Below are 113,663 nucleotides of genomic sequence, written 5' to 3'. Positions count from 1 at the left end.
CTGTATGAAGGCCGTCGAAACCCGAATCCTGGAACTGCGCGCAGAACTGGACCAGCACAACTACCGCTACCACGTGCTGGACGAACCCAGCATCCCGGATGCCGAGTACGACCGCCTGTTTCACGAGCTCAAGGCCCTCGAAGCGGACAACCCGCATCTGGTCACCCCGGATTCCCCGACCCAGCGCGTGGGCAGCGCCGCGCTGTCCGCCTTTACTCAGGTGCGCCATGAAGTGCCGATGCTCAGCCTGGGCAACGCCTTCGAAGAAACCGACATGCGCGAGTTCGACCGCCGTGTGAACGAAGGTCTCGACCTGCCAGCAGGCGACCTGTTCGGCGCTGGTGCCAAGGTGCAATACAGCTGCGAGCCCAAGCTGGACGGCCTGGCGGTCAGCCTGCTGTATCGCGACGGCGCGCTGGTGCGCGGTGCCACCCGTGGTGATGGCACCACCGGCGAAGACATCAGCGTCAACGTGCGTACCGTGCGCAACATTCCCCTCAAACTGCAAGGCAGCGGCTGGCCTGACGTGCTGGAAGTGCGTGGCGAAGTCTTCATGTCCAAGGCCGGTTTCGAGCGCCTCAATGCCAGCCAGATGGAAATCGGTGGCAAGACCTTCGCCAATCCGCGCAACGCCGCAGCGGGCAGCCTGCGCCAGCTGGACTCGAAAATCACCGCCAACCGTCCGCTGGAATTCTGCTGCTATGGCGTGGGCCAGGTATCTGCCGAGATTTCCGACACCCACGTGGGCCTGCTCAACAAGCTCAAGGACTGGGGCATGCCCATCAGTCGCGAGCTGAAACTGGCCGACGGGATTGAAGAGTGCCTGGCGTATTACCGTGACATTGGCGAGCGACGTCTGTCGCTGAGCTATGAAATCGATGGCGTGGTGTTCAAGGTCAACGACCTGGTTTCCCAGCGCGAACTGGGCTTCCGCGCCCGCGAACCGCGCTGGGCCATCGCCCACAAATTCCCGGCCATGGAAGAGCTGACCGAGCTGCTGGACGTTGAATTCCAGGTCGGCCGCACCGGTGCGGTCACGCCGGTGGCACGCCTCAAACCCGTAAAAGTCGCAGGCGTGACCGTGGCCAACGCCACATTGCATAACATGGACGAAGTGGCGCGTCTGGGGGTGATGATCGGCGACACGGTCATCATCCGCCGCGCCGGTGACGTGATCCCGCAAGTGGTGCAGGTGGTGGTCGAGCGTCGCCCGGAAGATGCTCGCCCCGTGGACGTCCCGAAAGAGTGCCCGGTGTGCGGCTCCCATGTGGAGCGCACGCAACTGATCAAACGCAGCAAGGGCAAGGAAACCGTCAGCGAAGGTGCGGTGTACCGCTGCGTCGGTCGTCTGGCCTGCGGCGCGCAGCTCAAGCAGGCGATCATCCACTACGTCTCGCGGCGGGCCATGGACATCGAAGGCCTGGGCGACAAGACCATCGAGCAACTGGTCGACGAAAAGCTCATCGGCTCGCCCGCCGACCTGTACAAGCTGCAATACGAACAGATCATCGACCTGGAAGGCTTTGCCGAAGTCTCCAGCAACAAACTGCTCAAGGCGATTGCCGACAGCCGCAAGCCGACCCTGGCGCGCTTCATCTACGCGCTGGGCATTCCCGACGTGGGCGAAGAAACCGCCAAGGTGCTGGCCCGTTCGCTGGCGTCCCTGGCGCGGGTTCGCAAGGCCTTGCCGGAAGTGCTCACCTACCTGCCGGATATCGGCCTGGAAGTCGCCCACGAGATCCACAGCTTCTTCGAGGACAACCACAACCGTGAAGTCATCGATGCCTTGCTGAGCGAGAGCGGCCTGCAGTTGCAGGACGAAGGCGAGCTGGGCGCGGAGTTCGCAGCCAGCACCACCTTGGGCAGCCTGATCGACAAGCTGCATATTTTCTCGGTAGGGCCGGGCGGGGCGCAGAAACTGGCCGACAAGTTTGGCACCCTGGAAAACGTGATCAGCGCCGACTGGCTGGATATGCGTCAGGCACTGCCCGAGAAGCAGGCCAAAGCCGTGCGCGAGTTCTTCGACGACAGCGCCAACGCCGAGCGGGCGCGGGCCATCGAAGCGCAGCTCAAGGAGTTCGGCATGCACTGGCGCAGCGAGAAGAAAACCGTCGAAGGCCTGCCGCTGGCCGGCCAGACCTGGGTGCTGACCGGCTCGCTGGAACGCATGAGCCGCGACATCGCCAAGGAAAAACTCGAAAGCCTCGGTGCCAAGGTGTCCGGCTCGGTATCGGCCAAGACCCACACCGTCGTCGCCGGCCCGGGTGCTGGCTCCAAGCTCACCAAGGCCAATGAACTGGGCCTGGAAGTGCTGGACGAAGACGCCTTTGTGGCGTTCCTGACCGAGCATGGCATTGAAGTGGAATAAAAATTCCTGTGGGAGGGGGCTTGCCCGCGACAGCCAGTTCATTGAATGTCCCAGGCCCCCAAAATCTCACGGAACCCCTGCAACGCCCCATGATCTAGTCTGTTCACGGACCACGGGGAAACCACCATGTACCGCTTTTTTGAACAATTGAGTTCACGGATCGCTGCACCTTTCGTCAGCGAAACAAAGCGCAACAGCAAGGTCTGGCAATGCCGCTGCGGCCAGTCGGTGTTCTTTCCCAACTCCCAGTGCCTGGCCTGCTCGGCGGCGTTGGGCTACCTGCCCGAACAGGAGCGCATCGCCGCGCTGGAACCCGCTGGCGAACCCGACACCTGGCGCCTCAGCGAACAGCCCGGCGCAGGCCTCTACCGGCGCTGCGCCAACCTGCTCACGCCCGCCGCCTGCAACTGGCTGTTTCCCGCCCATAACAGCGGCGAGTTCTGCATCGCCTGTAGCCTGAACCGCACCATTCCCGACCTGTCCGTCCCGGAAAACCCCGAGCGCTGGCGCAAGGTCGAAACCGCCAAGCGGCGGCTGGTGGCCCAACTGATCTCGCTGGGCCTGGAAGTCATCCCCAAGAGCATCGACGAAGAAACGGGTCTGGCCTTCGATTTCGTCGGCGTCGACCTGGAAGGCAAACTGCCGACCACCGGCCACGCCAATGGCCTGATTACCCTGAACATCGAAGAAGCCGACGACGCCCATCGCGAAGCGGTGCGCGTGCAGATGCACGAACCGTATCGGACCTTGCTGGGGCATTTTCGCCATGAGGTCGGCCACTATTACTGGGACCGGTTGATCGCCGACACTGACTGGCTCGACGGCTTTCGCACGCTGTTCGGCGACGAGCGCGCCAGTTACGCCGATGCGCTGGAGCAGCATTACCAGAACGGCGCGCCGGAAGGCTGGCAGCAGCACTTCGTCAGCGCCTACGCGACCATGCACCCGTGGGAAGACTGGGCGGAAACCTGGGCGCATTACCTGCACATGATGGATGCGGTGGACACCGCGCTGGGCCTGGGCATGAGCGCCCGGGAAATGGAAATGGACTACCAGCCATTCCCGCTGGAAACCCTGTACGAGCCACAACACCCGGACGGCCCGGCGTTCCTGTCGTTCGTCAACGCCTGGATAGAACTGGCCAGCATGCTCAACGAACTGTCACGCAGCATGGGCCAGCCCGACTTCTATCCCTTCGTCCTGCCAGCCGCCGCCATCGCCAAGCTGCACTTCATCCACCTCGTTATCCAGGGTAATGGTGGCAAGGCAGACGAAGTGCTCCAGGCCGCCAACCCGTAGAAACCGCCTTGACCCTTCCCGCAAGGATTGCACTCATCCCGTGGGAGGGAGCTTGCTCGCGACAGCGTCATCAGGCAGCAAAACACACAGCCTTACGGCTAATGCCTGACCGCAGCCCCATCCGCCACAAAGCGAAACACCTGCTTCTCCACGGCATCCAGCGCATCGCAGCCGTCGCTCAACAGCATCAGCGCGGCATTGGCCATATAACGCACATCGCTGTCATCGGCACCGTCCAGGCATTCCAGCAGACGCCGGGCCATGCGGATGCGCCGGTCGGCACTGGCAAACAGAAAATCCAGCGGTGCCTGACTGTCGATATGCAGCACGGGGGTATCGGTGTTGTTGCTTCTGAGCGGGACAAAGCGCGTCATGCTGCACCTCCGCGTTGGGCGGGGGCGGGGGGATTGGGGGTGATTTTGAACATGGTCTAACTCCTGATTTAAATGGAGCTGCCAAAAACTCACTTCCACATGAGTGGGTGGCAGCTGTGCGCGGGTGTGGAAGACCGGTAGGAGTAACCCGGCGCACCCGAAGGTGCCCCAGCGCACAGCCGCCATAACATAGCCATCGGACACCTTATGGCGTCCGATTACTGATACGTGCGTCTGCGCACTCCTGACACAGCGGGGCTTCCACACCCCATCGCTGATGAGCAGCGACGGCGCGACTATAAGCCCCGAACCTGCTCCCTGCAACCCGTCGGGGCCTTGTCAGGCAAGTGCTTGAGCAATCTCGAATTTTTATCCGGGATTACGGGTTGTAACTTCGCGCCAGACCGGTACAATGGCGCGGCTCGCCGACTGGCGAGTGTCGTTATGGTGACCCCATCGGTCCCCCCGCAACGATTACCCGTCAACCTGGTCAGGCCCGGAAGGGAGCAGCCATAGCGGGAACATTGTGTGCCGGGGTGTGGCTGGTGGGGTTGCCACCTTTATTTTGAATCCTTGTGGTTTGCAGGGGTTTTATCAGCAAAACAATCAAAGTGTGACAGCTTAGGTACAGCTAAGCGGTTTACAGTAAGCTGCAATTCACCTTTTGCTCATCTCACCTCCAATGCCCCATGTTCTGTCCGTCTGATAGATATCTCAACTTGACGGTGAGCACGCTGGCTTGATCCTGCGTCTGTTCTATTCGCTTGGTGTTGAGATGATGGCAAAATGACTCGCGTCCCGGTATTGTAAGGTCTAGACCTGACTGTCATCGAGGGAATGATGAGATTTTCTGAACATTTCAAGCTTGGGCTGACGCAGCCTTATTTGGATTTTGTCGATATTCGTTTAGATACTGACGTTCCTGTATTCTTGGAGCCGGCTGCAATCAAATCTTTAAGTAGTCCATGGGGTAATGAATTATCTTCACTCCTCCAGACTTTCTTTGAAGAAGTTTTGTCCCTAATCCGCTCTGGAAATAATGATAAAGCACAAAGGCTACTTTCATCACTGAATGAACGAAATGAGTTTCATTTGGGTTATTCGGCAAATGAGTCTCGAGGGCATGGGTTTGGTAGTGGATCAGCCAAAAGCGTCTGGGGGGCTCTCAGTCAAAGTGACGCTGTAAAAACCGGCCTTTTAAGAGATCTTGAGGACACAGCATTGCTCATTCCGGGCATAGGAACGGATATGATATCTGATGCAGTGTGCAATATTTTGCGTGGACCGCTTATAAGATATACGCAGGATATGAGTTCCTTTTATGGTGTTCCTTTAACTCCTGATGTTGATTCTGGACCTATATGGAATGCGGAGGCAGGCATGTGGGAAACGACTCTGGTCCCTTTGCCAATGACACCTTATGGAAAAGTGATTTTGGTCCCTAAGCTTCTAGTGCGGCAGCGTCTTAGCTACCGGTTTGATGAATACTATCGACATTATTTATTACCTCAAATGCAGCAAGAGCACTTAAGCGCAAGGTCAAGTCTTGTAGAGGTTTTGAGTGACGGTAGGGAGCGAGTTACGAAGAAAGCTCTAATGGAAAAATATGGGCGTGATAAATTGGCTGCTGTAAGAGAGACTCAGTTACGCCCTAGGGTTTTGGATGAGTATAGGGAGTTCAAAGAAAGTCAAGTTTCTCCACCGTTGTCTCATGAGCAGCTTTCCGAGGTGGAGGGAGTTGAGCCTCCTAATCTGGATTCGTTAGTGCTTGAAATGAAAGCCTTGGCTCCAGGTAGAAAAGATGCGGACGCCTATGAAAAAGTAATCGAGAAAATCTTCTCTGTTGTTTTTTATCCTTCTCTTTGTAATCCTAAAAAGCAGGCTGTTTTACATCAAGGTCGGAAGCGAGTTGATATCACGTATAGTAATGAGGCAAAAAGTGGCTTTTTTGCATGGCTGTCTCTTCATTACTGTGCTCCTTTAATATTTGTTGAGTGTAAAAACTACGGGAAGGAAGTCGGGAATCCTGAAGTTGATCAGCTATCCTCTAGGTTTGGCCCAAGCAGAGGACAAGTAGGTATTTTGGTATGTCGGTCTCTCGATGATAGGTCACTATTGTTGGAAAGATGTAAGGACACTGCTAAGGATAAACGGGGTTATATGCTTGTGTTAGAAGATAAGGATGTCGAAAATTTAGTTCGGGTTTATAAAAGCGAGCGTGATAATGTTTTTGAGATTTTTAGGCGGCAGTGGAGTGATTTGATAAGTTGATGTCCGCATCTGTCTTCGGTGCTTGACGGTGAAGTGGGTGGTGGGGCTTTGAATTTCTATGGCTTTATGGTTGCTTCTTTTTTGAGTGTTTAATAATGAAGTACAAGGTGGGGCATGGCAAAGATATCAGATAATAAGTACCTGTATCGTATCATGAGGTTTGACCATGCTGTGCAGGTGCTAAAGGGGGAACTTTTTTTTTCGCACCCGTCTCAATGGGAGGACCCGTATGAAACGCACGTAAAGCATAGCTATGATCATGCGATTTTTGCTCAGTGTTGGACTACAGCAAGCATGTCAGATGCAATGTGGAGAATATATTCTCCTAACTTTCTCGGGGTTCGTCTTCGTACCAAAGTAGGTAAGTTAACTAAGGTTATGAGGGCCTATACTCAAAGTAATAAAGGCTTCAGAAGGCGTTTGGAAAAAGTCAACTATCTAGGGATGGCAGCTTATAAAAAAGAAACCGAAGAGTTGGGATGTCTCATGAATGATGGTGATTTTAGTAGCCCTTCTCTTGGTGCTGATTTGCTATGTGTAAAAAGGTCTGCTTTTGAGCATGAAAACGAAGTGAGAGCTATCCTGTTTGATTCAAATGCCGAAAGAAAGGAGGGGGGTGTGTTGAAAGGAATTGTAGTTAGTTTTGGTGGTATTGATTTAATTGACTCTATATTGTTTGATCCTAGGGCTCCAGATGAGCTTTGTCATGCCATGCGTCATTATCTAAAGGATGTCTTGGGCTTTACGGGAGAAATTAGAAAGTCGAAACTTTATACCGTTAAGTCTCGTTAAGGTAAATCTATTATTAGGTGGTAATCTTGCGAGTGGTATCTTTTGTATGTGGGGATTAACAATGTTTTTAAAGATGATAATCTATATGGCTTCATGAAGTGGGTGTCGTATGGTTGCTCAAGGAATGGTAAAGCTTGGGCGCGACTTTACTAAATTTATCGATCCAAATTATTGCGCTGATATTATTTATTGATAATAATGAGGTTAGTGTCATTCTCCGACTTTAACTTGTTTCAGAAAAATTTATAGATGTGTATCTTCAGAAAGAGTGCCTGATGAGAGTCGGTGGTTTTTTTCAAAAGGTAGGGGGCACTCCTGAAATATTCTAATGAAAAAGCTTATGGTTGCGATTGTATACGGATTGCCTACTGAATTAGACGAGTCTTTGAAGTGAGTAAGAAATTATTTCGGACATGATTTTTTAAAAGACTCAGTTGATTGTAGCTTGATAGCTATATCGCCTGGTCGATAAATTTAAGCATAAAGCTGCCGTACCTTACCTGGCTGAATTGCCCATGATTCTGTCTGATGGAAAGCGTCTGACCATTGCTGACAGGTTGTCAGTTGGCTTTGTAATAGCTACATTTTGTTTAATGTCCAGAGCTGGGCTATGGCTAGTAAGCGACCTCCAGTCGCGAGGAAAATTGAAACTCAGCTAATACGGTGACTCAGCTTTTCCTTAAATTATAAACACAACTAATGGGTCACATCATGAGGTGCTGGTACCGGGAGGTATTCGGGAGCACAGCATCACGTCTCAGATTTACTGTTGGAATGTGGAATGGTGGATCGCTTACGGTTTAACTGCCGCATCATTAACCACCGTCGCGCTGCTTTCCCGTTCGCAAGCACAATCCCTTATGCTTGTTGTTCAACGGCTATCTTCAATCCTCCACAAACACTTTGACGCTTTCAGCTACCTGCGATCTCACCCTATGTGTGAAGCCCTGGGCGTCGCTGACGCCTTGTTCGATGTTGCCGTCGGCGCGCTGGATGGCGTAACGGTGGTTGGGCATGGGGTCCCCGGTGGTTTCGTTGATGAGTTTGAACTTGCCGCTGAAGGGGGCCGAGAAGAAGGTGTCGTCGATGATGACGATAGGCGCAGGCAGAGGGATTCCAATTGCCGGAAATATTAAAGCAGGAGGCCAGCGATCTGCAATAAATGGGGGCGCGGTATGTTGCGGGATTTCAGTGGTTGAGTTATTTTCTCTCACTTTTTCCAGTATTAGCGCCGATGGGATAAAGAACGTATTGGTATAGTAAATTTTGTGTCCCCATGAAGGAGAGATACGGACTTTGCACGGTATGGATACTTGATCTTCAATCAATGTTCTTATTTCGTCGTACTCACTTAGGCTGCTTTCGCTTCCGTCTGGATTGGAGTAAGAGAAAGATACCTCTGAAATGAAGTCGCGGTTTAGCCTGCTTTGATCTTTGGCTTCTACTGAGCCTCTAGCATTTATTTTAATAACATGATCTGTTGAGAAGTTTGTGTCGTGATCCAGAGAACATGTCAGGACCGGGTTTTGTTGGTTACTGTTTTCATAATTGTTGAAGGCACGCATTAAGTCAATGCTTGAGGTAAAGCTAACTGTATAACGGCTATAGGGGCCTCGCTCAAAAGACGATAGCCTGAGCTCTGCACGTGGAATGTTTGGCGTTTTTGCGCAAGCGGTGCACAAAATTATTAATAGATAATTGATGTTGGGAAATGCTTTCTTTTGCCAGAATGTCATTTATAAGTCCATATTAAATTGCACTGGCTTTTATGGGTTGATTGCAGTAAATGATTTGATGATGTTATTCCAGTTTTTTCAGCATCAGTGCCGCTGGGATGAGTAGAGTGTCACTGTAATAGGCCTTGAAGCCGTAATAAGTGATGCGAACTTTGCAAGGAATCGAGTCTTGAGCTGAAAGCAAAGGTTTTATCGCATCATAGTCATTGTCGTTACGCTGTGTTCCATCCGGGTTTGTGTAGTAAAAGATCAGCGATGCAATATAGTTATGATCGGATTTGCTTTCTTTTTTTGCCTTTACTACGCCTTCGGCTCTTATGTCGATAACATGATCTGCTGAAAATCTGGTATCGCGATTGAGGGAGCAGATCAGCATGGGGGGTAGCTGATTGCTGTTTTCATAGTCCTGAAAAGCTGTCAGTAAATTGATGTCGGATGTGAAATCGACAGTGTAAAAATTATTGGGGCCCCGTTCAAAAGACAATAGTGTCAGCTCGGCCTGTGGCACGCGAGGTGTTTTTGCACAGGCTGTACACAGTAGCACTGCCAAGAAAATGAGGCTGCGATATATATTCATTGGCCAAAAAATCCGGTAATCGACTCGAAAATAAGATCACGTGCGGATTTTGCTCCTTGCACGGGTTCTATGAACATCTGGTCTGCCGAAGCATGGTGGATATTGGCGGTTTTATTTATTGTCGGCCCTGAGCTTATGATCCATTGCTCTCCAAAATCTGCGACGCTATCCGAGGCGTCCGGATTAGTGGATTCGGCAAGAATGTTGATCCAGGTTTCAGCAACGGGAGAGGGCTCTGAAAAATAAATATCCGAGCCCAGCCATACCAGAAAACCCTCACCTACAGGGTCCAGTGTGACTAGAAACTTAACGGTATAACCTTTTTCTGACAGTGTTCTCGACAGGTGTGCTCCATTCCATCCACCTAAGCTATGCCCGACGATATAAACCGCACAGGACTTATTAGGTATATTGTTAATGAAGTGGGTCTCTATATCACTGTCCCCCTTTGCGTCGTTATAGCTTTTTGACAACATCCTGGTTTTTTCAAACGCAATTTTATTTGTGCCGAGCGTTTCTGTGAGTTCGTTTTTTGCATAGTCAACGTTATAATTCGGCCCCTGAAAATAATACGACTCCTGATCCGCCGCCCCCCCAATAAAAAACACCACCGCCTTCTTCTCGGCCACCGGCACCGTCTTGACCACGGCATCATTAACCGCCGTCAACGTATGCGTAGTCGCCAATCGCGCTGTCTTCCCGTTCGGAAGCACAATCTCTTCTGCTTGTTGTTCTGCGCCCATTCTCAATCTTCCAGAAACAGTTTGATGCTTTCAGCCAGATGCGAACTCACCACATGAGTGAAGCCCTGGGCGTCGCTGACGCCTTCTTCGATGCTGCCGTCGGCGCGCTGGATGGCGTAGCCGTGGTTGGGCATGGGTTCGCCGGTGGTTTCGTTGATGAGTTTGAGTCGGTCGCTGAAGTGCACGGGCATCGGCAGCAGGCCGCTGAAGGGGGCCGGGACGAAGGTGTCGCCGATGATGACGGTGCCGGAGCCGCCGATGATCACATTGCCGTGGGCGCCGGTGCTGCCCAGAGTCGCGGCGGGCAGGCCGTTGATGAAGACGGTGGAGCTGACGGCGCCGGTGATCGGGCTGCCGCAGGCGGAAGTGTCGCTCATGCGGGCGGCGGGCAGGCCGTCGAAGTTTACGTTGGGGGAGCCGCTGGCTATCGGGTTGGTGCCATGCCCTGGTAACGGGCAACTGGTGGGGTCGCTGACGCGGGCAGCAGGTTTGCCACTCATTTGAAGTTCCATTTCAAAGTGTCGGAGGGGCGTTTGACGGGCGGGCCGAGAAACTGCAGTTCTGATGGCTCGGCATATTAAGGGGGTGGTAATTGATCTGCAATCGGTTGGCGGGGTGGTGTGGCGGGGTAAACGAGAGCAGGTGATTGCCGAGCAGGAGTAATACCTGTCAGTTAAGAGGCAAATTTCACAGAGCAGGTGGGGCCTTGGTCGCGACAGTCTTTTCAGGCGCTGAAAATGTGTTGTTTTTCAGCTGGTCGTCGCGGCCAAGGCCCCTCCCACAAGCGACAGGTATGCCTGCATTGCTGCACTGTCGAGCTGGCGCTGCCTTCAATGGTGAGGTGAGGCTTTTTACCGAAGCTGATTCGATCAGTCGACCTGACGCGCCTGCGCCCGGCTTGCCACCCACGCCGCTACATCGAACGAAGGACACGCCTTGATGAACTCGTCTGGCGTGATCTTGCCGTCACCATTGCGGTCCGGTGACAGGTCCCTGTGGCCGAGGATGCGAGCAGTCGGGTAACGAGCCTTGAGTTGCTTCAACAGGGTTTCGAGGGTCGCAAACTGCGCAGCGGTGAAGTTGTTTTCCGGTTTGTTATTGGCATCTACGCCACCGGCCAGGCAGATGCCGATGGAGTTGCCGTTATGGCCTCGCACATGGGCACCGATGGTGCTTTCCGGGCGTCCGGTTTCCAGCTCGCCATTGCGGCGGATGACGTAGTGATAGCCCACGGTGTCGAAGCCGCGCTGGATATGCCATTGGGTGATTTCACGCACGCCGATATCTGCCGTGGCGCGGGTGGCGGAGCAGTGGACGACGATAAGCTCGGTGCTGGTCCGATCCTTGAGTGTGGAAGGGGTTGAGGTCTGGTTCATGTACTGCATTCCTTGCAAGGTGATTGGAACCTTGCAAGGAATACGAGAGCGGCATGTGCCTCAAGTCAGCCGCTGTGCATAGCGGCTGACAGGCTTTTCAGTCATTCAGGTGGGAAATTGCAGCGCGTTGGTCAGGTCGCCCATGGGTGTCTGGCCACGGGCGCGCATGGCGTCGTCGCGACGCTTGAGGCCGTCGAGTGTTTCCAGACCATGAACCCGTGTGATCAGGCGCAGGATCGAAGCGGTGTCGTAGACGGTATGGTCTACCGTGCCTTTACGGGCGAAGGGCGAAACGACCAGCGCCGGTATGCGCGTGCCGGGGCCGAAGCGGTCGCCCTTGGGCGGGGCGACGTGGTCCCACCAGCCGCCGTTCTCATCCACGGTGATGACGATCACCATGTTTTCCCATTGCGGGCTGTTGCGCAGCACTTTGATGACCCGATCAATATGCCGGTCGCCCGATGCGACGTCGGCGTAACCGGCGTGCATGTTCAAGTTGCCCTGAGGCTTGTAGAAGGTGACGGCAGGCAGCTTGCCGGCTTCGGCGTCAGCGAGGAATCTGTTGCTACTCGACTCGTCACCCAGGCCGCCATCGCGCAGGCGTTTCTTGCGCTCGACCGGGTTTTCCGGGCCTTGCTGCTTGAAGTAGTTGAACGGCTGGTGGTGGTACTGGAAGTTGGGGATTTTCGGGATGCCGGTGGAGTCCTTGAACTCGTCCAGGGTGACTTGCCAGGCACCGGCATACCAGGCCCATTCGACGCCTTTCTTCGACAGTTTGTCGCCGATGTGTTCGTGACTCTGGGGCACCAGCACGTTGGCCAGGTCGGGCTTGGAGTAGTCCGGGTTCTGCGGGGCACGCAGCCAGGTCGGCCAGTAGGGCGGGGCCAGAGTGTTGACGGCGTAGCCATCCGGGGTGATGGCGCTGGGGCCGAACTGCGGCGGACCTTCCATGGCGCTGGCCGGGGATTTGTCCAGCGGTTTGAGGCGCGGGTCTTGCGGGTCGTCGCTTTGCAGCGTGGCGATCTGCGACTTGGCGGCTGAGTTGGCGGCATCCGGGTAGAAGGGCGCTGTCGCGGAAATCAGGTATTGGTGGTTGAGGAACGAGCCGCCGAAAGCACCCTGGAAGAAGTTGTCGCACAGCACGAACTCTCTGGCGACGTCCCACAGGCGCAGCGAGTATTGGGTCTGCGGGTAAGTGCCCATGGTCAGCCCGCCAGCATCCGCCCAGGCCACGAAGCGGTCGTTCTTGCCTTCGTTGATCTGCATCTGGTTCTGGTAGAACACATGCCACAGGTCGCGGGTGACCAGACTCAGCGGCAGGTCTTCGCCATTCGGGCCTTTGAGCGGGAAGGGCGCGTTGGGCAGGTTTTCCTGATATTGCACGCCAGCCGGGTAGCTGACGCCATCGACTGTCTGCGGCCCGAGCTGCAGTACACCGCCCCAGGCGGGCGGCAGGGTCTTGAGCAAGGTGCCGTCGCGGTCGCGTTGCTGGTAGTCGGCAGGCTTGAGGGCCGAGAGCGGCTTTTCGACGCCGGGGAAGTCGCCGAACAGGTTATTGAAGCTGCGGTTCTCGGCGTAGATGACGACGACGGTCTTGATGTGTTGCCTGAGTGCCTTGTCCAGCTCGACACCGGTCAGGTGTTTTTCAGCGCGGGCAGGCGGTTTTTCCTGGGCGTTGGCGTATCCGCCGAGGGTAACGCCTGCGCCCAGTGCCGCCATGCCTCCCAGAAAACGGCGACGGCTGGGGTTGGTTTGTGAGTCGTCGTCTGGTCTGTCGCTCATGCGGATTACCTGCTCGCTTTAATTGTTACTAAAGATTTCCGTGGAGCGTATCGAGGCTTTATGACGATATTGCTACAGGAATGCGCGTCGCGAGCAGGTGCGGCGATTCTTCATGGCGCGAGTGTCGTGGTGTAGCGATCGATGATCCGCTGGATCTCTCCCGAGGCCTTCATGCGCGCCAGGGTGTCGAGGATTTCCTGCGCGGGGATGTTCGGGTCATTGCGCACGATGCAGCCGGTTTCCTGTTCGCTGATCATCGAAATGGTCTTGAGACGTTTGTGATCGGGCAGGTCGCGGTTGATCCAGTCCATGACCAGTTGGCTGGCAATCGCGTAGTGATAGCGACCGGCGATGAGTTTGCGCAGTGCATGCTCCTGGCTGCGTGCGTCTTCGCGCACCAGTTTGTGGTTGGCGAACATGTGGTCCATGGTCGGGTAGCTGTAGCCCAGCACGGTGCCGATGGTTTCGTGATCGAACTGATCGGGGTAGGGGCCTGCCGCGGTTTCGGCGGATGCGATCAGCAGGTCACGTTGATACATGACCGGCAGGCTCCACAGATAATCCCCCGAGAGGTTCGGCACCCAGGCCTTGGCGGTGTAGCAGCGCACATCCACTTCGCCACGTTCCAGCGCCGGCTGAACGCGCAGACGCGGCAGCACATGGTATTCGGCGGTACGGCCCAACTGATGGGTCAGGCTCTGCATGATGTCGAACAGAATGCCAGCAGTGGGCTGGTGGTTCTCGACACGGATCAAGGGCATCGACCAGCTTTCGGCCACGGAAAAGCGTAGCGGGGGCTCGGCGGCGCTGAGCAGGGGGCTTGATAACAGCAGAGCGCTCAATAAAAGCGAACATCGATGCATGGAGGCCTCTTTACCACGTAGGGCTCTAATAGAGGCCCGGATTGACGCATTCGTTCATCCCGGCCAGATTAACCCATGACACCAGATGCAATTTTGCCCTTGCTCCGCTAGCATTAGCGGTCTTCCGCTTCCCAGTTGCGACGGTTTTCAATGAGTTATCAGGTTCTTGCACGTAAATGGCGTCCGCGCTCGTTCCGCGAAATGGTCGGCCAGACTCATGTGCTGAAGGCCCTGATCAATGCGCTGGACAGCCAGCGGCTGCATCATGCCTATCTGTTCACCGGCACCCGTGGCGTCGGCAAGACGACCATTGCGCGGATCATCGCCAAGTGCCTGAACTGCGAAACCGGCATTACTTCAACGCCTTGCGGCACCTGTTCGGTCTGTCAGGAAATCGACGAGGGCCGTTTCGTCGACCTGATCGAGATCGACGCCGCGAGCCGTACCAAGGTCGAGGATACCCGCGAGCTTCTGGATAATGTGCAGTACGCCCCGAGCCGCGGGCGCTTCAAGGTCTACCTGATCGACGAAGTGCACATGCTGTCGAGCCACTCGTTCAATGCGTTGCTCAAGACCCTCGAAGAGCCGCCGCCCTACGTCAAGTTCATCCTGGCGACCACCGACCCGCAGAAGCTGCCGGCCACGATTCTGTCGCGTTGCCTGCAGTTCTCGCTGAAAAACATGACCCCCGAGCGGGTGGTCGAGCACTTGAGCCATGTGCTGGGTGTCGAGAATGTGCCGTTCGAGGACGACGCGCTGTGGCTGCTGGGCCGCGCCGCCGACGGTTCGATGCGTGATGCCATGAGCCTGACCGATCAGGCGATTGCCTTCGGTGAAGGCAAGGTCATGGCGGCCGATGTGCGCGCCATGCTGGGCACGCTGGATCATGGTCAGGTGTTCGATGTGCTGACCGCCTTGCTTGAAGGCGATGCACGCGGGCTGCTGGAGGCCGTGCGTCATCTGGCCGAGCAGGGGCCTGACTGGAATGGCGTGCTGTCGGAGATGCTTAACGTCCTGCATCGCGTGGCGATTGCCCAGGCGCTGCCGGAGGGTGTCGATAACGGCCACGGCGACCGTGAGCGCGTACTGGCCCTGGCCCAGGCGCTGCCTGCCGAAGACGTACAGTTTTATTACCAGATGGGCCTGATCGGTCGTCGCGATCTGCCGCTGGCACCGGACCCGCGCGGCGGCTTTGAAATGGTGTTGCTGCGCATGCTGGCCTTCCGTCCTGCCGAGAGCGCCGATGCGCCGAGACAGCCGCTAAAGCCAGTGGGGATCAGCCAGGCCGCAGTTGATTCCCGACCTCCGGTGGCGAGTGCCACTGCCGTTGCACCGGTTGCTCCCGTTACGCCTGCTGCTGCGCCTGCACCGGTTGTCGCGCCTGCACCTGTCGCTGAAAAGCCAGCGCCCGAGGCTGCGCCGCCTGTTCAAGAGGCTGCGCCGGTCGAGGAAATCGATCTGCCATGGATCGAGTCCAAGTCACCTGCTGCCGAGCCTGTGCCTGAGCCTGTCGCTCAACCAGAACCCGAGCCTGTGCTTGAGACCGTTTCCGAACAGCCCGAACTGACGCCGATGCCTACGCCCGAGCCTGCCAGCCCGGTGCCGGATGCGCCGCAGGTCCGGCAGCCCGAGCCACTGGCCGAGCAGCCGGTAACACCGGGCATGCTTGAGGCAATTCCGGATTCGGCCTATATGTCTGCGCCCATGGATCGCGACGACGAGCCGCCTCTGGACGACGACTATGTAGAGCCGGATATCGACATCGATCCTGCTTCCTACAGCTATCTCGATGAGCTGGCCCACGAAAGCGTCACCGAAGCCGAAGCGCCGGAACCCGAGCCTGCACCGGCTGCGATGCCGGCCACAGGCCTTGCGCTGCAATGGCTGGAAATGTTCCCGCAGTTGCCCATTTCGGGGATGACAGGCAGCATCGCCGCCAACTGCACCCTGATCAAGGCCGAAGGCGATAACTGGCTGCTGCACCTGGACCCGGCCCACAGTGCCTTGTTCAACTCGACTCAGCAGCGTCGTCTCAATGAAGCGTTGAACCAGTTCCATGGCCGCACGATCAATTTGAGTATCGAACTGATCAAGCCCGAGCAGGAAACCCCTGCCCAGGCGGCCTCCCGCTTGCGTGCCGAGCGTCAGCGTCAGGCCGAAGCTTCGATTCATGCCGATCCGTTCATCCAGCAGATGTTGCAACAGTTTGGCGCGGTGATTCGAGAGGATACGATCAAGCCTGTGGACGCTCCCGTAGCGCAGACTCATTAACCGACGGCTCGACGCCTGTGGCGTTGCGCAAACGAACCATCCATTTTCGAGGAGATATCCCATGATGAAAGGTGGCATGGCTGGCCTGATGAAGCAGGCGCAGCAAATGCAGGAAAAAATGGCCAAGATGCAGGAAGAGCTGGCCAACGCGGAAGTGACCGGCCAGTCGGGCGCAGGCCTGGTGAGCGTGGTGATGACCGGTCGTCATGACGTCAAACGCATCACTCTGGATGACAGCCTGATGCAGGAAGACAAGGAAGTGCTGGAAGACCTGGTGGCTGCCGCCGTCAACGACGCCGTGCGCAAGGTCGAGCAGGCCAGCCAGGAAAAGACCGCCAGCATGACCGCCGGCATGCAATTGCCACCGGGCATGAAGCTGCCTTTCTAAAAGCGCTTCTCTGCACCGATCGATGCCAGGCCCAGTGCCTGGCATTTTTGTTCGCGAATGGTCTGCATTTGGCAGAGCGCGAATTGACGCTCACTGCAAGGCACGGGTATAAACCGCGTCTTGTGTTTTTGTCGGACCTTTCTCCATGAGCTTCAGCCCCCTGATTCGCCAACTGATCGATGCCTTCCGCGTGCTGCCGGGTGTCGGTCAGAAAACCGCTCAACGCATGGCGTTGCAGTTGCTGGAGCGGGACCGCAGCGGTGGTTCGCGCCTCGCACTGGCATTGAGCCAGGCCATGGAAGGTGTCGGGCACTGCCGTGCATGCCGCACCCTGACCGAAGAAGACCTGTGCCCGCAATGCGCCGACCCGCGCCGCGACGACACGCTGCTGTGCGTGGTCGAAGGGCCGACGGATGTCTATGCGGTGGAGCAGACCGGCTACCGCGGTCGTTACTTCGTGCTCAAGGGTCACCTGTCGCCGCTCGACGGGCTCGGGCCTGAAGCCATCGGCATCCCGCAATTGCTGGAGCGCATCAATGAGCAGGGCACGTTTACGGAAGTGATTCTGGCCACAAACCCGACGGTGGAAGGTGAGGCCACGGCGCATTACATCGCCCAGTTGCTCAACGAAAAAGGCCTGATCGCTTCACGCATCGCCCATGGCGTGCCTTTGGGTGGCGAGCTGGATCTGGTGGATGGCGGGACACTGGCCCATTCGTTTGCGGGGCGCAAGCCGATAGCCTTGTGAGGTTTTTCGCGACTGAATTCGCTCCTGAACCTGTAGGAGTAATGCTGATCAGTTAAGACATGCACAAACTTGTAGGAGGCAGCTTGCTGGCGAAAAAGACCTGAAAACCGACAGATATTCTGCGTCTGTACGATCAAGTCGCCAGCAAGCTGCCTCCCACAAAGTGATTCATGATCTTAACTGATCGGCATTAACCTGTAGGAGCGAATTCAGTCGCGAACAGACCATTACTGCTCGTTCAACGCAAAGTTGGTCAGGCAGAAGGTCGGGATGTTCATGTCTACCAGACGCTGGGAACCGCCCAGTTCCGGCAGGTCGATGATGGCAGCCGCTTCGTGAATGTGTGCGCCCATGCGGCGGATCAGGTTGGCGGCTGCGATCAGGGTGCCGCCGGTGGCGATCAGGTCATCGAACATCACCACCGAGTCGCCATCGCACAGGCTGTCGGCATGCACTTCCAGATAGGCTTCTCCGTATTCGGTCTGGTAGGCCTCGGACAGCACGTCTGCCGGTAGCTTGCCCTGTTTGCGGAACAGGATCAGCGGCTTGTTCAGTTCATAGGCCACGACCGAACCGATCAGGAAGCCACGTGCGTCCATGACGCCGACATGGCTGAAGTCGGCGTCGATGTAACGCTGCACGAAGCTGTCGATCACCAGACGTGTAGCCTTGGGCGATTGGAAGAGCGGGGTGATGTCGCGAAAGACCACGCCTGGCTTGGGGAAGTCCACGACCGGGCGAATCAGGGATTTGAAGCTCAATTCATCGAAAATCATTACATGGGATCCGGGGGCAAGGTTGGCCGGTAGTTTAAGCCGACCCGCCCCGGATCGCACGTTTCAACTTTCCATTGCCCCCCCAGCCAGGGCACAGAGCTGGATCGGGTCCAGAATATGGATTTCCTTGCCTTCGGCTGCAATCAACTGATTCTGCTGGAAGCGGGTGAATACGCGGGACACGGTTTCCACGGCCAGACCCAGATGGTTGCCGATTTCGTTGCGGGACATGCTCAGGCGGAACTGGTTGGCCGAGAAACCACGTGCCCGGAAGCGGGCCGACAGGTTGATCAGGAAGGTCGCAATGCGCTCGTCGGCGGTCTTTTTCGACAGTAGCAGCATCATTTGCTGGTCATCGCGGATCTCGCGGCTCATGACGCGCATCAGTTGCCGACGCAGTTGCGGAAGCTGGACGGACAGCTCGTCGAGACGCTCGAAGGGGATTTCGCAGACCGACGTGGTTTCCAGTGCCTGGGCCGAAACCGGGTACGCCTCGGAGTCCATCCCGGACATGCCGACCAGTTCGCTGGGCAGGTGGAAGCCGGTGAGCTGTTCTTCACCGCCGTCACTGATGCTGAAGGTTTTCAGGGCACCGGAGCGCACGGCATAGACGGAGGCGAAGGTATCGCCCTGGCGGAACAGGAATTCGCCTTTTTTCAGCGGGCGGCCACGCTTGACAATTTCGTCGAGGGCATCCATGTCTTCCAGGTTCAACGACAGCGGCAGACAGAGCGGCGCGAGGCTACAGTCCTTGCAATGGGCCTGGGTATGAGCACGCACTTTGACTGGCTCGGACATCACTTAATTCCTTGTGGGAAATCACACATAGGTCGTAAGGGTAACTCACGCACAGTGGCTTAGACCAGTGCGCGAAGTGTTCTCTGGTATCAAGGTTATGTCGAATGTGTCGATAAACTTACACAGATTTAACCTTCGAGCAGGTCTTCTCATGTCGTTGTCAGGTCCGATCATCGGCTCCATCAATATCCGTACTGCTTCGGTTCAAACACCTGTCGCCCTTGCTCCGTCCGAAACAGCGGCACCTGTAAAGGAAACGAAGGGCATTCAGGTAGATTTATCGAGTGCAGGCAAGGCCGCGGCGTCTTCGTCGTCGAAAAACTCGGATATCGAGCAGAGCGGTCTTCCCGAATCGGTGCAGAAAATCCTCAAGGCCATTCGCGAACTGCAAAAGAAAATCGCGGAAACCCTGGACAAGATTCAGGAAGTGCTCAACGACAAGACCCTCAGCTACGACGAGCGCCAGACCCGCGCCACCGCCCTGCAAACGGTGCTGGGCATGTTGCAGCGGCAGGTGAGCAATTCCACCGCTGACATGGCCAACCTCATGAACCAGATGCAGGCCAGCGATGCCGACAAGGTCAAGGCCGGGATTCTGGTCATGGCCAAAATGTAAGCGGTTCAGATCACCCGGGAAAACCGCTGGCGGTTCTGCTGGTTCAAGTAACCATCGAACACCATGCATACCGAACGCACCAGCAGACGACCGGCAGGCAGGACATTGATGCCGGTTGCGGTCAGTTCGATCAGCCCGTCCTGCGCCATTTCGGTCAGTTGTGGCCACAGCCCGTCGAAATAACCTCTGAAATCGATGTTGAAGGTTTGTTCGATCTCGTTGAAGTCGAGGTCGAAATGGCAGATCAGTTGCTGGATCACGGCGCGTCTGATCCGGTCGTCCTCGGTACAGACCAGCCCTCGCTTGGTTGCCAGTTGGTCGCTGGCCAGCAGCCCTTGATAGTCGCTCAGGTCGCTGCTGTTCTGGCAGTACAGGTCGCCGATCTGGCTGATGGCCGATACGCCCAGCCCAATCAGATCGCAATGGCCGTGGGTGGTGTAGCCTTGGAAGTTGCGCTGCAGGGTCAGTTCTTCCTGGGCAACGGCCAGTTCGTCGTCGGGCAGGGCGAAGTGATCCATGCCGATGTAGCGATAACCGGCTCCGGTCAGTTGCTCGATGGTGCGCTCGAGCATCAGCAGCTTGGTTTCCGGGCTGGGCAGGTCGGCGTTGTCGATGCGCCGCTGGGGCATGAAGCGTTCCGGCAGGTGGGCGTAGTTGAAAACCGACAGGCGATCGGGTTGCAGACCGATGATTTCGTTGACGGTATGGGTAAAGGCTTCAAGGGTCTGCTTGGGCAGCCCGTAGATCAGGTCGATGTTCACCGAGCGGAATTGCAGGGTGCGTGCGGCTTCGACGATGGCGCGGGTTTCTTCTAGGCTTTGCAGACGATTGACGGCGCGCTGGACGGCCGGGTCCAGGTCCTGGACGCCCAGGCTCACGCGGTTGAAACCCAGTTCGCGCAACAGGCCCATGGTCGACCAGTCGGCTTCGCGTGGATCGATTTCGATGCCGTAGTCGCCTGAGTCGTCATCGAGCAGATTGAAGTGGGTACGCAGTTTCGCCATCAACTGGCGCAGTTCGTCGTGGCTGAGAAAGGTCGGTGTGCCGCCGCCGAAATGCAGTTGCTCGACCACCTGGCCGGGTGCCAGATGGCTGGCCAGCATCTGGATTTCCTGTTCGAGCCGTTGCAGATAGGCATGGGCCCGACCGCGATCCTTGGTGACGACCTTGTTACAGGCGCAGTAGTAGCAAATGTTCGCGCAGAACGGGATATGAACGTAGAGCGACAAGGGTCGCAGGGCCTTGCGACTGTCACGCAGAGCGTGCAGCAGGTCGAAGGCGCCGACTTGCGTGTGAAATTGCACTGCGGTTGGGTAGGACGTGTAGCGAGGTCCTGCCAGGTCGTAGCGGCGGATCAGATCTGAGTCCCAACGAATGGCGTCGAGCATGCGGGCATTCCCCCGGATAGGCTGGCAATGCGGGTGAGTCTACGGAGCTGGCTGTGGGCGGGTGTTGATGTGCGTCAAATACGCGCGGAGGCTGGTCATGAAACTAGTGATGTGTTGTTCAATGCCCCATGAGCCAGTGCTGATGCGGGCCGGGCAGGGTCCACAGACCGAACAGGATCACCAGCAGCCCGCCGACCATGCGCATGCCGCGCTTGCGCAGCAGCGCCGTGGTACGTTCGGCGGCCAGCCCGGTGGCGAGCAGCACGGGCCAGGTCCCCAGGCCGAAGGCGAGCATGAGCAGCGCGCTGTCCATGGCATTGCCCTGACTGGCCGCCCACAGCAGGGTGCTGTAGACCAGCCCGCACGGCAACCAGCCCCAGAGTGCGCCCAGCAGCATGGCGCGTGGCAGGCTCGATATGGGCAAAAGGCGGGTCGCAACAGGTTGGAGGTGTCGCCAGAGGCCACGTCCCAGGCGTTCGATGCGGGTCAGGCCGCTCCACCAGCCTGCGAGGTACAGGCCCATGGCAATCAGCAGCAGGGCGGCGATGACTCGCATCGCCATGGCCAGCGGGCTGCTGGCCACGGCCCAGCCTGCCAGCCCGAGCAGCAGACCGGCACAGGCATAGCTGAAGATGCGTCCCAGGTTGTAGGCCATCAGCAAACGAAAACGGCGGCTGCGTTGTTCCTTGGGAATGGCCAGGGTCAAGGCCCCCATCAGGCCGCCACACATGCCCAGGCAATGACCACCGCCCAGCAGACCGAGAATCAGGGCGGACAGCAGCAGAGGAACGAGTTCAGGCATCGGGCTTTGTCTCGTCCTGCTTCAACGGTGTGTTGTTGCGTGCTGCTTCATCGAGGGCAGCTTGATGGTTGGGGTCCTGGTCGTCGAACAGAATGCTGTGGGCCGGACCTTCCATGTCGTCGTATTGCCCGCTGTCCACCGCCCAGAAAAACACATAGATCGCGATGGCGACCAGCAGCAGCGCTGCCGGGATCATGATGTAGAGCGCGGGCATAAAACCTCCGGAACCGGCGGTCGAGTGACGGGCGCGGGTGCCTTGGTAGCGGGCTGGCGGGTCAGGCGCAAGGCATTGAGTACAACCGTCAGCGAACTGATGGACATGCCGACCGCTGCCCAGACAGGTGTGATCCAGCCCAGCGCCGCGAACGGCAGCATGAGGCCATTGTACAGCCCGGCCCACAGCAGGTTTTCGATAATCACCCGGCGTGTGCGCCGCGCCAGGCTGAAGGCCTGTACCAGCGCCTGCAAGCGATTGGACAGCAGCACCGCATCCGCGCTGGTTTTCGCCAGATCCGTAGCCGAACCCATGGCGATGCTGATATCGGCGGCGGCCAGCACCGGCACGTCATTGACGCCATCGCCCAGCATCAGCACCTTGTGACCTTGGGCATGCAGCTGTTGTAGCATGGCCAGTTTTTCGTCCGGGCGCAGGCCGCCGTGCGCCTCGTCGATGTCCAGTTCGGCGGCAACGCTGGCGACCATCGGCGAGCTGTCGCCGGACAGCAGCAGGGTTTTCCAGCCCCGTGCCTTGCAGGCCTGTACAAGTTCGCTGGCATCCTCGCGCAGGCGGTCATCCAGAACCAGCCATGCCAGGGGCGCACGGGTATCGCCCAGCAGCAACCACTGGCCCGCTTCATCGGGCATGGCCGGAATCTCGCTGGCGCTCAGGGCGCAGACGAACCCCGGCTGGCCGATGCGCAGGCGGTGGTTGTCGACCGTGCCTTCCAGGCCAAGGCCCGGTGTGCTGTGCACCTCTTCTGCGGCCAGCGGTGCGCGCCCGAAGGCTCGGGCGATGGGGTGTTCCGAACGGTTTTCCAGGGCCGCGGCCAGACTCAGGCAGGTATCGGCATCCAGCGCGCCAAGGGGTGTGACGCTACGCAGGGTGAGTCGGCCTTCGGTGAGGGTGCCGGTCTTGTCGAAGATCACTGTGTCGATCTGGTTCAGGCCTTCGAGTACATGCCCGCGGGTCAGCAGCAGACCGAGCTTGTGCAAGGTTCCGGTGGCGGCGGTCAGGGCAGTCGGGGTTGCCAGTGACAGGGCGCAGGGGCAGGTGGCGACCAGCATTGCCAGGACAATCCAGAAGGCGCGGGGCGCATCGATCTGCCACCAGCACAGGCCGATGACTGCGGCGCTGATCAGCGAAGCCAGCAGGAACCATTGTGCGGCGCGGTCGGCAATTTCCGCCAGCCGGGTTTTTTCCGTTTGCGCCCGCTCCAGCAGGCGCACGATGGCCGAGAGACGGGTCTCATGGCCGAGAGCCTGAACATGAATCGTCAGCGGGCCTTCGATATTCAGAGTTCCGGCGGTCACGGCGTCGCCAGCGCTGCGCGGTTGCGGCAGGTATTCGCCGCTCAGCAGCGATTCGTCGACGCTGGACTGGCCTTCGACCACCTTGCCGTCGGCGGCGATGACCGAACCGGGATGCACCAGAATCCGGTCGTTCAGGCGCAGCTCGCTGAGCAGGATGCGTTGTGGCTGGTCGTCATCGTCCAGGCGCAGGCAGGACGCAGGCAGCAGGTTGACCAGTTGAGCGGTGGCCGCTGCAGTACGTTCCCGGGCGCGGCGCTCCAGATAGCGACCCGCCAGCAGAAACAGCGCGAACATGCCCGCCGCATCGAAATACAGTTCGCCAGTGCCGGTGATGGCGGTCCAGATACCGGCCAGATAGGCACCGCCGATGGCCAGCGATACCGAAACATCCATGGTCAGGTGGCGGGTGCGCAGGTCGCGCAGGGCTCCGCGAAAGAAGGGGGCGCAACTGTAGAAGATGATGGGCGTGGTCAGAAACAGCGCAACCCAGCGCAGGATGGCATGCATCTCGGGGCTGAGGTCGATATTGAATTCCGGCCAGGTGGCCATGGTCGCCATCATCGCCTGGAACCACAGCAGGCCCGCAACGCCCAGTTGGCGCAAGGCCAGTCGGTTTTCCCTGGCCAGTTGCTCCGAGGCTCGATCGGGCTGATAGGGGTGGGCGGCATAGCCGATGCTGCGCAGTTCGCTCAGCAACTGGCTCAGGGGCAACTGGCTGTCGGTCCAGCGCACATGCAGGCGATGGCTGGACAAGTTGAGCTGCGCCTCGGCAACGGCTGGCAGGCTGCGCAGGTGACGCTCGATCAGCCAGCCACAGGCTGCGCAACTGATGCCTTCGATCAGCAAGGTGGTTTCGGACAGTTCACCTTCATGACGCACGAACGGTGCCTGCACATCGGGACGGTCGTAGAGTTCCAGCTCATCCACCAGTTGCGCGGGCAGGCTTTCGGGGTTGATCGAGGTTTCGCTGCGGTGGCTGTAGTAACTTTCCAGCCCGCCGGCGACTATGGCCTGCGCCACGGCCTGGCATCCCGGGCAGCACAGCTCGCGGGTTTCCCCGAGCACCACGGCAGTGAAGCGGCTGCCCGCCGGCACCGGCAGCGCACAGTGGTAGCAGAGGATTGGTATGGTCATGGTCTTTTAAATGCTGCCAAGTCAGTCTGGTGCCTGTGGGAGGCCATGCGCCCGATCTGCTTGCGCCTCAATTCTTCCCTTGTAACGGTTCATCACCCAGGTTCAGCGATGCATCATGGCTGACCTGTTCTTCCTCGAACAGACGCCAGGTCTGGCCGTTTTCGGTGCCCAGCAGTTCGACGAAGCGACGGCCTTCGATCCTGTCCTGCAACTGGCCGATGTAGCGACCGGCTTCTGTGGGGCTGCGGGTCAGGAAGATACGGCGGTCCTTGTCCGGCTGGGTCGGAGAGATCAGGTTCAGTTCCAGGCGCTCGGGCTGGCTATTGCCGCTCAGGCGCAGTTCGGCTTCGCCGGTCAGGTCGTCCAGATGGATACTGGCGCGCACTTTGAGAGTCTGGGCCAGCAGTTCGCGGTTGAGCGAGCGATTGATGCCCTTGCCGGCCTCGTAATAGTTGTCGTTGACCAGATTGTCCGGATTCTTCACGGCAATGGTCACCATGGACAGGCTGAGGGTCACCGAGCAGGCCAGGATGCCGATGATGATCCATGGCCAGCGGTGCCTGTACCAGGGGCTTGAAGCGAGTGCGACTGACATGATGACGGTGTCCCTTAGCGTATTTGTGGGCCGATGAACCGGCTCTTGGCTTCGACATGGGTGTCGCTGTTGTCGATGTCCTTGAGGATGAACGTGACCTCGTTGGTGCTCGACGGCATTTTCTCGGGAGCGCTGGACAGCTCTACCGCAATGCTGAGGATGTCGCCAGCAGCCACCTTGAGTTCACGCTGGCCCTGCAGTTTCAGATCCGGCAGGCCGGTGGCGTCGAGCACGTAGGTGTGATCGGCCTGATCCTTGTTCATCACCTTGAGGCTGTAGACGTTTTCGATGCGGCCTTCGGCGTTTTCGCGGTACAGCACGCGGTCCTTGCTGACATCGAAACCCACCAGTGAGCGCATGAAGAAGGCGCTGATCAGAAAACCGATCATCAGCAGCAGGACCAGGGCATAGCCAATCAGGCGCGGGCGCAGTTTATGGGTGACCTGGCCGGACAGGTTGTGTTCGGTGGTATAGCTGATCAGGCCGCGTGGGTAGTTCATCTTGTCCATGATGGTATCGCAGGCGTCGATGCAGGCCGCGCAGCCGATGCATTCGATCTGCAACCCTTCGCGGATGTCGATGCCGGTAGGGCAGACCTGAACGCACATGGTGCAATCGATGCAGTCGCCCAGGCCCTGAGCCTTGTAGTCCACGTCTTTCTTGCGCGGGCCGCGGCTTTCGCCACGCCGCGGGTCGTAGGACACGATCAGGGTGTCTTTGTCGAACATGACGCTCTGGAACCGCGCATACGGACACATGTGCACGCACACCTGCTCGCGCAGCCAGCCGGCATTGCCATAAGTGGCCAGGGTAAAGAAGCCGATCCAGAAATAGGCCCAGCCATCGGCTTGTCCGGTGAACAGTTCGATGCTCAGGTCGCGGATGGGAGAGAAGTAGCCGACGAAGGTCAGGCCGGTCACGAAGCCGATCAGCAGCCAGAGGCTGTGCTTGGCGAACTTGCGGCCGAACTTGCTGGCGCTCATGGGCGCCTTGTCGAGTTTGATGCGCTGGTTGCGGTCACCTTCGGTGACCTTTTCGCACCACATGAAAATCCAGGTCCAGACGCTTTGCGGGCAGGTATAGCCGCACCAGATGCGCCCGGCATAGACGGTGATGAAAAACAGGCCGAAGGCGCTGACGATCAGAATGCCCGACAGAAGGATGAAGTCCTGCGGCCAGAAGGTTGCGCCAAAGATGTAGAACTTGCGCTCCGGCAGGTTCCACCAGACTGCCTGATGGCCGCCCCAGTTCAGCCAGACCGTACCGAAGTACACCAGAAACAGGACAAGCCCGCCCAGCATGCGCAGGTTGCGAAACCGGCCTTTGAAGGCGCGGGTGTAGATGTTTTCTCGCGCAGCGTAGAGGTCGACGGTATTGCCGTCATTTTTGGGTGGCGGGGTGATGTTCTGTACGGGAATCCGGTTGTTCATTGGGGCGTCCCACGGCAGTGGAAAAATGCCACAGCCAGTACGTGCCGACTGAGGTCAAGAGCGGTTTCTTATGGCGTCCATGATACGCCTGCCCTTATACCCCAAGGCTGCGACCTTTGGTCGCGTTGGGTTCCTTTAGCGGTTCGTGTAAGTGATCTGGATCAATTGACAGGGTAATTAAAGTTGCCGGTCAGCGGGGTGCCGTTCGGTAGGGTGCCAGATCTTCGTGCAACGGGCTGATCCAGGGGTTGAGCACCGGGACACCGCAATGCTGGAAATCGGCGGTGTTGCGGGTCACCACTTTCATGCCATGAACCAGGGCGGTGGCTGCGATCAGTGCATCGCATTCGCTGCGCGGGTCGGGAATGTGCAAGCGGGCACAGCGTTTTGCGACTGCGGTATCTACGGCCAGGATACGTCCGGCGAATGCCTTCAGTACGTGATGTTCGAGCCACGACCTGAGCGCTGCGCCCTGAACCGGATCGCGGCGCTCGATACGCAATACGCCTGTTTCCAGTTCCATGACCGTGATGGCCGAGATGAACAGGCTGGCGGGAGCATTGGCGCTGGCCCATTTGACGACATTCGTATCGGCGTTGCGCTTTCTGAGTTCGGATACCACATTGGTATCGAGCAGGAACATCAGGACAGGTCCACAGCGCGAGGTGTGATATTGACCCGTTGTGGCTCGAAATCGATATCGATGTCTTCAGGCATGATCAGCATGTCGACGATGCTGGCAGAGCCGCCGGTCAGTTTTCGATAGTCTTCGATGGTAAGCAGGACATGGGCAGGACGGCCTCTGTCGGTGATGAAGACCGGCCCGTTGTTCGCGGCCTTCTTGGCCCCGCTGGTGTCCTGATTGAATTCGCGGCTTGAGAGCGTTGTCGTCATGGCGATGACCTCCTGGAACATGTAGATATGTTTCTATATTGCTGGCTCCGGCAGTCTAGTCGTGTAGAAACATGGCTACAACAAAAAAGTATTGTCCAGATGCAACAGACCCGCCTTTTGAGGGCGGGGCCGTTGTGTCTCGCCGGTCACTGAGATTCGGCGGGTTTTTCCTGGTGTGACAGGCTGTAGATGTAAGCGGCCAGCAGATGAACCTTGTCATTGCCTTGTGTCGCTTGCTGGGCTGGCATCTGGCCCTGACGACCGTAGCGGATGGTCTGCTGCAGTTGCGCAAAGCTCGATCCATAGATGAATGCACTCGGGCGGGTCAGGTCTGGAGCACCCAGCGCTTGCATGCCTTTACCTTCCGGACCGTGGCAGGCCACGCAGTTGGTCGCGAAGATCTTCTGACCCGCCACCGGATCGGCCTTGGCGTCTTCGGGCAGTGTGCGACCGTCGAGCCGGGTCAGGATGTAGGCCGAGACATCGCGTACGCCTTGTTCGCCGACCACTTCGCCCCACGCCGGCATCACCGCATGACGGCCTTTGAGGATCGAGGTCTTGATGGTCTGCGGGTCGCCACCCCAGCGCCAGTCGGCGTCGGTCAGGTTGGGGAAACCGTAGGCGCCCTTGGCGTCCGAGCCGTGGCAGACCGAGCAGTTGGAGGCGAAAAGCCGACCGCCCATTTTCAGGGCCTGCGGGTCCCTGGCGACCTCCTCGATGGGCATCGCCGCGTATTTGGCGAACAGGGGGCCGAAGCGGTTTTCGGCGCGGGCGATTTCCTTTTCCCATTCGTGTACGCCGGTCCAGCCTTGCTGGCCATCCGAAAACTGCAGCTGCTTCTGGTTATCCGCATAGTCGTAACCGGGCAGCAGGCCTTTCCAGTTGCCCAGGCCCGGATACAGCGTCAGGTAACCCAGAGCGAACACGATGGTGCCCACGAACAGCATGAACCACCAGCGCGGCAGCGGGTTGTCGTATTCCTCGATGCCGTCGAAGGAGTGGCCGACGGTTTCCTCGGTCGATTCCTTGCGCTGGCCCTTGCTGGTAGCCAGCAGCAGCCAGGTCAGGGCGAAAATGGTGCCCAGGGTCAGGACCGTGACATACAGGCTCCAGAACGTGGTCATGCTTTCTTGCTCCCGGAGTCGTCGGTTTCTTGCCTGAGCTGTTCGATGGCTTGCGGGTCGTCCGCGAAGGGCAGCAGGGTCGCGTCGTCGAATTCAGCCTTGCGCCTGGGGCTGAAGACCCACAGCGTCAAGCCGATGAAGGCCACCATCACCAGCAGTGTGCCCAGGCCTCGAATCATTCCGATATCCATTGTGCTCACCGTTTGCTCTTGATGATGGTGCCCAGGCCTTGCAGGTAGGCCACCAGTGCGTCCATTTCGGTCTTGCCCTTGACTGCGGCTTCGGCACCCGCGATGTCTTCATCGGTGTAGGGTGTGCCGAGGGTGCGCAGAACTTCCATCTTTTTGGCGGTTTCCTTGCCGTCGAGCTTTTTCTCGACCAGGAACGGGTAGGCCGGCATTTTCGATTCGGGCACCACATTGCGCGGGTTGTACAAATGAGCGCGATGCCAGTCATCCGAGTAGCGCCCACCGACACGGGCCAGGTCCGGACCGGTGCGTTTGGAGCCCCACAGGAACGGGTGATCCCAGACGCTTTCGCCCGCCACCGAGTAATGACCGTAGCGTTCGGTCTCGGCGCGGAACGGACGGATCATCTGCGAGTGGCAACCCACGCAGCCGTTGGCGATGTACACGTCGCGGCCTTCGAGCTCCAGGGCGGTGCGTGGTTTCATGCCTTCGATCGGCTTGTTGGTCACGTCCTGAAAGAACAGCGGCACGATCTGGGTCAGACCACCGATGCTCACGGCAATGACCATGAAGAAAGCCAGCAGGCCAATGTTCTTCTCGACAACTTCATGCTTCATCAGTGAGCCCCCGCGACAGCGATACGGGCAGCGGCTTCGGCTTCTTTGGGGTCCGACTCACGCACCGTGCGCCATACGTTCCAGGCCATCAACAGCATGCCGCTGGCAAAGATCGCGCCGCCGATCATGCGCACGACATAGCCCGGATGACTGGCCTGTAACGCTTCGACGAAGGAGTAGGTGAGGGTGCCGTCTTCGTTCACGGCCCGCCACATCAGACCCTGAGTAATGCCGTTGACCCACATGGAGGCGATGTACAGCACTGTGCCTATGGTGGCGAGCCAGAAGTGCGCGTTGATCAGGCCGATGCTGTGCATCTGCTGGCGACCGAAGACTTTCGGGATCATGTGATAGACCGCGCCGATGGAGATCATCGCTACCCAACCCAAAGCTCCGGCGTGAACGTGGCCGATGGTCCAGTCGGTGTAATGCGACAGTGCGTTCACGGTCTTGATAGCCATCATCGGACCTTCGAAGGTCGACATGCCATAGAACGCCAGGGATACCACCAGGAAACGCAGGATCGGGTCGGTACGCAATTTGTGCCAGGCACCGGAGAGGGTCATCATGCCGTTGATCATGCCGCCCCAGCTCGGGGCCAGCAGGATGATCGACATCACCATGCCCAGCGACTGTGCCCAGTCCGGCAGGGCGGTGTAATGCAGGTGGTGCGGACCGGCCCAGATGTACAGGGTAATCAGCGCCCAGAAGTGCACGATGGACAGGCGATAGGAATAGATCGGCCGCTCCGCCTGCTTGGGCACGAAGTAATACATCATCCCCAGAAAGCCCGTGGTCAGAAAGAATCCCACGGCGTTGTGCCCGTACCACCACTGAATCATGGCGTCGGTCGCGCCTGCGTACGCCGAGTAGGACTTGAACAGGTTCACCGGCAACGAGATATGGTTGACGATGTGCAGCATGGCGGTCACCAGGATAAAGGCGCCGTAGAACCAGTTGCCGACATAGATGTGCTTTGTATTGCGCCGGGCGATGGTGCCGAAGAACACCACCGCGTAGGTGACCCAGACAATGGCCAGCAGAATCGCAATCGGCCATTCGAGTTCCGCGTACTCCTTGGTCGTGGTGTAACCCATGGGCAGGGTGACGATCGCGCCGACGATCACCGCTTGCCAGCCCCAGAAGGTGAAAGCGGCCAGGCTATCTGAAATCAGCCGTGTCTGGCAGGTTCGCTGCACCACGTAATAAGAGGTGGAAAACAGCGCGCAGCCACCGAAAGCGAAAATGACAAGGTTGGTGTGCAGCGGTCGCAGGCGGCCGAACGTCGTCCATTCCAGATCAAGGTTCAGACCTGGCCAGACCAGCTGCGCGGCAATGAAAACGCCGAGCCCCATGCCCACGATCCCCCAGACAACCGTCATGATGGCGAACTGGCGAACCACCTTGTAGTTATAAGCGGTCGGGCTGATTGCTGTGCTCATTTGCAGGGTTCCACGGTGCAGTATTTATGGATATTCAGAGGGCCACGAACCTGCCCGCGCAGGTGGCCGGTCAAGTATTTGCACTGAAACGATGGCCCTTCGAGGCAGGTTCCAGGAACACCGGAACACCGCCGACACGGACCGAAAAAGGCGGGATGGACAGGTCGATGACACATGCCGGCAAATGCGCGAAGCATTCACTTCCCATGACCTGTGGCCAGCTAATGCCAGTCCACTGCGGGCAAGCTTAGTCGTGAAAGGCGGGCATGGGAAGTCGGGAGGCGGGGTGGGAAAAGCGTGCGAGAGAATTCCGCACCCCGTTGCAGGGTGCGGAATTCAATGGTGCTCCGGGCAGAATCTTTACTGTGACTGCTTTTCCCTGCGCTCGAGTTGATCAGGACTCTGAGAAAGGCTGTACACATACGCGGCCAGCAATTGCACTTTGTCATTACCCAGCAAATCGGCCTGAGCAGGCATATGACCCTGTCGACCCAGTCTGATGGTCTGTTGCAGCTGTGCAAGGCTGGTCCCGTAGATGAAACCGCCCGGTTGTGTAAGGTTTGGGGCGCCCATAGCCTCGACGCCTTTACCTGTAGCACCATGACAAGCTACGCAAGTCGAGCTGAATACTTGCTGTCCGGCAGACAGATTGGCCGTGTCGTCGGCTGGCAGTGGCAGACCGGCCAGAGAGTGGCGGACATAGGCCGCGACATTCTTGACGCCTTCTTCTCCGATGACCTGTCCCCAGGCCGGCATGGCGGCGACCCGACCCAGCATGATGCTGTTCTTGATGGTGTCGGCATTGCCGCCCCAGCGCCAGTTGGTGTCGGTGAGGTTCGGGAAGCCATAGGCACCCTTGGCATCCGAGCCGTGACATACCGAGCAGTTGGAGGCGAACAGGCGACTGCCCATTTTCAACGCCTGCGGGTCCTTGGCGACTTCCTCTACCGGCATGGCGGCGAATTTGGCAAAGATGGGACCGAATCGGGCGTCGGCCCGGTCCATTTCCTTTTCCCATTCATGAGCGCCGGTCCAGCCGTTTTCATAGCCGGGCAGGATGCCTTTCCAGTTACCCAGGCCCGGGTAGAGGATCAGGTAGCCGACCGCGAACACCAGAGTGCCGGCGAACAGCATGAACCACCATTGCGGCAACGGGTTGTCGTATTCCTCGATGCCGTCGAAGCTGTGGCCCATGGTCTGGTCGGTACTGCCCTTGGTTTCGCCCTTGCGGGTGCCGATCAACAGCCAGGCCAGTCCGATCAGGCTGCCGAGGGTCAGCACGCAGATATAGGTGCTCCAGAAGGTGGTCATGGCTGGTTACTCCGCACGACAGGTTGTTCCGTTTCAGGTTTCGCGTCGGTGGCCTGCGATTGAGGCTCGTCGGCAAAGGGCGCCATGCGGGCTTCGGCGAAATCCGGGTTGCGTTTGCTGCTGGACACCCACAGCGACATTCCGATAAAGGCGATTGCCACTACCAGCGTGCCCAGGCCGCGCAAGTCTTGAATATCCATGGCTCACCTCTTGCTCTTGATGGAAGTGCCGAGCACTTGCAGGTAGGCCACCAGCGCATCCATCTCGGTCTTGCCCTTGAGGCTGGCGACAGCGCCGGAGATGTCGGCATCGGTGTAAGGCACGCCCAGAGTGCGCATGGCGCGGATCTTGGCTTCGGTATGGCTGCTGTCCACTTGCTGGGTGACCAGCCACGGGTAAGCAGGCATTTTCGATTCCGGCACGACGTTGCGCGGGTTGTACAAGTGGGCGCGGTGCCAGTCATCCGAGTAGCGGCCACCGACACGGGCCAGGTCCGGCCCGGTGCGCTTGGAGCCCCACAGGAACGGATGATCCCAGACGCTTTCGCCTGCCACGGAGTAGTGGCCATAACGCTCGGTCTCGGCGCGGAACGGACGGATCATCTGCGAGTGGCAGCCTACGCAGCCTTCGCGGATATAGATGTCGCGGCCCTCGAGTTGCAGCGCGGTATAGGGCTTCATGCCTTCGACCGGCTTGTTGGTCACGTCCTGGAAGAACAGCGGTACGATCTGGGTCAGGCCGCCGATACTGACGGCCAGTACCATCAGGATCATCAACAGGGTGACGTTCTTTTCGATCACTTCATGTTTCATGGTCAGTTCCTCAGGCCATCTGCGCGGCAGCGGTGGCTTCGGCCGGGCTGTAGGCCCGCACGGTGCGCCAGGTGTTGTAGGCCATCAGCAGCATGCCCACGAAGAAGATGGCGCCTCCGGCCAGACGGACGATGAAGCCCGGATGACTGGCCTGCAGTGCTTCGACGAAGGAGTAGGTGAGGGTGCCGTCCTCGTTCACGGCCCGCCACATCAGGCCCTGAGTGATGCCGTTGACCCACATCGAGGCGATGTACAGCACGGTGCCGATGGTGGCGAGCCAGAAGTGCGCGTTGATCAGGCCAAGGCTGTGCATCTGTGGGCGCCCGAAGACCTTGGGAACCATGTGGTACAGCGCGCCGATGGAAATCATCGCCACCCAGCCCAGCGCACCGGCGTGAACATGGCCGATGGTCCAGTCGGTGTAGTGCGACAGTGCGTTGACGGTCTTGATGGCCATCATCGGACCTTCGAAGGTCGACATGCCGTAGAACGCCAGGGATACCACCAGAAAGCGCAGGATCGGGTCGCTGCGCAACTTATGCCAGGCGCCCGACAGGGTCATCATGCCGTTGATCATGCCGCCCCAGCTCGGCGCCAGGAGAATCAGCGACATCACCATGCCCAGCGACTGTGCCCAGTCCGGCAGGGCGGTGTAATGCAGGTGGTGTGGACCGGCCCAGATGTACAGGGTGATCAAGGCCCAGAAATGCACGATGGACAGGCGATACGAGTACACGGGCCGTTCGGCCTGCTTGGGCACGAAGTAATACATCATCCCCAGAAAGCCCGCAGTCAGGAAAAACCCTACTGCGTTGTGGCCGTACCACCATTGCACCATTGCATCGGTGGCACCGGCGTACAGCGAGTAGGACTTGGTCAGGCTGACCGGGATTTCCAGGTTATTGACGATGTGCAGAATCGCCACAGTCAGAATGAAGCCGCCGAAGAACCAGTTGCCGACGTAGATGTGTTTGGTGGTGCGAGTGGCCACGGTGCCGAAGAACACGATTGCATAGGCGACCCAGACGACAGCGATCAGAATGTCGATCGGCCATTCCAGTTCTGCGTACTCTTTTGAGGTGGTAAAGCCCAGGGGCAGGCTGACAGCTGCCAGGACGATCACCAGTTGCCAGCCCCAGAAGGTGAAGGCCGCCAGTTTCGGCATGAACAGCCGGGTCTGGCAGGTGCGCTGCACGGAGTAATAGGAGCTGGCGAACAGCGCGCAGCCACCGAAGGCAAAGATGACGGCGTTGGTATGAAGTGGACGCAAGCGACCAAAGCTTGTCCACGGCAGGTTGAAGTTGAGCTCAGGCCAAACCAGTTGGGCGGCCAGAAAAACGCCGAGGCCCATCCCGACAATTCCCCAGATCACCGTCATAATGGCGAACTGGCGAACCACCTGATAGTTATAGGCGGTACTGTTAGTTGTGTTCATTTAGGTGTGTATCCCATCCAGCTTGGTCGGGGCCATTACGCACGGTTATAGCTCCGGGTTATTGGCAGACTCATCAGAAGCGAGGCAAGCATGGGCAATGGGCAAGAGGCCGGTATTGACAGGGATCAATGCGTACAACTGGCACAGGACAACGGCTGGATCTGGACGGCGGCACAGCCGGGGGCGGGGGATGGCAAGGCAACGCTGATTCTGGCCCATGGTGCCGGTGCGCCCATGGACAGCGATTTCATGAATGACATGGCTGCACACCTTGCTGCGCAGGGCGTCGGCGTCATGCGTTTCGAGTTTCCCTATATGGCTCAGCGGCGGCTAACGGGGGGTAAGCGTCCGCCCAATCCACAGGCTCAGTTACTCGATTGCTGGCGTCAGGTGCATGAGCGTGTGCGACCTCATGTCGCTGGGCGTCTGGCCATAGGCGGCAAGTCCATGGGCGGCAGAATGGCCAGCCTGATCGCCGACGAACTGCAGGTCGATGCGCTGGTGTGCCTGGGTTATCCGTTCTATGCGGTGGGCAAGCCCGAAAAACCTCGCGTAGCGCACCTGGCCGGTCTGCAGACCTCGGCCCTGATCATTCAGGGCGAGCGCGATGCGCTGGGTGATCGTGAAGCGGTGCAGGGGTATGAGTTGTCGACGTCGATCAATGTGCACTGGTTGCCGACTGCCAACCATGATCTCAAGCCGCTTAAAGCGTCGGGTCTGACTCATGAGCAGTGTCTGGTCGAGGCGGCCCGGCGGATTGCAGAGTTCCTGCTGGCATGATCATGTGCAATACACATCGAAAAAGCCGTCCGTGACCTCGAAATCAACCGCCGAGATACTGAAGCTGAAAATGCCCTGCAGACGCTGGCTTTGCCGGTCGACCTCGATCAGGGTGAAAGCACCGTCCTGGAAATGCGCAGAGTGATAAATGACGCTCTGCCAGTGCGGGCTTTCGTTGTAGACCACCTTGATGCGCTCATTACCCGGCAGGTTGTAAGTGCCGGGCTCCAGGTCCTTGTCGAAGAACAGACCGATGCTGGTCCGCTTGTGGCCGACCTTGCCGTCGGCAATGATTTTCCAGATCCAGTGGCTGGGCACCTGTGAAAGCTCCGGGCGCAATGTCAATCGGCCCAGCAGTGAGGAAACCATTAGTGGTTGCTTGTTGACACAGACCTTGAAGCTGCCTTCGCAAGAGGGCGGGCGCACGAAGCGTTTGGCGGGGATGACGGGGTGGCGCATGGTCTGGCTCTTGGAACGTGACGCGCATAGATGGAAAGAGGGCGTTACCTGTTCAGGTAACGCCCCAAAACGTTTCGGCTAAGCCATTAGCGGATAGCGACGCCAAGACTGGCATTGTGATGCAGCAATTTGAAGTCTGCGCCTGTGACCAGATTTTTCACGTAATACCATTTCCAGCCCACCAGATTGGTCATGGCCACCGTGCTGGACCAGTAATTGCCATTGCCCATCGGCCAGCTTCTGCCGTAGGCGTTATGAATCGCATTGAGTTCATGGATGGAGGGGATACGTGCGCCTTGTGCCTCGGCTGCAGCCGCCATCTTCGTAAAGGAACCTGCGCCAATACCCAGGCAATGAATCACGCCGGTAACGGTGACCTGATAGCTTTTCGTGGCCCCCAGACTGTCTGTGACCGAAATGATAGCCGTGCCTCTGCCCCGTGCCGAAGTCAGCCCGTTGCCATCGACTTTGGCCACCAGCGGATCGCTCGAACGATAGTAATAGGGAGCCTGACCACCGCTTGCCGTGCGCTGGACGGTGGTGTCCGATGGCATGGCTGGCAGCAGATCGGGGTAGCCCGGCAACAGATAGACCTTGCCCTTCAGGATCACCGGTGAGGTATCGAATTCCAGTTCCTTGCTGATCCTCAGCCACAGTGTCGAAGACAGTGCTGCCGTGCCTGCACGGGTGACCGTGTAGGTGACGGTGGCTGCACTGCTGGCCACGATCAAGGCCTTGGCGATGGTGAATTGCAGCTCGGTATTGGCACCCACTATCTGTGACGGTGTGTCGTAAGCCGTTGCGCCTCTCCAGTTGACCACCACGCTGTCACCGGTGCTCATGCCTTTGTAGGCCACCCGGACGGTTGCGCCCGACTCCGGGATTCTGGAAGGAATCACGACACCATCGGCTCCGACAGAGTCCATGGTGGGGGCAGGCAATTCTATGTGCGCATCCAGAACTTTCAGGGCCAGGGTTGCAGACTGTTGCACTGTCCCGTTGAGACGGTTGACGGTATACGACACCGCGACTGTCTGACCGGCATTGGCATTGACCAGTGCCGCCGCGAACACCAGTTCCTGGATCTTGCCCACATCGGCGGAGGTGATGATCTTCTCTCTGGTATCGCTGCCTTTTGGCCCTTGCCATTGCACCGTGATTCGCTCGCCTGCCGCAAGGTTGGCACTTGTGCCGATCTGTACGGTGGCGCCATTGATTGCATTGACCGGATCGAGGATATCGCCATTGGCTTCCTTTACGGTCGGGACGGGCAGTTCCGGCAGTATCGAGAGCTGCAATTTGACGAGTCTGGCTTCCGAATTCATGGACAGGTTGCCCGCCTGATCGGTCACTGTGTAATAAACGGGGGCTTCGATATCGCCAATGGTTTCCAGATACGACCTGACGAAGTCCACATTCACTCGCTGCAAGCCCATATCGTCCTTGTTGACCATGGTGATGGGGCCGGGAACCTCGTTCCAGTAAGTGCGAATGACATCGCCTTCCTTCATGCCGTTGTAACTGGCAATGCTGCCTCTGAGCACGTTGTGCACGTTTTCCAGCTCGTCGGAAGTCAGTCCGTCGTCAACAAAGGCCGGGAAGATGACAGGGCCAAGATGCGGGTTGCCGGGGGCGGTGCGGTCGATTTCGAGGCGCACGGCCTTGGAGGTGTTCATGACCTGGCTTTCCGGGTTCGCAGTCTCGTAGGCAACCTGATGTACACCCTCGGTCAACAGGGCAACGGGGATCTCGAGTGTCAGTTCATCACCTGGCAACTGGCTGTCCAGAATCGGCTTCTTCAAACCGGCGGTCATGCCATTCCATAGCAGTTGGTAGGTGTAGCCGGGCATGGCACCGTCCCAGACCTTGAGCTTTACAATGACGGGCCTGTCGAGAAACTCGATGGGCAACACTCCGTTTTCGAGTGCGGCAGGAATTTCCGGTGCATCAAGTTCTCCTTCTCTACGAGGAGATATAAACGTATTCATATTTCTTTCCCTTGTTTTTATAGAGTGCGGCTCAGATCACGATGCCTGTCTGTATTGAGGAATCGGGCAGGTCGGCTGAACCGAATCGAGCATGTTCACCGGGGCGCGAGTAACTTTTGATGTAACAGCACTCTGGTTACTGCCGGCAGGCGGTTCAACGCGGAAACTGGCTTCGGCAAAACCGGTGCAGAGAATACGAAGGTTGCGGTCAGGAACCGTAAAGGTATAACCGTTCGCTACATCGTTCTTGTCCAGTGTCCGGTCGGCGGTGTAGTTGGAGGCATCAATCGGGTTGTTGTTTTTATCGAAGCCCTTGAAGGTCAATACAAGTGTCTGGCCTTCGGCAATATTGAGATAAGGCGCAATATGGAGATCCGCACCATTCGGATTGAGAATCGGGGCGATAAAGCCCACGTCATTCAATTTGAAAGGCGGGCCATCAAGACCATCAGGACCACCAGGAAGTTCTTCTTTTGACCTGACGGTTACAAGTTGTACGGGGCATTTGACCGCGTTAGGGTTTCCGGCACGGGTCACCGTGTAATAGACCGGAATTTCCGCACCTGTTCCCTGGGTTTTCATGATTGCATTGTCGATTGGCACAAGCAGATCGCGTGCAGCAGTAATATCGGTGGCTTTGATCTGATACCACTGTGGCTTTTGTTGATCGCCCCAGAACAGATTGAGATTGTCGCTGATGACAAACTCCGGACTCCATTTCACGATTCCCAGTGCATTGAGTTCATAGTCGTCTTCATCAATGAAGTTATCGATTGTATTGGGGTTTTCCACACTGGTGCCTTGAACGATAAAGGTATCCAGCGGGTTGGTAATGGGCAGGGTCAGAAATACATCGACCGTGCTGCTGAGCGAACTGCCAGCCAGGTCCAGTTGGCGCGTGACTTCATAGAAGACCTGGACAGTGCCGACAGGATTCCTGTTCAGTGTTTCATAGGGGATGCGAAGCGAAAGAACAACGTCTTCGTTTTCGTTACCAGGCGGAAGTGCAACCGGAACCAGAGGATTGCCCTGACCCCAGAACAGGCGAATCATGTCAAACGGGCTGGCACCCGGGTATTTGGGGATATCAACCTGAACCCCTGCCTGCGCTTCTGCATGATCGATAAGCGGTCCTACAGCGGGGTCGATAATCGGTGCCGGGAAGTCTGCCGGAATATCCTGCAACTTCAGAATGATGGGAACAGGGTTGGAGTCTATGGATTTATTGCCGGCCCGGTCGAAAACATTATATTTGACCAGTTGCTCCGTCTCTCCCAGACTTTCCAGAAACACGCGTGTGAAGGTGATCGCCACTCTGTCCAGGCCCATGTCATCTTCAGTGACGATGGCTTGTGGACCAAGGGTTGTACCCCAGTAAGTCTGGACTACATCATGTTTTGCCATGCCGGTGTAGCCGGCAATCTGAACGTCCAGTTTCCCGCCCAGTTGTGCAAGTTCCGCAGCGGTCAATCCATTCTGTACTTCCGGTGGGAACAGGATGGCACTGAGTTCCGGATCACCGGGAGGAGTCAGATCAATCACCAGGTTGAAGATGTTGGAATCGTTTTGGACTTGGCTCTGGGGGTTATAAGTTTGATATTGCAGGGTATGCTTTCCTTCGGTCAGAAGGTCGACGGGAATTTCCAGTGTCAATGGATCTCCAGGCCGGTGAGTATCCAGGATCGGTTTTGCGGGACCTACGGTTTTGCCATTCCACAGTAGCGTGTAGGTATAACCTGGCTGAGCGCCCGCCCATACTTCAAGATCGACAGTGACCGGTTTGGTCAATTCGGATATCGGCAAAAGTCCAGGCGTGTCTTCATCATGAAAGGCGGCGGCTACATCCGGGGCTTTCAGGTTTTCATCCTGTTCGCGCGGATGTTTTTCAGAAATGATAATGGGTAACTGCGGTTGATAGTGCATACTTGTTTCCTTGAGATTAATGAAAGATAAGCCCTGCAGGTTTTCCAGGTCAGGGGCACTCTTGCCAGCTGAAAAAATGATATTGGCCAATGGCGTCTCTAGCTGTGGAAATGACGTAATCGCTTTTGTTTGGGATCGTCAATAGGGGTGGTAAATATTTTTATGATTTAAGATTGTTTTCTGGTTGCGGCTTTAGGGTGTAGGAATCTCTGTAGGATAAAAGTTTTGTGTATTTAGGAAAGTTCCTACTTTTGTGTTTGAGTGTTTTTTAGAGGCAGGTAATAGTTATAGAGCATTCTCTTGCTTCCATATTCGGGAGTATGAAAGGTGCTTTATAGAAAAAGTGTGGCAGGAAGAAAATGTGTCTTGTCTACGGCTATGTTTCTGGGCGCTATGGTTACGCTGGAAGCTATAGCAGACAACGACGTTGTCTGGGTGGATGTTCCGGGGCACGGGGCCATGGCCACTATTCCGGTAGAAGGTCGAGAGGAAACGGTAGATTCTTCCACGCCCGTTCACTCTTACTATGTGACAAGTAACGGGTTACTGAATGTTATGAATGGTGGTGTGGCAGAGCATGTCATGGTTGATAACTCAAGGCTGATGGTCGGGTACGGAACAGTGACCAGTGGCGTCGATGCAACCGACAGCCGGGTTGTTCTGGACCATGCAATCATCAGAAATGATAAAGGTGTCGGCATGTCATTCCGAACCCGGCAGTGGGGCGTCAACCCGGGAACATGGGCCACGATTGGCGACAGTGATATATCCGGCATCGGCTATGGCATAGGATTGAGCCAGCTAAGCCGGCTTGAAATGAGTAATACCAGGGTTTATGGCGCACTTTCGCCCGATGGGATTCAACAGGGGGAAGGGTTGCTCGTGTCTGGAGGCGATGCGGTCATTACAGGCGCAAGCCATATTCGCGGTGATAGAAATGGCATCAGGATCATTGAGGGGGTGTTTATCCCCGGTAACGGCAATGCCGGTGTCACCAGCAGTGCCGTGATCGATCATTCGATTATCGAAGGGATCAATGGCGCAGCGATCAGGATCGACAAGTCGGATCAGTTTGGTGCGATCGTCGATATAGCTGTCCAGAATGGCTCAACCCTGCTCTCCGGCAACGGTAACCTTCTGGAAGTAGCAGACCGCAGTACGGCGAATTTCAAGGTCGACAACAGCAACCTTACCGGCAATCTGATTGCAGATGACACCAGTACCTTGAACGTCACCTTGCAGAATCAGGCTCAGCTCACAGGCGACATCATCAATGGCAATAGCCTGGCTGTTAATTCTGGCGCTCATTGGCAAATGGTTGGCGACAACTCTATCCAGTCGCTGGGCATGGACGGTGGTCATGTGAGTTTTGGTGAGGACGGCTTCCATACCTTGTCGTTGGGCGAGTTGTCCGGAAATGGCACTTTTGGCATGCGAGTCGATCTGGACAATGGTGTCGGGGATCTGCTTGAGGTGAACGGACAGGCCAATGGCGAGTTCGGTTTGCGGGTCCACAATACCGGCGTTGAAGTGGTATCGCCCGATATGGAGCCCTTGAAGGTTGTGCATACCGAAGGCGGCAATGCACAGTTCAGCCTCATCGGCGGTCGGGTCGACCTCGGGACGTACTCCTATCTGCTGGAGCAACAGGGCAATGACTGGTTCATCGTCGGCAATGACAGAACCATCAGCCCGTCAACCAGTGCCGCTCTGGCGCTGTTCAATGCCGCACCGGTTGTCTGGATGAGCGAGCTGTCGACCTTGCGCAGCCGCATGGGTGAAGTGCGTGCCAGCGGCCAGGGAGGCGGATGGATACGTGCCTATGGCAATCGCTTCAATGCCACCACCAGTGACGGGGTCGATTATCAGCACAGGCATCAGGGCCTGTCGCTGGGAGCGGATGCGCCGCTCGAGGTCGGTCATGGCCAGTTATTGCTGGGTGTCATGGGCGGTTACAGCAGCTCCGACCTGGATCTTGATCGTGGCACCACGGGCAAGGTCAGTAGTTACTATGCAGGTGTCTATGGCACCTGGCTGCTGGATGACGGGTACTACCTGGACGGCGTACTCAAGTTCAACAGCTTCCGTAACAAGTCCGATGTCGCCATGAGTGATGCCAGCAAGGCCAAGGGGGATTACAGCAATACGGGAGTCGGTGCATCGGTGGAGTTCGGGCGGCATATCACGTTGGCAGACGATTACTTTCTCGAACCTTTCGCACAACTGGCCAGTGTCGTCATTCAGGGCGACAAATACCGTATGGACAATGGCCTGCAGGCGAAAAACAGCGATACCCACTCGGTCCTGGGCAAGGTCGGCAGCTCTGTGGGACGTAACATCGCGCTCAAGGATGGCGGCGTCCTGCAGCCTTACTTGCGCGTAGCGGTGGCTCAGGAGTTTTCCCGCAGCAATGACGTCAAGGTCAACGACTCGCGCTTCGATAACAACCTGTTCGGTTCACGGGCCGAGTTGGGGGCGGGTGTTTCTGTCTCGTTGTCGGAGCGGCTGCAATTGCACGCCGATTTCGATTACATGAAGGGCAGGCATGTCGAGCAACCCTGGGGTGCCAATGTAGGCCTGCGCCTGGCGTTTTGAGGATCTTGCGTCAGTCGAGCCCCCGGTGAGCGATCACCGGGGGCTTTTTCATTTGCCCGGATGACGACGTTTCATGTTGCGTTTGCGGCGGCGCTGTCTGGACGTGAGCGGCGCATGCTTATTGACCGTTACGCGCAGAATGGGCGAGGTGCCGATCAAGTGGTTGGCGCGATGTATTTCATAGTAAATATCCACGGGACCGTATTGGGCATGGGGAATGAAGTTGTAGGTAATGCACAGTATCCGCACGACAGGGCTGTTGCCCAAAGGATGAAGCAGGGGTGTTGATGACTGGTACAGGCCCCAGTGAAAGACGATGAGGTCCTCTCGTTGCATCAGAGGCGAGGAGGGGATATGGACGGATATACCGGCATGAATCTGTTCCCAGGCAATTGCATCGGGATTTATGCCTGGCAAGATCGGAGCCTTCAGGCTGGACGATATATCGGGTTGCCCGGGCAATGATGTGTGTTCATTGGCAGGTGGCAGTGAGCCGTCTTGGGTCGGTTTATCCATTGGAAACGCCTGTATTGATATTCGAATGGTCTGAAAACGTTATCGCGTGGTGTGAAACCATTAAAAGTACAGGGCGTGATCCGGTCAAATGGCTGGCCTGAAGTTTGTGTGGCTGGCGTATTTGATTACATGGTGTAACAAATGAAGTTGCCAGACAGGCTGGAGTTTGCTGCGGGCTTGTCGTTGAACAGTGTCGTTGTTTTAGGAAGTATGAAATTTTTTGCAGCGTTTTCAGGTTGAAAACAGAAGGCAAGTATTAAAAGTGCAGTGTTTTTCACGTGCGTGGAAGAGGCGTACATCACTATCGGAAAGATCACTCCAAAAAACTTTTTTGCGATAAATTCAAATGAATTCACGCTCCCTGTTTCAATACTTGAATGAATGCAGGTTTTCTGAGCGGCACAAGGCTCTGGTTGCTTCAGATGCTCAGGATCAGGGGCTGACGGGTGCCGTCTTGTTCAGGGGGGAGAAAAAATAGCGGTGCTGTCCGCGAACTCTCTGCAAATAACAGCGTCATATCAATGTGCCATTTCGGCATCTCGCATGGAATCAGGATCATGGCTTCCTTGTTCAAAATCCCTCGCACGACTTCCCGTGTTCGTGTTCTTGCCTTATTAATGACCAGCCTGGCATTTTCAAGCGCCAACGCAGCGGTTGAGATCAAGTCTTCCAATGCCGACAGTTACGACAAGATCGTTACCAGCTTTAACGATTACGGCAGAGGAACTGCATTGCGTAACGCCAATATTACCGTTGGCGATATTCAGGAGATGAGAAAAGGTACGGAGAGTAATACCAGGGAGCTGGAAAATCTGAAAAAGATTATCGAAGGGCAGTCCCGAGTTATTGAAGAACTCAGGCGCGATAACAAGTCTTCGGCTTCAAGCAACAGTTCCAGCGATAGCGAAATTGCCAGTCTCAAGCGCAAGCTCGATGAGCAGGAGCGCGGCATGGAAAAACTTGAAGGCCAGGTGAATGACTTGAAGCGCAGTTCGGGGTCCAGCAGCAGCTCCAGTGCAAGTGAACTGTCCAGCCTCAAGCGTGATGTCAGCGATCAGGAGCGTGAGTTGAATAATGTGAAGCGTTCACTCGATGATCTTTCCCGCAAGGTCAAATAAGGCCGCGTGACTTCGAGCCTCATGAAAAAGCCCCGGTAAATCGTCATTTGCCGGGGCTTTTCTGTTGCAGTGCAGGCCTTACCGGTTGAAGCGCTCAACCAGTGAGTATTGCGAATTGGCCGTATCGGTCAGTTCGGCGCTGAGCACGGCCGAGCGATGGGCTTCATCGGAAGTCTGATCGGCCAGATCGGCAATGGTGGAGATGTTGCGGCTGATCTCTTCGGCGACCGAGCTTTGCTGTTCGGTGGCGGTGGCGATCTGGGTAGCCATTTCGGTGATGTTGGCGACCGCTTCGCTGATGCCCACCAGCGCCTCGTCTGCTTCCAGCACCCGCGCAACGCCTTCTTCGGCCTGACGGTGGCCGGAGTTCATGGTTTGCACGGCATTGTTGGCGGTCTGTTGCAGTTTGGCGATCAGACCATGGATCTGCCCGGTGGACTCGGTGGTGCGCTGTGCCAGTTGACGCACTTCATCGGCCACCACGGCAAAGCCTCGACCCATTTCCCCGGCGCGGGCAGCCTCGATGGCGGCGTTCAGGGCCAGCAGGTTGGTCTGGTCGGCGATGCCTTTGATCACGTCCACCACACCGCCGATTTCATCGCTGTCCTTGGCCAGTTGGGTAACGGTCAGACCGGTTTCGCCCACGGAAGTGGACAGGCGCTGAATGGCCTCACGGGTTTCGCCGGCGATATCCCGGCCACGACGTGTAAGCTGGTTGGCCTGTTGGCTGGCATCGGCCGCGCGCTGGACATGGCTGGCGACTTGCTGGGTGGTGGTAGCCATCTGGTTGATGGCGGTTGCCACCTGTTCGGTCTCGACCCGCTGGCGCTCAAGCCCCGAAGAACTGGCGTTGGCCAGTGAGTTGGATTTGCGTGCCTGGGTATTGAGGTGCTCGGCGGTATCCTGCAAGCGGGTCAGGCAGGTTTTCATCCGCGCTTCCTGGCTGAGGATCGACATTTCCAGGCGTGCTTGCGGACCTCGGCTATCGGTATACATCTGTGCGATCAGCGGGTCCGAAGTGGTCTGTTCGGCCAGGCGCAACAGGCGTTTGATACCGCGCTGCTGCCAGGTCAGACCCAACAGGCCCAGCGGTACCGACAATGCGGCGGCCAGAATGAAGCCCCAGTGCGAGTTGAGCCAGGCGCCGATCATGAAGCTCAGCTGGCTGACCAGGATGAACGGCAGCCAGTCCTGCAGCACCGGCAGCCATTTGTCGCGACCCGGAATGGCCGATTTGCCCTTGTTGATACGTGCGTACAGCGCTTCGGCACGCTTGATCTGTTCGGCGGTCGGTTTGACACGCACGGACTCGAAGCCAACCACCTGCTTGTTCTCGAACATCGGCGTCACATAGGCGTTGACCCAATAGTGGTCGCCATTCTTGCAACGGTTCTTGACGATGCCCATCCACGGCTGACCACGCTTCAGGGTAGCCCACATGTGTTCGAAAACGGCCGAAGGGACGTCCGGATGGCGAACCAAATTATGCGGTGCCTTGATCAACTCGTCGTGACTGAAGCCGGAGACTTCCTGGAAGATCTCGTTGCAGTAAGTGATTACGCCCTTGGTATCGGTAGTGGAAATCAACCGCTGTTCGGCAGGGAATGTCCTTTCACGTTGAGTGACTGGCTGGTTGTTACGCATGGCTTTCGGTCCTTCGATCCAATAGGCTTCGGCGGGTTATCGGCAGGCGAGCCTGTAAATTGAGTTTTTCAGATCAATGAATAGCGAATCATTGTCATGTATCAATGCTTATCGATCCAGCATTGGATAGGTGAACAGGCCGAAATGAACCAGATTCAAACCGAAGTGGCTGACGACTGCGGCCTGCAGGCCACCGAAACGATAGGCAATGCCATAACCCACACCGGCCAGGCTCGCGAGCAATACCCATTGCCATCCAGAGCCGAGATGGGAGAGCCCGAACAGTATGGCAGCTATAACGATGGCCAGTGTGCTGTCCCGCCATGTTTTATTAAAGACTTGTTGCAATGCCCCTTGCAGGTAGGCCCGAAAGAACAACTCTTCGGTGAGCGACACAAGCAACAGATTGTTCAATAACCAGAGCGTGCCATGTTCCGGCCATTTTGCGGCCCAGCCGATGACTCCAAGGGCTGTGGCCATTGTCATGCACAACACGGCGGTAGCGATCAGGGCCAGGACTGTGACTTTCAATGAGCGGACACTACTCACCGATGTCAGGATCCATGGACAGAACAGGAGCACCCAGAACCCAATCAGCGGTTTATCCAGATTCAGGGACATGGAGAAGGGCGCGGCTTCGGGGCTGAAGCGAATCGCATCGAACACTTTTGCGCTATTGAAACCGGGTAACAGATGAGCGGCCAGAGCAAGGCCCGTGACAATGAAGATGCCATGCCCGAGCCCGCGGACCCACCTGTGTCCGGACTGTCTGACACACAAACCTGCCATCAGCAGAAGGCCGACTGCCAAGGCAGCCGGCCACTGAAGCTGGCCGTAGAACAGCGCAATGGCGTACCCGAGGCCGAGCAGACAGAAAAACACCCGGGACTCTGGTGCCATGAAGAATCTCCTGAAGCAAAAGCGGAGATTCTATGGCGTTATACGGGCCACTAGCGAATTGTCGTCACGACGCAATCAACTGCCTCAACACATAATGCAGAATCCCTCCTGATTTGAAGTACTCCACTTCGTTGAGCGTGTCGATCCGGCACAGTACGTCCAGATTTTCCTGGCTGCCGTCTTCACGGGTGATCGTGAGCGTCAGGCTCATGCCCGGCCGCACCTCGGCACCGCTCAGTCCGCTGATTTCCAGGGTTTCCTTGCCGGTGAGGTTCAGGGATTTACGGGTCTGGCCATTCTTGAACTGCAGGGGCAATACCCCCATGCCGACTAGATTGGAGCGGTGGATCCGCTCAAAGCTTTCGGCAATGACGGCTTTTACACCCAGCAGATTGGTGCCCTTGGCGGCCCAGTCGCGGCTTGAACCGGTACCGTATTCCTGACCTGCAACGATCACCAGGGGAGTGCCTTCTGCCTGATAGCGCATGGCGGCGTCGTAGATAGCCAGTTTTTCGCCGCTGGGCACATGCAGGGTATTGCCGCCTTCCTCGCCGCCCAGCATTTCGTTGCGGATGCGGATATTGGCGAAGGTGCCGCGCATCATCACTTCATGGTTGCCACGGCGCGATCCGTAGGAGTTGAAGTCCTTGGGCTCCACGCCCTGATCGCGCAGATAGCGTCCGGCCGGGCTGTCGGTCTTGATATTGCCTGCCGGAGAAATATGGTCGGTGGTCACCGAATCCCCCAGCAGGGCCAGGATCCGCGCGCCTTGAATATCCTCGATCACCGGCAAGGGGCCGGCGATATCGGCAAAGAACGGTGGGTGCTGGATATAGGTAGAGTCCGGTTGCCAGACATAGGTGGCTGCCTGCGGGACTTCAATGGCTTGCCACTGCTCGTCACCGGCGAAGACCTCTGCGTATTCCTTATGGAACATACCGGTATTGACGCTTTGCACGGCTTCGGCGATTTCCTGCTGGCTGGGCCAGATATCGCGCAGGTAAACCGGTTTGCCGTCCGAGCCTTCCCCCAGCGGTTCGCTACTGATATCGATGCGCACCGTACCTGCCAGTGCATAGGCCACGACCAGAGGTGGCGAGGCCAGCCAGTTGGTCTTGACCAGTGGGTGAACCCGGCCCTCGAAATTGCGGTTGCCGGACAATACCGAGGCTACGGTCAGGTCCGCATTCTGGATGGCGTTCTCGATGGGGGCCAGCAGCGGCCCTGAGTTGCCGATGCAAGTGGTGCAGCCATAGCCCACCAGATCGAAGCCCAGCGCGTCCAGATACTGGGTCAGACCGGCCGCCTTGTAGTAATCGGTGACCACCTTGGAGCCGGGGGCCAGAGAGCTTTTTACCCATGGCTTGCGTTTCAGGCCTTTTTCCACAGCCTTTTTCGCCACCAGCCCGGCCGCCATCATCACGCTGGGGTTGGAGGTATTGGTGCAGGAAGTAATGGCGGCGATGACCACTGCACCGTTTTTCAGTCGGTGAGTCTGGCCATCGTGCTCATACTCGGCCTCGCCACTGACTTGCCCGGCATTGCCCACGGCCACGCCGCCACCGCCTTCGCTTTCCAGACGACCTTCTTCCGTGCGGGCCGGTTTGACCTGCAGGCCGAGAAAATCATCGAAGGCCTTGGGGACGGCTGGCAGATCGACTCGATCCTGCGGGCGTTTCGGCCCGGCCAGACTCGCTTGTACGGTTCCCATGTCCAGTTCCAGACTGTCGGTGAATACCGGCTCCTTGCCCGGCAGTCGCCACAGGCCCTGAGCCTTGCAATAGGCTTCCACCAGTTTCACCGTAGTATCCGGCCGACCGGAAAGGCGCAGGTAGTCCAGCGTCACTTCGTCCACCGGGAAGAAACCACAGGTTGCCCCATACTCGGGGGCCATATTGGCAATGGTTGCCCGGTCGGCCAGCGGCAGATCGGCCAGCCCGTCGCCATAGAATTCGACGAACTTGCCGACCACGCCTTTCTTGCGCAGCATCTGGGTGACGGTCAGCACCAGATCCGTCGCGGTGATGCCTTCCTTCAGCTTGCCGGTCAGCTTGAAGCCGATCACTTCCGGGATCAGCATCGACACCGGCTGGCCGAGCATGGCGGCTTCGGCTTCGATCCCGCCTACGCCCCAGCCCAGCACACCCAGGCCGTTGATCATGGTGGTGTGGGAGTCGGTGCCCACCAGTGTGTCGGGGAAGGCGTAGGTGCGGCCATCCTCTTCTTTGGTCCAGACCGTGCGGCCCAGGTATTCCAGATTCACCTGATGGCAGATGCCGGTGCCCGGTGGTACCACGCTGAAGTTATCGAAGGCGCTCTGGCCCCAACGCAGGAAGGCATAACGCTCGCCGTTACGTTGCATTTCGATCTCGACGTTGTCGCCGAAGGCGTCGGGATCGCCAAATCTGTCCACCATGACCGAGTGATCGATCACCAGATCGACCGGCGACAACGGATTGATCCGCTGTGGATCGCCTCCGGCCTTGGCCACGGCTGCGCGCATGGCTGCCAGATCCACCACGGCAGGCACACCGGTAAAGTCCTGCATCAGCACCCTGGCGGGGCGGTATTGAATCTCGCGGTCCGAGCGGCGTTCGCTCAGCCAGGCGGCGAGTGCCTTGAGGTCGTCACCGGTGACGGTCTTGTCGTCTTCCCAGCGCAACAGGTTTTCCAGCAGCACCTTGAGCGACATGGGCAATCGGTCCAGGTCGCCCAGTGATTTCGCGGCTTCCGGAAGGCTGAAGTAATGGTAGGTCTGGTTGTCGACTTCGAGTTTTTTCAGGCTTTTCAGGCTATCCAGGGAGGGCATGAATGACTCCTTTTAGAGTTATGCAAGCGGTACTGGCTCCATGTAACAGGTCGGGAGCCTCGGCATTCTGTGGACTGTCGAGCCGCGCCAGTGGTTCCTGATTGGGCTATCATGCGCGGCTTTCAAGTCTGCGGGGCCGGGAGTCACCATGAATACGCTGTTTATGCATTGCCGACCGGGCTTCGAAAGCGAGGTCTGTTCGGAGATATCCGATCATGCTGCGCGCCTGAATGTGGCCGGTTATGCCAAGGCCAGGCCCGATGCGGCGTGTGCCGAGTTCATCTGTACCGAAGAAGACGGTGCCCAGCGCCTGATGAGCGGTCAGCGTTTTGACCGGCTGATCTTCCCTCGGCAGTGGGCTCGGGGAGTCTTTCTCGACTTGCCCGAAACCGACCGCATCAGCGTGATTCTGGCTCATATGGCGAGTTTTCCGGTCTGCGGCAGTCTGTGGCTGGAAGTGGTGGACACCAACGACGGCAAGGAACTGTCGAACTTCTGCAAGAAATTCGAGGCTCCGCTGCGCAAGGCCCTGATTCAGGCGGGCAAGCTGGTGGACGATCCGCACAAGCCGCGTCTGTTGCTGACCTTCAAGAGTGGTCGCGAGGTGTTTCTGGGGCTGGCCGAGGCGGATAACTCGGCGATGTGGCCCATGGGGATTCCGCGCCTGAAGTTTCCCCGCGAAGCGCCGAGCCGTTCGACCCTGAAGCTCGAGGAAGCCTGGCATCACTTCATTCCACGTCAGGAGTGGGACGAGCGTCTGTCCAGCGACATGACCGGCGTGGACCTGGGGGCGGCACCGGGTGGCTGGACCTATCAACTGGTGCGTCGCGGCATGCTGGTCACTGCCATCGATAACGGCCCCATGGCCGAAAGCCTAATGGATACCGGTCTGGTGCAGCATCTGATGGCTGACGGTTTCACCTACAAGCCTCGGCAGACCGTGGACTGGATGGTCTGTGACATTGTCGAAAAGCCGGCCCGCAACGCCGCCTTGCTGGAAACCTGGCTGGGGGAGGGCCTGTGTCGTGAGGCGGTGGTCAACCTCAAGCTGCCGATGAAGCAGCGCTACGCCGAGGTACGCCGCCTGCTCGATCGTATCGAGGAAGGTTTTCAGGCGCGTGGTGTCAGGGTTTCGATTGGCTGCAAACAGCTTTATCACGATCGCGAGGAAGTGACCTGTCACCTGCGCAGGCTGGACGTTGCCAAGGCAAGCCGCCCGAGCAAGGGCTGATTGGCCTGATTGAATGAATTGAGCGACAATTGCCGCCAGTTTCTGGAGTGCCCCATGTCTGAACCCATCGAAAGCCAGCCCGTTGATGCCACCCTGGATGCCACCGGTCTCAACTGCCCGGAACCTGTGATGATGTTGCATCAGAAGGTTCGCGACCTGCATGCCGGTGGCCTGCTCAAGGTCATTGCCACGGACCCTTCGACCCGGCGCGACATTCCCAAATTCTGTGTGTTTCTCGGCCATGAACTGGTCGAGCAGCAGGCCGATGGCGGGACTTTTCTCTACTGGATCCGCAAGAAACAGGATTGAGGCAGGTGCGCCTGCCGCCCGCATGACGATGGATCGTCCTTCCTTCGGTTAACAGAGAGTCTTTCATGCGCATTGTCGCTGACGAAAATATCCCGCTGCTCGATGCCTTTTTTGCCCATTTCGGCGAGATACGTCGCTTGCCGGGGCGTTCCATTGATCGTGCGGCGGTTGCCGATGCCGATATCCTGCTGGTGCGTTCGGTGACCAACGTCGACCGTGCAATGCTCGAAGGCAGTGCGGTGCGCTTCGTCGGGACCTGCACCATTGGCACGGATCATCTGGATCTTGAGTATTTCCAGCAGGCGGGCATCCAGTGGTCCAGCGCTCCGGGCTGCAATGCCCGAGGCGTCGTGGACTACGTGCTGGGCAGCCTGTTGACTCTGGCTGAAATCGAAGGCGCAGACCTCAGGCAGCGTACTTATGGTGTGGTGGGTGCAGGTCAGGTGGGTGGTCGCCTGATCAAGGTGCTCAAGGCGCTGGGCTGGAATGTACTGGTCTGTGATCCGCCCAGAGCCGCAGAGGGCGGCGAATACGTCAGCCTTGACGAGATCGTTGCCCGTTGCGATGTCATCAGTCTGCACACGCCTCTGACCAGAAACGGCGAGCAGCCCACCTGGCATCTGTTCGACGCGTCGCGTCTGCGTCAGCTCAGGCAAGGTGCCTGGCTTATCAATGCCAGCCGTGGCGCCGTGATCGATAACCTTGCGCTGCATGACGTTCTGCTGGAGCGCGAAGACCTGCAGGCAGTGCTCGATGTCTGGGAAGGCGAGCCGCAGGTGAATGTGCCGCTGGCGGACCTGTGTGTGATCGGTACGCCGCATATCGCAGGCTACAGCCTCGATGGCAGACAGCGCGGAACGGCGCAGATCTATCAGGCACTCTGCAATTTTCTCCAGCAGCCTGCAACGATTCTTCTGGACGACCTGCTGCCGCGTCCCTGGCTGGCGCAAGTCAGTCTGGACAGTCGGACCGATCCGGTCTGGGCGCTGAATATGCTGTGCAGAGGCGTCTATGACCCGCGTCGCGACGATGCGGATTTTCGGCGCAGCCTGGTGAACGATACCGCCAGTCAGCGCCTTGCTTTCGATGCATTGCGCAAGCACTACCCGCCACGTCGGGAAATCGACGGCTTGAAGGTAAAGCTGGAGGGAGACTCAGGGGCGTTGAAGCAGATGGTCCTGGCGCTGGGGGCATCGCTGGTCTGAACGGGCGGGCGAATGGCGGGCAGAAAAAACCCGACACGGAGGTCGGGTTCTGAAAAGGGGGGATGATGCTCAGTTCTGTTTTTCAGGAGTGACCCAGGATTTTTCGCATTCCTGGCAGGCCGCCTGAACCATTTCTTCGGTAATGACGATTTCACGTCCGTCCTTGTCGAGTACAGCACCACCTACGGAAAGGCTGGGGGTGGCTCGAACGACCTGGACTTGATTGCTGCTCTCTTGCGCGTTCATAGTCTTTCTCCTTGATCAGGTGTTACCTCTAAACTACCCGCGTTTGATGACCGTGCAGTGACAGTTCCAGTCGCAAGCTGAGTCCCCAGTGCAACAGAAATGATATAAAACTGCCAGTTTTTGCTTAGATCGATCCCTTCTAGAAAACGGGCGAGGTGTCATAACGCTGGTTTTCCTGCTTCAGACACAGGTTCATGATTATGTCGTCGGTGTTTTCCATTGCTCAAAGACCTGCCATTCGTCTGGCCCTGAGTTTTATCGCTCCCTATCGTTGGCATGTACTGGGTGCGCTGGTGGCGCTGGTCATTACAGCAGGCCTCATGCTTTTCATGGGGCAGGGCATCAAGATGATCGTGGATCATGGATTCATGACCGGTTCTGCCGAGCAGCTTGAGCGATCGATCAGTTTTTTCCTGCTGGTGACCGTCGGCCTGTCCATCGGCACTTTTACCCGTTTCTATCTGGTGTCGTGGATCGGTGAGCGGGTCGTGGCCGATTTGCGCAATCGCGTATTCGAACATCTGATCAACCTGCATCCGGCCTTCTACGAAAATAACCGCAGCTCGGAAATCCAGTCGCGTCTGACAGCCGATACCACTTTGCTGCAGTCGGTGGTGGGGTCGTCTCTGTCGGTATTCCTGCGCAGCGCGCTGATGGTGATTGGCGGCATCATTCTCCTGTTCATCACCAACCCCAAGCTGACCAGTATCGTGGTGCTGACCTTGCCACTGGTGATTGTGCCGATTCTGGTATTCGGTCGCCGGGTGCGCCGCCTGTCCCGGGAAACCCAGGACCGTGTGGCCGACGTGGGCAGCTATGTGGCCGAGGCTTTGAGGCAGATCAAGACGGTTCAGGCCTACAACCATCAGGAGCATGACAAGGCGCACTTTTCCCGGACGGTCGAGAAGGCCTTCGGAACCGCCCGCAAGTATATCCTGCAGCGATCCTGGCTGATTACCGTTGTGATTTCCCTGGTACTGGGCGCTGTCGGTGTGATCCTGTGGGTCGGCGGGATGGACGTGATCAACGGCACCATAACCAGCGGCGAGTTATCGGCCTTTGTGTTCTATGCACTGCTGGTGGGTACGTCCTTTGGCTCGCTGAGCGAGGTGATCGGTGAGTTGCAGCGCGGCGTGGGAGCGGCCGAGCGTATCAGCGAGCTGCTTCAGGTCCGCAGCGAAATCACAGCGCCAGCCAGCGGCCTGCTTGGACTGCCGCCCAGAGTCAGTGGCAGGCTGGAACTGCAGAGCGTGAGTTTTGCCTACCCGTCCCGACCTGATCACAAGGCCGTCGATGATCTGACCCTGAGCATCGCAGCCGGTGAAACCATCGCACTGGTCGGGCCATCCGGGGCAGGCAAGTCAACGCTGTTCGATCTGCTGCTGCGTTTCTACGACCCTCAGCAGGGGCGTATCCTGATCGAAGACGTACCCATCCAGCAGCTTGACCCTCACGACCTGCGTCGCAACTTTGCCCTCGTCTCGCAGACGCCTGCGCTTTTCTTTGGCAGCGTCGAAGACAACATCCGTTATGGCAACTCCGGGGCCAGCGCCGAGCAGGTAGAGGCCGCGGCACGCATTGCCCATGCCCATGAGTTCATCATGCAGATGGCTGACGGTTATCAGACCCACCTGGGGGATGGTGGCCTCGGTTTGTCCGGTGGACAGAGACAACGTCTGGCGATTGCCCGGGCATTGCTGGTCGATGCGCCGATTCTGTTATTGGACGAAGCTACCAGTGCGCTGGATGCGCAAAGTGAACACCTGATTCAGCAGGCCCTGCCAAGCCTGATGAAAGGCCGTACCACCCTGGTGATCGCCCATCGACTGGCCACGGTACAGAATGCCGACCGTATTGCCGTCATCGATCAGGGGCGTCTTGTTGCGGTGGGAACCCATCGGCAACTGATAACCGGCAATCCGCTTTATGCGCGTCTGGCGGCGCTTCAGTTCAATGCACGGATGGAAGAAGAGGTGAACTGATACCCGAGCGGGCTGCGTATCGGTACGCAGCCCGGACGTGTTCAGCGATATTCGCAGAGGTAAGCAGTATCCACACTCACCTTCAGCTGAAACTTGCTGTTGGCCGGTACATTGAACTGGCTGCCGCTGCTGAAGGTTTCCCAGTCAGTGCTGTCCGGCAGCTTGACGATCAGTTCGCCGGAAATCACGTGCATGATTTCGCGTTGCGCTGTACCGAACTCATATTCGCCCGCTGCCATCACGCCAATGGTGGCCTGGCCTTCCGTCTGACTGAACGCGATGGATTTGACAGTGCCGTCGAAGTACTCATTGACCTTGAACATGCGAGATTCCTTGATAAAAGGGCTGAAAAGGGTCGAACAGTATGCCCAACGTATCAAGCATCGTCACTTGGCAATCCTGATATTCAATTGGGAATGATCAAGGGTAACAGTCTGGCAGTATTGCGCGCATCGACCAGTGCCCGATGCTGCTGGCCGCTGAACTGCATGCCCGCCAGTTGCAGCGCACTGTTGAGGCCGGGGGCGCGCTGTAATTGGCGTGCCTCGGCGAAGCGCTGTTTCAGGTTGACATAGGGCATGTCGCTCAGGGCGCTTTCCAGGCGGTGTTCGCGCCATTGTTCCTGCAGTTGCCTGCGGTCGTAATCTCCCCAGCTTGCCCAGCCGACAATGCGTGCCTGATGATGGCTCAGCCAGCGTTCGAACTGGGGCCACACGCTGCTCAGCGATGCCGCGCTGTCTATATTGCTCTGGCTGATATGGGTCAGTTCCCGGCAGAAGTGCGTCAGCAAGGGGCGGCGTGCAGGGCGTACGAAGCGCTCGAAATGATCCAGTTCGCGCCCATCCTGATTCACCAGCGTTGCACCGATCTCGATGATTTCCATTTCTGCGACCGGCCATCCGCCTTCCTCGGTGGTAGCCTCCAGGTCGATCACCAGCCAATGCGGCATTATGAAGCTCCCATCCAACAATTTTAGTGAGACCAGAGTAGCCATATTCACCCGGCTACGCTCGATAAGGTTTGACTGTGCTGTTACAGACACATCAATCGACCGTTGAATACTTCAGTGGTGCCTTGTCTTTTGTCGCATCCGCCCTTGGACTTTTTCAGGTTGTGTGCGACTTATAACGATTCATGGATTTGGTAGTTGTTTAAACTGCTGAAAGCGCATAGCGTGTGGCGTTTTTGACCGATGCCTTTTCATGAAGACGCACGCAGTAATAACCAATGTGTTGTTGTGCAAGGGAGCGATGCTGATCGTCTCGCTGTTGATGAGCTGGCAGGTTCAGGCCGCCCAGATCGTGCAAGTGGCGGCCGTGCATTTTCCGCCCTATATGATTCGCCCTGAAAGAGGCAACGATACCGGGCTTCTGCCCAAACTCATCGAGGCCCTCAATGCCAGCCAGCGGGACTATGAGTTCGTGGTGGTGCCGACTTCCGTGCAGCGCCGCTTCCGGGACTTTGCCCAGGGCCGCTTCGATATCGCCATCTTTGAAAACCCCGACTGGGGCTGGAAACATGTCGCCTATGACAAGGTAGACATGGGACTGGAGGATGCCGAGGTGTTTGTGGCCCGGCGGGTCGAGGGGCGTCAGCAGAGTTACTTCGATGATCTGTCGGACAAGCGTCTGGCTCTGTTCAGCGGTTATCACTATGGATTCGCCAACTTCAATGCAGATCAGAAGTATCTGAGCGAAAACTTCAATTCCACATCGACCTATTCCCATGACAGCAATTTATTGATGGTGATACGCGGACGCGTGGATATCGCGCCGGTAACGCGTTCCTATCTGGTGGACTTCATGGCGCATAATCCCAGCGAGGCCGAGCAGTTTCTGGTTTCCGACCGGATCGATCAGCTTTATCGGCAATATGCACTGCTGCGACCGGGCGGCAGCATCAGTGCAACGAAGTTTGATCAACTGTTACAGCAATTGCGTGACAACGGGGAGTTCGCGAAGATTTTCGAGCCTCTTCACATCAAGGTCCTTTCCGTACCTCCTTACTCGGCTGCGCCTGCAGACAATACAGTGAGCAAGAAGGTCGGAAGGTAAGACCAAGCCGGGATCATCGATCCTTGGCTTCCTTGGCATCCATCTCGGCATTGCGTTCATGAATACGCTTGAGCTGCTCTTCGGTCAGAGGCAGCTTTTGCGCTGTGTCGCGCAGTAACATCAGGCCGCCGACGATGGAGCCGATTGCAACGATCAGAATCAACCAGGCATACCAGGGCATAGCACTCTCCTTGTAGTCATACCGGTTTGAGCAAGGGGCTGCTCAATGGTTCAAGTGTATGCGCTCTGGCAAGGCCGCGTGAAACCGTGAGGGTTTACGCGGCCTCTTGTTTCAGGAGCCGGTCAGCATGGCGTCGGCAGGGGCGTTGGCACGCGACTGGGCGGTAAGGCTGAAGTAGATGAAGCCCACGGCCATGAAGCAGAGGAAGATGAAGCCGATCAGCGGGTTGAACCAGGCCATTGCCAGCAGGCATACGACGGCCAGGGTCAGGGCGATGCCCGGGATGATCGGGTAGCCCGGTGCCCGGAAGCTGCGCTCCAGCAGAGGTTCGGCCTTGCGCAGCTTGAACAGGCTGAGCATGCTCATGATGTACATCACGATTGCGCCGAATACGGCCATGGTGATCATGGCTGCGGTCAGGGTCATGCCGCTCAGATTGATCAGGCCGTCACTGTAGATGGCCGCAATACCGATCAGTCCACCGGCGATGATGGCGCGGTGCGGGGTCTGGAAGCGCGAGAGTTTGGCCAGTGAAGCAGGCAGGTAACCGGCGCGCGCCAGGGCAAAGAACTGGCGCGAGTAGCCCAGAATGATCCCGTGGAAACTGGCGACCAGACCGAACAGGCCGATCCAGACCAGCATGTGCAGCCAGCCGGAGTTATCGCCTACCACGGCCTTCATGGCTTGTGGCAGCGGGTCGTTGATGTTGGACAGCGTGCGCCAGTCACCAACGCCACCCGCAAACAGCATTACGCCGATGGCCAGTATCACCAGCGTCAGAATGCCGCTGACATAGGCCTTGGGAATCGTACGTTTCGGGTCCTTGGCTTCTTCGGCGGCCATGGCGGCACCTTCGATGGCCAGGAAGAACCAGATGGCGAACGGAATCGCGGCGAACATACCGGCAATCGCACCCGGGCCAAAGGTGCTGGAACCTGCCCAGCCATGCAGGGCGAAGTTGCTGAAGCTGAAGGCGGGGGCCACTACACCCATGAACACCAGCAGTTCGGCCACGGCCAGCACGCACACCACCAGCTCGAAGGTTGCCGCCAGCTTCACGCCCAGGATATTGAGGGTCATGAACACAATATAGGCCCCGACTGCCGCATGCTTGGGGTCCAGGGTCGGATACTGCACGTTCAGGTAGGCGCCGATTGCCAGGGCAATGGCCGGTGGTGCAAAGACAAATTCGATCAATGTCGCCATGCCGGCGATCAGGCCGCCTTTCTCGCCGAATGCGCGGCGACTGTAGGCAAAGGGACCACCCGCGTGGGGAATGGCGGTGGTCAGTTCGGTGAAGCTGAAGATGAAGCAGGTGTACATCATGGCGACCATCAGGGCCGTGACCAGGAAACCGAGGGTTCCGGCTACGCCCCAGCCGTAACTCCAGCCGAAGTATTCGCCTGAAATCACCAGCCCGACCGCGATCCCCCACAAGTGCAGCGTGCCCAGCGTTGGCTTGAGTTGTTGACTCATGTGTTTCTCCCTGATGCTTCGAAAAGCGTTGAAATATCTTTTTGCTTGCTCTTTTCACGTTTCCGTTTGCAGGCTCCGTGCCAGTGCATGAATCGTCGTCGTATTGCTTCAAACGGGGTCGTTTGTAGAACGGCCCGGATTTCAGGTGCTTTCACGGGCTCGGGTTTGGTGCGTCGGGCCACGAAGGTGAACGCTGCAAGTGCGTATTGGCTTTTTTAAAGTCCGGGTCCCGTCCGCCAGCAGGTTCGGCTACAATGCGCGCCGATTTCGACTTACCTGAGAACACGCTCATGTCCGCCTGCCAGACTCCTGTCATCGTCGCCCTGGATTTTCCGACCCGTGACGCCGCCTTGCGGCTGGCTGACCAGCTCGATCCAAAACTGTGCCGGGTGAAGGTCGGCAAGGAGCTGTTCACCAGTTGTGCTTCGGATATCGTCGAAACCCTGCGCGACAAGGGCTTCGAGGTGTTCCTGGACCTCAAGTTTCACGACATCCCCAACACCACCGCCATGGCCGTCAAGGCCGCAGCGGAAATGGGCGTCTGGATGGTGAACGTGCATTGCTCCGGCGGCCTGCGCATGATGTCGGCATGCCGTGAAGTGCTTGAAAAACGCAGCGGCCCTCAGCCGTTGCTGATCGGCGTGACGGTGCTGACCAGCATGGAGCGTGAAGATCTGGCGGGCATTGGCCTGGATATCGACCCGCAGGTTCAGGTGCTGCGTCTGGCAGCCCTGGCTGAAAAAGCCGGCATGGACGGCCTGGTATGTTCGGCTCTGGAAGCCCAGGCGCTGAAGACCGCTCATCCATCCCTGCAACTGGTCACTCCTGGCATTCGTCCGGCAGGCAGCGCGCAGGACGATCAGCGTCGCATCCTGACACCGCGTCAGGCACTGGACGCCGGTTCCGACTATCTGGTGATCGGCCGTCCGATCAGCCAGGCTGCCGATCCGGCCCAGGCCCTGGCGGCTGTGGTTGCCGAACTGGCCTGATATCCGAGGCTCACGAATGGGCGATCTGCGCCCATTCGCGATAACGCGCTATCAGACCTTCAACACCAGCTTGCCAAAGTTCTCGCCACTGAACAGTTTGAGCAGGGTTTCCGGGAAGGTTTCCAGGCCTTCGACCACATCTTCGCGGCTCTTGAGCTTGCCTTCGGCAATCCAGCCCGCCATTTCCTGACCGGCTTCGGCGAAGCGCGAGGCGTAGTCCAGCACCACAAAGCCTTCCATGCGCGCACGGTTGACCAGCAGCGACAGGTAGTTGCTCGGGCCCTTGATCGGTGAGGTGTTGTTGTACTGGCTGATGGCGCCGCAGATCACGACACGGGCTCGCGGTGCCAGACGGCTGAGCACGGCATCCAGGATATCGCCGCCGACGTTATCGAAATACACGTCCACGCCGTTGGGGCACTCGCGTTTCAGGCCGGCCAGGACGTCTTCGCTCTTGTAGTCGATAACGCCATCGAAACCCAGTTCCTCGGTCAGCGAGCGGCATTTTTCCTGACCGCCAGCGATGCCGATCACGCGGCAACCCTTGAGCTTGGCGATCTGTCCGGCCACGCTGCCCACTGCACCGGCGGCACCGGAGATCACCACGGTATCGCCGCTTTTCGGTGCGCCGACATCCAGCAGAGCGAAGTAGGCGGTCATGCCGGTCATGCCCAGCGCGGAAAGGTAGCGGGGCAGCGGGGCGAGCTTGGGATCGACCTTGTAGAAGCCTCTGGGCTCACCGACGAAATAATCCTGCACGCCCAGCGAGCCTTGTACGTAGTCGCCTGCCGCGAACTGCGGGTTCTTCGATTCGAGCACTTCACCCACGCCCAGGGCGCGCATCACATGGCCCAGCTCGACCGGCGGGATGTAGGATTTGCCCTCGTTCATCCAGCCACGCATGGCCGGGTCGAGAGAGAGGTACTGGTTGCGCACCAGAATCTGCCCGTCTGCCACTTCTGCGACCGGTACTTCCTGATACGTGAAGTTGTCTCTGCCGGGTTGGCCTACAGGTCGTTTGGCGAGCAGAAACTGGCGATTGGAAAGTGTGGTCATGACAGGTCCTCGATTTGAGTGAGAAGGCTGATTGAAGCTGTTGATGTGCTTTCAGGCAAGCAACGGTCACGTAGCGAATGCGGCTCCATCCAGCCGGATGATGCCTCTGGCCAGCCGTTACCAAAGGCGTTTGCGACTTGAGTCACCTGCATCAGTGCTCTACATTGCCGGTTCACTGAAAGTCTGGATTGCCGCAATGTCTGCCACGAATCTGCCTACCCTTTATCCCCGCGCGCTGCGTGCAGGTGACGCTGTTGCTCTGGTGTCGCCAGCCGGCCCTGTGGTTGCCTCCAAAATCGAGGCCGCGGTGCAGGTGCTGGAGGGTTGGGGGTTGAAGCCGCGGGTTTATCCGCATGCATTGGGCAAACATTCCTTTTATGCCGGCACTGACGAAGAGCGCCTCGCGGACCTGAACAGCGCGCTGGCCGATCCGCAGATCCGCGCAGTGATCTGCAACCGTGGCGGTTACGGCACCCAGCGCATTCTTGGGCAACTGGATTACGAATCCGTTCGGCGTGACCCGAAACTGGTCACGGGCTTTTCCGACATCACAGCCCTGCACGGCGCGTTATGGACACATGCGGGTCTTGCGACCATTCACGGCCCGGTGGCGACGCAACTGGAGCGTGGCGGCCTGTTCGTCGACAGCATGCGGCACGTGCTGATGAGTACCGAACCCGTGCTGCTAAAGGCAGATCCAGACGCTGCGACCGGCAGCGTTCGCACTCGGGGCCGTGCTCGGGGGCTGTTGCTCGGTGGCAATCTGAGCATGCTCAGCACCTGCATCGGCACGCCTTACATGCCCGACCTGACAGGTGCCATCCTGCTGATCGAGGATGTCGGCGAAGCGGCCTATCGCGTCGATCGTCTGCTGACTCACCTGGGTAATTGCGGCATCCTGCAGCGTCTGGCCGGGATTGCGGCGGGCGATTTCAGTGTGCCTGCCCACGCAGCAGGTTCGATCAGCCCGGCCCATGTGTTGCAGGAGCGACTGGGCTCTTTGGGAATTCCGGTTCTGGGCGGTTTGCCGGTGGGGCATGGCGATGTCAATCAGGCCGTGCCTCTGGGAACCGAGGCGATTCTCGACGCGGATGCCGGGACCTTGCTGGTATCCGCCGCTGCCCGTTCCTGAAGCACGAATCTCCTTCATTGCATCGCGTTTCCCCTGGCAGGCGGAGCCGTCAGCCGCCTGTTGGTCGGGCAACCATTCTGAAAGCGACGTCTGCGTAGCTTTTTGCCATTATTGCTGAGCCACAGGCTTGCACTCGATCCGACCCGTTGCGAATGTGCATGGATATTGAATGGGCCTCGTGAGTGGATCATTCAAGGCGAATGATTCGGACGGGGATTGAACGCTATGATCTGGGCCATACAAAGACGCTTCGCCAATCTCGGTATGGCGAAGAAGCTGGGCTTCGGTTTTGCTCTTGTATTGCTGTTGACGGCTCTGGTGGCGGCCATTGGTGTCTGGTCGTTGAAAAGCATCAGCCTGCATTTCGACGGCTTGAAGCAGATGTCCTCCCTCAACAGCGGACTGCTCCGTGTACGTCTGCTCGAACAGGAATATGCCCTGCACAGCGACCCCAAGGTCGTCGAGCAGGTTCACGCCAGAATCGATGACCTGAACACCCTTGCGCAATCGCTGCAGGAGCAGTCGCCCGCCAGCGCAGAGAGACTGACTCAGGTGCAACAGGCGCTGGCTGCCTACCGCAAATCTTTCGATGAATTCGTCGATATCAGTCAAAGCAAGGACCTGGCGCTGGAAATGGCCAGTTGGTCGGTGTCCAGCGTAGCCAACAATCTGGAAGTGCTGCAGGCGGGGCTTGCCGATGATGGAACCTGGACGCTGAAGGATACCCAGGGTCAGCAAGGGGCGGAGTTCGTCGAGCAGTCCGGCAAGGTCAGCCAGGTGTCGAGGTTGATGCAGCAGGCCATGGACGAGGCCCGTGTCCGTCTGGACAAGAGCCGCAGGACGGGCTCCGGCGATGCTGCGAAAACCGGGACCATCGAACAGGCAGACCAGGCCCGGGTGCTGGCCGACGAGCTCAAGGAACAGGTCAAGGACGAAGGTTATCTGACGGTGTTGGCCGAAGTCGGCACGCATATTGTCGGCTTCACCGACAAGCTCGGGGAATACACCGGGTTGTTGGCCAGAGAGGCCCAGGTGTCCAGTCAACTGGCGACCAATGCCCGGCAAGTGGTCGAACTTGTCAATCAGGTGGCTGGCGCCGAGGATCACTCCATGCAGGGTCAGCTCACGGCCAATACCCTGCAGATTGTCGCTTCGTCGGTGGTGGCCTTGCTGGTGGGAGTTATCGTTTCCTGGCTGATTACCCGCTTGATCGTCGGCCCGCTGCGCAGTGTGATCGGTCTGGCGCAACGCATTGCCGCGGGCGACCTGAGTGGCAGTGTGCAGGTCCGGCGCAGCGATGAAATCGGTCAACTGATGCTTGCCATGCAGCAGATGGGCGAGGGGTTGAGCCGCATTGTCAGTGGTTTGCAGTCGGGCATCGAGCAACTGTCCAATTCGGCGCACTCCTTGTCGGCCGTGACTGAACAGACCAATCTGGAAGTCAGCAGCCAGAAGGAAGAAACCGAACAGGTCGCTACGGCAATGAACCAGATGACCGCCACTGTCCATGATGTGGCGCGCAATGCCGAAGAGGCGGCACTGGCCGCACAGACTGCCGATGAAAAGGTGGGCGGTGGGCAGGCGGTGGTGCGTCAGAGCATGCAGCGCATCGAGCAACTGGCCGGCTCGTCACAGTCTGCCAGCCAGAGTATTCAGAACCTGAGCGCCGAGATTCAGAACATCGGCCAGATCCTGAACGTGATCAAAAGCGTTGCCGAACAGACCAACCTGCTGGCGCTCAATGCTGCTATCGAGGCGGCCCGGGCAGGCGAGCAGGGGCGTGGTTTCGCGGTAGTGGCCGATGAGGTCCGTGCCCTTGCCAAGCGTACGCAGCAATCCACCCAGGAAATCGAAAGTCTGGTGGGCAGGTTGCAGAGTGGTGCGCAGGCATCGGTGGAGCAGATTCAGAGCAGCGGTGAACTGGTAAAGCTGGCAGTCAGTGATGCGTTGCAAACCGAAAGCGCGCTGGGCGCCATTGCTGAAGCGGTGTCGATGATCCAGCAGATGAACCAGCAGATCGCTGCGGCCGCCGAGCAGCAAAGCTCGGTGGCCGAGGAGATCAACCGCAGTGTGACCAGTATCCGTGCCAGTGCCGATCACTCGGCTCTGGCCATGCAGGACAACGCAGCTTCCAGTCTGGAACTGGCTTCACTGGGCGTGGAGCTGAAGGGGATGGTCGGGCATTTCAGGCTCTGATTTCATGCACCCTTGCGCGTATTGAGGATCACCAGCGTCAGGACTCCGGCGACGATCCCCCAGAGTGCCGAGCCAATGGAAAACAGGGTCAGCCCTGACGCGGTGACCATGAAGGTGATGAGTGCCGCTTCCCGCTCCCTGGGTTCGTTCATGGCCACGGTCAGGCCGTTGATGAGTGAGCCGAACAGCGCCAGAGCGGCAATCGACAGCACCAGTTCCTTGGGAAAGGCCGCGAACAGCGCGGCCAGAGTCGCGCCGAAGATTCCGGCGACGCCATAGAAGACCCCGCACCAGACCGCTGCCGTATAGCGCTTGCTCTTGTCTTCATGGGCATTGGGGCTGGTGCAGATGGCGGCACTGATCGCCGCGAGGTTGAGCCCGTGGCAGCCAAAAGGGGCCGTCAGCAGCGAGGTGATGCCCGTTGCCGTGATCAGCGGTGAAGAGGGCGTGTGATAGCCATCGGCACGCAGTACGGCAATGCCCGGCATGTTCTGGGACGTCATCGCCACCACGAATAACGGAATGCTGATGCTGATGGTCGCTGCCAACGAGAACGAAGGCGTCGTCCAGACCGGCGTGGCCACTTCCAGCGTGAAGTCCGTGAAGTTCAGCAGCCCCAGCATGCCGGCTGCGGCAATGCCCACCACCAGCGCGGCCAGTACCGAATAGCGCGGCGAGATCCGCTTGATCAGCAGGTAGGTGAAAAACATGGCCAGAACCAGGCTGGTTCGATGCTGGACGGCGATGAAGATGTCGCTGCCGATCTTGAACAGGATTCCGGCCAGCAGTGCCGCAGCCAGAGAGGCGGGCAGGCGTTTGACCAGACGTTCGAAACTGCCGGTCATACCGCAGATGATCACCAGGATCGAGCAGGTGATGAACGCACCGATGGCTTCCGGGTAGGCCACGCCGCCCAGCGTGGTGATCAGCAATGCGGCACCGGGTGTTGACCATGCCACGCTGATGGGCGTGCGATAGCGCAACGACAGACCGATGCTGCACACCGCCATGCCGATGAACATCGACAAGAGCCAGGATGACATCTGACCACTGCTGAGGCCTGCGGCCTGCCCGGCCTGGAGCATCAGCACCAGCGAACTGGTACAGCCGGTCATCATCGCGATGAAACCGGCGACCACGGCCGAAGGCGATGAGTCTGCCAGTGGGCGCAGTGGTGCCTTGAGGGTCTCGTTCATGCAGGGCTTTCCTTAAACGGGCAGGTTTGTACGGTGTCGTTATTTTTTTGTATTCAGCTATCGGTTGCGCGGGGCCGTGCACTGGACTGGAGGGTCTGGCCCAGCGCCTGATTGACGGTCAGCCAGCCATCCACCGCTGCCTGACCCGCCTCGGCGAATACCCGCTGCAAGAGTTTCACCTGTTCGTGGCGCAGCGCCTGTTCGAACCTGATCCCTTCTTCACTGAGCACCAGCAGGCGTTTGCGTTTGTCGGTGTCGGGCGTCGTGCTCTGTACCAGCTCCATGGCGATCAACTGGCGCAACGGCACATTGAGCGCCTGCTTGCTGACGCCCAGGACCGTGAGCAGTTCTTTCACGCTCTGCTCGGGATAGCGGGCGATGAAAAACACGATGCGTTGATGAACACGGCTGAGCCCGCGTCGGGCCAGCATTTCATCGGCCTTGGCAGTAAATGCCTGATAGCCGAAAAAGAAGGCTTCCATGGCAATTTGCTGATTGGCGGGATTTTTAAGGTCAAGCATGTTGACGTATCCGGGCTTGGCGTCGTAATTTGAGTCAACAAGTTTGACGTATTTCCCTCTGACTCGGCTACAGGTAGTTGCCATGGCTTTCTCCGAACGTGTTACCCGCCTGAAAAGTTCATTGATTCGCGAAATCCTGGCTGCCGCACAACGGCCTGAAGTGATGTCCTTTGCCGGCGGCTTGCCTGCCGAATGCATGCTGCCGAAAGTGGAGTGGGCCGATATGCCGCTGACACTGGGGCAATACGGCATGAGCGAAGGTGAGCCCGCGTTGCGCGAGGCCCTGGCTGCCGAGGCGCGGTCGCTGGGTGTTCCTTGCCAGGCCAGCCAGGTATTGGTGGTCAGCGGTTCGCAGCAGACCCTGGATCTGGCTGCCAAGCTGTATATTGACAAGGGGACCGAGATTCTGCTGGAGGCCCCGACCTATCTGGCGGCATTGCAAATCTTCCAACTGTTCGGGGCCGATTGCCTGACCGTGCCCCTGCAGGCTGAAGGGCCGGACCTGATTGCCCTGCGTCAGCGCCTGGAGCAGCACAAGCCTGCGTTTGCCTACCTGATTCCGACCTTCCAGAATCCCTCGGCAGTGCGTTACAGCGAAGCAAGCCGCGATGCGGTCGCGGCCTTGCTCGATGAGTTTGGCGTGACGCTGATCGAAGACGAGCCCTATCGCGAACTGACTTTCGACGGCGGCAACGCGAAACCGATCGTTGCCCGCCTGAAGAAGGCCAGCTGGATCTATACCGGCACGGTCTCCAAGACCCTGTTGCCGGGGTTGCGTGTCGGTTACCTGATTGCCAGCCCGGACCTGTTCCCGCATCTGCTGCGCCTGAAGCAGTCGGCCGATCTGCACACCAACCGGATCGGCCAGTGGCAGGCCTTGCAGTGGATCGGCACTGAACACTATCGTGAGCACCTGGCTGAGCTGCGCGGCTTCTATCGGCAGCGACGCGATGCATTCGAGGCGGCCTTGCAGGAGCATTTTGCTGACCTGGCCGACTGGAACAGCCCGCAGGGTGGATTGTTCTTCTGGCTGACACTCAAGCAGAAAATCGATACCCGCACCTTGCTGGATGCCGCCTTGTCTCAGGACGTCACCTTCATGCCGGGCGAGCCGTTCTTTGCGGACCCTGACGCCAATCACGGGTGTCTGCGCCTGAACTTCAGCCACATTGACCCGGCGCGTCTCGATGAGGGCCTGAAACGTCTGGCAGCCGTCATCCGCCAGGCCTGTCAGCAACAAGCGGCCTGATTGATCCAGTATCGGGAATTTCAGAGGGAACAGAGCGATGTACAAGGTTTACGGCGATTACAACTCGGGTAACTGCTACAAGATCAAACTGATGCTCAGCCTGTTGGGGTGCGAGTATCAATGGGTGCCTGTGGATATTCTCAAGGGCGAAACCCAGACCCCGGCGTTTCTGGAAAAGAACCCCAACGGCAAGATTCCGGTACTTGAACTCAGTGACGGCACCTGTCTGTGGGAATCCAATGCGATTCTCAATTTCCTGGCCGATGGCAGTGCCTATCTGCCCTCCGAGCCACGGCTGCGCACACAAGTGCTGCAATGGCAGTTCTTCGAACAGTACAGCCATGAGCCGGCAATTGCCGTGGCGCGTTTCATCCAGTTCTATCTGGGCCTGCCTGAAGAGCGTCTGCAGGAATACCGCTCTCTGCAGAAATCCGGCTATCGCGCTCTGGCGGTGATGGAGCAGCAACTCAAGCGTACGCCGTTCCTGGTGGGCGACCATTTCTCCATCGCCGATATTGCGCTGTATGCCTACACTCACGTAGCCCATCAGGGCGGTTTCGATCTGACACCGTACCCCGGCATCCGGCAATGGCTGGAGCGCGTCAAGGAGCAGCCCGGTTACGTGGGCATGCTGGATTGACCGGGGGCAAGAGAGGAGTGGGTTTCGTGAAATCTTCCATCGCCGCCCTGGCAGCCGTCATGGCGCTGGGGATCGGTTGTTCGGCGCAGGCTCAGGATTGCAATGCCAATCAGGCCAGCATGAATCAGTGCGCCAGCAAGGATCTGGCCGCGCTCGATACGGAGTTGAACCGTCAGTACAAGGCGCAGATGAGCTGGCTGAAAGATCCGGTCAGGAAGCAGGCGCTCAAGGATGCGCAACTCAAGTGGATCGCCTTTCGGGACGCCGACTGTCTGTATCGGGTGGGGAGGGCCGAGGATTCCGGCTCGATCTGGCCTTTGCTGCAGTCGCAGTGTCTGGCCGGGCATACCCGCGTGCGGGTCAAGGAGTTGAAGGCGTATGTGGCGTGTCGCGAAGAAGGCTGCCCGCGCTGATTCGGGCAGCCAGCAGGTTCAGACGTTACTGAAACGCTGATCCAGATAGCCGATGATGGCCTTGGATTCATAGAGCCAGGTGGTCTTGTCGCCTTCCTGAATGCGCAGGCAGGGAACCTTGATCTTGCCGCCTTCGTTGAGCAGTGTCTGGCGATCGTTCTCGTTGTTCTTCGCGTCCCGCAGGGCGACCGGAACATTGAGGCGGCGCAGGGTGCGGCGGGTCTTCACGCAGAACGGACAGGCATGGAACTGATAGAGGGCCAGATCCCGGGCGGCCTGATCGACAGCTGCCTGAGCCTGAGGATCGCGCTTTTTCCGGGCCGGACGGGTCAGGAAGTCGGCGACGATGATGAGCTGGCCAAGGCCAACCCTGAGGGCTTTCATGAACACGGTCAAACCTCTTGCGCGGCAGGCATTCAGGGGGTAGCAAGTACGCGCCAGCATGTGGCGCGCACGGCTGCACCTTATTTGATAAGGCTGAGGAATTCGCTGCGGGTGGCCGCGTTTTCGCGGAACTCGCCCAGCATCACCGAGGTGATCATCGAGGAGTTCTGTTTTTCCACGCCGCGCATCATCATGCACATGTGCTGGGCTTCGATGACCACTGCAACGCCCATGGCACCGGTAACCTGCTGGATGGCCGAGGCGATCTGACGGCTCAGGTTTTCCTGGATCTGCAGGCGACGAGCGTACATGTCGACGATACGCGCCACTTTCGACAGGCCCAGGACCTTGCCGTTGGGAATGTAGGCCACATGCGCCTTGCCAATGAACGGCAGCAGATGGTGCTCGCACAGCGAGTACAGTTCGATGTCCCTGACCATCACCATTTCACTGGCATCGGAGCTGAACAGCGCGCCGTTGGTCACTTCTTCGAGAGTCTGTTCATAACCGCGACACAGGTACTGCATGGCTTTGGCTGCGCGCTTGGGTGTGTCCAGCAGACCTTCGCGCGAAACATCTTCGCCCAACTGACTCAATATGTCGGTGTAATTCTGTTCCAGTGTCACAGGACTGTGTTTCCGTGTGGGTTTCGATAACGCGAAGGCACGGCCCTCGCCAAAGTCGCACATGATAACTTACACGTGCGGGCAGGTGTATGGCCGCTGCGCAAATCGGCACGTGAAGTCTGTTTGTAACGTTTTTCTTACGCTTTGGCTACCCGATTGCTACCCACTTCCCCGGTTGTGTGCTGTCAGAAGCAGCAGTAGTCAATCCCTGCGTTCTGAGAGAGTAAATCCGGATGTTGAGTCGAGTAGCAAAAATAGCGACGGTGATCGTCGTTCTGGCTTCGGTTTCGGGCTGCTGGCCGTTCTGGCCCGGCCCTGGTGGCCATGGCGGCGGTGGGGGCGGGCATCATCAGGGCGGCGGCCCCGGTGGGCCGGGTGGTCCAGGCTTTGGCCCGGGTGGCGGCCCTCGTTGATGATCCGGTTCCGGGCAGCGACAGGGCTGCCCGGCAACCCTTATTCGTCGCGACCTTCCATCATGGTGCGCTTGAGCATGACGTAAACCGCACCCGCGCCGCCATGCTTTGCCTGGCATGAGCAGAAGCCCAGCACTTGCGGGTGTTGACGCAGCCAGGTGTTGACGTGGCTCTTGATCATCGGGCGCTTGCCATCGAGGCGCACAGCCTTGCCGTGAGTGACGCGCACGCAACGGATTTCCAGCTTCGTGGCTTCGGCGAGAAACTCCCAGAGGGTTTCCCTGGCCACTTCCACAGTCATGCCGTGCAGGTCCAGGCTGCCTGCAAAACTGATCTGGCCCAGCTTGAGCTTGCGCATCTGGCCTTCCTGCACCCCGTCGCGAGCCCAGTTCAATAAATCCTCCGGACCGACATCGATCACGAATTGATCGGACAGTCCGTCGACCGTGACCGAATCGGTACGTATCGTGGCCGACTGGCGCAGTTTTGCCAGCAGTTTGCGGTCGGTCCTGGGTTTGCCGACATCGGCGTGTTCGTGTTTGAGGGGCTTGACGCCACGTGTCTCGTTTCTGAACAGGGAAAAATCGTCGTCTTGCATGGGGCCTCCGCTAAGGACGCCAGTTTAACCCTGCCGGGCGGCACGTCAGTCGTGTTTTTTCATCAAGTGCGCAGACAGGCTCAAGCCTTTCGCCCGGCGCTGGCGTCGGCGGCAGACTCGCCATAACCCGATGCCCAGATACAGCACCACCAGCCCCAGGCCGGCAATTACCGCAGCACCGGCAGGTGTGGCATCCAGATCGCCCAGTGCCTGAGGGTGACCGATCAGGCCGGAGGCGCCTGCCATTATCAGCAACACGCCCAGAGTGACCAGCAAGGTGGAAATCGCAGTGCCGAAGCGAATGCGCCAATTGCCCGGTGCTCTGGGGCGCAAACGGCGGGCATCGAAACCGTCGGATATTTTCATGCCGATTTCCTCAGTGGTTATCGGCGCTATGACCCGGATGACGGGGTGTTGTTCCCCGTTGCGGCGAGAGAGGGGCGATGAAAGGGATGGGCGGTTATGTGAGGCGCTTCACACAACCACGCAGGCCGTCTGTGGTTCAGATCAGGTCTTTGGTCAACGCCAGAGTGGCGAAGTTGTCTGCCATGATCGCCATTTCCGTGCGATGTACGTCATGGGCGCTGACGTCGCCATTGGGGCCGGGCAGGTTTCGGGTGGCGCAGGCATCGTCCACCAGGGTGCAGCGATAGCCATAATCCTTGGTCGCACGCACGGTGGTGCTGATACTCGAATGGCTCATGAAGCCGCAGATGATCAGGTCCAGATGACCCAGGCTCTGCAGCAGTTCATGCAGGCCGGTGCCGTTGAAAGCGTTGGGCAGGCGTTTCTCGACCAGATGTTCGTCGCCCTGGGGAACCAGTTCCGGGACCAGTTGGCCGCGCTCGCCTTGCGGATCGAACAGGCCGCCCACCGTACCGAGGTGGCGCACATGCACGATGGGGCATTTCACGGCGCGGGCTTTTGCCACCAGTTGGCCGATGTTGTCCAGTGCTTCATGGATGCCGGTCAGGGCCAGAGGACCGCTGAGGTACTCTTTCTGGGCGTCGATGATAATCAGCGTGGCATTGCTCAGATTGGCCGGTGCATGAACACGGCCGCTGAGTTGAAACATGGTCTTTAAAGATGACATCCAGAGGGCTCCTTCGAGTGGGGCTTTTGTGACATTCTCCTCTGGCTGAGCGATTCTGTGAATCTCAACAATCGCAGGCCCCGGTTTTGTTGGGCTGCAGGGCATCTTGTCGCAGCGCGGGATGGCGGTTTGCCTTGATGAAGGTCGGCTAATGATGGACACTTCCGGGTCTGCCAGATCGTTTCCCAGGAGCTTGTCCATGATCACTTCTCGTTTGCGCACCGTGCGTGACCATATCCGTTGGGCCGTCAGCCGCTTTCACGAGGAAGATGTGTTTTTCGGGCATGGCACCGACAACGCCTGGGATGAAGCGCGGCAACTGGTGCTCGGTGCCTTGCACCTGCCCTGGGAAATTGCCGACAGCTATCTGGATTGCCGTCTGGAAGTCGATGAAATCTCCGAGTTGCAGCGCCTGATCAAGCGCCGTATCGATGATCGTGTTCCGACGCCCTATCTGCTGGGAGAAGCCTGGTTCTGTGGCATGTCGTTCATTGTCGACGACCGCGTGCTGATTCCACGTTCACCGATTGCCGAGTTGATCGAAGACCGCTTTGCGCCCTGGCTGGCCAGCGAACCTGCTCGCATTCTGGACCTGTGCACCGGCTCCGGCTGCATTGGCATTGCCTGTGCCGACGAATTCCCTGAGGCCGAAGTGGTGTTGGCCGACCTGTCGTTCGATGCTCTTGAAGTGGCCAACCAGAATATCGAGCGGCATGGCATGGAAGAGCGTGTCTATACCGTGCAGGGCGATGGTTTCGACGGTCTGCCGGGGCAGCGCTTCGACCTGATCGTGTCCAACCCGCCGTATGTCGATGCCGAAGATTTTGCCGACATGCCCGATGAATACCAGCATGAGCCGGAACTGGCACTGGCCTGTGGCAGCGACGGTCTGAATCTGGTGCGCCGCATGCTGAGCCAGGCGGCCGATCACCTGACCGAAAAAGGCTTGCTGATTGTCGAAGTGGGCAACAGCCAGGTGCATGTCCAGGCGCTGTATCCGGAAGTGGATTTCGCCTGGCTGGACTTCCAGCGCGGCGGGCATGGGGTGTTCATGCTGACTGCCGAACAGTGCCGCGAACATCAGGCGCTGTTTGATTCGAGGATGTAAAGCTGCATCGGCGGGGCTTTACGCCCCGCCTTCAAACCTAGCGGTGGGTCGCAATCCAGATCAGAAGTCCCGCCTGAAACACTGCAAACGTCACCAGACAGGCGATGGTAAAGCGCAGGCTGCTGTCTTCGCGCTTGTACTTGCTCACCCGGTCTTCATGGGCACGAATCACGACTTCCTGCTCATTCAGATTCTTCTCGGCCTTTTCCAGCATCTGCGACGCTTCGAGGATTTCGATGATCTGCACCTTGTCATTGTTCCAGGTGCTGTGCAGGTTGCCGACATGAACATCCTTGATGCTGCCCTTCATATGCTGCGCATCGGCATAGATAACTTCGAAGCCCAGGGTGCGCAGGAAGTGATCGCGGCGCAGGCGGGTGTCTTCGTTCAGGCCGTCCTTGCTTGCCAGCGGAACGCCTTCGATCTTGTAGGATGACCACTTCTTTTGCGCCCAGTGAACCGCGTGGGCAATCAGAAAGCGTCCAAGACCACGGTTCCAGGGTTCAATCTGCAACCCCGACTCCGGGCCGAAGCGCACCATATGCTTCTGATGATCGACCCAGATATCCAGATTGTTCTGTTCCCTGCGCACCCGCTGACCCGGCAACTGGATATTGATGCGCAGCAGGCTCAGTTCCTTGCTGTGGCGCTCGGCACGGCCGAACTGCACGAAGCGCAGCGGTCGTCCGCCGGTTGCACGGTCGGTCGGCAACGGTGAAAGGCGAAGCATCTGAAAGCTCTCGGGCACCACGTCTTCCCAGGGTTGGGGCGGCAGCGCCTCGGCTTCCGGCTTTTCGGTGGCTTCGGCTTTTTCGGTCACGGTATTTGTATCAGTCATTCACAATGATCCTGTCCATGGCCTTGTGCAGCAAACACAATGCCAGCACACCCCTATCGGCAGGTTTTCCCAGGTCTGAAGGGGCAGGTGGTTTTGTTGACGTCAAATCTTTCGTTCAACCTGCCGGTAACGCACCGATAAAGCGCAGGATGTGCGCTGAAAGCTCGCTCGCCAAGGGCAGGGTCGGGGTTCTGTAGGATTGCAGTTGCTTCTCCAGATCGTCGGGTACGATGCGCAATACGTGATTCATTCCGTCGATCAGGGCCAGTTCTGCATCGGGCCGGGCTTTTTTCAGGAGCAGGGCATCATCGACACTGACCTGGATATCGTTGCGCCCCTGAATGATCAGCGCCGGTATCTGCAACTTGCCGAAAGCGGCGGCCGGGTCCTGACGGAACAGCGAGATCAGATAAGGCTGCACACTGGGCCGGAACACGACTTCCAGATCTGCGGGCACCTTGTCGTCGGTCTTGCCGGCCTTGAGTTCGTCAAGCAACTGGTTGCTGCGTTGCAAAAGCTCTGGCGGCAGGCGCTCGCGAAACTGCTCACGCAGCACCTGATCCACAGGGCGACCTGTGCCCGCGACGGAAATCACGGCACGGGCGCCTGCCTTTTCGGCCGCCAGCGACGCGACCAGTGCACCTTCGCTGTGGCCCAGCAGAATCAACGGGCCAAGACGCGGGTTGGCCTTGAGTTTCTGTGCCCAGGCCTGGACATCGGCGACATAGCCTTCGACGCTCAGGTCGCGTTCATCCGGGGTTGCGGCCTTGCTGGCCGCGACGCCACGCTTGTCGTACCGCACGCTGGCAATATTGTTCTTGGCCAGGATCACGGCCAGTCGCTTCATGCTGTCGTTGCGTCCGCCTTCGGGGTTGTTACCGTCGCGGTCGGTCGGACCGGAACCGGCAATGATCAGCACCACCGGCACGGGTTTGGTGGATTGCGGCAGCAGAAGGGTGCCGAACAGTTTTCCGTTGTTCGTATCGACGCTGATCGGGCGCTGCACGATGGCGGGGGATGCGGCGTTGGCTACTCCGGCCAGCATGCACAGGGTCAGGAGCAGCATGCGCAGGGCGTGCAGGGGGCGAATCGGGGGAATGCCAGGTAGCATCGTAAGGCCATCATTGGTTCAGGTTTCGCTTTGACGCGCGCCGTTGCATAAGGTTCGAGGATGAACTGCGCGTTCAGCCTGCGTATACTGGCGCGCTTGATTGATTCGATCTGGTTTTTTGGCTGATTTCTCGGAGCGCCCGCATGTCCGGCAACACTTTCGGCAAGCTGTTCACTGTCACCACCGCCGGCGAAAGCCATGGTCCGGCGTTGGTCGCTATCGTCGACGGCTGCCCGCCGGGGTTCGAGCTGTCCCTGGAAGACCTGCAGCGTGATCTGGACCGCCGCAAGCCCGGTACCAGTCGCCACACGACCCAGCGTCAGGAAGCCGACGAGGTGGAAATCCTCTCCGGCGTGTTCGAAGGCAAGACCACAGGCGCGTCCATCGGCCTGCTGATCCGCAATACCGATCAGAAGTCCAAGGACTACTCGGCGATCAAGGATCTGTTTCGTCCGGCCCATGCCGACTACACCTACCATCACAAGTACGGTATCCGCGACTATCGCGGCGGCGGACGCAGTTCGGCGCGTGAAACCGCCATGCGCGTGGCAGCCGGTGCCATTGCCAAGAAGTATCTGGCGACCCAGGGCATCGTCATTCGTGGCTACATGAGCCAGCTTGGCCCGATCCAGATTCCGTTCAAGACCTGGGATTCGGTCGAGCAGAACGCCTTTTTCTGCCCGGACCCGGACAAGGTGCCGGAGCTGGAAGCCTACATGGACCAGCTGCGTCGCGACCAGGATTCGGTCGGTGCCAAAATCACCGTGGTAGCCGAAGGCGTGAAACCGGGCCTGGGCGAACCGATCTTCGACCGTCTGGACGCCGAACTGGCCCATGCGCTGATGAGCATCAATGCCGTCAAGGGCGTGGAAATCGGTGCCGGTTTCGACTGTGTGGCCCAGCGCGGTACCGAACATCGCGACGAACTGACGCCCGAAGGCTTCCTGTCCAATCAGGCGGGCGGCATTCTGGGTGGCATTTCTTCCGGACAGCCGATCATTACGCATCTGGCGCTCAAGCCGACTTCCAGCATCACCACGCCGGGCCGTTCCATCGATATCGATGGCAATCCGGTGGAGCTCATCACCAAGGGCCGCCATGACCCTTGCGTCGGCATTCGTGCCACGCCTATCGCCGAAGCGATGATGGCTATCGTCCTGCTGGATCATCTGTTGCGTCATCGCGGACAAAACGCCGACGTCAACGTCGATACGCCTGTATTGGGCCAACTCTGATGAGCGGTGCCGCTGCGGTCATTGATCGCGGATGAGTGACGTGGCGCCACTGCCTGCCCGGCAGCTTCCTTATTGGCGGCTGTCGGGTTTCTACATTTTCTACTTTGCCTTGCTGGGTTCGGCCGCGCCCTTTCTGTCGCTGTATTTCCATCATCTGGGGTTTTCCAGTGCGCGAATTGGCGAACTGGTCGCCATCCCGATGCTGACCCGCTGCATCGCCCCCAATCTGTGGGGCTGGCTGGGCGATCATACGGGGCAGCGGTTGTTGATCGTGCGCCTTGGGGCGATCTGTACCTTGCTGGCGTTCTCGTTGATTCTGGTCGACAAGAGCTACGCCTGGCTGGCCATGGTCATGGTGCTGTATTCCTTCTTCTGGCATGCCATCCTGCCGCAATTTGAAGTCATTACCCTGGCGCATCTGCACGACCAGCCTTCGCGCTACAGCCAGATCCGGGTCTGGGGGTCGATCGGTTTCATCCTGGCAGTGGTAGCGCTTGGGGAGGTGTTCGAGCGTTTCAGTCTGGACCTGTTTCCCCAGATGTTGCTGATCATCATGGCCGGTATCGCACTCAGCAGCTGGTGGGTGCCCAATGCACAGCCGCGGGTTTCGGCACAGCCCCTGGATGCGGGCGGCTTTCTCAGGCAACTGACTCGTCCAAGCGTGCTGGTCTTCTATATCTGTGTCGCCTTGATGCAACTCAGTCATGGGCCGTATTACACCTTCCTGACCCTGCATCTGGAGCAGTTGGGTTACAGTCGCGGTGTGATCGGCATGCTCTGGGCCGTCGGCGTCGTGGCTGAAGTCCTGATGTTCATGGGCATGAGCCGGATACTGCAGCGTTTTTCCGTGCGTCAGGTCTTGATGGCGAGTTTTCTGCTGGCTTCGCTGCGCTGGTTGCTGCTGGGGAGTTTTGCCGATCATCTGCTGGCGCTGCTGGTTATCCAGCTCATGCATGCGGCGACTTTCGGCAGTTTTCACGCGGCTGCCATCCATTTCGTGCAACGTAGCTTCGGTTCCCGCCAGCAAGGTCAGGGGCAGGCGTTGTATGCCGCCTTGTCCGGAGTGGGCGGCGCGCTGGGAGCGTTGTACTCCGGTTACAGCTGGAATGCGCTCGGGCCGTTCTGGACATTTGCCATCGCCAGCCTTGCGGCATTGGCGGCAGCCGTCATGATTGCGACACCAAAGAAAGAGGAGGGGGCATGACCCGCGAACAACTCAGCCTGGAAATCATCGAAGCCGGGCGCTTCCTGTATGGACGCGGCTGGTCGCCAGCCACCAGCAGCAACTATTCCGTACGCCTGTCCGCTACCGAAGCACTGTTGACGGTATCCGGCAAGCACAAGGGGCAATTGGGCATGGGCGATGTTCTGGCGACCGATCTGGCCGGCAACAGTCTGGAGCCCGGCAAGAAGCCTTCCGCCGAAACCCTGCTGCATACCCAGCTTTACAGCTGCAAGCCTGAAGTGGGTGCCGTGCTGCATACCCATTCGGTCAATGCCACGGTCCTGTCGCGGCTGACCGATGCCGATCATCTGGTGTTCGAGGATTACGAGCTGCAGAAAGCCTTTGCCGGCGTGGTCACTCATGAATCCCGGGTGGTGGTGCCGATCTTCGATAACGATCAGGATATTGCCCGTCTGGCTTCAAAGGTGCAGCCTTGGCTGGACGCTCACCCCGACTGTGCCGGTTACCTGATCCGTGGGCACGGCCTGTATACCTGGGGAGCGAAGATGAACGATGCGCTGCGTCAGATCGAAGCCTTCGAATTTCTGTTCGAGTGCGAACTGAAAACTCGTGCGGTCTTGAATCGTTGAGCTTTAACCGTTAACAGGAAACCCAGCCTTAACGGCCTGTAAAAGCCGGAGGCCTGTTTCCAGCCGAGGAATTACGCCATGAGCTGCCTGTCCGTTTACCACGTTTCCAGCCCTGAAGTACCCAACAAGGTTCTGACCCACCTGGAAGATATCGCTTCGACCCTGGCCGAGCACGGCGTCGCTTTCGATCGCTGGCAGGCGTCTGCACCGATCACCCCGGGAGCCAGTCAGGAAGAAGTGATCAGCGCCTATCGCACCCAGATCGACAAGCTGATGACCGAGCGCGGCTATATCACCGTCGATGTGGTCAGCCTCAACAGCGACCACCCGCAAAAGGCCGAACTGCGCGCCAAGTTTCTTGAAGAGCATCGTCATGGCGAAGACGAAGTGCGTTTCTTTGTTGCCGGGCGTGGTCTGTTCACCCTGCATATCGACGATTACGTCTACGCCGTACTGTGCGAAAAGAACGACCTGATCTCGGTGCCCGCCGGAACGCGCCACTGGTTCGACATGGGCGAGAATCCGCATTTTGTCGCCATTCGCCTGTTCAACAACCCTGAAGGCTGGGTAGCGAATTTCACCGGAGAAGATATCGCCGGCCGTTTTCCACGGCTCGATGACTGATTCTTTTCACGAACAAACGCTGTTGTCTGGAACACCGCCGTCGCGGCCAGGGCTCCTTCCACAGGAAAACACATGCCATGTGGGAGGGGGCTTGCCCGCGACGAGGCCAGACGATCTGTCATTTTTATCCAGGAGCCCGTCCCAGATGTCCATCAAAGTTATCCTCACGGATATCGAAGGCACCACCAGTGCAGTGAGTTTCGTGTTCGATGTGCTGTTCCCGTTCGCCGCGAAGCATTTGCCCGATTTTGTTCGCCAGAACGCTGAAAAGCCCTCGGTGGCGACACAGTTGCAGGCCGTGCGCCAGGACAGCAACGAACCTGATGCCGATGTCGAGCGGGTTATCGGGATTCTTCTCGGCTGGATTGCCCAGGACCGCAAGGCAACACCGCTCAAGGCCTTGCAGGGCATGGTCTGGGAGCAGGGTTATAAAGCCGGGCAACTCAAGGGGCATGTCTACCTGGATGCCGTCGAAGCACTCCAGCGCTGGCATCGGGAGGGTTATAAACTTTATGTTTATTCCTCGGGCTCGATCCAGGCTCAGCAACTGATTTTCGGTTGTTCGCAGGCGGGCGATCTGTCCGGTCTGTTCAGCGGCTATTTCGACACCACTTCAGGCCCCAAGCGCGAGGAGCAATCCTATCGCACCATTACCGCCGCCATCGGCTGCCCGGCCGAAGAGATTCTGTTTCTGTCGGATATCGTCGAAGAACTCGATGCCGCACGGGCGGCAGGCATGGCGACATGTGGTCTGGTGCGCGCGGGCGGTGAGCTGCCGGGGCATGAATCCGTGGCTGATTTTGCCGCGATTGCTCCCGAAAAATTCTGAGCAATGACATCAATCGCTTTTCGCGAATGAATTGGCTCTGTCTGCATCAAGGGTTGCAAGTTCGTCAGCGGACTGTGGGAGGCAGCTTGCTGGCGACAGCGTGAAGTCACCAGCAAGCCGCCTCCGACGGGCCTGCAACCTTCATTCTTTTTCTGATCTGTCATCCCCGTCTTACTTTCAGGTAGGCCCGTGCCTGTCTGTTTGTGCATAAATCCTGTTTGTTTTACCCCTCGTTTTTAAACGCAATTATTCGTGTAAGTTCTGGCGGTCATTCCCCCTGATTGATCAAAAACAACAACTGTACATAAGAGAGGGGGCGCAACGGGAGCGGCAGCGATGTGCAGTGCCAGGACAGTAAATAAAACGATGGGTTTATTGATAGAGCAGATGGTCAGCAGCATTACCGAGGTCGATGGTCAGGTCGCTATCGAAAATGCACTTCAGTGGCTCAGGCAGGAGTGCCGGTGCGAGCGGGCAATGTTCTATCAGTTCAAGGGCTCGCTGTTGCTGACCCTCATCACTTCCAATGTCGACGATATCTGGGCCGATCTCTATCGAAACCAGCGCCTGCTGACGGAGGATCCGGTTATTCGTTGTTATCGCAATACATTGGGATTTGTCGATTGGCGCGAGGCCTTCAAACAGTATCAGGCCCCCGATTGCTACAGTGCGGCAGCCGAAGCCTGCCAATTGCTGCCAGCGCTGTCCTACGGTTATTCCAGCCATTGTCGAGGCGTAAGCGGGGTGACTTCGATATGCACCTTGAGCGCTATGCAGCGCGGTACGACTACCGAGGATCGATATTTGCTGAGCAGTCTGGTGCCTGTGCTGCATACGGTCGGCAAGGGAACCCGATTCCGTTCTCATGGCCTGACGGCCAAGGAGCTGGAAATCCTGCAGTGGGCGCGGGATGGCAAGACGGCCTGGGAAATCGCCTTGATCCGTGAAGTGTCCGAAGCCACGATCAAATATCACTTCAAGATGATCTACAGCAAGTTGGGGGTCGCCAATCGGGCTCAGGCGGTAGGGGAGGCTCTGTGTCGAGGCCTGATCAAATGAGCAAAAAAAACCGCGAGAACAAGAATGTTTTCGCGGATAACAAGGGAGGAGGTGGCCGCCGATTGCAGTCAGCGGCTGGATGAAGGGTGCAGCGTGTAAAGCGTTTAATCAGTTGATCAGCGAGTGTGATAAGTCGGCAGGTCGAAGCGGTGCTGGCTCTGCAGCATCGTGATTGCAGGCAATTCACTGGCCTGGGCTGCCAAGTCGCGGCGAATCGCGCTGATGACCCACTCAAGCTGAACAGGCGTGTGCAGTTGGGCGTAGGAAATCGAACGACGGATCTGTTTGCCTTCGTTATCGCGCAGGGTCAGGAGCACACCACCGTCAGGTCGAGGCTGAGTAGTCACGGTGTAGCTGGAGAATACGGAAGCGAATTTTTCTTGAATGAAAGACATGTCTAGCGGCTCCATTGCTCACGGGATAACAAACTTGTGAGTACTGTTGCAGTGTCCATGCCAGCGTTTGATTTTAAAAAAATCATTTAAAATCAATGTCTTGAGAATATGATGGTTTTCATGTGTCGTGCAATTTGCATGAATGGCCATCGTGCATCCTGCATTTTGCTGGTTGTCACAACACTGTGTGAGCGAGGGAATATTTTCCTATGGGACGCATAGCTTGACCTGTCCCCCTCATCTGGCAAGACTTGCGGTCACTGTATCGAGCGCCATAGCGGCATTGAGGAAGAAACCCATGACCGATTCAAACACCAATGCCCCGAAAACCATGACCGATGACGAAGCCGCCGAGTTCGCCGAGCAGGTCTTCGAAGTCGCCCGGCAAGGCGATGCGCAGATGTTGAGCCGGCTGCTGGAGAAAGGGCTGCCTGTCAATCTTCGCAATCACAAGGGCGATACGCTGCTGATGCTCGCCAGTTATTACGGCCAGCAGGAAGCCGTGCGGGTGCTGCTCGAACACAAGGCCGATCCGCAGATCCGTAATGACAATGGCCAGAGCCCGATTGCCGGTGCTGCGTTCAAGGGCGATCTGGCGGTCGTCAAGATACTGGTCGAGTCTGGCGCAGACGTGGAGGGCGCTTCGGCGGACGGTCGCACAGCCTTGATGATGGCCGCGATGTTCAATCGCAGTGAAATCGTCGACTACCTGATCGGCAAGGGGGCCAACCCTCATGCCCGCGATGCCAAGGGTGTCAACGCCCTCGCGGCAGCCCAGGCAATGGGAGCGACGGAAACTGCCGCTCAGTTGAGCAAACTGATGGTTTGAGTGCGCTGGTCCTGAATCGATAGAGGTGTGCAGCGTTTCCCGCTATCCTGCGCGCCTCGTTTTTTGCCTCTATCAGGATCTGCCCCATGAAAGACTCCCTCATTGAATTAATCAGCAAAATCAGTTCGGGCTGCATGGGGGAAGACGAGATCGCAGGCATCGCCGATGAAGCCGCTCAGGCTTACGCGGACCCCGAAGCCTTTCTGGCAGCCAATCCGGATATCAACTACGACGATACGTTCCCCATCCCTCTGGGCGAGTGGGTGGTAGTCGGTAGCCTGCCGGAAACCGTGCTGTTCCAGGCGGATACCTACATGGATCTGTTCGAGCAGATCGTGCAGTCGTTCGGCAAGGACGTACCTTTCAACATCAAGCCAAAGCAACTGGCGAAGACCGAAGCCCTGACCGCCCTCAATCGTATCCAGATCCAGCTCAGCAGCATGAACAAGGAGATGGGCGGTTATGTGCTTATGGATTTCAGCCAGCCGCTGGATGACGAGTTGCAGGCGGTGCTGGTCTACGGCTGTGATGAGGCGCGGGTGCTGGAGCTGGCTGCTGCTGTCGGCATCCATGCCGCATCGTCCTTGCAGGCCCTGAAAGCCAACGCTTAACCCAGGGCGGTATCGAGGAACATCATCACCCCGAAGCCCAGCATCAGGCCCAGCGTGGCGGAGGTCTGGTGACCATTGCGATGGGTTTCCGGGATGACTTCATGGGACACCACGAAAATCATCGCACCTGCCGCCAGGCCGAGGCTCAGCGGATAGGCAATCGCAAAACCGCTGGAAATCCCCAGGCCGATCAGCGAGCCCAGGGGCTCCATCAGACCTGAGCCGATTGCCACCAGCATGGCCTTGAATGCCGAGAGACCGGTGGCCCGCAACGCCAGGGCAATTGCCAATCCTTCGGGAATATCCTGGATCGCAATGGCGGTGGTCAGGGGCATGCCGACATTCATGTCGCCACCGGCAAAGCTGACGCCAATGGCCATGCCTTCCGGCAGGTTGTGCAGGGTGATTGCCAGCACGAACAGCCAGACCCGGTTGATGCGGTCGGAATCTGGCCCCTGTCGGCCGACGCTTTCGTGTTCGTGGGGAGTGAAACGGTCGAGGCCGAGCATCAACAGTACCCCAAGGCCCAGGCCGGAAACCACGGTGGCCGCAGCGAACGGGCCATTGCCGGTAATCTCGCGGGCTGCCGCCAGCCCCGGCAAGATCAGTGAGAAGGAACTGGCGGCCAGCATCATTCCGGCAGCGAAACCGAGCATGATGTCCTGAGTACGCTGGCTGATATTGCGAAACGCGACAGCCATGATCGCCCCCAGCGCCGTGGCCCCGAAGCCAGCAGAACCGCCGATCAGGGCGTAGGTCAGATTGCTTTGATTGGTTCCGAAGAAGGCGTTGTAGAGACTGGCCGCCCCCAGGCCCAACACGATGACCAGCGCCAGAATGAACCCCAGGCTTACCAACGGGCTGGTCTGTAACTGAGCCGACCATGTGGCCCAGAGTGTGCGGGGTTGCAGGGGTGTTTGCATGAGGACGACCTGTCTGAAAGCATGATTCAAAGGATAGCGGACCCAGTTTCCGAGCATGAAAATATGCGGATGGTTCAATGAAGCTGACTATTCTCTATTCCATCATTACTCAATCGAGAACAACATCATGGGCTCCACTTTCAATAGCCTGATCGGCTTGATCATTCTTGCTCTGGATATCTGGGCCATCATCAACGTACTGAAGAGTGGCGCCAGCACCGGGGCGAAAATTCTCTGGATACTGCTGATTCTGTTGCTGCCGGTATTGGGCCTGATTATCTGGGCGATTGCCGGGCCACGTGGCAATGTCCGTATCTGAGATGGCCGTTTTTATCTGCTGTGGGACGGACCCTGGCCGCGACGGGATCATCAAGTGTGCGGTCATGCAGTGATGAGGTTCGACCTGTCATCTTTCGCAACGTAGAATGCGCGCCTTTCTTGTGGGCGGTCGGCCGTCCTGTCATCAAGTCTTTAGCGGGAGCTTACCCATGAGCGATTATCAGGAAACGTTGTACGAAGGTTATGGCCAACGCTTTCGTATGGAAAAAATGCTGCACGAAGTCCGTACCGAACATCAGCATCTGGTGATTTTCCAGAACCCGCGCATGGGGCGGGTAATGGCGCTGGATGGCGTGATCCAGACCACCGAAGCCGATGAATTCATCTACCACGAGATGCTGACCCATGTGCCGATCCTGGCTCATGGCGCTGCCAAGCGCGTGCTGATCATCGGTGGCGGCGATGGTGGCATGCTGCGCGAAGTTGCCAAGCACATGAGTGTCGAGCACATCACCATGGTCGAGATCGACGCCACGGTCGTGGAAATGTGCAAGGAATTCCTGCCCAATCACTCCAGCGGTGCCTTCGAGGACTCGCGCCTGAACCTGGTGATCGATGACGGCATGCGTTTCGTCGCGACCACCGAAGAGAAGTTCGACGTGATCATTTCCGATTCCACCGACCCGATCGGGCCGGGTGAAGTGCTGTTCTCGGAAAACTTCTATCAGGCCTGTCATCGTTGCCTGAACGAAAACGGCATCCTGGTCACTCAGAACGGTACGCCTTTCATGCAGTTGAGCGGTGTTCAGACCACGGCTGGCCGCATGAACGGCCTGTTCGCGGACTGGCATTTCTATCAGGCGGCAATCCCCACTTACATCGGTGGTGCGATGACTTTCGCCTGGGGCTCTACCAATACCACCTATCGCAAGCTGCCACTGGAAACCCTGCGTCAGCGCTTTGTCGGCAGCGGTATTGTTACCCGTTATTACAACCCGGAAATCCACATCGGCGCGTTCGCCTTGCCGCAATACGTGCTGCAGGCTGTGAGCAAACCCAGCAACGATTGAGGTTTTTCTGCCCCGGGCATGACCTGAATCCTTCAAAGGTCATGCCTGTGTGTCAGCCATTACGGTACGGTGTCTGGCGCTTGTCAGTGCCGTACAACAATTTTTTCACACCCATTTGTCGAAAATGGCGCGCGATTATTCCGGGCCTCGCCCTGACAAGCGCTAAAAACACGGCAATCACGTAATATCTGCCCCCCATGCGCTGCCCGCCTGTTTCAGGTCGGCAGGTTTCGCATATCCGACTCAACTCCTGAATCCACCGGATCCTGACAAAAATGGCTAACACGGACGCCCAGATTCATCGGCAAGCTTTGTCCCGTTTGCAACACCCAACCGTCAAATCACATCTGGCCTACATCCTGCTCAGCGGCCTGACCCTGATGGTGATGTACACCCTGCTGCGTATCGGCTTGCTGGTCTACAACCGTGAAATGATTGGCGAGACGCCAGCGTCGACCTTTATCGAAGCCTTGTTCAACGGCATGCGTTTCGACCTGCGTCTGACGATCTACCTGCTCATTCCTCTGATGCTGTCGCTGTTCAGTGTCCGGGCCATGGCTGCACGGGGTTTCTTCCGGTTCTGGCTGACCCTGGTCGGCAGCATCACGCTGTTCCTCGGCCTGATGGAAATGGACTTCTATCGCGAGTTCCACCAGCGCCTGAACGGTCTGGTGTTCCAGTACGTGAAGGAAGATCCGAAGACCGTTCTGAGCATGCTCTGGTACGGTTTCCCGGTGGTTCGTTATCTGCTGGCGTGGGCGCTGGTCACCTGGTTGTTGAGCCTGGTGTTCAAGGGCATCGATCGCGTGACTCGTCCGCGTCGCGAATTCAGTGTCGGCAGTGGCAGCAATCGTGCGATTGCGCCCTGGTACATGCGTGTCGGCGTGTTCTTCGTCGTGCTGGTCATCGCGGTCATTTCCGCTCGTGGCACCTTGCGTCAGGGCCCGCCGCTGCGTTGGGGCGATGCCTACACCACTGAGTCGAACTTCGCCAACCAGCTGGGCCTCAACGGCACACTGACGCTGATTACGGCTGCGAAGAGCCGCATGTCCGAAGACCGCGACAATATCTGGAAAGCCACCTTGCCTCAGCCTGAGGCGCAGCAGGTCGTTCGCGACATGCTGCTGACCAGCCATGACCGGTTGATCGATCCGAATATCGCGGCAGTACGCCGTGACTTCACGCCGCCTGTGGAAAACACGCTGCCTATCCGCAACGTGGTGGTCATCCTGATGGAAAGCTTCGCTGGCCACTCGGTCGGCGCTCTGGGCGATAAGGCTAACATCACCCCTTACTTCGACAAATTGTCCAAGGAAGGTCTGCTGTTCGACCACTTCTTCTCCAACGGTACCCACACCCATCAGGGCATGTTCGCCACCATGGCGTGCTTCCCGAACCTGCCGGGCTTCGAGTACCTGATGCAGACTCCCGAAGGCAGCCACAAGCTGTCGGGTCTGCCGCAACTGCTCAGCGCCGGGCGCAATTACGACGATGTCTATGTCTACAACGGCAACTTTGCCTGGGACAACCAGTCGGGTTTCTTCAGCAACCAGGGCATGACCAACTTTGTCGGTCGTGAAGACTTCGTCAACCCGGTGTTCTCCGACCCTACATGGGGTGTTTCCGACCAGGACATGTTCGACCGTGGTGCCGAGGAACTGAAAGCCCGGCAGAACGGCAAGCCGTTCTATGCCTTGCTGCAGACCCTGTCCAACCACACGCCTTATGCCTTGCCGGAAAACCTGCCGGTGGAGCGCGTTACAGGGCATGGTTCGCTGGATGAGCATTTGACCGCCATGCGTTACTCCGACTGGGCACTGGGACAATTCTTCGAGAAGGCCAAGAAAGAGCCTTACTACAAGAACACCTTGTTCGTCGTGCTGGGTGACCATGGTTTTGGCAACAAGATGCAACTGACCGAAATGGACCTGGGCCGTTTCAACGTGCCATTGCTGCTGATCGGGCCGGGCGTGCAGGAAAAGTTCGGCCAGCGCAGCAGCATCGTGGGGACCCAGGTCGATGTGGTACCGACCATCATGGGCCGTCTGGGTGGTCAGACCCGTAACCAGTGCTGGGGACGCGATCTGCTGAACCTGCCTGAAGGCGACAAGGGCTTTGGTGTGATCAAACCGTCGGGCAGCGAGCAGGTGGTGGCCATTATCCATGGCAACCGTATCCTGATCGAACCTACTGAAATGCCTGCCAAGGTCATGACCTATACCCTGGGTGCCAATCCGCATGCCGAAGTGGTTCCCGATGCTCCGGATACGGCCGAGCTCAAGCAGAAGCTGGAAAGCTTCCTGCAGACTGCCACCAAGAGCCTGCTGGATAACACAGCCGGTGTAGAGGCCAGCAAGAACCGTAACTGATCCCGCTGGCTATACCGGGAAAGGCCCTCTGCATCTGTTGCGAGGGCCTTTCTTTTTGCCTGCATTTTTCTTGAACGAATACCGCCGTAAAAAGGTCCAGATCATGTAAGCCAGCGTTCTGGCTTGATTCGGGAGGTATTGATGAAACAGTGGGCCATTTCGTATCTCGATAAGGATGGCGTGCAACAGCGCCATTATATTGATTCACAGGAACGCCCAAGCGAGGAAGTCGCGGCGCGCCTGCTGCGTCCGATTCTGTTTCCGGTCACGGATGAGCTGGATCTCAACGACCTTGAGGGACGTACAGAGGAGCCGACCGTCAAAACCCTCAAGAACCACAACAGCGTGCAGATCATTTCCATTACAGAAGTAATATGACTCATTTGCACCTGCAAGGACTTGTTTTGTCAGGGACTTGGCAGCGGACCCGAGTTGGGTCTACTCTGCAACCGAGGCTGATACATCGGCCTCCCAATGTCGAAACCGGGTTGCTACAGATCCGGTCTGGTCAGCTTCATGCTTGATTCCCCACTGCGGATTAACTGTCGTGTGACGATCACCAGCCAGGTGTTCGTTCTGGAAGAGTTGAAACTCTATCTATCGTTGCATAGGAGGACGTTTCATGAGCACAGCCTATCAAGAGGACATCAGCAGTAACGTACTGCGCCGCATGAAAGAAGGCGGTTTTGATTTTGCCCGTACTTACCCCATCGAGTTCTATGCTGTCTTCCCGGATGAGGAGCGGGCGCGGCAGGCTGCTGGACAATTTCGTGGTGAATCCATCAATACCCAGATCAAGGTGCGTGACGACGGTGCATGGCACTTGCAATTGAGCAAGGTGATGTATGCCACCTATGACGGCATCGGCGACTTCGAACAGGACTTCCAGAGCGTGATCTCACCGATGGATGGTGAGGTTGAAGGATGGGGAGTCACAGCGGAGATCAGAAGACTGCACGCATGAAACACCCGTAGATAACGCGACCGGCCAATTGCAGAGAGTGCAATTGGCCGGTTTTTTTTGACCGAAAGAAAGGGACTGCCCGGTGCCGTGGGCAAAAAAAAGCCACTCGACGGAGTGGCTTGAAGGGAAGTTCGGTGAGAAAAGCGCCATGGCGCAGATTCCAGAAAAAAATCCGAAACAGGCAGTCGGGCCTTTGTTTGCTCGGTTGCCGGTGATTATGGCGAACTAATATCCCTCCATGAAATCAACACTGACTATGCTGATCATAGATTTCGCTATTGCCTGACGCTTCCGAATGAAGCGTAGGAGAAATGGTTGGGGCAGTTATTGCACAGGAATGGTGCGCTGAATGGCCGTTGTTTGCGTAAATCATTGATATCAAAGCGTTTATGCCGATGGCACGGGCCTTGCGAAGGTCTGTATGTCCATGGTGACAAGGAGTACGGCATGATCCGCACCTTTTATGACGAGATGTACGACGCTGGCGGCCAGGTCCGCCCGCATTACCGGGAATTTGCCCGCTGGTTGGGTGACACGCCTCCTGAGCTTCTGGCTCAGCGTCGACGTGAAGCCGATCTGTTGTTTCATCGCGCCGGGATCACGTTCACGCTCTATGGTGACGAGCAGGGGACCGAAAGGCTGATCCCCTTCGATACGATTCCGCGCAGCATTCCGGCCAGTGAATGGCGGGTTGTGGAGCGCGGCTGCATTCAGCGTGTCAAGGCGCTGAATATGTTTCTCGCGGATCTGTACCACGATCAACGGATCATCAAGGCGGGAATCATTCCCGCCGAACAGGTCCTGGCCAACGAGCAGTATCAGTTGGCAATGCAAGGCCTGAATCTGCATCGCGATCTCTATTCCCATATCTCGGGTGTCGATCTGGTACGCGACGGCGATGGCACTTATTACGTGCTTGAAGACAACCTGCGTACCCCGAGCGGCGTGAGTTACATGCTCGAAGATCGCAAGATGATGATGCGCCTGTTCCCGGAGCTGTTCGCCGCGCAACGCATCGCGCCTATCGATCATTACCCGAACCTGTTGCTCGATACGCTCAAGAGTTCGAGTCATCTGGATAATCCGAGTGTGGTGGTCCTGACACCGGGGCGTTTCAACAGCGCATTTTTCGAGCACGCCTTTCTGGCGCGTGAGATGGGTGTCGAGCTGGTGGAAGGGGCGGATCTTTTCGTGCGCGATGACCGCGTTTTCATGCGCACCACCGACGGCCCTAAAGCCGTGGATGTGATCTATCGCCGTCTGGACGATGCTTTCCTGGATCCGCTGGCCTTCAACCCGGATTCGATGCTCGGTGTGCCGGGACTGCTGTCGGCCTACCGTTCCGGCAATGTGGTCCTTGCCAATGCCATCGGTACCGGAGTGGCGGACGACAAGTCGATCTATCCCTATGTGACGGACATGATTCGTTTCTATCTGGATGAAGAACCGATCCTCAAGAACGTGCCGACCTGGCAGTGCCGCAAGCCCGAAGAGCTGTCCCATGTGCTGGCCAATCTGGGTGATCTGGTGGTCAAGGAAACCCAGGGTTCCGGCGGTTACGGGATGCTGGTCGGTCCGGCGGCAACCGCTGCGGAAATCGAAGCCTTCCGTGCCCGTCTCAAAGCCAAGCCACACGCTTATATCGCCCAACCGACCTTGTCCCTGTCGACCTGTCCGACCTTCGTCGAGAACGGTATCGCCCCGCGACATATCGACTTGCGCCCATTTGTCCTTTCCGGCCGCGAAACCCGCGTCGTGCCTGGCGGGCTCACCCGAGTAGCGTTGCGTGAAGGCTCGCTGGTGGTGAACTCGTCGCAGGGTGGTGGAACCAAGGACACCTGGGTCGTCGAGGATTAAGGATGACTGCCAATGCTAAGTAGAACTGCCTCGGATCTTTTCTGGATGTCGCGTTACCTGGAGCGAGCGGAGAACCTCGCCCGAATGATGGACGTGAGTTACTCGCTGTCATTGATGCCCCAGGACGGGCGCGGCGGGCTGGATGAAATTGCCATGCCCCTGCTGATCACCGGAACCCTGGACGCCTATGTGGAGCGTCATGGCGCACTGCATGCCGAACGCATGCTGCATTTCTTTGCCCTGGATGCCAGCAACCCGGCCAGCATCTACAGCTGTCTTGGTGCAGCACGGGCCAGTGCCCATGCGGTGCGCGGGCGGATTACCGCTGACATGTGGGAAAACATCAACTCCACCTGGCTGGAGATTCGCGGGATCGCCGAGCAAGGATTGGCGCGCTATGGCATGAGCCATTTCTGCGAATGGGTGAAAGAACGCTCCCATCTGTTCCGGGGCGCGACCTACGGCACCATCATGCGTAACGATGCGTTCCGCTTCATTCGCCTGGGCACCTTCATCGAGCGTGCCGACAACACCTTGCGCATGCTCGACGCCCGCTACGAAATGCTGGAGTTGCGCGGTCCGCAGGCCAACGCAGCGGCTGACAACTCGGCCGCCGGTTACTACCAGTGGAGCGCCTTGCTGCGCGCCTTGTCGTCCTTCGAGGCGTATACCGAACTGTACCGGGAGGCACCGGGGGCGCGTCACGTCGCCGAGCTGTTGCTGCTGCGCGCCGATATCCCGCGCTCTTTGCGTGCCTGTCTGGAAGCACTGGACCAGATTCTGTCCAGTCTGCCGGGAACCAATGGCCGTCCGGCGCAGCGCATGGCCGCAGAAATGGACGCACGCCTGCGCTATACCAGCATCGACGAGATCCTGGGCGAAGGCCTGCATGAGTGGTTGAACGAGTTCATTCCTCTGGTCGCCCAACTGGGTGATGCCATCCACACTTCATACCTGGAGGCTGCATGAGACTTTCCATTAGCCACGAGACCACCTATCACTACGATGATCAGGTTCGGGCCAGCATCCAGTATCTGCGCCTGACGCCCCATGACAGCGAGCGCCAACAGATCCTGAGCTGGCAATTGAACCTGCCGCGCCCGGTGCGTGCGCAGATCGACCCGTTCGGAAACATCCTGCATGTGCTGACTCTGGACGAGCCCCATGAGTCGATCATCATCGGTGCCCGCGGGCAGGTGGAAATCGACGAAACCCGTGAGGCCGAACATGAAAGCCAGTCGGCGCTGCCATTCCTGCGCTTTACCCGCCTGACCGAAGCGGATGAGGCCATGCGGGCATTTGCTGCCAAAGAGAGTGGCAAGCGTACCGACCGTACGGGTCTGATCGATCTGATGCAGGCGCTGAATCAGCACATCGTCTATACACCGGGAGCGACGGAGGTCGATACCAGCGCGGCCCAGGCTTTTGCCGGTCGTTCAGGTGTCTGCCAGGACCATACCCATGCCTTCCTGGCCTGTGCCCGCAGTCTTGGTGTGCCGGCGCGTTATGTCTCCGGTTACCTGTACAGCGAAGACAAGGATCATCTGTCCAGCCATGCCTGGGCCGAAGCCTGGATCGAAGATGGCTGGTACAGCTTCGACGTGACCAACACGCTCGCGATTCCTGCCCGTCATCTCAAGCTGGCGGTAGGTCTGGATTATCTGGATGCCTGCCCGGTGCGTGGCATGCGACGGGGTGGGGGCTACGAGCAGATGCACGCCAAGGTTTCCGTCTCGACGCAGGTTCAGGTGCAGCACCAGTAAGTCACAAAACCCGTGGGAGGCAGCTTGCTGGCGACCAGGCCAGCAAGTTTTGAGTGATTGGTTCCGACCGCGAAAGCCTCAGTGCACTCTGCGCTGCGCCATGTGCTACAGATACGCGATGATCTGCTCCAGCTCTTCATCCGACACTATGTCCGGCGAGATGGCAGGCATTTTCGCCTGTGGCCAATGGCGCAGGCTCTGTGGGTCGCGCAGGTAGCGCTTCAGATAACCTGTGGCAAATCCATCGATCGCGGTGATCTGGAGATGATCCTGTGCCGTGACGCCCTCCAGTAGTCTTGCCATCGGTACAGCCCGATAATGCATGGCCTGCTTGTAGGAAACGTCATCGGCAATCTGGATATCCTGCACATCGGGATGATTGAGCAACTGGCCGGTTTCCCAGGTATGGACGCCGTCAGCCAGTTCGATGTTCAGTTGGACCGCGTGCAGCGGCAGGGCAGTGCAAGACCTGCCAGTATCAACGAGTAACGCACCCCGGATTACTCCGCCGGATCATCGGTAATGTCATACAGTGCATTATGCAGCTCTTCATAATTGCCGCCGTTGATGACACTGAAGTAACCGGCTTGTCTGAGTTTGTCCTGGGCTCTGCTCGCCTTTTCGTTCGAACTGCTGAAGATGACAAATACAGAGTTGCGGTCGGTGAGCACCTGTTTCAGTTGATTGACCAGGCGTGCATCCTCGACCCGAACTGCATTGAGAACGGTGCCCGCGTCGTATTCGGTCTGGCTGCGCACATCCACTGCCAGTTTCCCTTCCTTCAAGGCGGCCACGGCGGCTGCCTGCTCGACCTCTCCAGCCTGCACTGCAAGGCTGCAAGCCAGAACACCCAGAGCTATCCATTGACGCATAAACCCATCTCCCATCGTTTGACAGGAAGATTGGCACAGATATGAGCACTTCGGTAGCGCACGCCCGATCAGCCGAACAACCGGTTCAGGTTGGGCAGGATCAAGAGAAGAGTGGTTGCAAATACAATAAGCCCCGCCTGACGTATCTTTGAATGCTTGAACATGGCTGACTGCCTTTTGTTGTTATTCCTGAGCGACAAAAGCTCACCGAATTCATCAAGTCCGAAATCGGGCAGCTGGCAAAGGTGGTGCTGATGAACGGGTGGTCTCGGCCATAGCGCCGCAGACCTGACGCTGAAGGTATTTTTATCGCGTCTTCCTGTTACAGATTTAACCTTAGAGGCCGCATTGCCTTTGGCTTAGAACTGTTCGGTATTTAACCTCGATAATTTCTGATTAAAGGTTATTTAGACGTTGCTGATAACATGGTCAGGCCTTGGCTAGAGGCTTTGAGGGGAGATCATTAGCCTTCTACCGTTCGTCTGGCCGAGGGGTGTCCTGCGAGCTATACCATCTGGGTGCCATGTCGATACTGGCTTCTTGCTTTGGTCGTGCCATTCAGGGCAGGCTTTGCCCGTGCGCTATTGCCTTTTTACTGTTTCAGGTCCTTTTTTATGTCGTTACGCATCTGCATTCTGGAAACCGACATCCTGCGCCCGGAGTTGGTTGAGCAATATCAGGGTTATGGGCGGATGTTCGAGTTACTGTTTGCGCGCCAGCCGTTTGCCGTTCAGCTCAGTGTCTACAACGTGGTGCAGGGCATCTATCCCCCCGATGACGAGCGTTTCGATGCCTACCTGGTGACGGGCAGCAAGGCCGATTCGTTTGGCAGCGATCCCTGGATTCAGACGCTCAAGGCTTACCTGCTCAAATTGTATGAGCGTGGCGACAAACTGCTGGGGATCTGTTTCGGGCACCAGTTGCTGGCGCTGTTGCTGGGCGGCAAGACCGAACGCGCCAGCCAGGGTTGGGGAGTGGGCATTCACCATTACCAACTGGCCGACCCGCAACCCTGGATGACGCCGGCCGTAGACAAGCTGACACTGTTGATCAGTCATCAGGATCAGGTCACGGTATTACCGGAAAATGCGACGGTGATCGCTTCCAGCGATTTCTGCCAGTACGCGGCTTATCACATCAATCATCAGGTCCTGTGCTTCCAGGGACACCCCGAATTCATTCACGAATTTTCCCGCTCCTTGCTGGACCTGCGTCAGCAGACGCTGGGCGAGCAGGTGTATCGCAAGGGGCTGGAAAGCCTGGACCATGAGCACCACGGCGCAACCGTAGCGGAATGGATCACGCGCTTCGTAGCGCACAAGCCGGACTCGAATGTGGCGTGAAGCCTGAGAACTCCCGGCGCTGACTGGCGTCGGGAGCTTTTGCCGGTTACAGCCAGCCCGAGCGCTTGAAGCTGGTGAACAAGGCTGTACAGCCTCCGACGATCACCCCCAGCACCACGAAGTAGCCGTAGTGCCAGGTCAGTTCCGGCATGTTCTCGAAGTTCATCCCGTAGATCCCGGCGATAGCGGTTGGAAACGCCAGGATCGCCGCCCAGGCCGCGAACTTGCGCTGCACGATGCTTTGCCGCGAAGACTCCAGCAGCAGGCCGATCTCGATGGTCTGGCTGGCGATGTCCCGCAGATTGCCCAGGTCTTCCATTTGCCGCTTGACGTGAATTTCCACGTCGCGAAAGTACGGGCGCATGTTCTTGTCGATAAAGGGGAAGCTCAGCTTCTGCAACTCCTCGCCGACCTCCACCATGGGCGATACATAGCGTCTCAGACGCAGAAGATCGCGGCGCAGGCTGTGGATGCGATGGATGTAGGACTCGTTCAGGATGCCGCCGAGTACGCTTTGCTCCAGCTCTTCCAGTTCGGCATGGATGGCTTCGGTCACCGGCTGATAACTCTCGGTCACGAAGTCCAGCAGGGCGTAGAGTACGAAGTCTTCGCCGTGCTCCAGCAGCAGCGGCCTTGCTTCACAGCGCTGGCGCACAATCCCGTAGGATTTCGAGTGACCGTTGCGCGAGGTGATGATGTAGCCCTTGCCGGCGAAAATATGGGTCTCGATGAACTGCAGCCTGCCGTTTTCCCGCACTGGCGCGTAGGTGACGATAAACAGCGCATCGCCGAAGGTTTCCAGTTTGGGGCGGCTATGGACCTCCAGCGCATCCTCGATAGCCAGTTCATGCAGGTTGAATTGCTTCTTGAGGCTTTCCAGCTCTTGCGGGGTGGGCTGCTCCAGCCCGATCCAGACAAAATGATCCGGTCTGGCTGCCCAGGCTGCGCCTTCTTCAAGGGTGATATTGCTGACTTTCTTGCCTTTGCTGTAAACCGCTGCTGCAACAACTCGGCCCATATCGTTTCGCTTCTTGTTGAAAGGAGTGGCTGTGATGCAAAAAGGATTGCTTCATGGCTCTACACAATAAAGCCCGCACGGGCGGGCTTCATGGATATCGAGCGCAAGGCTTAGAGCGAATGCTGCTTGTCGAGTTCTATGGCGGCATCCAATGTATCGAGCAGCGCCTTTCTGACCTTGAGCTTGGTTTTTCTGTGGGCGTTCATATTGATCTTCTTCAATTGCAGGGCCGCTGTGCGGGCGGTTTCCTGCAACTCGTCGATGCTGACCACCTTGTCCAGAAAACCTGCGTTCAGCGCGCCTTGCGGGTCGAACATCTCGGCATTGATCACCGAACGGTGAAACGCGGACTTGCGCAGACGGTCACGCGCCAGCTCAATGCCCACATGGTGCATGGTCATGCCAATCTGTACTTCATTGAGGCCGATATTGAACGGACCTTCGACGCCGATCCGGTAATCGGCCGACAGCAGCAGAAACGCACCCTTGGCCACGGCATGACCCGGGCAGGCAACAATGATGGGGAAGGGGTGAGCCAGCATGCGTCGCGCCAGTGTCGACCCTTTGGCCACCAGATCGATGGCGGCCTCGGCGCTGGAAGTCATCACCTTGAGGTCATAGCCGCCCGAGAGAATGCCCGGCTGCCCGGTGACGATCACCACGGCACGATCTGTCTCGGCCTGATCCAGCGCGGCATTGAACGCGGCGATCACATCCGGCGAGATGGCGTTGACCTTGCCGTTGTTGAGAGTCAGCGTGGCAATGCCATCTTCAAGCTGGTACGAGATCAGATCACTCATGGCGCAATTCCTTCTTGTTGAGATGCGCAGACGTTACTCAGCTCAAACCATCAGGTAAAGCGCTGACTGATCGGTCATGAACGTATTCTTGCCAATGCGTCATGCAAGAGGCGATCTGGCCGTAAACAGTGCCACTTTTCCCGTGACCTCGACCGTGACGTCCTTGAAATGCAAGGCCAGTGCATGACGCAGGCCGGCGACGCTGTCACTGCGGTTGCCGAAGATGCCTTTCTTGTTATAGACCTCCATCAGCTTGCGGCCAAACCCGTTGTGCCCGGCTTCGTCGCCCAGAATGGTTGCGCCGAACAGTACACCGTCATCCTTCAGGCGGGTCTTGAGGTTGGCGAAAACCTGCGCCTTGTCGCTCATGGTTCCGGGCAGGCAGTGCAGCAGATAGAACAGCGAGATCGAGTCGTAACCTGTCTCATGCCCGGGTTCGAACGGCTTGAACACATCGTGGCGGATCACCCGGACACCCGGCCGCCCGAAGCGCTGGCGTGCAGCTTCCAGGCTGCTGCTGTTGAGGTCCAGCAAGGTGACTTCGGTGCTGATGGGCAGATTGGCATTGGCCAGGTAATAGCCGGTGCCGACGCCTACATCCATATGGCGTGCGCCGACATGGCGATTGAAGAACGGTTGCAACACTTGCGTCGTCGAGCACTGCCAGGCAAAACGGTTGGAAACCCCCAGAACCCACCAGTCATAAAGTTTCAGGGTCAGGGGAGAGTAAACGGCTGCACCCGCTTCGGAGGAATGGTTCATGGCACTTCTATTCCTTGTCCAGGCTCTGGATTACTGTTCGATTTCGTTCAGTTCGCAATACTCGTCCCAGTCCATGCCCAGGGCTTCGGCCACCTGTGCGTGGGCTTCAAGGCGCATGCTCTTGAGCTGTTCCGGGGACTCGGCAATCAATTGCAACGCCAGCTCCCAGGGTTCGATACCCAGAGACTCGGCTTCATCCTCGAATGCCCACTGTGTCTGCTGCTTCTGCTCTTCGGGGCTGAGGTTCTTGATTTCATCCTGCAAGGTCGGATGGGTCGCGAGGTATTTCGCCAGGGCGGCTTCGTTCCACTCCAGTGCATTCATGCCGGGTTTCCTCAAACTCATGGGGTAGCCAGACCTGCCACAAAAGCAGGTCTGGCGAGACGGCGAGATTGTGAGGGAACATTTAAAACGCTGCCAGTGCTGGCACTCCTGAATACCTTGTGCAGCAGGCAGTCATTTATCGGACATGAAACCCGATCCCAGCTCCGCTGCCGTGAGCGGATCGGCATCCGGGTCGGACTTGGTGCGTTCCTTCATCATGGTCAGGGTCCGGACATCCTCTTCATCGAGCGCCACCGATGCAGTGCCATCGCCTCCATCGACAGCCGGTTGTGGATTTTCGACATACTCGAACTCTTCATCACTGTTCCATGGCCCGCGAAGGTTCGGTTCGCCACTGGACATGCTGAAGTAGGTGCGGGTGAATTCCGGCATGCCGGGCAGTTTGCCCTGCGGGAAATTTGGCTGGATCGAGTGCAGTGCTTTCTCGAAGGACTTCTGGTGAGCGATCTCGCGGGTCATCAGAAAGCCAAGCGCTTCCTTGATGCCTGGATCGTCGACCACATTCAGCAGCCGCTCGTAAACGATCTTGGCCCGTGCCTCGGCAGCAATGTTGGAACGGAAGTCGGCGGTCGGTTCGGTGATGGTGTCGATGTAGGCGGATGTCCATGGAACGCCCGCCGAGTTGACCAGCGGAGCACCGCCACCATAAAGCACGCTGGTGATGTGCGAGTCGTTACCTGCGCCATGGATGCTGCGATACAGCTCCCCTTCTTCTTGCACGCCTTCGGCCATCTGTCCTTTCGCGCCCCGGTTGAGCATGACGATGATCGAGCCGACGACCTCAAGGTGACTCAGTTCTTCCGTGGCAATGTCCATCAGCAGGTCCTTGCGACCTGGGTCCTCTTCGGCCAGCGCCTGGGTGAAGTAGCGGGTCGCTGCTGCCAGTTCGCCCTGTGCGCCGCCGAACTGTTCCAGCAGAAGATTGGCAAGGCCGGGATTGGGCTCGGCGACACGGACGGTGTACTGAAGTCTCTTGTTGTGTAAAAACATGGTGCGTTCCTCAACTCAGGTTTTTGCGCGTTTGCCACTGCGGGCAATGGCGCAGACATAAGTTTCGAGAAGGCCTGCAGAGCAAAGATTCTTTGTTTATTCGTTTACTGCGATGAGCGGAATCTGATGAATAGTTCAAGGGAGCGGATGAGCTGCGTTTCAGGAAAAACGGGCGGTGTTCGAGAGGGACATAGCCGCCTGAGCGGCTATGCCCTTGGCTTTACTTCTTGGCTTCAAGATCGGGGTTTCTGGAGCGAGCCAGAAAGGCTGCGGTGATTTCGGGAAGGTGCTCGAGCAGCCACTTCGCCATGGCTTCTTCCTGCTGAAGCGTTTCCTCGCAGGCCCTTTGGGTTTCCGGATCCTGCGCCACCTTCGCCGCTTCGATCAACACCGTGTAAGCCGCGATTTCCACGTTCTCGAACACGTAGCCGGACATCGCACCTTTCACGACCTCATCACTCATCATCGAACCACTTACTGCCTGGCCGAACGCCATGACCTTGCCGGTCAGATCCTTCAGGGTGGAAGGGCTTTCGTCATACCGGGAAAGGCATTCACCGATTCGTTGTTGCTGACCACGTGTCTCTTCGATGTGTTCCTCGATGCGCCTCTTGAGGTTTGGGTAATGCTCCAGACGCTCTGCCTGGGCGGTGAGCATCCTTTCCGCCTGCTGCTCCATTGCATGGGCATCACGCAGCCAATCGACAAGGTTTTCCTGTGGGGTAGCCATGTGTTCGTCCTCGTTGTGACGTTAATGGGTAGACGCACGTATGAGCCATTCGACGACTGCTGATTTCCGTCCTTTTCCGTGCCGGGCAAGGCCCGCATTCGGTAGAGCCGGGGAGGGTGGCGGGGTTCGCGGTATTTGTTGGCCGTCCGTCATTAATGACGGGGAAATGGATGCTTCGGGCAGGGCGAAAAGGGTCTGTAGAAAAGTCGATACATATTTGATACGGAAAATTGACGCCATAATGATGTCAGTCTACAATCGCGCCGAATTTGATATCACTATGATATTACAGGGACGCACCGTGTACTCCTACGCCTCAAGGACAGCTCTTTTTCTCCTCCTCGCTGTCACTCCCCTTGCTTCCCTCGCAGCCCCGACTCCCGGTGAACAAGACCTGATCCGCGACCGTCAGGACCGACTGCTCGAAGAGCAACGCCGTCGTCTGGAAGAGCTCAAGGATTTACCCGGTGCCCAGCCCGCCCCGCAAGCTCCCGAGGCTCCGGTCGATACACGCTGTTTCAGGATTGACGTCATCGAACTCAAGGGGGCCGATTCATTGTCGGCCGGTGAGCGCGAAACCTTGCTCAAGCCCTTTCTGGGGGAGTGTCTGGGCGTTGCCCAGCTCAACGATGTTCTCAAGGCCGTCACCGATCACTACATCGACAAGGGATGGGTCACGACTCGTGCCTACCTGCCGCAACAGGATCTGTCCAAGGGCCATCTCGAAGTTCTCGTGGTCGAGGGCAAGATGGAAAACCTGCGCAGCGGTGAGGGCAGCGGCCTGACCCCGCGCGAGCTGGCCATGACCTTTCCGGGCAGTGCAGGCGGTGTGCTGAACCTGCGCGAGATCGAGCAGATGGTCGATCAGCTCAATCGCCTGCCGTCCAACAAGGCGCAGATGGAGCTGACACCGGGCCAAGCCGTCGGTGGCAGCGATGTACTGGTCAATAACACCCCGCAGAAACCCTGGCGAGCGAACCTGTCGCGCAACAACGAAGGTCAGCGTAGCACGGGTAAACAGCAGTGGAACGCCGGTCTGGAATGGGACAGCCCGTTGGGCCTGGCGGACCAGTTGAGTCTGCGCGGCGGTCACGATGCCATCAGCGATCACCAGCAAACCTCCAGAAACCACATGCTGGCCTACAGCCTGCCGTGGGGCTGGTGGACGTTCAGTTACACCTACAGCGAAAGCGAGTATCGCTCGCTGGCCCAGGCCAACGGCTTCAATTTCAAGCAGACCGGTGACAGCCAGAATCACCAGCTACGCATCGAGCGGGTGATCCATCGCGATTCTGTGAGCAAGACTTCGCTCAATACCGGGCTGGCCTATCTGCGCACCAACAATTATATCGAAGACAGCAAGCTGGCCTTGAGCAGCAATCGCTTGAGCGAAGCCCAGTTCGGCATCAACCATGGGCGGCGGATCGGTTCGGCGTTCGTCAACCTCGATCTGGGCATGCAGCAGGGCATCGGCGCTTTCGATGCCCAGGACAATGGTCATCCAGGCCCCGGCGAAGCCGATGCCCGTTATCGCAAATACACCGGCACTCTGAGCTACCTGCAGCCCTTTCAGCTCTGGGGCGAGAATTTCAGCTTTACCAGCCTGGCCACCGGCCAGCGCAGCGAGGATGTCCTGTTCAGTCCGCAACGGATGAGCCTTGGCGGATCTTCCTCGGTACGCGGTTACAAGGACCAGTTTCTGTCCGGCGACAGCGGCGGTTACTGGCGCAACGAGTTACGCCTGACCCGCCCGGTGACCCTGGACTGGCTGCGTCCGGTGTTCAGCGAGTATGGCGCGGCGGCCGGTTACGACCAGGGCGTGATCCGCAATGACCGCTACAACGGCGAGGCGCACGGTCGCCTGTCCAGCAACTCGTTTGAAGCTTTCACCCGTGGCCAGCATGTGGCGCTCAGCGTGACCTTTGCGCATTCCCTGGAGCGCCCGGCTGACCAGATCGAGCGCGAAGCGCCGGTCTACCTGCGCATGGATTTCTTCCTCTAAACCCGTTTTTTCGAGAGCGCCCACATGGACGTCCGCCAACTGGCTTTTCTTGCCCGTCAGCCTTCTGCTGCCCTGAAAGAGCGTGAGCGCTTCTGCGGCCTGCCCAAACGCGGCATTGCGCTGATCCTGGCCCATGCGATGTTCTGGCAGCCGATGTGGGCGCAGGCCGATGGCGTAGTGGTCAGCGGGACGGGCACCGGCCTGGGGCAGGCGGGCAATGGCGTGCCGATCGTCAACATTGCCACCCCCAATGCCGGCGGGCTGTCGCACAACCAGTTCCAGCAGTACAACGTCGACGCTCAGGGCCTGATCCTCAACAACATTGCCCAGCAGACCGGCGCGACCCAGTTGGGCGGGATCATCGTCGGCAACCCGAACCTGAACAACGGGGTGGCGGCGCAGGTCATCCTCAACGAAGTGGTGGGCGCCAACGCCAGCCAGCTCAAGGGCTACACCGAAGTGGCCGGGCAGGCGGCGCGGGTGATCGTGGCCAACCCCTATGGCATCACCTGCAACGGCTGCGGTTTTCTCAACACCCCGCAGGTGACCCTGACCACCGGCAAGCCGGTGCTGGACGGCAACGGCAACCTGACGCACTTCAATGTCCAGAACGGCAGCGTGGCCATCGAAGGGCTGGGGCTGAACGCCGATAACGTCGATCAGTTCGACATCATCACCCGCAGCGCGAAGCTTAACGCCGAGTTGCATGCGAAAAGGCTCAACGTCATCGCCGGGCGTAACGACGTCGATGCCCGGACCCTGAGCGCCACGGCGCTGGCAGACGACGGCAGCGCCAAACCTGAACTGGCCATCGACAGCTCGGCGCTGGGCGGCATGTACGTCGGGGCCGTGAAACTGGTCGGCACCGAGGCGGGTGTCGGGGTGCGGCTGGCCAGTAATGTGGCGGCCAGCGCCGGCGATATCCAGATCGATGCCAATGGCCACCTGAGCCTGACCCAGGCGGCTGCCAGCGGCGCGGTCACGGTCAAGGCCGCCAGCGTCGAGGCCAACGGGCCGCTGTATGCGGGGTCTTCGCTGACGGTGACCACGCCGGGCGATCTGGCCATTCAGCAGAATGTCGCGGCGCGCGATGTCGTCACCTTGTCCAGCGGCGGGCAACTGACCAACACCGCGATCATCGAAGCGGGCGTCAATGCCGACACCAGTCGCAATGCCACGGGCGATGTGGTGCTCTCGGCGGACAACCTGACCAACACCGGCAGCGTGGTGGCCAGCCGCGCCCTGCAGGCGACCGCCACCCGGTCCCTGACCAACCAGGGCGGGACCCTGAGCGGGCAGGCCAGTACCCGGGTCACGGCCGCGACCCTCGATAACCGTCAGTCCGGGCGCATCCTGAGCCAGGGCGGCAGCGTGGACATCACCAGCAGCCAGGTCGCGAACCAGGGCGGACGGATCGCCAGCGCCACTGACCTGACGATGACCGCCGACACCGTGACCAACAATGGGGGCGTCGTGCGCAGCGAAGGCACGCTGACCCTGACCGCCGACGCCCTGACCAACACGGGCGGCAGCCTCACCAGTAAAGGCGTTGCAACACTTACCGTCACCGACGCAGTGGTCAACCAGGGCGGTGAAGTGCTGAGCGATGCTGCGCTGACCCTCAACAGCGGCAGCCTGGACAACAGCGGCAGCGGACGGATTGCTGGCAAAGGCGTGACGGTCACCACCGGTGCCTTCGACAACCATCTGGACGGCCGCCTGACCAGCACCGAGGCCTTGCGCCTGACGGCGGCGCAGGTCAATAACAGCGAAGCCGGGCGCATCGCCAGTGCCATGGCCCTGACCATGGTGGTCACGGACCTGGACCTCTCGACCGCAATCCTCAATAACGCTCAAGGTGTGGTGCGCAGCGAGGGTAGCCTGACGCTGAATGCGGGTACGCTGACCAACACGGCAGGCAGTCTGACCAGCAAAGGTGCCGCGACCCTGACCGTCACCGACGCGCTGGTCAACCAGGGCGGCGAAGTGCTCAGCGATGCGGGGTTGACCCTCAACAGCGGCAGCTTGGACAACAGCCGCAGCGGACGCATCGCTGGCAAGGGCGTCACCGTCACCACTGGCGCCTTCGACAACCACCTCGATGGCCGCCTGACCAGCACCGAGGCCTTGCGCCTGACGGCGGCGCAGGTCAATAACAGCGAAACGGGGCGCATCGCCAGTGCCATGGCGTTGACCGCCGTGGTCACGGGGCTGGACCAACATGCCGATGGTCGCCTGTACGGCAACGGCGACGTCAGCCTGGACCTGAGCCGTGGCCACCTCAACAACCAGGACGGCCTGATCACCGCCCCGGGCCAGTTGCTGCTCAAGAACTTCGGCACGGTCGACAACCAGCGCGGCGAGATCTCCAGCGCCCACGCCTTTACCCTGGCGGCGACGTCGCTGGACAACACCGACGGCACGGTATTGAGCGATCAGGCCTTGATCGTGCGCATCGACCAACTGCTGACCAACCTGCGCGGCCTGGTGTCCGGCAAAGGCGTTGACCTCACGGCCGACACCCTGAACAACACCCTTGGCGAGGTGAGCAGCGAGGCGGCCCTGAAGCTGGACGTGACCGGCGACCTCGGCAACCGCCAGGGCCTGCTGAGCAGCGCGGGGGCCACCAGCCTCGAGGCCCGGAGCCTGGACAACGCCGAAGGCCAGGTCCAGGCCGACGAGGTGCTGACCGTCCGTCTGGCCCAGGCCCTGAACAACCAGGCCGGGACCCTGGGCGCGGGGCTGGGCCTGGACCTGCGGGCCGCGAGCCTGGACAACCGCCTGGCCGGGGCCGTACTCACCGATGGCCAACTGGACGTCACCCTGACCGGCACCCTGGACAACCGCAGCGGTGGCCAGGTGCAGGCCAAGGGCATGCTGACCCTGACCAGCCAGGCCCTGAACAACCAGGGCGGCCGGGTGGTGGGGCAGGACCTGCTGACCGTGAACAGCGACAGCGCGCTCAACCGCGGCGGGGTGATCCGCGCCGACAAGCTGATGACGCTGTTGATCGGTGACCTCGATAACAACCAGATTGGCCTGAGCGCCGCGCAGAAGGGCGTGATCACCGGCCAGGCCGGGCTGAGCTTTATCGGCACCCGACTGAATAACCAGAACGGCCTGCTCACGGCCGTGGGCGGAATGACGCTGCAGGCCGACACGGTCCTCAACGGCGCGGGCCGCATCGCCAGCCAGAGCGACCTGACGGCCACCGTCGACACCGTGACCCAGCAGGGCGGCGAGCTGGTGGCCCAGGGCACCCTGACCCTGACCGGCCAGCGCCTGGATAACCGGGCCGGTGGCCTGGTGGGCGCCACAAAAGCGCTGAAACTCGAAGTCGACGACCTCGACAACCGGGCCGGCGAAGTGTCCAGCCAGGTGGGTGTGGAACTGATCGGTGATGCACTCGACAACCGCGACGGCGGCAAGGTGCTGGCCGGCACCGCGCTGCAACTGCTTGTCGAGCGGGTGATCAACGAGAACAAGGGCCTGCTGTTCGGCCAGACCCTGAGCCTGACCGGCCAGCGCCTGGACAACGCCGGTGGCACCCTGGGCAGCCAGCAGGCCCAGACGCTGACCTTGAGCGCTGCTCTGGACAACCGCGGCGGTCTGCTCAACAGCGAAGCGGCGCTGACGGTCAAGGCCGCCTCGCTGGACAACACCGGCGGCACGCTGTCCAGCGCCGAAGCGCTCAAGGTCACCACCGACGGTGCGCTGATCAACCAGAACGGCTCGATCACCACCGACACGACCCTGACCCTGGTCAGCGACAGCCTGGACAACCGCCAGAAAGGCCTGCTGTCCGGGCAGGGCGCGACCCGCGTCACCACCGGAGCCTTCGACAACAGCCAGGGCGGGCAACTGACCGGCGGCGACACCCTGGAGCTGATCGCCGGCGACGTCATCAACCAGAGCGCGGGGCGCATCGCCAGTGCCCTGGCCCTGACCGCCAGCGTCACCAGCCTCGACCAGCAGGGCGGCGAACTGTTCAGCCAGACCACCCTGAGCCTGGACCTCAATAAAGGCCAACTGAACAACCAGGGCGGGCTGATCAACAGCCCCGGCGCGCTGCTGCTGAAAAACCTCAAGGCCGTGGACAACCGGGGCGGGGAAATCTCCAGCGGCCAGGCCTTTACCCTCACGGCCCAGAGCCTGGACAACAGCGGCGGCAAGCTGCTCGGCAGCCAGGCGCTGACCCTGGACCTGGTCGCGTTCTTCAAGAACCTCAAGGGCAGCGTGTCGGCCACCGGGCTGACGATCGACAGCGACAGCCTGAGCAACGACGAAGGCCTGATCAGCAGCCGGGCGGGGATGACCCTCACCGTCGGCCAAGCCCTGAGCAACGTCAAGGGCACGGTGATCGCCGATGGCGATCTGGACGTCAGCGCCGCGACCGGCGACAACACCCTGGGCCAGATCACCAGCCAGAAAGCCCTGACCGCGGTGATCGGCAACCTGCAACAGCAGGGCGGGCAACTGTCGGCACTGGGCACGCTGAGCCTGACCGGCACCACCCTGAACAACAGCGCCCAGGGCTGGGTCGGTGCCGGCGAGGCCCTGACCCTGACCGTCGATGAGGTCGACAACCAGGGCGGCGAGATCTCCACGCAACACGGCATCACCCTGAGCGGCGACACGCTGACCAACAGCGGCGGCCAGATCCTTGCCCAGCAGGCGCTGACCCTCAACGTCGCGACCACCACCAACCACGCCCAGGGCGTGCTGTCCGGCAAGACCGGCCTGACCCTGACCGGTGCTTCGCTGGACAACAGCGGCGGGGTGGTCAGTGGCCTGTCGGGGCTGGTCATCGACCTGTCCGGCGCACTAAACAACAGCAGCGGTGCGATTGGCAGCGAAGGTCTCCTGAGTATCGAGGCGGGCAGCCTGACCAACATGGCGGGCAGCGTCTCCAGTGCCGGTCAGCTGACCCTCGACATCGCCGGTGCCCTCGGCAATCAGGGCGGCGAGCTGGTCACCGATGACGTCCTCACCCTGACCAGCAGTGGCCTGGACAACCTGCAAGGCACCGTCAGCGCCAAGGGCCGGGTGACGATCGACACCGGCGACCTGGACAACAGCCAGAAGGGCCGGATCAGCAGTGGTGAACGGCTGGACCTGACCGCCGCGCAACTGACCAACCGCGACGGTGGCCGCATCGGCAGCCAGCAGGCGCTGGTGGCCAGCGTCAGCGGCCTTGACCAACAGAAGGGCAGCCTGTTCAGCAACACCTCCCTGAGCCTGGACGTGAACCAGGGCCTGCTGGATAACCAGGGCGGCCTGATCACTGCGCCCGGCACGCTGCTGCTGAAAAACCTCAAGACCGTGCTCAACCAGGGCGGCGAAATCTCCAGCACCCAGGCCTTTACCCTGACGGCACAGAGCCTGGACAACAGCGGCGGCTCGCTGCTGAGCAACCAGCTGCTGACCCTGCGCATCGATCAGGCCCTGAACAACGTCAAGGGCCTGATCGCTGCGGCGGGCGTCGATGCCACGGCGGCCAGCCTGGACAACACCGGTGGCACCCTGACCAGCCGCAACACCCTGGACCTGACCGTCACCGGTCGGCTCACCAACCGCGACAAGGGCCTGATCAACGCCGCCGAAACCCTCACGATCACCTCGGGCGACCTCAACAACCGGGGCGGGCAACTGCTGGGCGGCAGTGCGCTGACCCTCACCAGTGCGGCCCTCGACACCGGTGCCCAGGGCCTGATCAACAGCCAGGGCACCCTGACTGTCACCGCCGACAGCCTGAGCGCCGACAGCGGTGGCGAAGTCTCGGCCCTGGGCAGCATTACCCTGGTCCTCGACGCCCTGTCGCTCAACGCCAGCCGCCTGATCGGCCATGCCGCGCTGAGCCTGGACCTCAAGGGGGCCGACCTCACCAACCGCGACGGCCTGATCAGCGCCACCGGTCCCTTGACCCTCAGCCGGGTACGGGACGTCAACAACCAGGGCGGGGAAATCTCCAGCGCCCAGAGCTTCACCCTGACCGCCCGGACCCTGGACAACAGCGGCGGCCAACTGATCAGCAACGCCCTGCTGACCCTCCAGGCCGACAGCCTGCTCAACCAGAGCGGCCTGATCTCCGGCTGGCAAGGGCTGGACGTGACCGCCACGTCCCTGGACAACCGCAGCAACGGCACCCTGTCCAGTCGCCTCGGCGCGGTGGATGTGGACCTCGGCGGCGCGCTGCTCAACAGCGGCAATGGTGCCCTGGTCAGCCAGACCGCCCTGACCGTCACTGCCGACCGCCTCGACAACCGCGGCGGTATCCTCTCCAGCGGCACCGCGCAGACCCTGACCGTCACCGGCCTGCTGGACAATAGCCAGAAAGGCCTGATCGACAGCGGGGCCGACCTGATCGTCACGGCCAACGCCCTCGACAACAGCGCCGGCACGCTCGGCACTCAGCAGGATTTCAGCTTTGAAGGCCGCACGCTGGACAACAGCAGCGGCACGCTGAGCAGCAAGGGTAAAATCACCCTCGACCTGCTCGGTGCCCTGACCAACACCGGCGGCCAGCTCGCCAGCGGCGGTGACTGGCTGCTCAAGCGCAGCAGCGCCGTGCATAACCAGGGCGGGCAACTGGTCAGCCAGCGCCTGATGACCCTCAACACCGGGCTGCTGGACACCAGCAACCGCGGCACCGTGGCGGCCAACGGCACGCTGCTGATCACCGCCAGCGGCCAGGTCCTCAATAACGCCGACGGCCTGATCTACAGCCAGAACGGCGACGTGACCCTCAAGGCCGCGAGCCTCGACAACACCGCCGGTGCCGTGCAGGGCCAGAACGCCCTGAGCGTCGAAGTGACCGGTGCGGTCGACAACCAGCGGGGCCGCCTGATCGCCCAGAACGGCGACCTGTCCGTCGAAGGCGCGAGCCTCGACAGCCGCGGCGGGCTGCTGTCCAGCCTCAAGGGCCTGCTGACCACGCAGATCACCGGCGTGCTGAGAAACGGCTACGTCCCCACTACCACTCAAGGCGGCGTGATCCAGGCCCAGCGCCTGAGCCTGACCGCCTTGGGCGGCTTCGACAACTACGGCGGCCGCGTCTCGGCCAGCACCGGCGAAGCCCTGCTTACCACCGCCAACCTCGACAACCGCAACGGCGGTATCTACGCCAAAGGCCGGGTGCGGGTCATCGGCAACGACCTGGACAACAGCGGCGACAACGACGGCCAGATCGCCGGGGGCCAGGTCGACCTGCAACTGACCGGTGCCCTGAACAACCGCCTGGGCATCATCGAAAGCGACAGCCGCCTGGCGATCAAGGCCGCCAGCCTCGACAACCGGACCGGCCAGATCCGCTCGCTCGGCACCAGTGACGCTGCCGACTTCCAGATCGGCACCCTGTTCGACAACCGCAACGGCACCGTGGAAGTCGCCAACAGCAACCTGATCCTCAACGCCGCCAGCTTCCTCAACGCCAACGGCAAACTGCTGCATGCTGGCGCGGGCACCTTCGACATCTCCACCGCCAACCTGACCCAGGCCGGCGGCAACCTCGTGACCCGCGGCGGCCTGACCATCACCGCGGATAACTGGACCAACAGCAGCGTGATCCAGGCCGGTCGGCTGACGGTCAATGTCGGCACCCTCAACCAGACTGCGAGCGGGCAGTTGCTGGCGTCGAGTGCGTTGGTGGGCACGGGTGGGAGCTGGACGAATGAGGGGTTGATCGCCAGTGACGGGACCTTGGAATTGACCTTGACTGGCAAATACGCCAGCAATGGTCAGACCACCAGTCTGGGCAGGCTCGGGTTGAGTGCCGCCAGTGTGGAATTGTTTGGTACTGGCCGGATTGCCGGGGCCAGCGATGTACAAGTCAAGTCGGGCAGTATGTTGTTCAACCAAGGGCGCATAACATCCGCTCGGGACCTGACCCTCAACGCAACCAGTCTGACTAATAACGGTACGATTGGCAGTGCTGGAAAATTGGACCTGGTCAGTCAGGTACTGCGCAATGAAGGCGCTTCTTCCGGTGATCAAAGCCTGATTTCAAGCGGCGGCGATATGCGCTTGCTGGTCGGTGATTTCACCAATCGCTTTGCTACCGTATACAGCCTGGGTGGCCTTCTGGTTGCTGGGGATGCAGCGCTCAACCGCTCCAATCGAATCGACAATATTTCTGCCGTCTTGCAGAGTTCTGGGGCGATGGGGTTGTACGGGACGACAATCAGCAATCGCAAGGATGCATTTTCGGTCAGTGAGCAGGTGGTTTCAGGAACGATTACTTACCAGTGTCTTAACTGCAAGGGGAGGCACTACGATTTTTTCTATTACGTAACTGAAGAAATTGCACGTTCAGTTCAGGCCGACTCTGCCTCTTCCTCGATTAATGCTGGCGGTGCGCTCAAAGTGCAGTCGTCATTGTTCGAGAACAAACACAGTACTGTCAGTGCTTCATCTTCGATCGATATCGCTACGGATAACTTTAACAACGAAGGGGCATCGACCGAGAGTGTGTTGCGTACTCGGCAGTTTCGTAATCCAGACGACGCAGAAGGAAGCGACATCTGGTTCGATATGGTTCGAGAGGGTGGGGTAATTGCCGAATACGCCAAATATAACTCCAAGACCCAGTTCGTTTATCTAGAGGAGAGGAATAACGGCGATGGTGGTGTCGATTTGGCACCCGTGTGGAGCGGTGCGCAGGACACAGGTATAGCCAACCCTTTTTATCGATCCAACTCGGGTTATGCGGTGCCTGCCCACGTTCTGACTTATTGGCTGTATGATAGCTGGGAGACCCAGACTAATACGGGGGTGGCCGCCAACGCTGTCATTCAGGCTGGTGGTGCTGTGAATATCGCTGCCAGCAAAAATCTGGGTAATGGCGTCACTCGCCAGAATACGGGTTACTCCAGTCTGGCCTTGAGCGCAGCTAACACCCAGACCGGTAGCCAGATCAATCCCAACACTGCGAGTATCAACGCTCAACTGTCGCCTGATCTGGCTCAGCAACAAGTTAATCCATTAACTCTGCCAGGCTTCAGCCTGCCCACCGGCCAAAACGGTTTATTCCGCCTGAGTGCCCAGACCAGCAATAGCACCGCTGCCACTCAAGCCACTGGTGCGCCACAAAACTGGACGCTCGGCAGTGCCAGCGTCTCAGTCGCTCAACGCGAGCAGACCGTTTCCGATACCCAGGCCAGAACCCTTAAGTTCGGGACAACCGGGCAAGTTTCGACCGCCACTCGCCAACTGGCCGATGTAGTTCGTCAGAACTCCGGCTTGAGCGCCAATGCTTCCGCCTTTGACTCCAGCACCCCGGTCGATTCAGCAACCCGTCTGCAGCTCACTGGCCATAGCACCGGGAACACAGGCCTCACGCAGGTTGCCGACGTGACACAGGTTCAGAGCCAGAACGGCCCTGTTCCCTTCACCCCTGTGGCTTCCAATGACACCACGGTTCAGAACGGCACAACCACGCCGACGGCTGTGCCGAACACCCAGGTTGCCCGTGTCCAGGCCTTGCCTGGCAACACCGCGCCGCCGAATCCCCACAAATACCTGATCGAAACCAATCCGGTCCTGACCGACCTGCGCCAGTTCATGAGTTCGGACTACCTGCTGGCCGGCCTGGGCTACGACCCGGAGGCCAGTGCCAAGCGCCTCGGTGATGGCCTGTACGAGCAGCGTCTCGTCCAGCAAGCCATCGTGGCCCGTACCGGTCAGGCATTCCTGGCCGGGCAGACCTCCAACGAGGCCCAGCTCAAGTACCTGATGAACAACGCCATCGCCAGTAAGGAGCAACTGAACCTGACGATCGGGGTGGAATTGAGTTCACTGCAAGTGGCGGCCCTGACCCACGACATCGTGTGGCTCGAAGAGCATGAGGTTAATGGCGAGAAAGTCCTGGTACCGGTCCTGTACCTGGCCCAGGCCAATAACCGCCTCGCTCCGAACGGCGCACTGATTGCAGGCAACGACGTCACACTGACGGCGGGCGAAAACCTCGATAACGTCGGAACCTTGCGGGCCACCAACAACCTGTCGGCAACGGCGGGCAACGATCTGGTCAACGTCGGCCTGATCGAGGCGGGCAATCGTCTTGACCTGCTGGCTGGGAATGATCTGGTCAACAAGGCTGGCGGCATCCTGTATGGCCGTGATGTAACGCTGAGCGCTACCCGTGGCGATGTTATCAACGAGCGGACAGTGACACGCGCTGTCGGTGCAGAGGGATATCAGGATTTTGCCGACAGTGCTGCCCGTATCGAATCCGTCAACGACCTGACCATCAAGGCCGGGCGTGATATGCAGAATATCGGCGGCACCCTGCAGGCCGGTCGCGACCTCAGCCTGATTGCCGGTCGTGACCTGAATATCGGCGCGGCACAAACCGAAACATCGAAGGTACAGGGCGCGAATACCCAGTCCAGCATCACGCAACTGGGCGCCAGCGTCAGCGTCGGTCGTGACCTGATGGCTATCTCGGGACGTGATATCAATGTTGTAGCCAGCGATATCGATGCCAAACGCGACATCGCCATGGCCGCGACCGAGAACATGACCATCAGCTCGGCGGCAGACGAAACCCATTCCCTGTCCAGAAGCAAGAAACTCACCGTCCAGACCGACCATGTCAAACAGGTCTCCGCCGACCTGAATGCTGGCGGCAGCATTGCCCTGAACGCCGGCCAAGACCTGGCCGTCATCTCCAGCCGCATCACCGCAGGCGACAACGCCAACCTGTCGGCAGGCGAAAACCTCAGCCTCCTGGCCGCACAGGACAGTGACTACTACCTCTACGACAAGAAGAAAAAAGGCTCCTTCGGCGCCAAGAAGACCAAGCGGGATGAAGTGACCGATATTCGCAATGTCGGTAGCGAAATCACCAGCGGCGGCGACCTGACGCTGGAGAGCGGCGGCGATCAGTTGTACCAGGTGGCCAAGCTCACCAGTGGCAATGACCTGACCCTTGAAAGTGGTGGTGGCATCACCTTTGAGGGGGTGAAGGACCTGCATCAGGAGAGCCATACCAAGAGCAGTAGCAGCCTGGCCTGGACCTCAATGAAAGGGAAAGGCCGCACCGACGAAACCCTGCGCCAGACAGAAATGGTGGCCCAAGGTGAACTTGCGATCCGGGCTGTTGAAGGCTTGAAGATCGACATCAAGCAGGTTGACCAGCAAACCGTCAGCCAGACCATCGATGCCATGGTCCAGGCTGACCCGCAACTGGCCTGGTTGAAAGAGGCCGAGAAGCGTGGGGATGTGGACTGGCGTCAGGTGAAGGAGCTTCATGACTCCTTCAAATACAGCAACTCCAGTCTTGGTCAGGGCGCGATGTTGGCGATCATGATCATCATCACGGTAGTAACGGCCGGAGCTGGAACTTTTGCTGCAGCAGGAACTGCTGCTGGTTCTGCTGCAAGTGGGGCTGCGACTGCAGCTGGTTTCTCTACTACGACAGCTTTCACTATCGGTACGGCTGCCCATGCGGCTGCGGTGGCAAGTTTGACTTCTCTTACATCGCAGGCAGCCATTAGCACGATTAACAACAAAGGTAACCTTGGAGCTGCGTTCAAGAGCACAGTCAGCAGCGATAGTTTGAAAGGGGCTTTAATCTCAGGGCTTACTGCTGGTTTCACAGCAGGTGTTATCGACCCTAACTTGAGTGGTACAAGCAAGCCTTTCAATAACCTCACTAAAGGTTTCGATCTGTCGAGCCTCAAGGACATTGGAGGTTTTGCGATTCATGCTGGTGCGCAAGGACTGGCTTCTGGAGCAATCAATACAGCCATTAATGGCGGAAGCCTGGGCGATAACTTGACCAAGGCGCTTGTTTCTCAGGCTGGAAACGTAGCCGCAGCGGTTGGTTTTTATCAGATAGGAAGCATAGCTAACGAGAATTACGCAAAAGCATTCTTGAAAAATGATACGCAGGGAATGGCGCTCTGGGCAGAAGGCGGAATGGGGCGTACCGCATTGCATGCCATGATGGGGGGCGCAATTTCCTCGGCGACCGGTGGTGATTTCGCGACGGGAGCGGTTGCGGCAGGTGCCAGCCAGGCCATGGCAGGCGTATTGAATAATGCATTCAAGGATATTCCGGAGTTTCGTGAGGCGGCATCAAAAATTGTGGGTTTGACCGCAGCGGGTCTGGCCGGAGGCGATGTCGAACAAGCTGCCTGGATTGCAGGTATGGCAGACCAGTACAACCGTCAGTTGCACCCCGCCGAAATTCCGTTGCTGGTGAAACAGTCTGATAGTTTTGCGAAAGAGGCGAATATCAGCCCGGCAGAGGCTGAGAAGCGTCTGGGGCAAGCCTTGTTGTATTACACCGATGCTGAATGGAATGGTGTATTGACTGATAGGGGTGTGAAGCCAGATGCACTGACACTCAAGCATTTGGGCATCGCACTGTCACCACTGGGTTCTACATATGCGCCGGCCGGAGGGGATGTGCCTGCGGCGGGAGCTGATAAAACCTACACCCCTGCTGAAGTAGTGGGTTTGATTACCAACTATCGCAATTCGCATGCTGCGGAATATGCCAATCCCGAGATCAATGTCATCAATTTGCAGGGTGGGTTGTTAGGAGACCCTACTTACGCATATGCAGATTTTTATCGTAAGAATCTTGCATCTCCTTTTGACTTGTCGAATGCGTTCTCTGGACAGGCTGTTGGCATGTACCAAGGAGGGAAGGGTGCTGTCTCTGATGCCGCTCTTTCTGTCTGGGCTCTATTGAGTAACCCGGCAGGAGTCAGTGAACAAGTAGCTAATGGCCTCATGGGGCTAAGCAAAGACCCTTTGGGTTCCTTTGTGAGTATCGCAGAGGCAAGCCAAACCCAAGAAGCAATGGCCACTCTTTACGATATGCAGGGTAATAGTGCGGCCAGCGCAGCCATTCGGGCGCAGAGTGCGGCAGAGTTTGCACTGAATTTCCTGCCGACTAACCGTGCCAAGGCAGTAGCCGAGCTCAGTCTTGGACGTAAGCTCGGTTCAGAAGGCCCCTGCTGTTTTGCTGCCGGAACGATGGTTTCCACTCCTGACGGTGATCGAGCAATCGATACGCTCAAGGTCGGAGACATTGTCTGGAGTAAACCCGAGAGAGGTGGTAAGCCGTTTGCAGCTGCCATCCTCGCAACGCATGTTCGTACCGATCAGCCGATCTACCGCCTCAAACTTAAAAGCGTGCGTCAGGACGGTGAGGTCGAGAATGAAACCCTGCTGGTCACACCGGGGCACCCGTTCTACGTAGCGGCCCAACGTGATTTCGTGCCGGTCATCGACCTGAAACCAGGCGACAGGCTGCAGTCCCTGGACGATGGTGCCAGCGATAACACCTCATCTGAGGTTGAGTCGCTGGAGCTTTACGTGCCTGAGGGCAAAACGTATAACCTTACAGTCGATGTAGGGCATACGTTCTACGTCGGTAAGCTTAAGACCTGGGTGCACAACACCGGGCCTTGTGTCTTGCCGGAGGGGTATTTTGGGGCTAGCGCTCCAAATACACCCAGGTTCATTACGGACTCTGCCGGTAACACTATTGATTTGGATTATACCAAGGGCCTCAGGGAAACGAATGTGACGGTCACGGGGACGCGTGGTGGTGTTCAGTATCCGTTGCAAGGACAAATTCCCGATTCTTATGCGAATCTTGGAAATGGGCATGTTGTTGTCTACGGTCCTGAGGGGCGTGCATTATATGATGTGTCTAGCTCTCGGATTAAGGTGGTCGAATGGAACCAAGCTCCGAATGGAACATATTTCCCCAAGAAGGGAAGTGATACAAAAGTTTTTGAGGGGAATGTTCCTCAGTCGGTTCTTGAAAGCTTGGGATTGAAATGATGAAAGTTTATCAGGGTAATATTTCTAAAGAGTCGTTGAGTTTGTTTGTTTCAGATATTGGCTCCGGGGAGTTTTTTTCATATGTAGGGCACTGGGTTTCATTAGAGCAAGCAATTTCTGTTCTGGGTTTGCTCTCTCCTGATTTTATTGAGATCAATAGTCATATTTTCTGGCTGCCTAACGCTCAGCAATACGATCCGCAAAAATTTCATTTGAGCGGGCTGGTTGAGACCGAATCCAATGCGTTGGAGAAAAGTGCATCGCGTAGAGACGTTGAACGATACAGAAATATTTTTTCAATAAATCAGTTCTTTTCAAAATGGGAGGATGCACCGGGTCGACCCGTATTTAAAGTTGGCCTGTCGGAAGAAGATTATCGTCTTTGTCATTTATTTGCTGAGCAGATCACTAAATATTGGAAACTCGCGTTATCCGAGGCCTTTCCAGAGAAGGTATTTCAGTTTGAGATTGCTGACGATCTTCTTGATGAATATGGCGTCTGTCTGACATTCTGGCAGTCGTAATTTAAAGAGCTCATAAGGTGTCACGTCATTAGAGCTACTGTCAGAGGCTAAATAATAATTATGCGTTTAGACATGGTGCAAAAGGAACGGGTGGTGCTGCCGAAGGTGCTAGGCAGTGTACGAAAAGTAATGTCGTAGACACCGTCGCCAACAAGCGAGTGTGACCATCGCTGCAAAGCTTTCCCAGGCGCCGGTGCTCCTTTAGCCAGCCAAATAGCCGCTCAATGGCGTTGCGCTGTCGATACTTGGGCCTGTCAAACAGCCGTGGTAAACCCGGTTTGGGTTTGCGTTTTATGTCACGCAGCGGAATCACCGGCGTAAGCGTACGGCGAACTCACCTTCCGAACTCCAGCATTAAGGGCGATGGTGTCCGCGTATTTTTAAGCGGACGCG

103 protein-coding genes, 1 other RNA gene and 2 pseudogenes are annotated in these 113,663 nt (G+C 58.4%); 47 read left to right on the top strand and 59 right to left on the bottom strand.

Annotated features, from left to right (window positions below):
- Positions 1–4: 4 nt before the first annotated feature.
- Together ligA and JSY17_RS14580 are read left to right on the top strand one after the other, a co-directional pair.
- Complete coding sequence (ligA, locus tag JSY17_RS14585; protein WP_206402194.1) at positions 5–2,368, top strand: NAD-dependent DNA ligase LigA; 2,364 nt, start codon at positions 5–7, stop codon at positions 2,366–2,368.
- 126 nt (positions 2,369–2,494) lie between these two features.
- Positions 2,495–3,667, top strand: a complete 1,173-nt coding sequence (locus tag JSY17_RS14580; RefSeq protein ID WP_206402192.1) for a zinc-binding metallopeptidase family protein — start codon at positions 2,495–2,497, stop codon at positions 3,665–3,667.
- 98 nt (positions 3,668–3,765) lie between these two features.
- On the opposite strand, the gene JSY17_RS14575 is transcribed toward JSY17_RS14580, so the two are convergent.
- The gene (locus JSY17_RS14575; RefSeq protein WP_117183280.1) at positions 3,766–4,041 is read right to left on the bottom strand and encodes a hypothetical protein; all 276 of its coding nucleotides are present in this window, start codon (positions 4,039–4,041) and stop codon (positions 3,766–3,768) included.
- 454 nt (positions 4,042–4,495) lie between these two features.
- Here JSY17_RS14575 and ffs point away from each other — a divergent pair.
- From ffs to JSY17_RS14560, 3 genes are all read left to right on the top strand, one after another.
- An RNA gene (gene ffs / locus JSY17_RS14570) (signal recognition particle sRNA small type) lies at positions 4,496–4,592 on the top strand.
- A gap of 289 nt (positions 4,593–4,881) precedes the next feature.
- A complete protein-coding gene (locus JSY17_RS14565; protein ID WP_206402190.1) occupies positions 4,882–6,312 on the top strand; it encodes a hypothetical protein in 1,431 nt (476 codons plus the stop codon).
- A gap of 114 nt (positions 6,313–6,426) precedes the next feature.
- Positions 6,427–7,104 (top strand): DUF2971 domain-containing protein, encoded by a 678-nt coding sequence (locus tag JSY17_RS14560; protein WP_206402188.1) that lies wholly within the window; start codon positions 6,427–6,429, stop codon positions 7,102–7,104.
- A gap of 884 nt (positions 7,105–7,988) precedes the next feature.
- Here JSY17_RS14560 and JSY17_RS14555 read toward each other — a convergent pair.
- The 7 genes from JSY17_RS14555 to JSY17_RS14525 form a co-directional block, all read right to left on the bottom strand.
- Positions 7,989–8,840: a hypothetical protein gene (locus JSY17_RS14555; RefSeq protein WP_206402186.1), complete on the bottom strand. Its 852-nt coding sequence runs from the start codon at positions 8,838–8,840 to the stop codon at positions 7,989–7,991.
- Between the two features lie 64 nt (positions 8,841–8,904).
- A complete protein-coding gene (locus tag JSY17_RS14550; protein ID WP_206402184.1) occupies positions 8,905–9,417 on the bottom strand; it encodes a hypothetical protein in 513 nt (170 codons plus the stop codon).
- A complete protein-coding gene (locus tag JSY17_RS14545) occupies positions 9,414–10,160 on the bottom strand; it encodes an alpha/beta hydrolase (protein ID WP_206402182.1) in 747 nt (248 codons plus the stop codon). The genes JSY17_RS14550 and JSY17_RS14545 overlap by 4 nt, the downstream gene beginning before the upstream one ends.
- Positions 10,161–10,162: 2 nt before the next feature.
- Entirely contained in the window at positions 10,163–10,660 is a 498-nt protein-coding gene (locus JSY17_RS14540) for a PAAR domain-containing protein (protein ID WP_117165364.1), read from the bottom strand.
- A 369-nt stretch (positions 10,661–11,029) separates the two neighbouring features.
- Positions 11,030–11,536, bottom strand: a complete 507-nt coding sequence (locus tag JSY17_RS14535; RefSeq protein ID WP_206402181.1) for an N-acetylmuramoyl-L-alanine amidase — start codon at positions 11,534–11,536, stop codon at positions 11,030–11,032.
- Positions 11,537–11,641: 105 nt separating this feature from the next.
- On the bottom strand, positions 11,642–13,318 hold the full coding sequence (gene acpA, locus JSY17_RS14530; protein ID WP_206402180.1) for an acid phosphatase: 1,677 nt from the start codon (positions 13,316–13,318) through the stop codon (positions 11,642–11,644).
- Between the two features lie 110 nt (positions 13,319–13,428).
- Complete coding sequence (locus JSY17_RS14525; RefSeq protein WP_206402179.1) at positions 13,429–14,181, bottom strand: substrate-binding periplasmic protein; 753 nt, start codon at positions 14,179–14,181, stop codon at positions 13,429–13,431.
- Positions 14,182–14,331: 150 nt separating this feature from the next.
- Between JSY17_RS14525 and dnaX the strand changes: the two genes are divergently transcribed.
- From dnaX to recR, 3 genes are all read left to right on the top strand, one after another.
- Positions 14,332–16,452, top strand: a complete 2,121-nt coding sequence (dnaX, locus tag JSY17_RS14520; protein WP_206402178.1) for a DNA polymerase III subunit gamma/tau — start codon at positions 14,332–14,334, stop codon at positions 16,450–16,452.
- Positions 16,453–16,513: 61 nt separating this feature from the next.
- Complete coding sequence (locus JSY17_RS14515; protein WP_117165369.1) at positions 16,514–16,840, top strand: YbaB/EbfC family nucleoid-associated protein; 327 nt, start codon at positions 16,514–16,516, stop codon at positions 16,838–16,840.
- A 145-nt stretch (positions 16,841–16,985) separates the two neighbouring features.
- Positions 16,986–17,588, top strand: a complete 603-nt coding sequence (gene recR, locus JSY17_RS14510; protein ID WP_117183040.1) for a recombination mediator RecR — start codon at positions 16,986–16,988, stop codon at positions 17,586–17,588.
- A gap of 227 nt (positions 17,589–17,815) precedes the next feature.
- Here recR and JSY17_RS14505 read toward each other — a convergent pair whose 3' ends face one another.
- On the bottom strand, positions 17,816–18,364 hold the full coding sequence (locus JSY17_RS14505; protein WP_117186246.1) for an adenine phosphoribosyltransferase: 549 nt from the start codon (positions 18,362–18,364) through the stop codon (positions 17,816–17,818).
- 63 nt (positions 18,365–18,427) lie between these two features.
- Positions 18,428–19,162, bottom strand: coding sequence for a fumarate/nitrate reduction transcriptional regulator Fnr (gene fnr / locus JSY17_RS14500; RefSeq protein WP_117165372.1), 735 nt, complete (start codon positions 19,160–19,162; stop codon positions 18,428–18,430).
- Positions 19,163–19,313: 151 nt separating this feature from the next.
- On the opposite strand from fnr, the gene JSY17_RS14495 reads away from it, so the two are divergent.
- Positions 19,314–19,778 carry a chemotaxis protein gene (locus JSY17_RS14495; RefSeq protein ID WP_117165373.1) on the top strand — a complete coding sequence of 155 codons (465 nt, stop codon included), beginning with the start codon at positions 19,314–19,316 and terminating at the stop codon, positions 19,776–19,778.
- Positions 19,779–19,783: 5 nt separating this feature from the next.
- On the opposite strand, the gene hemN is transcribed toward JSY17_RS14495, so the two are convergent.
- The 16 genes from hemN to ccoN (JSY17_RS14415) all read right to left on the bottom strand — a co-directional run bounded on the left by hemN (position 19,784) and on the right by ccoN (JSY17_RS14415) (position 34,480).
- Positions 19,784–21,166: an oxygen-independent coproporphyrinogen III oxidase gene (gene hemN / locus JSY17_RS14490; protein WP_206402177.1), complete on the bottom strand. Its 1,383-nt coding sequence runs from the start codon at positions 21,164–21,166 to the stop codon at positions 19,784–19,786.
- A gap of 118 nt (positions 21,167–21,284) precedes the next feature.
- Entirely contained in the window at positions 21,285–21,968 is a 684-nt protein-coding gene (locus JSY17_RS14485) for a sulfite exporter TauE/SafE family protein (protein WP_206402176.1), read from the bottom strand.
- A complete protein-coding gene (ccoS, locus tag JSY17_RS14480) occupies positions 21,961–22,182 on the bottom strand; it encodes a cbb3-type cytochrome oxidase assembly protein CcoS (protein ID WP_117165376.1) in 222 nt (73 codons plus the stop codon). Before ccoS ends, JSY17_RS14485 begins: the two co-directional genes overlap by 8 nt.
- A complete protein-coding gene (locus JSY17_RS14475) occupies positions 22,161–24,632 on the bottom strand; it encodes a heavy metal translocating P-type ATPase (protein ID WP_206402175.1) in 2,472 nt (823 codons plus the stop codon). Before JSY17_RS14475 ends, ccoS begins: the two co-directional genes overlap by 22 nt.
- A gap of 67 nt (positions 24,633–24,699) precedes the next feature.
- Positions 24,700–25,227, bottom strand: a complete 528-nt coding sequence (locus JSY17_RS14470; protein WP_117165378.1) for a FixH family protein — start codon at positions 25,225–25,227, stop codon at positions 24,700–24,702.
- A gap of 14 nt (positions 25,228–25,241) precedes the next feature.
- The gene (gene ccoG, locus JSY17_RS14465) at positions 25,242–26,657 is read right to left on the bottom strand and encodes a cytochrome c oxidase accessory protein CcoG (RefSeq protein WP_206402173.1); all 1,416 of its coding nucleotides are present in this window, start codon (positions 26,655–26,657) and stop codon (positions 25,242–25,244) included.
- A 190-nt stretch (positions 26,658–26,847) separates the two neighbouring features.
- Complete coding sequence (locus JSY17_RS14460; RefSeq protein WP_122371534.1) at positions 26,848–27,300, bottom strand: type II toxin-antitoxin system VapC family toxin; 453 nt, start codon at positions 27,298–27,300, stop codon at positions 26,848–26,850.
- Positions 27,300–27,551: a type II toxin-antitoxin system Phd/YefM family antitoxin gene (locus JSY17_RS14455; protein WP_117183074.1), complete on the bottom strand. Its 252-nt coding sequence runs from the start codon at positions 27,549–27,551 to the stop codon at positions 27,300–27,302. The genes JSY17_RS14460 and JSY17_RS14455 overlap by 1 nt, the downstream gene beginning before the upstream one ends.
- Before the next feature lie 146 nt (positions 27,552–27,697).
- Positions 27,698–28,675: a cytochrome-c oxidase, cbb3-type subunit III gene (ccoP, locus tag JSY17_RS14450; RefSeq protein WP_206402172.1), complete on the bottom strand. Its 978-nt coding sequence runs from the start codon at positions 28,673–28,675 to the stop codon at positions 27,698–27,700.
- Positions 28,672–28,866 (bottom strand): cbb3-type cytochrome oxidase subunit 3, encoded by a 195-nt coding sequence (locus JSY17_RS14445; protein ID WP_117165382.1) that lies wholly within the window; start codon positions 28,864–28,866, stop codon positions 28,672–28,674. Before JSY17_RS14445 ends, ccoP (JSY17_RS14450) begins: the two co-directional genes overlap by 4 nt.
- Before the next feature lie 5 nt (positions 28,867–28,871).
- The gene (ccoO, locus tag JSY17_RS14440) at positions 28,872–29,480 is read right to left on the bottom strand and encodes a cytochrome-c oxidase, cbb3-type subunit II (RefSeq protein ID WP_117186252.1); all 609 of its coding nucleotides are present in this window, start codon (positions 29,478–29,480) and stop codon (positions 28,872–28,874) included.
- Positions 29,480–30,922 carry a cytochrome-c oxidase, cbb3-type subunit I gene (ccoN, locus tag JSY17_RS14435; RefSeq protein ID WP_117183050.1) on the bottom strand — a complete coding sequence of 481 codons (1,443 nt, stop codon included), beginning with the start codon at positions 30,920–30,922 and terminating at the stop codon, positions 29,480–29,482. The genes ccoO (JSY17_RS14440) and ccoN (JSY17_RS14435) overlap by 1 nt, the downstream gene beginning before the upstream one ends.
- A gap of 360 nt (positions 30,923–31,282) precedes the next feature.
- Entirely contained in the window at positions 31,283–32,233 is a 951-nt protein-coding gene (ccoP, locus tag JSY17_RS14430) for a cytochrome-c oxidase, cbb3-type subunit III (RefSeq protein WP_122371532.1), read from the bottom strand.
- Positions 32,230–32,433 carry a cbb3-type cytochrome oxidase subunit 3 gene (locus JSY17_RS14425; protein ID WP_117183051.1) on the bottom strand — a complete coding sequence of 68 codons (204 nt, stop codon included), beginning with the start codon at positions 32,431–32,433 and terminating at the stop codon, positions 32,230–32,232. Before JSY17_RS14425 ends, ccoP (JSY17_RS14430) begins: the two co-directional genes overlap by 4 nt.
- Before the next feature lie 3 nt (positions 32,434–32,436).
- Entirely contained in the window at positions 32,437–33,045 is a 609-nt protein-coding gene (ccoO, locus tag JSY17_RS14420; RefSeq protein ID WP_117165387.1) for a cytochrome-c oxidase, cbb3-type subunit II, read from the bottom strand.
- A gap of 10 nt (positions 33,046–33,055) precedes the next feature.
- Positions 33,056–34,480 (bottom strand): cytochrome-c oxidase, cbb3-type subunit I, encoded by a 1,425-nt coding sequence (ccoN, locus tag JSY17_RS14415; RefSeq protein WP_122371530.1) that lies wholly within the window; start codon positions 34,478–34,480, stop codon positions 33,056–33,058.
- A 90-nt stretch (positions 34,481–34,570) separates the two neighbouring features.
- Between ccoN (JSY17_RS14415) and JSY17_RS14410 the strand changes: the two genes are divergently transcribed.
- Positions 34,571–35,260, top strand: coding sequence for an alpha/beta family hydrolase (locus JSY17_RS14410; protein ID WP_206402171.1), 690 nt, complete (start codon positions 34,571–34,573; stop codon positions 35,258–35,260).
- Here JSY17_RS14410 and JSY17_RS14405 read toward each other — a convergent pair whose 3' ends face one another.
- From JSY17_RS14405 to JSY17_RS14395, 3 genes are all read right to left on the bottom strand, one after another.
- A complete protein-coding gene (locus JSY17_RS14405) occupies positions 35,261–35,719 on the bottom strand; it encodes a hypothetical protein (RefSeq protein WP_206402170.1) in 459 nt (152 codons plus the stop codon). It lies immediately after the preceding gene.
- An 86-nt stretch (positions 35,720–35,805) separates the two neighbouring features.
- Positions 35,806–37,707 (bottom strand): hypothetical protein, encoded by a 1,902-nt coding sequence (locus JSY17_RS14400; RefSeq protein WP_408636094.1) that lies wholly within the window; start codon positions 37,705–37,707, stop codon positions 35,806–35,808.
- A 36-nt stretch (positions 37,708–37,743) separates the two neighbouring features.
- Positions 37,744–39,630 (bottom strand): hypothetical protein, encoded by a 1,887-nt coding sequence (locus tag JSY17_RS14395; protein ID WP_206402214.1) that lies wholly within the window; start codon positions 39,628–39,630, stop codon positions 37,744–37,746.
- Between the two features lie 699 nt (positions 39,631–40,329).
- Here JSY17_RS14395 and JSY17_RS14390 point away from each other — a divergent pair.
- The gene (locus tag JSY17_RS14390) at positions 40,330–42,225 is read left to right on the top strand and encodes an autotransporter outer membrane beta-barrel domain-containing protein (protein ID WP_232849461.1); all 1,896 of its coding nucleotides are present in this window, start codon (positions 40,330–40,332) and stop codon (positions 42,223–42,225) included.
- 48 nt (positions 42,226–42,273) lie between these two features.
- Here the strand turns inward: JSY17_RS14390 and JSY17_RS14385 are convergent, their stop codons facing one another.
- Complete coding sequence (locus JSY17_RS14385) at positions 42,274–42,741, bottom strand: hypothetical protein (protein ID WP_232849460.1); 468 nt, start codon at positions 42,739–42,741, stop codon at positions 42,274–42,276.
- A gap of 557 nt (positions 42,742–43,298) precedes the next feature.
- Between JSY17_RS14385 and JSY17_RS14380 the strand changes: the two genes are divergently transcribed.
- Complete coding sequence (locus JSY17_RS14380) at positions 43,299–43,859, top strand: hypothetical protein (RefSeq protein WP_206402169.1); 561 nt, start codon at positions 43,299–43,301, stop codon at positions 43,857–43,859.
- Positions 43,860–43,937: 78 nt separating this feature from the next.
- Here the strand turns inward: JSY17_RS14380 and JSY17_RS14375 are convergent, their stop codons facing one another.
- The 3 genes from JSY17_RS14375 to acnA form a co-directional block, all read right to left on the bottom strand.
- On the bottom strand, positions 43,938–45,503 hold the full coding sequence (locus tag JSY17_RS14375) for a methyl-accepting chemotaxis protein (protein WP_117183056.1): 1,566 nt from the start codon (positions 45,501–45,503) through the stop codon (positions 43,938–43,940).
- Between the two features lie 108 nt (positions 45,504–45,611).
- The gene (locus JSY17_RS14370; protein WP_206402168.1) at positions 45,612–46,403 is read right to left on the bottom strand and encodes a CPBP family intramembrane glutamic endopeptidase; all 792 of its coding nucleotides are present in this window, start codon (positions 46,401–46,403) and stop codon (positions 45,612–45,614) included.
- Positions 46,404–46,467: 64 nt separating this feature from the next.
- Positions 46,468–49,212 (bottom strand): aconitate hydratase AcnA, encoded by a 2,745-nt coding sequence (gene acnA, locus JSY17_RS14365; protein WP_206402167.1) that lies wholly within the window; start codon positions 49,210–49,212, stop codon positions 46,468–46,470.
- A 148-nt stretch (positions 49,213–49,360) separates the two neighbouring features.
- Here acnA and rlmM point away from each other — a divergent pair, with 148 nt between their 5' ends.
- From rlmM to pdxB, 3 genes are all read left to right on the top strand, one after another.
- Positions 49,361–50,443 carry a 23S rRNA (cytidine(2498)-2'-O)-methyltransferase RlmM gene (gene rlmM, locus JSY17_RS14360; protein ID WP_206402166.1) on the top strand — a complete coding sequence of 361 codons (1,083 nt, stop codon included), beginning with the start codon at positions 49,361–49,363 and terminating at the stop codon, positions 50,441–50,443.
- 54 nt (positions 50,444–50,497) lie between these two features.
- Positions 50,498–50,752 (top strand): sulfurtransferase TusA, encoded by a 255-nt coding sequence (tusA, locus tag JSY17_RS14355; RefSeq protein WP_117165397.1) that lies wholly within the window; start codon positions 50,498–50,500, stop codon positions 50,750–50,752.
- Between the two features lie 65 nt (positions 50,753–50,817).
- Positions 50,818–51,957 carry a 4-phosphoerythronate dehydrogenase PdxB gene (pdxB, locus tag JSY17_RS14350; RefSeq protein ID WP_200979137.1) on the top strand — a complete coding sequence of 380 codons (1,140 nt, stop codon included), beginning with the start codon at positions 50,818–50,820 and terminating at the stop codon, positions 51,955–51,957.
- Between the two features lie 69 nt (positions 51,958–52,026).
- Here pdxB and JSY17_RS14345 read toward each other — a convergent pair whose 3' ends face one another.
- A complete protein-coding gene (locus JSY17_RS14345; RefSeq protein WP_162880561.1) occupies positions 52,027–52,203 on the bottom strand; it encodes a PA1571 family protein in 177 nt (58 codons plus the stop codon).
- Positions 52,204–52,403: 200 nt separating this feature from the next.
- Here JSY17_RS14345 and JSY17_RS14340 point away from each other — a divergent pair, with 200 nt between their 5' ends.
- Complete coding sequence (locus tag JSY17_RS14340) at positions 52,404–54,185, top strand: ABC transporter transmembrane domain-containing protein (RefSeq protein ID WP_206402165.1); 1,782 nt, start codon at positions 52,404–52,406, stop codon at positions 54,183–54,185.
- 41 nt (positions 54,186–54,226) lie between these two features.
- Here JSY17_RS14340 and ppnP read toward each other — a convergent pair whose 3' ends face one another.
- Together ppnP and JSY17_RS14330 are read right to left on the bottom strand one after the other, a co-directional pair.
- Positions 54,227–54,508 (bottom strand): pyrimidine/purine nucleoside phosphorylase, encoded by a 282-nt coding sequence (gene ppnP, locus JSY17_RS14335; RefSeq protein WP_025259343.1) that lies wholly within the window; start codon positions 54,506–54,508, stop codon positions 54,227–54,229.
- Positions 54,509–54,591: 83 nt separating this feature from the next.
- The gene (locus tag JSY17_RS14330) at positions 54,592–55,134 is read right to left on the bottom strand and encodes an exonuclease domain-containing protein (RefSeq protein ID WP_117183062.1); all 543 of its coding nucleotides are present in this window, start codon (positions 55,132–55,134) and stop codon (positions 54,592–54,594) included.
- 253 nt (positions 55,135–55,387) lie between these two features.
- Here JSY17_RS14330 and JSY17_RS14325 point away from each other — a divergent pair, with 253 nt between their 5' ends.
- Complete coding sequence (locus tag JSY17_RS14325) at positions 55,388–56,239, top strand: substrate-binding periplasmic protein (RefSeq protein WP_122371522.1); 852 nt, start codon at positions 55,388–55,390, stop codon at positions 56,237–56,239.
- Between the two features lie 13 nt (positions 56,240–56,252).
- On the opposite strand, the gene JSY17_RS14320 is transcribed toward JSY17_RS14325, so the two are convergent.
- Together JSY17_RS14320 and eat are read right to left on the bottom strand one after the other, a co-directional pair.
- On the bottom strand, positions 56,253–56,420 hold the full coding sequence (locus tag JSY17_RS14320; protein WP_038399776.1) for a DUF2897 family protein: 168 nt from the start codon (positions 56,418–56,420) through the stop codon (positions 56,253–56,255).
- 111 nt (positions 56,421–56,531) lie between these two features.
- Positions 56,532–57,896, bottom strand: coding sequence for an ethanolamine permease (gene eat / locus JSY17_RS14315; RefSeq protein WP_206402163.1), 1,365 nt, complete (start codon positions 57,894–57,896; stop codon positions 56,532–56,534).
- Between the two features lie 290 nt (positions 57,897–58,186).
- Between eat and pyrF the strand changes: the two genes are divergently transcribed.
- Positions 58,187–58,885, top strand: a complete 699-nt coding sequence (gene pyrF / locus JSY17_RS14310; protein WP_162880560.1) for an orotidine-5'-phosphate decarboxylase — start codon at positions 58,187–58,189, stop codon at positions 58,883–58,885.
- A gap of 51 nt (positions 58,886–58,936) precedes the next feature.
- On the opposite strand, the gene JSY17_RS14305 is transcribed toward pyrF, so the two are convergent.
- A complete protein-coding gene (locus JSY17_RS14305; protein WP_117183065.1) occupies positions 58,937–59,941 on the bottom strand; it encodes an NADP-dependent oxidoreductase in 1,005 nt (334 codons plus the stop codon).
- Positions 59,942–60,137: 196 nt separating this feature from the next.
- On the opposite strand from JSY17_RS14305, the gene JSY17_RS14300 reads away from it, so the two are divergent.
- From JSY17_RS14300 to JSY17_RS26040, 3 genes and pseudogenes are all read left to right on the top strand, one after another.
- Positions 60,138–61,073: a S66 peptidase family protein gene (locus tag JSY17_RS14300; protein WP_206402161.1), complete on the top strand. Its 936-nt coding sequence runs from the start codon at positions 60,138–60,140 to the stop codon at positions 61,071–61,073.
- A gap of 225 nt (positions 61,074–61,298) precedes the next feature.
- Positions 61,299–62,411 (top strand): annotated as a pseudogene (locus JSY17_RS26045) (HAMP domain-containing protein); the annotation flags it as partial.
- On the top strand, positions 62,388–63,269 hold the full coding sequence (locus JSY17_RS26040; RefSeq protein WP_404823345.1) for a methyl-accepting chemotaxis protein: 882 nt from the start codon (positions 62,388–62,390) through the stop codon (positions 63,267–63,269). The pseudogene JSY17_RS26045 and the gene JSY17_RS26040, both read left to right, overlap by 24 nt.
- A gap of 2 nt (positions 63,270–63,271) precedes the next feature.
- Here JSY17_RS26040 and JSY17_RS14290 read toward each other — a convergent pair whose 3' ends face one another.
- Together JSY17_RS14290 and JSY17_RS14285 are read right to left on the bottom strand one after the other, a co-directional pair.
- Entirely contained in the window at positions 63,272–64,465 is a 1,194-nt protein-coding gene (locus JSY17_RS14290) for a benzoate/H(+) symporter BenE family transporter (protein ID WP_201013164.1), read from the bottom strand.
- 53 nt (positions 64,466–64,518) lie between these two features.
- Complete coding sequence (locus tag JSY17_RS14285; protein ID WP_117183068.1) at positions 64,519–64,986, bottom strand: MarR family winged helix-turn-helix transcriptional regulator; 468 nt, start codon at positions 64,984–64,986, stop codon at positions 64,519–64,521.
- An 82-nt stretch (positions 64,987–65,068) separates the two neighbouring features.
- Here JSY17_RS14285 and JSY17_RS14280 point away from each other — a divergent pair, with 82 nt between their 5' ends.
- Genes JSY17_RS14280 through JSY17_RS14270 form a run of 3 tightly spaced genes read left to right on the top strand, consistent with a single transcriptional unit; the run spans position 65,069 to position 67,288 of the window.
- Complete coding sequence (locus JSY17_RS14280; protein ID WP_206402158.1) at positions 65,069–66,235, top strand: aminotransferase-like domain-containing protein; 1,167 nt, start codon at positions 65,069–65,071, stop codon at positions 66,233–66,235.
- A 37-nt stretch (positions 66,236–66,272) separates the two neighbouring features.
- Complete coding sequence (locus JSY17_RS14275) at positions 66,273–66,875, top strand: glutathione S-transferase family protein (RefSeq protein WP_117183070.1); 603 nt, start codon at positions 66,273–66,275, stop codon at positions 66,873–66,875.
- Positions 66,876–66,934: 59 nt separating this feature from the next.
- The gene (locus JSY17_RS14270) at positions 66,935–67,288 is read left to right on the top strand and encodes a lysozyme inhibitor LprI family protein (RefSeq protein ID WP_232849465.1); all 354 of its coding nucleotides are present in this window, start codon (positions 66,935–66,937) and stop codon (positions 67,286–67,288) included.
- Between the two features lie 18 nt (positions 67,289–67,306).
- On the opposite strand, the gene JSY17_RS14265 is transcribed toward JSY17_RS14270, so the two are convergent.
- A complete protein-coding gene (locus JSY17_RS14265; protein ID WP_183133991.1) occupies positions 67,307–67,678 on the bottom strand; it encodes a glutaredoxin in 372 nt (123 codons plus the stop codon).
- 74 nt (positions 67,679–67,752) lie between these two features.
- A complete protein-coding gene (folE, locus tag JSY17_RS14260; RefSeq protein ID WP_122371517.1) occupies positions 67,753–68,298 on the bottom strand; it encodes a GTP cyclohydrolase I FolE in 546 nt (181 codons plus the stop codon).
- Positions 68,299–68,531: 233 nt separating this feature from the next.
- Between folE and JSY17_RS14255 the strand changes: the two genes are divergently transcribed.
- Positions 68,532–68,711: a hypothetical protein gene (locus JSY17_RS14255; RefSeq protein ID WP_117186269.1), complete on the top strand. Its 180-nt coding sequence runs from the start codon at positions 68,532–68,534 to the stop codon at positions 68,709–68,711.
- Between the two features lie 40 nt (positions 68,712–68,751).
- On the opposite strand, the gene JSY17_RS14250 is transcribed toward JSY17_RS14255, so the two are convergent.
- The 3 genes from JSY17_RS14250 to JSY17_RS14240 form a co-directional block, all read right to left on the bottom strand.
- Positions 68,752–69,309 (bottom strand): Smr/MutS family protein, encoded by a 558-nt coding sequence (locus tag JSY17_RS14250; RefSeq protein ID WP_206402154.1) that lies wholly within the window; start codon positions 69,307–69,309, stop codon positions 68,752–68,754.
- Positions 69,310–69,354: 45 nt separating this feature from the next.
- Positions 69,355–69,675, bottom strand: a complete 321-nt coding sequence (locus JSY17_RS14245; RefSeq protein WP_117186270.1) for a hypothetical protein — start codon at positions 69,673–69,675, stop codon at positions 69,355–69,357.
- 136 nt (positions 69,676–69,811) lie between these two features.
- Positions 69,812–70,402: a cysteine hydrolase family protein gene (locus JSY17_RS14240; RefSeq protein ID WP_025259360.1), complete on the bottom strand. Its 591-nt coding sequence runs from the start codon at positions 70,400–70,402 to the stop codon at positions 69,812–69,814.
- 199 nt (positions 70,403–70,601) lie between these two features.
- Here JSY17_RS14240 and prmB point away from each other — a divergent pair, with 199 nt between their 5' ends.
- Entirely contained in the window at positions 70,602–71,510 is a 909-nt protein-coding gene (gene prmB / locus JSY17_RS14235; RefSeq protein ID WP_117183524.1) for a 50S ribosomal protein L3 N(5)-glutamine methyltransferase, read from the top strand.
- Positions 71,511–71,547: 37 nt separating this feature from the next.
- On the opposite strand, the gene JSY17_RS14230 is transcribed toward prmB, so the two are convergent.
- Both JSY17_RS14230 and JSY17_RS14225 read right to left on the bottom strand, forming a co-directional pair.
- Positions 71,548–72,348 carry a hypothetical protein gene (locus tag JSY17_RS14230; protein WP_117167820.1) on the bottom strand — a complete coding sequence of 267 codons (801 nt, stop codon included), beginning with the start codon at positions 72,346–72,348 and terminating at the stop codon, positions 71,548–71,550.
- Between the two features lie 115 nt (positions 72,349–72,463).
- Positions 72,464–73,459: an alpha/beta hydrolase gene (locus JSY17_RS14225; RefSeq protein WP_206402152.1), complete on the bottom strand. Its 996-nt coding sequence runs from the start codon at positions 73,457–73,459 to the stop codon at positions 72,464–72,466.
- 143 nt (positions 73,460–73,602) lie between these two features.
- Between JSY17_RS14225 and aroC the strand changes: the two genes are divergently transcribed.
- The 6 genes from aroC (at position 73,603) to JSY17_RS14195 (ending at position 79,021) form a co-directional block, all read left to right on the top strand.
- Complete coding sequence (aroC, locus tag JSY17_RS14220) at positions 73,603–74,694, top strand: chorismate synthase (RefSeq protein ID WP_206402150.1); 1,092 nt, start codon at positions 73,603–73,605, stop codon at positions 74,692–74,694.
- Positions 74,695–74,725: 31 nt separating this feature from the next.
- Positions 74,726–75,898 carry an MFS transporter gene (locus JSY17_RS14215; protein ID WP_117186274.1) on the top strand — a complete coding sequence of 391 codons (1,173 nt, stop codon included), beginning with the start codon at positions 74,726–74,728 and terminating at the stop codon, positions 75,896–75,898.
- The gene (locus JSY17_RS14210; protein ID WP_206402148.1) at positions 75,895–76,509 is read left to right on the top strand and encodes a methylthioribulose 1-phosphate dehydratase; all 615 of its coding nucleotides are present in this window, start codon (positions 75,895–75,897) and stop codon (positions 76,507–76,509) included. The genes JSY17_RS14215 and JSY17_RS14210 overlap by 4 nt, the downstream gene beginning before the upstream one ends.
- 78 nt (positions 76,510–76,587) lie before the next feature.
- Positions 76,588–77,133: a 1,2-dihydroxy-3-keto-5-methylthiopentene dioxygenase gene (locus JSY17_RS14205; protein ID WP_117167815.1), complete on the top strand. Its 546-nt coding sequence runs from the start codon at positions 76,588–76,590 to the stop codon at positions 77,131–77,133.
- Positions 77,134–77,278: 145 nt separating this feature from the next.
- A complete protein-coding gene (mtnC, locus tag JSY17_RS14200) occupies positions 77,279–77,962 on the top strand; it encodes an acireductone synthase (RefSeq protein ID WP_122370979.1) in 684 nt (227 codons plus the stop codon).
- Positions 77,963–78,298: 336 nt separating this feature from the next.
- On the top strand, positions 78,299–79,021 hold the full coding sequence (locus JSY17_RS14195) for a helix-turn-helix transcriptional regulator (RefSeq protein WP_117183530.1): 723 nt from the start codon (positions 78,299–78,301) through the stop codon (positions 79,019–79,021).
- Between the two features lie 116 nt (positions 79,022–79,137).
- Here JSY17_RS14195 and JSY17_RS14190 read toward each other — a convergent pair whose 3' ends face one another.
- Positions 79,138–79,416, bottom strand: coding sequence for a DUF3509 domain-containing protein (locus JSY17_RS14190; protein ID WP_117167812.1), 279 nt, complete (start codon positions 79,414–79,416; stop codon positions 79,138–79,140).
- 298 nt (positions 79,417–79,714) lie between these two features.
- Between JSY17_RS14190 and JSY17_RS14185 the strand changes: the two genes are divergently transcribed.
- Positions 79,715–80,245: an ankyrin repeat domain-containing protein gene (locus tag JSY17_RS14185; protein WP_206402147.1), complete on the top strand. Its 531-nt coding sequence runs from the start codon at positions 79,715–79,717 to the stop codon at positions 80,243–80,245.
- Positions 80,246–80,331: 86 nt separating this feature from the next.
- Entirely contained in the window at positions 80,332–80,856 is a 525-nt protein-coding gene (locus tag JSY17_RS14180; RefSeq protein WP_117183532.1) for a hypothetical protein, read from the top strand.
- Here the strand turns inward: JSY17_RS14180 and JSY17_RS14175 are convergent.
- A complete protein-coding gene (locus tag JSY17_RS14175) occupies positions 80,853–81,779 on the bottom strand; it encodes a ZIP family metal transporter (RefSeq protein WP_117183549.1) in 927 nt (308 codons plus the stop codon). The genes JSY17_RS14180 and JSY17_RS14175 overlap by 4 nt on opposite strands.
- Positions 81,780–81,906: 127 nt before the next feature.
- Between JSY17_RS14175 and JSY17_RS14170 the strand changes: the two genes are divergently transcribed.
- From JSY17_RS14170 to JSY17_RS14135, 8 genes are all read left to right on the top strand, one after another.
- A complete protein-coding gene (locus JSY17_RS14170; protein ID WP_117167809.1) occupies positions 81,907–82,098 on the top strand; it encodes a PLDc N-terminal domain-containing protein in 192 nt (63 codons plus the stop codon).
- 169 nt (positions 82,099–82,267) lie between these two features.
- Positions 82,268–83,128, top strand: coding sequence for a polyamine aminopropyltransferase (gene speE / locus JSY17_RS14165; protein ID WP_117183533.1), 861 nt, complete (start codon positions 82,268–82,270; stop codon positions 83,126–83,128).
- A 275-nt stretch (positions 83,129–83,403) separates the two neighbouring features.
- Positions 83,404–85,497, top strand: a complete 2,094-nt coding sequence (locus tag JSY17_RS14160) for an LTA synthase family protein (RefSeq protein ID WP_117183534.1) — start codon at positions 83,404–83,406, stop codon at positions 85,495–85,497.
- Between the two features lie 141 nt (positions 85,498–85,638).
- Positions 85,639–85,875 (top strand): hypothetical protein, encoded by a 237-nt coding sequence (locus tag JSY17_RS14155; RefSeq protein ID WP_117167806.1) that lies wholly within the window; start codon positions 85,639–85,641, stop codon positions 85,873–85,875.
- A 244-nt stretch (positions 85,876–86,119) separates the two neighbouring features.
- The gene (locus tag JSY17_RS14150; protein ID WP_117167805.1) at positions 86,120–86,461 is read left to right on the top strand and encodes a ribonuclease E inhibitor RraB; all 342 of its coding nucleotides are present in this window, start codon (positions 86,120–86,122) and stop codon (positions 86,459–86,461) included.
- 447 nt (positions 86,462–86,908) lie between these two features.
- Positions 86,909–88,318: a circularly permuted type 2 ATP-grasp protein gene (locus tag JSY17_RS14145; protein ID WP_122370981.1), complete on the top strand. Its 1,410-nt coding sequence runs from the start codon at positions 86,909–86,911 to the stop codon at positions 88,316–88,318.
- Between the two features lie 12 nt (positions 88,319–88,330).
- Positions 88,331–89,287 carry an alpha-E domain-containing protein gene (locus JSY17_RS14140; RefSeq protein ID WP_117183537.1) on the top strand — a complete coding sequence of 319 codons (957 nt, stop codon included), beginning with the start codon at positions 88,331–88,333 and terminating at the stop codon, positions 89,285–89,287.
- Positions 89,284–90,081: a transglutaminase family protein gene (locus JSY17_RS14135; protein WP_117183538.1), complete on the top strand. Its 798-nt coding sequence runs from the start codon at positions 89,284–89,286 to the stop codon at positions 90,079–90,081. The genes JSY17_RS14140 and JSY17_RS14135 overlap by 4 nt, the downstream gene beginning before the upstream one ends.
- Positions 90,082–90,186: 105 nt before the next feature.
- On the opposite strand, the gene JSY17_RS26035 is transcribed toward JSY17_RS14135, so the two are convergent.
- The gene (locus tag JSY17_RS26035) at positions 90,187–90,384 is read right to left on the bottom strand and encodes a hypothetical protein (RefSeq protein WP_404823342.1); all 198 of its coding nucleotides are present in this window, start codon (positions 90,382–90,384) and stop codon (positions 90,187–90,189) included.
- 15 nt (positions 90,385–90,399) lie between these two features.
- Between JSY17_RS26035 and JSY17_RS26030 the strand changes: the two genes are divergently transcribed.
- Positions 90,400–90,570 carry a hypothetical protein gene (locus JSY17_RS26030; RefSeq protein ID WP_404823341.1) on the top strand — a complete coding sequence of 57 codons (171 nt, stop codon included), beginning with the start codon at positions 90,400–90,402 and terminating at the stop codon, positions 90,568–90,570.
- Positions 90,571–90,581: 11 nt separating this feature from the next.
- Here JSY17_RS26030 and JSY17_RS14125 read toward each other — a convergent pair whose 3' ends face one another.
- The gene (locus tag JSY17_RS14125; protein WP_117186281.1) at positions 90,582–90,953 is read right to left on the bottom strand and encodes a rhodanese-like domain-containing protein; all 372 of its coding nucleotides are present in this window, start codon (positions 90,951–90,953) and stop codon (positions 90,582–90,584) included.
- 614 nt (positions 90,954–91,567) lie between these two features.
- On the opposite strand from JSY17_RS14125, the gene JSY17_RS14120 reads away from it, so the two are divergent.
- On the top strand, positions 91,568–92,296 hold the full coding sequence (locus tag JSY17_RS14120; protein WP_117183541.1) for an amidotransferase: 729 nt from the start codon (positions 91,568–91,570) through the stop codon (positions 92,294–92,296).
- Between the two features lie 46 nt (positions 92,297–92,342).
- On the opposite strand, the gene JSY17_RS14115 is transcribed toward JSY17_RS14120, so the two are convergent.
- From JSY17_RS14115 to JSY17_RS14090, 6 genes are all read right to left on the bottom strand, one after another.
- The gene (locus JSY17_RS14115) at positions 92,343–93,314 is read right to left on the bottom strand and encodes a magnesium and cobalt transport protein CorA (protein WP_117183542.1); all 972 of its coding nucleotides are present in this window, start codon (positions 93,312–93,314) and stop codon (positions 92,343–92,345) included.
- 110 nt (positions 93,315–93,424) lie between these two features.
- Entirely contained in the window at positions 93,425–94,114 is a 690-nt protein-coding gene (locus tag JSY17_RS14110) for a crotonase/enoyl-CoA hydratase family protein (protein ID WP_117183543.1), read from the bottom strand.
- Positions 94,115–94,213: 99 nt separating this feature from the next.
- Positions 94,214–94,876 (bottom strand): class I SAM-dependent methyltransferase, encoded by a 663-nt coding sequence (locus JSY17_RS14105; protein WP_206402146.1) that lies wholly within the window; start codon positions 94,874–94,876, stop codon positions 94,214–94,216.
- Between the two features lie 30 nt (positions 94,877–94,906).
- Positions 94,907–95,200 (bottom strand): DUF6388 family protein, encoded by a 294-nt coding sequence (locus JSY17_RS14100; RefSeq protein WP_117183545.1) that lies wholly within the window; start codon positions 95,198–95,200, stop codon positions 94,907–94,909.
- Between the two features lie 132 nt (positions 95,201–95,332).
- Positions 95,333–96,211, bottom strand: a complete 879-nt coding sequence (locus JSY17_RS14095) for a manganese catalase family protein (protein WP_200979095.1) — start codon at positions 96,209–96,211, stop codon at positions 95,333–95,335.
- A 220-nt stretch (positions 96,212–96,431) separates the two neighbouring features.
- On the bottom strand, positions 96,432–96,941 hold the full coding sequence (locus JSY17_RS14090; protein WP_206402145.1) for a ferritin-like domain-containing protein: 510 nt from the start codon (positions 96,939–96,941) through the stop codon (positions 96,432–96,434).
- 301 nt (positions 96,942–97,242) lie between these two features.
- Here JSY17_RS14090 and JSY17_RS14085 point away from each other — a divergent pair, with 301 nt between their 5' ends.
- Genes JSY17_RS14085 through JSY17_RS14075 form a run of 3 tightly spaced genes read left to right on the top strand, consistent with a single transcriptional unit; the run spans position 97,243 to position 113,270 of the window.
- Positions 97,243–98,943, top strand: a complete 1,701-nt coding sequence (locus JSY17_RS14085) for a ShlB/FhaC/HecB family hemolysin secretion/activation protein (protein ID WP_117183550.1) — start codon at positions 97,243–97,245, stop codon at positions 98,941–98,943.
- 24 nt (positions 98,944–98,967) lie between these two features.
- Positions 98,968–112,746: a two-partner secretion domain-containing protein gene (locus JSY17_RS14080; RefSeq protein ID WP_206402144.1), complete on the top strand. Its 13,779-nt coding sequence runs from the start codon at positions 98,968–98,970 to the stop codon at positions 112,744–112,746.
- A complete protein-coding gene (locus JSY17_RS14075; RefSeq protein WP_206402143.1) occupies positions 112,746–113,270 on the top strand; it encodes a hypothetical protein in 525 nt (174 codons plus the stop codon). The genes JSY17_RS14080 and JSY17_RS14075 overlap by 1 nt, the downstream gene beginning before the upstream one ends.
- A gap of 108 nt (positions 113,271–113,378) precedes the next feature.
- On the opposite strand, the pseudogene JSY17_RS14070 reads toward JSY17_RS14075, so the two are convergent.
- Positions 113,379–113,601, bottom strand: a pseudogene (locus JSY17_RS14070) (IS5/IS1182 family transposase); the annotation flags it as partial.
- Positions 113,602–113,663 lie beyond the last annotated feature (62 nt).

The organism is Pseudomonas capsici (assembly GCF_017165765.1).
In the GTDB taxonomy this organism is placed as follows: domain Bacteria; phylum Pseudomonadota; class Gammaproteobacteria; order Pseudomonadales; family Pseudomonadaceae; genus Aquipseudomonas; species Aquipseudomonas capsici.
The sequence above is the reverse complement of the archived record's forward strand: the minus strand, read 5'-3'. Positions and strand labels throughout refer to the sequence as shown.

Coding starts and splice junctions, on each gene's coding strand:
- JSY17_RS14180 (WP_117183532.1), top strand. CDS start 80,332: ATGAAAGACTCCCTCATTGAATTAATCAGCAAAATCAGTTCGGGCTGC.
- ccoO (WP_117165387.1), bottom strand. CDS start 33,045: ATGAAACATGAAGTGATCGAAAAGAACGTCACCCTGTTGATGATCCTG.
- JSY17_RS14120 (WP_117183541.1), top strand. CDS start 91,568: ATGTCGTTACGCATCTGCATTCTGGAAACCGACATCCTGCGCCCGGAG.
- JSY17_RS14505 (WP_117186246.1), bottom strand. CDS start 18,364: ATGATTTTCGATGAATTGAGCTTCAAATCCCTGATTCGCCCGGTCGTG.
- JSY17_RS14135 (WP_117183538.1), top strand. CDS start 89,284: ATGAGACTTTCCATTAGCCACGAGACCACCTATCACTACGATGATCAG.
- JSY17_RS14580 (WP_206402192.1), top strand. CDS start 2,495: ATGTACCGCTTTTTTGAACAATTGAGTTCACGGATCGCTGCACCTTTC.
- JSY17_RS14195 (WP_117183530.1), top strand. CDS start 78,299: ATGTGCAGTGCCAGGACAGTAAATAAAACGATGGGTTTATTGATAGAG.
- JSY17_RS14340 (WP_206402165.1), top strand. CDS start 52,404: ATGTCGTCGGTGTTTTCCATTGCTCAAAGACCTGCCATTCGTCTGGCC.
- JSY17_RS14305 (WP_117183065.1), bottom strand. CDS start 59,941: ATGACCACACTTTCCAATCGCCAGTTTCTGCTCGCCAAACGACCTGTA.
- JSY17_RS14330 (WP_117183062.1), bottom strand. CDS start 55,134: ATGCCGCATTGGCTGGTGATCGACCTGGAGGCTACCACCGAGGAAGGC.
- ccoS (WP_117165376.1), bottom strand. CDS start 22,182: ATGCCCGCGCTCTACATCATGATCCCGGCAGCGCTGCTGCTGGTCGCC.
- ligA (WP_206402194.1), top strand. CDS start 5: ATGAAGGCCGTCGAAACCCGAATCCTGGAACTGCGCGCAGAACTGGAC.
- ccoN (WP_122371530.1), bottom strand. CDS start 34,480: ATGAACACAACTAACAGTACCGCCTATAACTATCAGGTGGTTCGCCAG.
- JSY17_RS14375 (WP_117183056.1), bottom strand. CDS start 45,503: ATGCGTAACAACCAGCCAGTCACTCAACGTGAAAGGACATTCCCTGCC.
- JSY17_RS14175 (WP_117183549.1), bottom strand. CDS start 81,779: ATGCAAACACCCCTGCAACCCCGCACACTCTGGGCCACATGGTCGGCT.
- JSY17_RS14145 (WP_122370981.1), top strand. CDS start 86,909: ATGATCCGCACCTTTTATGACGAGATGTACGACGCTGGCGGCCAGGTC.
- JSY17_RS14455 (WP_117183074.1), bottom strand. CDS start 27,551: ATGACGACAACGCTCTCAAGCCGCGAATTCAATCAGGACACCAGCGGG.
- JSY17_RS14250 (WP_206402154.1), bottom strand. CDS start 69,309: ATGCAAGACGACGATTTTTCCCTGTTCAGAAACGAGACACGTGGCGTC.
- speE (WP_117183533.1), top strand. CDS start 82,268: ATGAGCGATTATCAGGAAACGTTGTACGAAGGTTATGGCCAACGCTTT.
- JSY17_RS26035 (WP_404823342.1), bottom strand. CDS start 90,384: ATGGCAAGACTACTGGAGGGCGTCACGGCACAGGATCATCTCCAGATC.
- JSY17_RS14090 (WP_206402145.1), bottom strand. CDS start 96,941: ATGGCTACCCCACAGGAAAACCTTGTCGATTGGCTGCGTGATGCCCAT.
- JSY17_RS14230 (WP_117167820.1), bottom strand. CDS start 72,348: ATGACTGATACAAATACCGTGACCGAAAAAGCCGAAGCCACCGAAAAG.
- ccoP (WP_206402172.1), bottom strand. CDS start 28,675: ATGACCACGTTCTGGAGCCTGTATGTCACGGTCCTGACCCTGGGCACC.
- JSY17_RS14485 (WP_206402176.1), bottom strand. CDS start 21,968: ATGCCTGAACTCGTTCCTCTGCTGCTGTCCGCCCTGATTCTCGGTCTG.
- eat (WP_206402163.1), bottom strand. CDS start 57,896: ATGAGTCAACAACTCAAGCCAACGCTGGGCACGCTGCACTTGTGGGGG.
- hemN (WP_206402177.1), bottom strand. CDS start 21,166: ATGCTCGACGCCATTCGTTGGGACTCAGATCTGATCCGCCGCTACGAC.
- ccoO (WP_117186252.1), bottom strand. CDS start 29,480: ATGAAGCATGAAGTTGTCGAGAAGAACATTGGCCTGCTGGCTTTCTTC.
- JSY17_RS14405 (WP_206402170.1), bottom strand. CDS start 35,719: ATGCGCCACCCCGTCATCCCCGCCAAACGCTTCGTGCGCCCGCCCTCT.
- JSY17_RS14515 (WP_117165369.1), top strand. CDS start 16,514: ATGATGAAAGGTGGCATGGCTGGCCTGATGAAGCAGGCGCAGCAAATG.
- JSY17_RS14540 (WP_117165364.1), bottom strand. CDS start 10,660: ATGAGTGGCAAACCTGCTGCCCGCGTCAGCGACCCCACCAGTTGCCCG.
- JSY17_RS14345 (WP_162880561.1), bottom strand. CDS start 52,203: ATGAACGCGCAAGAGAGCAGCAATCAAGTCCAGGTCGTTCGAGCCACC.
- JSY17_RS14150 (WP_117167805.1), top strand. CDS start 86,120: ATGAGCACAGCCTATCAAGAGGACATCAGCAGTAACGTACTGCGCCGC.
- JSY17_RS14275 (WP_117183070.1), top strand. CDS start 66,273: ATGTACAAGGTTTACGGCGATTACAACTCGGGTAACTGCTACAAGATC.
- JSY17_RS14445 (WP_117165382.1), bottom strand. CDS start 28,866: ATGGATATCGGAATGATTCGAGGCCTGGGCACACTGCTGGTGATGGTG.
- JSY17_RS14215 (WP_117186274.1), top strand. CDS start 74,726: ATGAGTGACGTGGCGCCACTGCCTGCCCGGCAGCTTCCTTATTGGCGG.
- JSY17_RS14470 (WP_117165378.1), bottom strand. CDS start 25,227: ATGTCAGTCGCACTCGCTTCAAGCCCCTGGTACAGGCACCGCTGGCCA.
- JSY17_RS14495 (WP_117165373.1), top strand. CDS start 19,314: ATGTCGTTGTCAGGTCCGATCATCGGCTCCATCAATATCCGTACTGCT.
- JSY17_RS14535 (WP_206402181.1), bottom strand. CDS start 11,536: ATGAACCAGACCTCAACCCCTTCCACACTCAAGGATCGGACCAGCACC.
- acnA (WP_206402167.1), bottom strand. CDS start 49,212: ATGCCCTCCCTGGATAGCCTGAAAAGCCTGAAAAAACTCGAAGTCGAC.
- dnaX (WP_206402178.1), top strand. CDS start 14,332: ATGAGTTATCAGGTTCTTGCACGTAAATGGCGTCCGCGCTCGTTCCGC.
- JSY17_RS14410 (WP_206402171.1), top strand. CDS start 34,571: ATGGGCAATGGGCAAGAGGCCGGTATTGACAGGGATCAATGCGTACAA.
- JSY17_RS14380 (WP_206402169.1), top strand. CDS start 43,299: ATGGCTTCCTTGTTCAAAATCCCTCGCACGACTTCCCGTGTTCGTGTT.
- JSY17_RS14525 (WP_206402179.1), bottom strand. CDS start 14,181: ATGCATCGATGTTCGCTTTTATTGAGCGCTCTGCTGTTATCAAGCCCC.
- JSY17_RS14565 (WP_206402190.1), top strand. CDS start 4,882: ATGAGATTTTCTGAACATTTCAAGCTTGGGCTGACGCAGCCTTATTTG.
- JSY17_RS26040 (WP_404823345.1), top strand. CDS start 62,388: ATGCTTGCCATGCAGCAGATGGGCGAGGGGTTGAGCCGCATTGTCAGT.
- JSY17_RS14255 (WP_117186269.1), top strand. CDS start 68,532: ATGTTGAGTCGAGTAGCAAAAATAGCGACGGTGATCGTCGTTCTGGCT.
- fnr (WP_117165372.1), bottom strand. CDS start 19,162: ATGTCCGAGCCAGTCAAAGTGCGTGCTCATACCCAGGCCCATTGCAAG.
- JSY17_RS14370 (WP_206402168.1), bottom strand. CDS start 46,403: ATGGCACCAGAGTCCCGGGTGTTTTTCTGTCTGCTCGGCCTCGGGTAC.
- JSY17_RS26030 (WP_404823341.1), top strand. CDS start 90,400: ATGCATGGCCTGCTTGTAGGAAACGTCATCGGCAATCTGGATATCCTG.
- rlmM (WP_206402166.1), top strand. CDS start 49,361: ATGAATACGCTGTTTATGCATTGCCGACCGGGCTTCGAAAGCGAGGTC.
- JSY17_RS14560 (WP_206402188.1), top strand. CDS start 6,427: ATGGCAAAGATATCAGATAATAAGTACCTGTATCGTATCATGAGGTTT.
- JSY17_RS14280 (WP_206402158.1), top strand. CDS start 65,069: ATGGCTTTCTCCGAACGTGTTACCCGCCTGAAAAGTTCATTGATTCGC.
- JSY17_RS14575 (WP_117183280.1), bottom strand. CDS start 4,041: ATGACGCGCTTTGTCCCGCTCAGAAGCAACAACACCGATACCCCCGTG.
- JSY17_RS14140 (WP_117183537.1), top strand. CDS start 88,331: ATGCTAAGTAGAACTGCCTCGGATCTTTTCTGGATGTCGCGTTACCTG.
- JSY17_RS14245 (WP_117186270.1), bottom strand. CDS start 69,675: ATGAAAATATCCGACGGTTTCGATGCCCGCCGTTTGCGCCCCAGAGCA.
- JSY17_RS14110 (WP_117183543.1), bottom strand. CDS start 94,114: ATGAGTGATCTGATCTCGTACCAGCTTGAAGATGGCATTGCCACGCTG.
- JSY17_RS14545 (WP_206402182.1), bottom strand. CDS start 10,160: ATGGGCGCAGAACAACAAGCAGAAGAGATTGTGCTTCCGAACGGGAAG.
- JSY17_RS14095 (WP_200979095.1), bottom strand. CDS start 96,211: ATGTTTTTACACAACAAGAGACTTCAGTACACCGTCCGTGTCGCCGAG.
- JSY17_RS14285 (WP_117183068.1), bottom strand. CDS start 64,986: ATGCTTGACCTTAAAAATCCCGCCAATCAGCAAATTGCCATGGAAGCC.
- JSY17_RS14300 (WP_206402161.1), top strand. CDS start 60,138: ATGTCTGCCACGAATCTGCCTACCCTTTATCCCCGCGCGCTGCGTGCA.
- JSY17_RS14475 (WP_206402175.1), bottom strand. CDS start 24,632: ATGACCATACCAATCCTCTGCTACCACTGTGCGCTGCCGGTGCCGGCG.
- JSY17_RS14190 (WP_117167812.1), bottom strand. CDS start 79,416: ATGTCTTTCATTCAAGAAAAATTCGCTTCCGTATTCTCCAGCTACACC.
- JSY17_RS14400 (WP_408636094.1), bottom strand. CDS start 37,707: ATGAATACGTTTATATCTCCTCGTAGAGAAGGAGAACTTGATGCACCG.
- JSY17_RS14115 (WP_117183542.1), bottom strand. CDS start 93,314: ATGGGCCGAGTTGTTGCAGCAGCGGTTTACAGCAAAGGCAAGAAAGTC.
- JSY17_RS14395 (WP_206402214.1), bottom strand. CDS start 39,630: ATGCACTATCAACCGCAGTTACCCATTATCATTTCTGAAAAACATCCG.
- JSY17_RS14555 (WP_206402186.1), bottom strand. CDS start 8,840: ATGACATTCTGGCAAAAGAAAGCATTTCCCAACATCAATTATCTATTA.
- ccoN (WP_117183050.1), bottom strand. CDS start 30,922: ATGAGCACAGCAATCAGCCCGACCGCTTATAACTACAAGGTGGTTCGC.
- JSY17_RS14210 (WP_206402148.1), top strand. CDS start 75,895: ATGACCCGCGAACAACTCAGCCTGGAAATCATCGAAGCCGGGCGCTTC.
- recR (WP_117183040.1), top strand. CDS start 16,986: ATGAGCTTCAGCCCCCTGATTCGCCAACTGATCGATGCCTTCCGCGTG.
- JSY17_RS14105 (WP_206402146.1), bottom strand. CDS start 94,876: ATGAACCATTCCTCCGAAGCGGGTGCAGCCGTTTACTCTCCCCTGACC.
- pyrF (WP_162880560.1), top strand. CDS start 58,187: ATGTCCGCCTGCCAGACTCCTGTCATCGTCGCCCTGGATTTTCCGACC.
- mtnC (WP_122370979.1), top strand. CDS start 77,279: ATGTCCATCAAAGTTATCCTCACGGATATCGAAGGCACCACCAGTGCA.
- JSY17_RS14155 (WP_117167806.1), top strand. CDS start 85,639: ATGAAACAGTGGGCCATTTCGTATCTCGATAAGGATGGCGTGCAACAG.
- JSY17_RS14205 (WP_117167815.1), top strand. CDS start 76,588: ATGAGCTGCCTGTCCGTTTACCACGTTTCCAGCCCTGAAGTACCCAAC.
- JSY17_RS14100 (WP_117183545.1), bottom strand. CDS start 95,200: ATGAATGCACTGGAGTGGAACGAAGCCGCCCTGGCGAAATACCTCGCG.
- JSY17_RS14425 (WP_117183051.1), bottom strand. CDS start 32,433: ATGGATATTCAAGACTTGCGCGGCCTGGGCACGCTGGTAGTGGCAATC.
- JSY17_RS14270 (WP_232849465.1), top strand. CDS start 66,935: ATGGCGCTGGGGATCGGTTGTTCGGCGCAGGCTCAGGATTGCAATGCC.
- pdxB (WP_200979137.1), top strand. CDS start 50,818: ATGCGCATTGTCGCTGACGAAAATATCCCGCTGCTCGATGCCTTTTTT.
- ppnP (WP_025259343.1), bottom strand. CDS start 54,508: ATGTTCAAGGTCAATGAGTACTTCGACGGCACTGTCAAATCCATCGCG.
- JSY17_RS14185 (WP_206402147.1), top strand. CDS start 79,715: ATGACCGATTCAAACACCAATGCCCCGAAAACCATGACCGATGACGAA.
- ccoP (WP_122371532.1), bottom strand. CDS start 32,233: ATGACCACCTTCTGGAGCACCTATATCTGCGTGCTGACCCTCGGCAGC.
- JSY17_RS14240 (WP_025259360.1), bottom strand. CDS start 70,402: ATGTCATCTTTAAAGACCATGTTTCAACTCAGCGGCCGTGTTCATGCA.
- JSY17_RS14320 (WP_038399776.1), bottom strand. CDS start 56,420: ATGCCCTGGTATGCCTGGTTGATTCTGATCGTTGCAATCGGCTCCATC.
- JSY17_RS14080 (WP_206402144.1), top strand. CDS start 98,968: ATGGACGTCCGCCAACTGGCTTTTCTTGCCCGTCAGCCTTCTGCTGCC.
- JSY17_RS14385 (WP_232849460.1), bottom strand. CDS start 42,741: ATGGATAAACCGACCCAAGACGGCTCACTGCCACCTGCCAATGAACAC.
- acpA (WP_206402180.1), bottom strand. CDS start 13,318: ATGAGCGACAGACCAGACGACGACTCACAAACCAACCCCAGCCGTCGC.
- JSY17_RS14290 (WP_201013164.1), bottom strand. CDS start 64,465: ATGAACGAGACCCTCAAGGCACCACTGCGCCCACTGGCAGACTCATCG.
- JSY17_RS14075 (WP_206402143.1), top strand. CDS start 112,746: ATGAAAGTTTATCAGGGTAATATTTCTAAAGAGTCGTTGAGTTTGTTT.
- JSY17_RS14225 (WP_206402152.1), bottom strand. CDS start 73,459: ATGCTACCTGGCATTCCCCCGATTCGCCCCCTGCACGCCCTGCGCATG.
- JSY17_RS14170 (WP_117167809.1), top strand. CDS start 81,907: ATGGGCTCCACTTTCAATAGCCTGATCGGCTTGATCATTCTTGCTCTG.
- JSY17_RS14125 (WP_117186281.1), bottom strand. CDS start 90,953: ATGCGTCAATGGATAGCTCTGGGTGTTCTGGCTTGCAGCCTTGCAGTG.
- JSY17_RS14460 (WP_122371534.1), bottom strand. CDS start 27,300: ATGTTCCTGCTCGATACCAATGTGGTATCCGAACTCAGAAAGCGCAAC.
- aroC (WP_206402150.1), top strand. CDS start 73,603: ATGTCCGGCAACACTTTCGGCAAGCTGTTCACTGTCACCACCGCCGGC.
- JSY17_RS14550 (WP_206402184.1), bottom strand. CDS start 9,417: ATGAATATATATCGCAGCCTCATTTTCTTGGCAGTGCTACTGTGTACA.
- prmB (WP_117183524.1), top strand. CDS start 70,602: ATGATCACTTCTCGTTTGCGCACCGTGCGTGACCATATCCGTTGGGCC.
- tusA (WP_117165397.1), top strand. CDS start 50,498: ATGTCTGAACCCATCGAAAGCCAGCCCGTTGATGCCACCCTGGATGCC.
- JSY17_RS14390 (WP_232849461.1), top strand. CDS start 40,330: ATGTCATTCCGAACCCGGCAGTGGGGCGTCAACCCGGGAACATGGGCC.
- JSY17_RS14160 (WP_117183534.1), top strand. CDS start 83,404: ATGGCTAACACGGACGCCCAGATTCATCGGCAAGCTTTGTCCCGTTTG.
- JSY17_RS14325 (WP_122371522.1), top strand. CDS start 55,388: ATGAAGACGCACGCAGTAATAACCAATGTGTTGTTGTGCAAGGGAGCG.
- ccoG (WP_206402173.1), bottom strand. CDS start 26,657: ATGAACAACCGGATTCCCGTACAGAACATCACCCCGCCACCCAAAAAT.